Source organism: Janthinobacterium tructae, from assembly GCF_006517255.1.
GTDB classification, from domain to species: Bacteria; Pseudomonadota; Gammaproteobacteria; order Burkholderiales; family Burkholderiaceae_D; genus Janthinobacterium; species Janthinobacterium tructae.
Map to the genome: position 1 here is coordinate 2,170,439 of NZ_CP041185.1, position 113,520 is coordinate 2,283,958.

The 113,520-nt window shown below is 62.6% G+C and carries 104 protein-coding genes, 7 tRNA genes and 1 riboswitch (2 of these 112 only partly in view); of the genes, 37 read left to right on the top strand and 74 right to left on the bottom strand.

Annotation, left to right across the window (positions count from 1 at the left end; genetic code table 11):
• Positions 1-2,070 carry the 5' portion of an NAD(P)-binding protein gene (locus FJQ89_RS09435; protein WP_243136495.1) on the bottom strand. 1,086 nt of this gene lie to the left of the window's left edge, so 2,070 of the gene's 3,156 nt are visible here — the first part of the coding sequence; the start codon lies at positions 2,068-2,070; the stop codon falls past the left edge of the window.
• Positions 2,071-2,263: 193 nt separating this feature from the next.
• Here FJQ89_RS09435 and FJQ89_RS09440 point away from each other — a divergent pair, with 193 nt between their 5' ends.
• Together FJQ89_RS09440 and FJQ89_RS09445 are read left to right on the top strand one after the other, a co-directional pair.
• Positions 2,264-2,806 (top strand): phosphohydrolase, encoded by a 543-nt coding sequence (locus FJQ89_RS09440; protein ID WP_141169997.1) that lies wholly within the window; start codon positions 2,264-2,266, stop codon positions 2,804-2,806.
• A 362-nt stretch (positions 2,807-3,168) separates the two neighbouring features.
• Positions 3,169-3,768, top strand: a complete 600-nt coding sequence (locus FJQ89_RS09445; RefSeq protein ID WP_243136496.1) for a response regulator — start codon at positions 3,169-3,171, stop codon at positions 3,766-3,768.
• A 417-nt stretch (positions 3,769-4,185) separates the two neighbouring features.
• On the opposite strand, the gene FJQ89_RS28415 is transcribed toward FJQ89_RS09445, so the two are convergent.
• On the bottom strand, positions 4,186-4,629 hold the full coding sequence (locus FJQ89_RS28415; RefSeq protein ID WP_243136497.1) for a hypothetical protein: 444 nt from the start codon (positions 4,627-4,629) through the stop codon (positions 4,186-4,188).
• On the opposite strand from FJQ89_RS28415, the gene FJQ89_RS09455 reads away from it, so the two are divergent.
• Both FJQ89_RS09455 and FJQ89_RS09460 read left to right on the top strand, forming a co-directional pair.
• Positions 4,628-5,221 (top strand): chromate transporter, encoded by a 594-nt coding sequence (locus FJQ89_RS09455; RefSeq protein WP_141169998.1) that lies wholly within the window; start codon positions 4,628-4,630, stop codon positions 5,219-5,221. The genes FJQ89_RS28415 and FJQ89_RS09455 overlap by 2 nt on opposite strands.
• Positions 5,218-5,802, top strand: coding sequence for a chromate transporter (locus tag FJQ89_RS09460; protein WP_141169999.1), 585 nt, complete (start codon positions 5,218-5,220; stop codon positions 5,800-5,802). The genes FJQ89_RS09455 and FJQ89_RS09460 overlap by 4 nt, the downstream gene beginning before the upstream one ends.
• 166 nt (positions 5,803-5,968) lie before the next feature.
• Here the strand turns inward: FJQ89_RS09460 and urtE are convergent, their stop codons facing one another.
• From urtE to urtA, 5 genes are all read right to left on the bottom strand, one after another.
• Positions 5,969-6,667, bottom strand: coding sequence for an urea ABC transporter ATP-binding subunit UrtE (gene urtE / locus FJQ89_RS09465; RefSeq protein WP_141170000.1), 699 nt, complete (start codon positions 6,665-6,667; stop codon positions 5,969-5,971).
• A 2-nt stretch (positions 6,668-6,669) separates the two neighbouring features.
• Positions 6,670-7,500 carry an urea ABC transporter ATP-binding protein UrtD gene (gene urtD / locus FJQ89_RS09470; protein ID WP_141170001.1) on the bottom strand — a complete coding sequence of 277 codons (831 nt, stop codon included), beginning with the start codon at positions 7,498-7,500 and terminating at the stop codon, positions 6,670-6,672.
• A complete protein-coding gene (gene urtC / locus FJQ89_RS09475) occupies positions 7,497-8,612 on the bottom strand; it encodes an urea ABC transporter permease subunit UrtC (protein ID WP_141170002.1) in 1,116 nt (371 codons plus the stop codon). Before urtC ends, urtD begins: the two co-directional genes overlap by 4 nt.
• The gene (gene urtB / locus FJQ89_RS09480; protein ID WP_141170003.1) at positions 8,609-10,195 is read right to left on the bottom strand and encodes an urea ABC transporter permease subunit UrtB; all 1,587 of its coding nucleotides are present in this window, start codon (positions 10,193-10,195) and stop codon (positions 8,609-8,611) included. The genes urtC and urtB overlap by 4 nt, the downstream gene beginning before the upstream one ends.
• Positions 10,196-10,262: 67 nt before the next feature.
• Entirely contained in the window at positions 10,263-11,516 is a 1,254-nt protein-coding gene (urtA, locus tag FJQ89_RS09485) for an urea ABC transporter substrate-binding protein (protein ID WP_141170004.1), read from the bottom strand.
• Between the two features lie 417 nt (positions 11,517-11,933).
• Between urtA and FJQ89_RS09490 the strand changes: the two genes are divergently transcribed.
• On the top strand, positions 11,934-12,173 hold the full coding sequence (locus FJQ89_RS09490) for a hypothetical protein (protein ID WP_141170005.1): 240 nt from the start codon (positions 11,934-11,936) through the stop codon (positions 12,171-12,173).
• Between the two features lie 156 nt (positions 12,174-12,329).
• On the opposite strand, the gene FJQ89_RS09495 is transcribed toward FJQ89_RS09490, so the two are convergent.
• Positions 12,330-13,124 (bottom strand): DUF4349 domain-containing protein, encoded by a 795-nt coding sequence (locus FJQ89_RS09495; RefSeq protein WP_141170006.1) that lies wholly within the window; start codon positions 13,122-13,124, stop codon positions 12,330-12,332.
• 16 nt (positions 13,125-13,140) lie between these two features.
• Positions 13,141-13,740, bottom strand: coding sequence for a transglutaminase-like domain-containing protein (locus FJQ89_RS09500; RefSeq protein WP_141170007.1), 600 nt, complete (start codon positions 13,738-13,740; stop codon positions 13,141-13,143).
• Between the two features lie 264 nt (positions 13,741-14,004).
• Between FJQ89_RS09500 and FJQ89_RS09505 the strand changes: the two genes are divergently transcribed.
• From FJQ89_RS09505 to FJQ89_RS09515, 3 genes are read left to right on the top strand one after another with little or no spacing between them, the layout of a single operon-like run.
• Positions 14,005-14,583, top strand: a complete 579-nt coding sequence (locus tag FJQ89_RS09505) for a DUF2760 domain-containing protein (RefSeq protein WP_141170008.1) — start codon at positions 14,005-14,007, stop codon at positions 14,581-14,583.
• Positions 14,580-16,451: an Hsp70 family protein gene (locus FJQ89_RS09510; RefSeq protein WP_141170009.1), complete on the top strand. Its 1,872-nt coding sequence runs from the start codon at positions 14,580-14,582 to the stop codon at positions 16,449-16,451. The genes FJQ89_RS09505 and FJQ89_RS09510 overlap by 4 nt, the downstream gene beginning before the upstream one ends.
• A 2-nt stretch (positions 16,452-16,453) precedes the next feature.
• Positions 16,454-19,216, top strand: a complete 2,763-nt coding sequence (locus tag FJQ89_RS09515) for an Hsp70 family protein (RefSeq protein ID WP_141170010.1) — start codon at positions 16,454-16,456, stop codon at positions 19,214-19,216.
• A 174-nt stretch (positions 19,217-19,390) separates the two neighbouring features.
• On the opposite strand, the gene FJQ89_RS09520 is transcribed toward FJQ89_RS09515, so the two are convergent.
• The 3 genes from FJQ89_RS09520 to FJQ89_RS09530 form a co-directional block, all read right to left on the bottom strand.
• Positions 19,391-20,959 (bottom strand): CHASE2 domain-containing protein, encoded by a 1,569-nt coding sequence (locus tag FJQ89_RS09520; protein WP_141170011.1) that lies wholly within the window; start codon positions 20,957-20,959, stop codon positions 19,391-19,393.
• 79 nt (positions 20,960-21,038) lie between these two features.
• Positions 21,039-22,379 carry a serine hydrolase domain-containing protein gene (locus FJQ89_RS09525; protein ID WP_423245196.1) on the bottom strand — a complete coding sequence of 447 codons (1,341 nt, stop codon included), beginning with the start codon at positions 22,377-22,379 and terminating at the stop codon, positions 21,039-21,041.
• 28 nt (positions 22,380-22,407) lie between these two features.
• The gene (locus tag FJQ89_RS09530) at positions 22,408-23,904 is read right to left on the bottom strand and encodes an alginate export family protein (RefSeq protein ID WP_141170012.1); all 1,497 of its coding nucleotides are present in this window, start codon (positions 23,902-23,904) and stop codon (positions 22,408-22,410) included.
• Positions 23,905-24,115: 211 nt separating this feature from the next.
• On the opposite strand from FJQ89_RS09530, the gene FJQ89_RS09535 reads away from it, so the two are divergent.
• Both FJQ89_RS09535 and FJQ89_RS09540 read left to right on the top strand, forming a co-directional pair.
• Positions 24,116-25,258 carry a sigma-54-dependent Fis family transcriptional regulator gene (locus FJQ89_RS09535; protein WP_141170013.1) on the top strand — a complete coding sequence of 381 codons (1,143 nt, stop codon included), beginning with the start codon at positions 24,116-24,118 and terminating at the stop codon, positions 25,256-25,258.
• A gap of 143 nt (positions 25,259-25,401) precedes the next feature.
• Positions 25,402-27,210 (top strand): NAD(P)/FAD-dependent oxidoreductase, encoded by a 1,809-nt coding sequence (locus tag FJQ89_RS09540; protein WP_141170014.1) that lies wholly within the window; start codon positions 25,402-25,404, stop codon positions 27,208-27,210.
• 175 nt (positions 27,211-27,385) lie between these two features.
• Here the strand turns inward: FJQ89_RS09540 and FJQ89_RS09545 are convergent, their stop codons facing one another.
• Positions 27,386-27,952, bottom strand: coding sequence for a YceI family protein (locus FJQ89_RS09545; RefSeq protein WP_100873620.1), 567 nt, complete (start codon positions 27,950-27,952; stop codon positions 27,386-27,388).
• Positions 27,953-28,421: 469 nt separating this feature from the next.
• Here FJQ89_RS09545 and FJQ89_RS09550 point away from each other — a divergent pair, with 469 nt between their 5' ends.
• The 4 genes from FJQ89_RS09550 to FJQ89_RS09565 all read left to right on the top strand — a co-directional run bounded on the left by FJQ89_RS09550 (position 28,422) and on the right by FJQ89_RS09565 (position 31,541).
• Entirely contained in the window at positions 28,422-28,880 is a 459-nt protein-coding gene (locus FJQ89_RS09550; protein WP_423245197.1) for a YbaN family protein, read from the top strand.
• Positions 28,881-29,204: 324 nt separating this feature from the next.
• Complete coding sequence (locus FJQ89_RS09555) at positions 29,205-30,014, top strand: methionine ABC transporter ATP-binding protein (protein WP_099763162.1); 810 nt, start codon at positions 29,205-29,207, stop codon at positions 30,012-30,014.
• Positions 30,007-30,681, top strand: coding sequence for a methionine ABC transporter permease (locus FJQ89_RS09560; protein ID WP_141170015.1), 675 nt, complete (start codon positions 30,007-30,009; stop codon positions 30,679-30,681). The genes FJQ89_RS09555 and FJQ89_RS09560 overlap by 8 nt, the downstream gene beginning before the upstream one ends.
• Positions 30,682-30,713: 32 nt before the next feature.
• Positions 30,714-31,541 (top strand): MetQ/NlpA family ABC transporter substrate-binding protein, encoded by an 828-nt coding sequence (locus tag FJQ89_RS09565; RefSeq protein WP_121669993.1) that lies wholly within the window; start codon positions 30,714-30,716, stop codon positions 31,539-31,541.
• 81 nt (positions 31,542-31,622) lie between these two features.
• On the opposite strand, the gene FJQ89_RS09570 is transcribed toward FJQ89_RS09565, so the two are convergent.
• Together FJQ89_RS09570 and FJQ89_RS09575 are read right to left on the bottom strand one after the other, a co-directional pair.
• Entirely contained in the window at positions 31,623-32,240 is a 618-nt protein-coding gene (locus FJQ89_RS09570) for an OmpW/AlkL family protein (RefSeq protein WP_141170016.1), read from the bottom strand.
• Between the two features lie 150 nt (positions 32,241-32,390).
• On the bottom strand, positions 32,391-33,287 hold the full coding sequence (locus FJQ89_RS09575; protein WP_141170017.1) for a LysR family transcriptional regulator: 897 nt from the start codon (positions 33,285-33,287) through the stop codon (positions 32,391-32,393).
• A 252-nt stretch (positions 33,288-33,539) separates the two neighbouring features.
• Between FJQ89_RS09575 and fur the strand changes: the two genes are divergently transcribed.
• The 7 genes from fur (at position 33,540) to FJQ89_RS09610 (ending at position 38,253) form a co-directional block, all read left to right on the top strand.
• A complete protein-coding gene (fur, locus tag FJQ89_RS09580) occupies positions 33,540-33,980 on the top strand; it encodes a ferric iron uptake transcriptional regulator (RefSeq protein WP_099763157.1) in 441 nt (146 codons plus the stop codon).
• Between the two features lie 74 nt (positions 33,981-34,054).
• The gene (locus FJQ89_RS09585; protein ID WP_141170018.1) at positions 34,055-34,420 is read left to right on the top strand and encodes a MerR family transcriptional regulator; all 366 of its coding nucleotides are present in this window, start codon (positions 34,055-34,057) and stop codon (positions 34,418-34,420) included.
• A 59-nt stretch (positions 34,421-34,479) separates the two neighbouring features.
• On the top strand, positions 34,480-35,070 hold the full coding sequence (locus tag FJQ89_RS09590; protein WP_205704591.1) for an NAD(P)H-dependent oxidoreductase: 591 nt from the start codon (positions 34,480-34,482) through the stop codon (positions 35,068-35,070).
• A 180-nt stretch (positions 35,071-35,250) separates the two neighbouring features.
• On the top strand, positions 35,251-36,465 hold the full coding sequence (locus tag FJQ89_RS09595; protein WP_205704592.1) for a SpoIIE family protein phosphatase: 1,215 nt from the start codon (positions 35,251-35,253) through the stop codon (positions 36,463-36,465).
• A gap of 65 nt (positions 36,466-36,530) precedes the next feature.
• On the top strand, positions 36,531-37,088 hold the full coding sequence (locus FJQ89_RS09600; RefSeq protein WP_071076508.1) for a SiaB family protein kinase: 558 nt from the start codon (positions 36,531-36,533) through the stop codon (positions 37,086-37,088).
• Between the two features lie 22 nt (positions 37,089-37,110).
• Positions 37,111-37,509 (top strand): DUF1987 domain-containing protein, encoded by a 399-nt coding sequence (locus FJQ89_RS09605; protein ID WP_141170020.1) that lies wholly within the window; start codon positions 37,111-37,113, stop codon positions 37,507-37,509.
• Positions 37,510-37,512: 3 nt separating this feature from the next.
• A complete protein-coding gene (locus FJQ89_RS09610) occupies positions 37,513-38,253 on the top strand; it encodes a GGDEF domain-containing protein (RefSeq protein ID WP_141170021.1) in 741 nt (246 codons plus the stop codon).
• Between the two features lie 14 nt (positions 38,254-38,267).
• Here the strand turns inward: FJQ89_RS09610 and FJQ89_RS09615 are convergent, their stop codons facing one another.
• The 9 genes from FJQ89_RS09615 to FJQ89_RS09655 all read right to left on the bottom strand — a co-directional run bounded on the left by FJQ89_RS09615 (position 38,268) and on the right by FJQ89_RS09655 (position 50,915).
• Complete coding sequence (locus FJQ89_RS09615) at positions 38,268-38,981, bottom strand: substrate-binding periplasmic protein (RefSeq protein ID WP_243136498.1); 714 nt, start codon at positions 38,979-38,981, stop codon at positions 38,268-38,270.
• A gap of 153 nt (positions 38,982-39,134) precedes the next feature.
• Positions 39,135-39,230 (bottom strand) — tRNA-Sec (locus FJQ89_RS09620).
• Between the two features lie 12 nt (positions 39,231-39,242).
• On the bottom strand, positions 39,243-41,198 hold the full coding sequence (gene selB / locus FJQ89_RS09625; RefSeq protein WP_141170022.1) for a selenocysteine-specific translation elongation factor: 1,956 nt from the start codon (positions 41,196-41,198) through the stop codon (positions 39,243-39,245).
• Positions 41,195-42,604 carry an L-seryl-tRNA(Sec) selenium transferase gene (gene selA, locus FJQ89_RS09630; RefSeq protein ID WP_141170023.1) on the bottom strand — a complete coding sequence of 470 codons (1,410 nt, stop codon included), beginning with the start codon at positions 42,602-42,604 and terminating at the stop codon, positions 41,195-41,197. Before selA ends, selB begins: the two co-directional genes overlap by 4 nt.
• Positions 42,601-43,656, bottom strand: coding sequence for a formate dehydrogenase accessory protein FdhE (gene fdhE / locus FJQ89_RS09635; RefSeq protein ID WP_141170024.1), 1,056 nt, complete (start codon positions 43,654-43,656; stop codon positions 42,601-42,603). The genes selA and fdhE overlap by 4 nt, the downstream gene beginning before the upstream one ends.
• Positions 43,657-43,831: 175 nt before the next feature.
• Complete coding sequence (locus FJQ89_RS09640) at positions 43,832-44,503, bottom strand: formate dehydrogenase subunit gamma (RefSeq protein ID WP_141170025.1); 672 nt, start codon at positions 44,501-44,503, stop codon at positions 43,832-43,834.
• Entirely contained in the window at positions 44,493-45,413 is a 921-nt protein-coding gene (gene fdxH / locus FJQ89_RS09645) for a formate dehydrogenase subunit beta (RefSeq protein WP_141170026.1), read from the bottom strand. Before fdxH ends, FJQ89_RS09640 begins: the two co-directional genes overlap by 11 nt.
• Positions 45,414-45,426: 13 nt before the next feature.
• Positions 45,427-48,498 (bottom strand): formate dehydrogenase-N subunit alpha, encoded by a 3,072-nt coding sequence (gene fdnG, locus FJQ89_RS09650; RefSeq protein WP_141170027.1) that lies wholly within the window; start codon positions 48,496-48,498, stop codon positions 45,427-45,429.
• 266 nt (positions 48,499-48,764) lie between these two features.
• A complete protein-coding gene (locus FJQ89_RS09655; RefSeq protein ID WP_141170028.1) occupies positions 48,765-50,915 on the bottom strand; it encodes a TonB-dependent receptor in 2,151 nt (716 codons plus the stop codon).
• Positions 50,916-51,296: 381 nt separating this feature from the next.
• Between FJQ89_RS09655 and FJQ89_RS09660 the strand changes: the two genes are divergently transcribed.
• Positions 51,297-53,012: a methyl-accepting chemotaxis protein gene (locus FJQ89_RS09660; protein WP_141170029.1), complete on the top strand. Its 1,716-nt coding sequence runs from the start codon at positions 51,297-51,299 to the stop codon at positions 53,010-53,012.
• A gap of 25 nt (positions 53,013-53,037) precedes the next feature.
• Here the strand turns inward: FJQ89_RS09660 and FJQ89_RS09665 are convergent, their stop codons facing one another.
• The 30 genes from FJQ89_RS09665 to FJQ89_RS09810 all read right to left on the bottom strand — a co-directional run bounded on the left by FJQ89_RS09665 (position 53,038) and on the right by FJQ89_RS09810 (position 76,480).
• The gene (locus tag FJQ89_RS09665) at positions 53,038-53,490 is read right to left on the bottom strand and encodes a hypothetical protein (protein ID WP_141170030.1); all 453 of its coding nucleotides are present in this window, start codon (positions 53,488-53,490) and stop codon (positions 53,038-53,040) included.
• Between the two features lie 33 nt (positions 53,491-53,523).
• A complete protein-coding gene (locus FJQ89_RS09670; RefSeq protein ID WP_141170031.1) occupies positions 53,524-55,011 on the bottom strand; it encodes a SulP family inorganic anion transporter in 1,488 nt (495 codons plus the stop codon).
• 255 nt (positions 55,012-55,266) lie between these two features.
• Positions 55,267-55,340, bottom strand: a tRNA-Cys gene (locus FJQ89_RS09675).
• Between the two features lie 42 nt (positions 55,341-55,382).
• Positions 55,383-55,458 (bottom strand) — tRNA-Gly (locus FJQ89_RS09680).
• A gap of 90 nt (positions 55,459-55,548) precedes the next feature.
• Positions 55,549-55,624 (bottom strand) — tRNA-Gly (locus tag FJQ89_RS09685).
• 56 nt (positions 55,625-55,680) lie between these two features.
• A tRNA-Gly gene (locus tag FJQ89_RS09690) sits at positions 55,681-55,756 on the bottom strand.
• Between the two features lie 71 nt (positions 55,757-55,827).
• Positions 55,828-55,903, bottom strand: a tRNA-Gly gene (locus FJQ89_RS09695).
• Positions 55,904-55,995: 92 nt separating this feature from the next.
• Positions 55,996-56,071: transfer RNA gene (locus FJQ89_RS09700), tRNA-Gly, on the bottom strand.
• A gap of 144 nt (positions 56,072-56,215) precedes the next feature.
• Positions 56,216-56,800, bottom strand: coding sequence for a CDP-diacylglycerol--glycerol-3-phosphate 3-phosphatidyltransferase (pgsA, locus tag FJQ89_RS09705; RefSeq protein ID WP_071076491.1), 585 nt, complete (start codon positions 56,798-56,800; stop codon positions 56,216-56,218).
• A 127-nt stretch (positions 56,801-56,927) separates the two neighbouring features.
• The gene (uvrC, locus tag FJQ89_RS09710; protein ID WP_141170032.1) at positions 56,928-58,808 is read right to left on the bottom strand and encodes an excinuclease ABC subunit UvrC; all 1,881 of its coding nucleotides are present in this window, start codon (positions 58,806-58,808) and stop codon (positions 56,928-56,930) included.
• Positions 58,809-58,843: 35 nt separating this feature from the next.
• Positions 58,844-59,239, bottom strand: coding sequence for a holo-ACP synthase (gene acpS, locus FJQ89_RS09715; RefSeq protein WP_141170033.1), 396 nt, complete (start codon positions 59,237-59,239; stop codon positions 58,844-58,846).
• Between the two features lie 16 nt (positions 59,240-59,255).
• Positions 59,256-60,017: a pyridoxine 5'-phosphate synthase gene (gene pdxJ, locus FJQ89_RS09720; RefSeq protein WP_141170034.1), complete on the bottom strand. Its 762-nt coding sequence runs from the start codon at positions 60,015-60,017 to the stop codon at positions 59,256-59,258.
• Between the two features lie 42 nt (positions 60,018-60,059).
• Positions 60,060-60,932 carry a DNA repair protein RecO gene (recO, locus tag FJQ89_RS09725; protein WP_141170035.1) on the bottom strand — a complete coding sequence of 291 codons (873 nt, stop codon included), beginning with the start codon at positions 60,930-60,932 and terminating at the stop codon, positions 60,060-60,062.
• Between the two features lie 28 nt (positions 60,933-60,960).
• On the bottom strand, positions 60,961-61,863 hold the full coding sequence (gene era, locus FJQ89_RS09730) for a GTPase Era (protein WP_141170036.1): 903 nt from the start codon (positions 61,861-61,863) through the stop codon (positions 60,961-60,963).
• A gap of 1 nt (position 61,864) precedes the next feature.
• On the bottom strand, positions 61,865-62,680 hold the full coding sequence (gene rnc / locus FJQ89_RS09735) for a ribonuclease III (RefSeq protein ID WP_086140332.1): 816 nt from the start codon (positions 62,678-62,680) through the stop codon (positions 61,865-61,867).
• Positions 62,681-62,754: 74 nt separating this feature from the next.
• Positions 62,755-63,672 carry a signal peptidase I gene (gene lepB, locus FJQ89_RS09740; protein ID WP_141170037.1) on the bottom strand — a complete coding sequence of 306 codons (918 nt, stop codon included), beginning with the start codon at positions 63,670-63,672 and terminating at the stop codon, positions 62,755-62,757.
• Between the two features lie 3 nt (positions 63,673-63,675).
• Positions 63,676-65,466: a translation elongation factor 4 gene (gene lepA / locus FJQ89_RS09745; protein WP_071076485.1), complete on the bottom strand. Its 1,791-nt coding sequence runs from the start codon at positions 65,464-65,466 to the stop codon at positions 63,676-63,678.
• Positions 65,467-65,781: 315 nt separating this feature from the next.
• The gene (locus FJQ89_RS09750) at positions 65,782-66,027 is read right to left on the bottom strand and encodes a glutaredoxin family protein (RefSeq protein ID WP_141170038.1); all 246 of its coding nucleotides are present in this window, start codon (positions 66,025-66,027) and stop codon (positions 65,782-65,784) included.
• 54 nt (positions 66,028-66,081) lie between these two features.
• A complete protein-coding gene (locus tag FJQ89_RS09755) occupies positions 66,082-67,578 on the bottom strand; it encodes a DegQ family serine endoprotease (protein ID WP_141170039.1) in 1,497 nt (498 codons plus the stop codon).
• 412 nt (positions 67,579-67,990) lie between these two features.
• Entirely contained in the window at positions 67,991-68,314 is a 324-nt protein-coding gene (locus tag FJQ89_RS09760; protein ID WP_243136499.1) for a sigma-E factor negative regulatory protein, read from the bottom strand.
• A 72-nt stretch (positions 68,315-68,386) separates the two neighbouring features.
• Positions 68,387-69,010 carry an RNA polymerase sigma factor RpoE gene (gene rpoE / locus FJQ89_RS09765; protein WP_071076481.1) on the bottom strand — a complete coding sequence of 208 codons (624 nt, stop codon included), beginning with the start codon at positions 69,008-69,010 and terminating at the stop codon, positions 68,387-68,389.
• A 65-nt stretch (positions 69,011-69,075) separates the two neighbouring features.
• Positions 69,076-69,594, bottom strand: a complete 519-nt coding sequence (locus tag FJQ89_RS09770) for a hypothetical protein (protein ID WP_141170040.1) — start codon at positions 69,592-69,594, stop codon at positions 69,076-69,078.
• 130 nt (positions 69,595-69,724) lie between these two features.
• Positions 69,725-70,975, bottom strand: coding sequence for a beta-ketoacyl-ACP synthase II (gene fabF, locus FJQ89_RS09775; RefSeq protein ID WP_099763134.1), 1,251 nt, complete (start codon positions 70,973-70,975; stop codon positions 69,725-69,727).
• A gap of 29 nt (positions 70,976-71,004) precedes the next feature.
• Positions 71,005-71,244: an acyl carrier protein gene (gene acpP, locus FJQ89_RS09780; protein ID WP_008449912.1), complete on the bottom strand. Its 240-nt coding sequence runs from the start codon at positions 71,242-71,244 to the stop codon at positions 71,005-71,007.
• Between the two features lie 178 nt (positions 71,245-71,422).
• Positions 71,423-72,166: a 3-oxoacyl-ACP reductase FabG gene (gene fabG, locus FJQ89_RS09785; protein ID WP_141170041.1), complete on the bottom strand. Its 744-nt coding sequence runs from the start codon at positions 72,164-72,166 to the stop codon at positions 71,423-71,425.
• 49 nt (positions 72,167-72,215) lie between these two features.
• Positions 72,216-73,157, bottom strand: coding sequence for an ACP S-malonyltransferase (gene fabD / locus FJQ89_RS09790; RefSeq protein WP_141170042.1), 942 nt, complete (start codon positions 73,155-73,157; stop codon positions 72,216-72,218).
• 151 nt (positions 73,158-73,308) lie between these two features.
• Positions 73,309-74,307 carry a beta-ketoacyl-ACP synthase III gene (locus FJQ89_RS09795; RefSeq protein ID WP_141170043.1) on the bottom strand — a complete coding sequence of 333 codons (999 nt, stop codon included), beginning with the start codon at positions 74,305-74,307 and terminating at the stop codon, positions 73,309-73,311.
• A gap of 15 nt (positions 74,308-74,322) precedes the next feature.
• Positions 74,323-75,390: a phosphate acyltransferase PlsX gene (plsX, locus tag FJQ89_RS09800; protein WP_141170044.1), complete on the bottom strand. Its 1,068-nt coding sequence runs from the start codon at positions 75,388-75,390 to the stop codon at positions 74,323-74,325.
• Between the two features lie 210 nt (positions 75,391-75,600).
• Complete coding sequence (gene rpmF / locus FJQ89_RS09805; protein ID WP_010399517.1) at positions 75,601-75,783, bottom strand: 50S ribosomal protein L32; 183 nt, start codon at positions 75,781-75,783, stop codon at positions 75,601-75,603.
• Between the two features lie 199 nt (positions 75,784-75,982).
• Entirely contained in the window at positions 75,983-76,480 is a 498-nt protein-coding gene (locus FJQ89_RS09810; protein ID WP_141172728.1) for a YceD family protein, read from the bottom strand.
• A 222-nt stretch (positions 76,481-76,702) separates the two neighbouring features.
• On the opposite strand from FJQ89_RS09810, the gene FJQ89_RS09815 reads away from it, so the two are divergent.
• The gene (locus tag FJQ89_RS09815) at positions 76,703-77,311 is read left to right on the top strand and encodes a Maf-like protein (protein WP_141170045.1); all 609 of its coding nucleotides are present in this window, start codon (positions 76,703-76,705) and stop codon (positions 77,309-77,311) included.
• An 18-nt stretch (positions 77,312-77,329) separates the two neighbouring features.
• The gene (locus tag FJQ89_RS09820) at positions 77,330-78,079 is read left to right on the top strand and encodes an SAM-dependent methyltransferase (protein WP_141170046.1); all 750 of its coding nucleotides are present in this window, start codon (positions 77,330-77,332) and stop codon (positions 78,077-78,079) included.
• Positions 78,080-78,260: 181 nt separating this feature from the next.
• Here FJQ89_RS09820 and FJQ89_RS09825 read toward each other — a convergent pair whose 3' ends face one another.
• Positions 78,261-79,178, bottom strand: a complete 918-nt coding sequence (locus FJQ89_RS09825; RefSeq protein WP_071076471.1) for a 23S rRNA (adenine(2030)-N(6))-methyltransferase RlmJ — start codon at positions 79,176-79,178, stop codon at positions 78,261-78,263.
• 276 nt (positions 79,179-79,454) lie between these two features.
• Here FJQ89_RS09825 and FJQ89_RS09830 point away from each other — a divergent pair, with 276 nt between their 5' ends.
• A complete protein-coding gene (locus tag FJQ89_RS09830; RefSeq protein ID WP_141170047.1) occupies positions 79,455-79,883 on the top strand; it encodes a thioredoxin family protein in 429 nt (142 codons plus the stop codon).
• A 6-nt stretch (positions 79,884-79,889) separates the two neighbouring features.
• On the opposite strand, the gene FJQ89_RS09835 is transcribed toward FJQ89_RS09830, so the two are convergent.
• Together FJQ89_RS09835 and FJQ89_RS09840 are read right to left on the bottom strand one after the other, a co-directional pair.
• Positions 79,890-82,163 (bottom strand): xanthine dehydrogenase family protein molybdopterin-binding subunit, encoded by a 2,274-nt coding sequence (locus tag FJQ89_RS09835; RefSeq protein WP_205704593.1) that lies wholly within the window; start codon positions 82,161-82,163, stop codon positions 79,890-79,892.
• A gap of 10 nt (positions 82,164-82,173) precedes the next feature.
• Positions 82,174-85,311, bottom strand: a complete 3,138-nt coding sequence (locus FJQ89_RS09840; RefSeq protein ID WP_141170048.1) for an EAL domain-containing protein — start codon at positions 85,309-85,311, stop codon at positions 82,174-82,176.
• A gap of 261 nt (positions 85,312-85,572) precedes the next feature.
• Here FJQ89_RS09840 and FJQ89_RS09845 point away from each other — a divergent pair, with 261 nt between their 5' ends.
• Positions 85,573-86,079, top strand: a complete 507-nt coding sequence (locus tag FJQ89_RS09845) for a DUF1993 domain-containing protein (protein WP_034779265.1) — start codon at positions 85,573-85,575, stop codon at positions 86,077-86,079.
• Between the two features lie 119 nt (positions 86,080-86,198).
• Here FJQ89_RS09845 and FJQ89_RS09850 read toward each other — a convergent pair whose 3' ends face one another.
• Positions 86,199-86,393: a DUF1289 domain-containing protein gene (locus FJQ89_RS09850; RefSeq protein WP_070255368.1), complete on the bottom strand. Its 195-nt coding sequence runs from the start codon at positions 86,391-86,393 to the stop codon at positions 86,199-86,201.
• Positions 86,393-86,971, bottom strand: coding sequence for a DUF1415 domain-containing protein (locus tag FJQ89_RS09855; RefSeq protein ID WP_423245198.1), 579 nt, complete (start codon positions 86,969-86,971; stop codon positions 86,393-86,395). Before FJQ89_RS09855 ends, FJQ89_RS09850 begins: the two co-directional genes overlap by 1 nt.
• Positions 86,972-87,304: 333 nt before the next feature.
• Here FJQ89_RS09855 and FJQ89_RS09860 point away from each other — a divergent pair, with 333 nt between their 5' ends.
• The 4 genes from FJQ89_RS09860 (at position 87,305) to FJQ89_RS09870 (ending at position 91,526) form a co-directional block, all read left to right on the top strand.
• Entirely contained in the window at positions 87,305-88,717 is a 1,413-nt protein-coding gene (locus FJQ89_RS09860) for a transglycosylase SLT domain-containing protein (protein WP_141170049.1), read from the top strand.
• A 94-nt stretch (positions 88,718-88,811) separates the two neighbouring features.
• The gene (gene fabI / locus FJQ89_RS09865) at positions 88,812-89,600 is read left to right on the top strand and encodes an enoyl-ACP reductase FabI (RefSeq protein ID WP_141170050.1); all 789 of its coding nucleotides are present in this window, start codon (positions 88,812-88,814) and stop codon (positions 89,598-89,600) included.
• Positions 89,601-89,607: 7 nt separating this feature from the next.
• Complete coding sequence (locus FJQ89_RS28025; RefSeq protein WP_168208426.1) at positions 89,608-89,775, top strand: hypothetical protein; 168 nt, start codon at positions 89,608-89,610, stop codon at positions 89,773-89,775.
• Positions 89,776-90,119: 344 nt separating this feature from the next.
• The gene (locus FJQ89_RS09870) at positions 90,120-91,526 is read left to right on the top strand and encodes a DEAD/DEAH box helicase (protein ID WP_071076465.1); all 1,407 of its coding nucleotides are present in this window, start codon (positions 90,120-90,122) and stop codon (positions 91,524-91,526) included.
• 87 nt (positions 91,527-91,613) lie between these two features.
• Here the strand turns inward: FJQ89_RS09870 and FJQ89_RS09875 are convergent, their stop codons facing one another.
• The 4 genes from FJQ89_RS09875 to FJQ89_RS28035 form a co-directional block, all read right to left on the bottom strand.
• Positions 91,614-92,072 carry an acyl-CoA thioesterase gene (locus FJQ89_RS09875; protein WP_096238581.1) on the bottom strand — a complete coding sequence of 153 codons (459 nt, stop codon included), beginning with the start codon at positions 92,070-92,072 and terminating at the stop codon, positions 91,614-91,616.
• Positions 92,073-92,151: 79 nt separating this feature from the next.
• Positions 92,152-92,520, bottom strand: coding sequence for a hypothetical protein (locus tag FJQ89_RS09880; RefSeq protein ID WP_071076464.1), 369 nt, complete (start codon positions 92,518-92,520; stop codon positions 92,152-92,154).
• 129 nt (positions 92,521-92,649) lie between these two features.
• Entirely contained in the window at positions 92,650-92,787 is a 138-nt protein-coding gene (locus FJQ89_RS28030) for a hypothetical protein (RefSeq protein ID WP_165829503.1), read from the bottom strand.
• A gap of 250 nt (positions 92,788-93,037) precedes the next feature.
• Positions 93,038-93,211, bottom strand: coding sequence for a hypothetical protein (locus FJQ89_RS28035; protein WP_168208427.1), 174 nt, complete (start codon positions 93,209-93,211; stop codon positions 93,038-93,040).
• A 247-nt stretch (positions 93,212-93,458) separates the two neighbouring features.
• On the opposite strand from FJQ89_RS28035, the gene pepA reads away from it, so the two are divergent.
• A complete protein-coding gene (gene pepA, locus FJQ89_RS09885) occupies positions 93,459-94,292 on the top strand; it encodes a flocculation-associated PEP-CTERM protein PepA (RefSeq protein ID WP_141170051.1) in 834 nt (277 codons plus the stop codon).
• Positions 94,293-94,370: 78 nt separating this feature from the next.
• On the opposite strand, the gene FJQ89_RS09890 is transcribed toward pepA, so the two are convergent.
• The 5 genes from FJQ89_RS09890 to FJQ89_RS09910 all read right to left on the bottom strand — a co-directional run bounded on the left by FJQ89_RS09890 (position 94,371) and on the right by FJQ89_RS09910 (position 101,300).
• The gene (locus tag FJQ89_RS09890) at positions 94,371-95,489 is read right to left on the bottom strand and encodes a nitroreductase family protein (RefSeq protein ID WP_141170052.1); all 1,119 of its coding nucleotides are present in this window, start codon (positions 95,487-95,489) and stop codon (positions 94,371-94,373) included.
• Entirely contained in the window at positions 95,490-96,359 is an 870-nt protein-coding gene (locus tag FJQ89_RS09895) for a ThiF family adenylyltransferase (protein WP_141170053.1), read from the bottom strand.
• Positions 96,360-96,445: 86 nt separating this feature from the next.
• Positions 96,446-98,029 carry a methyl-accepting chemotaxis protein gene (locus FJQ89_RS09900; RefSeq protein ID WP_141170054.1) on the bottom strand — a complete coding sequence of 528 codons (1,584 nt, stop codon included), beginning with the start codon at positions 98,027-98,029 and terminating at the stop codon, positions 96,446-96,448.
• A gap of 145 nt (positions 98,030-98,174) precedes the next feature.
• Complete coding sequence (locus tag FJQ89_RS09905) at positions 98,175-98,372, bottom strand: hypothetical protein (protein ID WP_010399555.1); 198 nt, start codon at positions 98,370-98,372, stop codon at positions 98,175-98,177.
• 93 nt (positions 98,373-98,465) lie between these two features.
• Entirely contained in the window at positions 98,466-101,300 is a 2,835-nt protein-coding gene (locus FJQ89_RS09910; protein ID WP_141170055.1) for a M16 family metallopeptidase, read from the bottom strand.
• Positions 101,301-101,483: 183 nt separating this feature from the next.
• Positions 101,484-101,634: riboswitch (FMN riboswitch) on the top strand.
• Positions 101,635-101,729: 95 nt separating this feature from the next.
• Between FJQ89_RS09910 and ribB the strand changes: the two genes are divergently transcribed.
• Positions 101,730-102,377 (top strand): 3,4-dihydroxy-2-butanone-4-phosphate synthase, encoded by a 648-nt coding sequence (gene ribB / locus FJQ89_RS09915; protein WP_141170056.1) that lies wholly within the window; start codon positions 101,730-101,732, stop codon positions 102,375-102,377.
• A 4-nt stretch (positions 102,378-102,381) separates the two neighbouring features.
• Here ribB and FJQ89_RS09920 read toward each other — a convergent pair whose 3' ends face one another.
• Positions 102,382-103,752, bottom strand: a complete 1,371-nt coding sequence (locus FJQ89_RS09920) for an MFS transporter (RefSeq protein WP_141170057.1) — start codon at positions 103,750-103,752, stop codon at positions 102,382-102,384.
• A 118-nt stretch (positions 103,753-103,870) separates the two neighbouring features.
• Here FJQ89_RS09920 and FJQ89_RS09925 point away from each other — a divergent pair, with 118 nt between their 5' ends.
• The 5 genes from FJQ89_RS09925 to FJQ89_RS09945 all read left to right on the top strand — a co-directional run bounded on the left by FJQ89_RS09925 (position 103,871) and on the right by FJQ89_RS09945 (position 108,809).
• Positions 103,871-104,746 (top strand): LysR family transcriptional regulator, encoded by an 876-nt coding sequence (locus tag FJQ89_RS09925; protein WP_141170058.1) that lies wholly within the window; start codon positions 103,871-103,873, stop codon positions 104,744-104,746.
• A gap of 69 nt (positions 104,747-104,815) precedes the next feature.
• Positions 104,816-105,634, top strand: a complete 819-nt coding sequence (locus FJQ89_RS09930) for an MlaE family ABC transporter permease (RefSeq protein WP_423245199.1) — start codon at positions 104,816-104,818, stop codon at positions 105,632-105,634.
• A 52-nt stretch (positions 105,635-105,686) separates the two neighbouring features.
• Positions 105,687-106,718, top strand: a complete 1,032-nt coding sequence (locus FJQ89_RS09935; protein WP_141170059.1) for an MlaD family protein — start codon at positions 105,687-105,689, stop codon at positions 106,716-106,718.
• Entirely contained in the window at positions 106,715-107,386 is a 672-nt protein-coding gene (locus FJQ89_RS09940) for a hypothetical protein (RefSeq protein ID WP_141170060.1), read from the top strand. Before FJQ89_RS09935 ends, FJQ89_RS09940 begins: the two co-directional genes overlap by 4 nt.
• Positions 107,387-107,483: 97 nt before the next feature.
• Positions 107,484-108,809: an ATP-binding protein gene (locus FJQ89_RS09945; RefSeq protein WP_423245212.1), complete on the top strand. Its 1,326-nt coding sequence runs from the start codon at positions 107,484-107,486 to the stop codon at positions 108,807-108,809.
• Here the strand turns inward: FJQ89_RS09945 and nosR are convergent.
• The 5 genes in view from nosR to FJQ89_RS09970 are tightly spaced (at most 14 nt apart) and all read right to left on the bottom strand, a layout consistent with a single transcriptional unit that may run on beyond the window.
• A complete protein-coding gene (gene nosR, locus FJQ89_RS09950; protein WP_141170062.1) occupies positions 108,806-110,137 on the bottom strand; it encodes a response regulator c-di-GMP phosphodiesterase, NosR family in 1,332 nt (443 codons plus the stop codon). The genes FJQ89_RS09945 and nosR overlap by 4 nt on opposite strands.
• Positions 110,138-110,151: 14 nt before the next feature.
• Positions 110,152-111,615: an ATP-binding protein gene (locus tag FJQ89_RS09955; RefSeq protein ID WP_141170063.1), complete on the bottom strand. Its 1,464-nt coding sequence runs from the start codon at positions 111,613-111,615 to the stop codon at positions 110,152-110,154.
• Positions 111,616-111,629: 14 nt separating this feature from the next.
• The gene (locus FJQ89_RS09960; RefSeq protein WP_141170064.1) at positions 111,630-112,469 is read right to left on the bottom strand and encodes an HDOD domain-containing protein; all 840 of its coding nucleotides are present in this window, start codon (positions 112,467-112,469) and stop codon (positions 111,630-111,632) included.
• Entirely contained in the window at positions 112,466-112,798 is a 333-nt protein-coding gene (locus tag FJQ89_RS09965; RefSeq protein ID WP_071076449.1) for a hypothetical protein, read from the bottom strand. The genes FJQ89_RS09960 and FJQ89_RS09965 overlap by 4 nt, the downstream gene beginning before the upstream one ends.
• Positions 112,795-113,520 carry the 3' portion of a response regulator gene (locus tag FJQ89_RS09970; RefSeq protein WP_243136500.1) on the bottom strand. The gene runs 117 nt beyond the window's last position, so only the last 726 of its 843 coding nucleotides appear in the window; its start codon lies beyond the right edge, outside the window; its stop codon occupies positions 112,795-112,797. Before FJQ89_RS09970 ends, FJQ89_RS09965 begins: the two co-directional genes overlap by 4 nt.

The following is a 113,520-nucleotide window of genomic DNA, read 5'->3' on the forward strand; positions in this document are numbered from 1 at the left end:
CGTAAAAATCGTGTCGCCCATGCCGGCCTGCATCTTGAACATGATGCCGCCCTTGTAGGCCAGACCGATGCGCGCCATCGCCCGCAACAGCGTCCCTGCCTCGATGTTCGGTTTCGCAAAATCGCCGCCCTCGTAGGCAAACACCAGGTCATAAAAACCGCGCACGGGCGCCGAATTGACGCTGAACCGCTCGTCGCCGCCGTGTTTTTTCAGCCAGGCACGGAAATCGATGTCGTTGATGACGTCAAAGCCGTGCTTGAACACGCCATCCTCGAACATGCCCTTCATGACCGTGATGCCCAGGTCGAGGCAGGTGAACAGGCGGCGCAATTCATCGTCGCCATCGATCAGGCCGCGATAGCGCAGGCGCAGCCAGGCGCGGATGCCGTTCAGGGTGCTAGCCAGCAGCTGGTGGCGCGCCTGGTCGTGGCGCGAGGAGTCCGGCGCCAGGTCGGCCACCAGCGCCGCCAGGGCGCCGACAGACAGGCCCACGTCGAGCCCCAGTTCATCGGCCTGCCCCACCACTTCGTCGGCCAGGCGGCGCAGCCAGCCCGGCCACACGCCCTCTCCCGGCGAGGCGCTGGCGCTGGCACTGGCACGCTCTATGCGCGCGTCGGCGTCCGCCACCAGGCGGATCTGGCGCAGCCACTGCTCGATCCAGCCCACCATGGCGATGGCCATCTGCCACAGGGTGATGTCTTCGCCGCCCTCGCCCGGCTCGCCCGGCAAGGTGGGAAAGACGATCGACCAGTTGCGCCACTGGCCCTTGACGTCTTCCGCCAGGGCCACGTAATCGTGCTGCTTGAAAGCGTCGCGCCAGGTGGCCAGCGGTGCGCCGGGCGGGCGTTCCAGGCTCGCATACGCTTCCTTGATCATCTTGAAGGCGTTGGCGTAAAAGCCGAACCAGATGTGCAGGCCGTGTTCCTCGATGCGCTGGCCAAGCTGCGCATTGCGGCCGCTGGCACCCTTGCCGCCCAGGCGCCAGCCCAGCTGGTAGACGGTGATGGCATGCTGGTTTTGCCAGCCCGGCTGGCTCGTCAAATAATATGCCGCCGTCATGGCCGCCACGCCGCCACCGAGGATGGCGATCTTTTCCGGTGCGATCTGCGAATTGTCGACCAGCTCCTCGCCCGGCATGGCCGTGAAGTCGAAGTTCACATGGAACGGCAATATCGCCGCCTGTGGCCCCAGCTGCAAGCCCAGGGTCTGCTCCAGCGGAAAGCTGTCGAAGGCGTGCAGGGTGCATTCATACTCGTAGCCGAGCAGGCGCGCGCTGTGCAGGCTGTTGATTTCGGCCGGCGCTGCCACCAGGGCCTGGTACACGGCTTTCACGCCGGCGCTGTCGGGGAACTGCTTGAGGAATATCTGGTCGATGCGGGGCTTGCGCAACAGCGACAGGATGTCGGCCCAGCCGGCCTGGTCCATGTCGAAGAAATCGGGAATGGAGAGGAAAATCTGGAAGGCCTGCTCGATGAGTTCCAGGAAACTGTTGACGGGTTTGTGCTGCCCCGTCCGCACGGTGGCGTTGACTTCCAGCAACGGGTGCAGCGCCAGTTTCGTTTCCGGCGAAAAATGCTGGAAACCCTTGGCGGCGACGGCACAGCGCAGCGGCTCGCTGCCGGCGGCGGGAATCTCGTAGTCGCACAGGTATTTCGGATACCCGAACAGCTCGCGCCCGTTGATCAGGGCCATGGCGTCATCGACGAAAATATGGCACGGGTACCAATAGATATGCGCGAGCTTGCCTGCCGCATCCATCTGGCCCACCATGATCCAGGTGACGATGTCGACTTCCGTGATCCAGCCCTTGGCCTGGTCGACGGGATTGGCGGAGTCCGCATGGTTGACGCGCGTAAACGTCAGCATCACGTACGGCGACAGCGCTTTCAGGGTCATGCGCTTGCCCGCCACCTGGTTCAAGGTGGTATTCACGGTGGCCTGCAGCCTGGCCAGGTCGCCCCTGACGAAATAGCCGAACATTTCCGACTGTTTCAATTGCAGCGGCGAGTGCATCATCACCGAACCGCCCTGATAGATATACGAAGGTCTTGCCGAAGGTTGCGCCGTCATTGCCCTGCCCCTGTGAAGTTTCAGACAAACAAGATTGCTACAGTGTATTGAGAAAGAACAATGAATGATATGAAATAAATGAAAGGATTTGCCAAGATGCATAGGCTCAGCAGCCCGCCACACGCGTGGCGGCCGGGGCAAGCCTGTGCCATCGGGTGTACGATGAGCCATCTTGCATATCCGAGCACAGGCAATGATTACCACCGACTACGTTTCCACTTATTCCGGCAACCGTTTTTATCCCTTGCGCCCGCATATCGACAAGGTAGTCATTGAAGACATTGCGCACGGCCTCGCTTACCAATGCCGCTTCAATGGACAGACGCAAGTGTTTTACTCGGTCGCCCAGCACAGCCTGATCGTCGCCGGGCTGGTGCCGCCCCATTTGCGCCTGGCCGCCCTGCTGCACGACGCGGCGGAAGCCTACCTGGGCGACATGGTGAAGCCCTTGAAAGTGCTGCTGCCGGAATTTGCCGTACTGGAAGACAAGGTCAGCGCCATCATCGCCGCCACGTATGGCCTGGATTTTTCCGATTACGCCCCCATCAAGCGGGCCGACCTGATCGCGCTGGCCACGGAAAAGCGCGACCTGATGCCGCACTCGGCAGAGCGCTGGGCTTACCTTGACGGCATCGCCCCCTTGCCCGGTATAATCGAAGCCATGGATCCGGCCGAAGCCAAGCAGCGCTTCCTGCATGCCTTTGCCCAGCTGAGCGGGCTGGGGCTGGCAGCGTGAATGCTTCCTGCCTGCCGCGCGAACGGGCGCTAAGCCCCGGTTTTTGCACGGCTTTTTCAGATATCCACAGCAACTGTGGATAAAGTTGTTGATAAGCCCCTCTTGACAAGCCGCAACGCCAGTACCGATGCGGCTTTCAACAATTTGCTGATTTCACAGGCAATTTTTTACTCCAATGAAATCAATGACTTAGAATCATGATTTTACGCCAAAGCAAAGTTGCTCGAACACCATGAAAATATATTTTTCTGGGCATACGCAATCTTGCTCCAGACCGTCTTGCCTGAACCGCATTGTTTTGACAAACCCCGCAGACTGGCATAGTGTGGAGTGAGTGAGCACGATCAACGGTGGATAAATGCATGAATATGGATAGCGACAGTGCCGCCAAGGGAGCGGACGAACCCGACTGGCTGGTCGAAGAGCCACCCGGGCGGGCAGACGCGGCGGCGGAGTCCGCCAACGCGGCGCCATGGCGCGTGCTGATTGTCGATGACGATGTCGATGTGCACGTGGTGACCAAGTTCGCCCTCAGCCAGGCCAGTTTCCAGGGCCGCAGGCTGAGCTTTCTGCACGCGTATTCGGGCGCCGAGGCGCTCGCCTTGCTGCGCAGCACACAAGATATCGCCGTGGTGCTGCTCGATGTCATCATGGAAACCCAGGATGCCGGGCTGCAAGTGGCGCGCCAGGTGCGCGAAGACTTACACAACAGTGCCGTGCGCATCATCCTGCGCACGGGCCAGCCTGGCCAGGCACTGGAACACCGCATCATCATCGACTACGACATCAATGATTTCTGGTGCAAGACCGACCTGACCACGCGCAAGCTGTTTACCACCGTGATCGCCTCGCTGCGCACCTATGCCACCTTGCGCGAAGCGCAGCAACAAGTCGCCGACCTCGCCGCCGCCCTGGCCCACTGCGGCGACGCGCCAGCGCAACCGGCTGGCGGCAAACCCTGAGCAGCCGCCGCTACTTTCAGTCATAAAAACAAAAGCACTGGATAGGCATACAGGCTTGTGGCATGCCCCATTCTGGCCCATCTTGCTGGCCGATGGCAGGCGCTGACCGGCCCCTATTTCCTAAGTAGCGGATTGTTAAGCGCTTTTTCAGATATCCACACGGACTGTGGATATCTTTGTGGATAAGCGCCTATTGACAGGCTTCAAAGCCACAGCCCGTGCGGCTTTCAATAAACTGCTCAATCAAACAGCAAAAATAAAACCCATTAAAATCAATTACTTAGAAATCCACGCATAATCACAAGAAAATTATTTCGCCAATTTCGTTAACCCATCATTTGTGCATAACTGAGCCGTAATGATCAATCCGACAACGCCGGATTGACGCTGCCGGCAACACAGTTGCCGTGTGGCTACTCAATGCATAGTCTGGCGGCGCTGCTCCGGATGCAGCAGCACGCGTTCGATCAGTTCCGGGGCGATATTGTATGACTTCAGGTATTCCAGCGCACACAAGGTACTGAACGCGGCCTGCACGGCAATGCCCAAGTTGACGATATCGCACATCTTTTGATCGACCCGGGCATGCGGCATTACGGTTTTGACGGGCATATGCAGCGTTTCTGTGGCATTAGGCATGATGAACAACTCCTGCGAAGGGGAACGGAGGGATGGAGACGGCGTAGCGCTACGAACCGCACCCGCGCTGACCGGAACAGTGGTCGTGCTGCCGATAAAGTATTGCCGATAAACTCTCGATGTCAATGGCAGGGAAACATGAGCCACAGTTTTTTTCTTGCAGGCACAACTGGAGCCGAAAGCGATGGACAAGCGCAATCGGCCACGGCGATAATCAGCCATGCCTTCATCCCCCCTTGCCGCCCTCCCGCCCGACCTGCCCCGCCCGCAACCGGCCTCGCTGGCCGACCTGTTCTTCTCGTTCACCTGGCTGGCCTTGCAGGGATTCGGCGGCGTGCTGGCCGTGATCCAGCGCGAAATGGTCGAGCGCAAGCGCTGGCTGACGCAGGAGGAATTCCTGGAAGACTGGGCCGTGGCGCAAATCATGCCCGGACCGAATGTCGTCAACCTGTCGCTGATGGTGGGCGGGCGCTATTTCGGCTTGCGCGGCGCGCTGGCGGCGCTGGCCGGCATGCTGGCCGTGCCCCTCGTCATCGTGCTGCTGCTCGGTGTGCTGTACACGCGCTTTGGCGACAACCCGCAGATGGCGGGCGCACTGCGCGGCATGGCCGCCGTATCGGCCGGCATGATCGCCGCCACGGGCGTGAAACTGGCGACCGCGCTGGCCAGACATCCGCTGCCCCTGTGGCTGACCTTGTCCATCACCGCGCTGGGCGTGCTGATGGTGGCCGTGCTGCGCTGGCCCCTGCTGTACATCCTGCTGGGCCTGGGCGGCATCGGCTGCCTGCTGACGTATCGAAAGCTGTCCGCATGAATCCGCCGCTGCAACTGGTGTTGAGCGCGGGCGACTGGCTGAACCTGTTCGGCCACTACCTGATGCTGTCGCTGATGTCGATCGGCGGCGCCATTTCCACCACCTCCGAAATGCACCGCTTCCTCGTCGAGCAGCATGGCTGGCTGACGCAGGCGCAATTCAATGAGTCGATTGCCATCGCCCAGGCCGCGCCCGGCCCCAACGTGCTGTTCGTCGCCCTGATGGGCTGGAACGTGGGCATGAATGCGGGCAGCTACACGGCCGCGTACCTGGGCGTGCTGGTGACCATGGTGGGCATCATGCTGCCCAGCACCACCCTCACCTACGTGGCGGCCCAGTGGGGCTACCGGAACCGCGACCTGCGCCCCGTGCGCGCGTTCAAACAAGGCATGGCGCCCATCGTCGTCGCCCTCCTGATTTCCACCGGCATGATTTTGGGCGGCGCCAACCATGACCTCCGCACGGACTGGCCCCTGTGGAGCCTGTCCATCGTGGCCGGCCTGATCATCTGGCGCACGAAGATCCATTTATTGTGGCTGCTGGCGGCCGGCGCCGTGCTGGGCTGGTTCCAGCTGGTTTAGTACGCCTATCAAAACCTACTGCGCGTCGTAATTTGCGGCCTGCGATGCTCACTGGCTCGGCGCCCCCGTACCTTCGTACAGTTGCGCTTCTCGAGCCAACGGGGGCGCCGAGCCTTCCTTCCGCTCGCTACGGTTTTGTTAGGCGTTGTTAAGCCAGTTATTAAGCCTACACGGCCAAATGGCGCTTCACCTCCTCGCCATCCATCTGTTCTGCACTTCCGCTGGCCACCACGCTGCCGCGCGACAGCACGATGAAGTCGTCGGCCAGTTCGCGGGCGAAATCAAAATACTGTTCGCACAGCACGATGGCCATGTCACCGCGTTGTTTCAACAAGGCAATGACCCTGCCGATATCCTTGATGACGGACGGCTGGATACCTTCCGTCGGCTCGTCGAAGATGATCAATTGCGGTTCGGCCAGCAGCGCGCGGGCGATGGCCAGCTGCTGCTGTTGCCCACCCGACAAATCGCCGCCACGCCGCTGCAGCATCTCTTTGAGCACCGGAAACAGTTCATACACGTGGGGATCGATGCGCGAGGCTTGCCTGCCCCGCTTCACCGCCATACCCATCAGCAAGTTTTCCTCGACCGTCAGGCGCGCAAAGATGTCGCGCCCCTGCGGCACGTAGGCGATGCCCAGCTTTGCCCGCGCATGCGGCGCCAGCTTCGTGATGTCGCGCCCGTTAAAGGCCACCGTGCCCTGCGCCACGGGCAGCACGCCCATCAGGCATTTCAACAAGGTCGTCTTGCCCACGCCATTCCTGCCCAGCAAGGCCAGGCACTCGCCCTTGCGCGCCGACATGTTGATGCCGCGCAAGGTATGCGAGGAGCCATAGTATTGATTCAACTGTTGCACTTCGAGCATGGTTACCTCCCCAGATAGACTTCGATGACCCGCTCGTCGGCTTGCACTTCGTCCATGCGGCCCTGCGCCAGCACTGCCCCTTCGTGCAGCACGGTGACGATGCCTTGCTGGGCAATGTCCGTGACGAAACCCATGTCGTGCTCGACCACCATGATGGAGTGCTTGCCGCGCAATTCATTGAGCAATTCCGCCGTGCGCGCCGTTTCCGCGTCCGACATGCCGGCCACCGGTTCGTCCAGCAGGATCAGCTGCGGCTCCTGCATCAAGAGCATGCCGATTTCCAGCCACTGCTTTTGCCCGTGCGACAGCAAGCCGGCCGGCCGCGCCTCGTGGCCGTTGAGGCGGATCAAACGCAATATCGCTTCGATCCTGCCCGCCTGCTCCGAGCTCAAGCGGGCAAACAGGGTGGGCGCCACGCGCTTGTCCATCTTCATGGCCAGTTCCAGGTTATCGAACACCGTATGCTGCTCGAACACGGTGGGACGCTGGAACTTGCGGCCGATGCCCGCGTGGGCGATTTGCGCTTCCGTCATCGTCGCCAGATTCATGGTCTGGCCGAACCAGGCCGTGCCGGACGTGGGCCGCGTCTTGCCCGTGATGACATCCATCATCGTCGTCTTGCCCGCCCCGTTCGGGCCGATGATGCAGCGCAATTCGCCCACGGAAATATCCAGGCTCAGCTTGTTGATGGCCTTGAAGCCATCGAAGGACACGCAGATGTCTTCCAGATACAAAATGGCGCCGTGCGTCGTGTCGACGCCCTCGCCTTTCACGCGCGAATACGTGGGGCCAGCTTCGGCGCTGGCCATGCCGGGCAACATGCGGATGCTCATGCGGCCTCCTCTGCCACGACGGGCTTGCGTTTGAGCTTGCTCAACACGCCAAGCATGCCTTGCTGCATGAACAAGGTGACGACGATGAACAGCAGGCCCAGCGCGAACAGCCACAGCTCCGGCAAGGCAGCCGTGAACCAGCTCTTCAAGCCGTTCACGGTGAAGGCGCCCAAAATCGGGCCGAGCAAGGTGCCGCGTCCGCCCACGGCCACCCACACCACCATTTCGATGGAGTTGGCGGGCGACATTTCGGACGGGTTGATGATGCCCACCTGCGGCACGTACAGGGCGCCGGCGATGCCGCACAACACGGCCGACAAAGTCCAGACGAACAGCTTGAACCACAGCGGGTTGTAGCCAAGAAACATCAGCCGCGCCTCGCTGTCGCGCACGCCCTGCAGAACGCGACCCAGCTTCGAGCGGACGATGGCGCGCGCACCGATCAAGGCCGCCAGCAGGAAGGTGAGCGTCAGCAGGAACAGCACGGCCCGGGTGGCCGGTGCCGTGATGCTGTGGCCAAGAATGGTCTTGAAATCCGTGAAACCGTTGTTGCCGCCAAAGCCGGTGTCATTGCGGAAGAACAAGAGCATGAAGGCATACGTCATCGCTTGCGTGATGATGGAAAAATACACGCCCTTGATGCGCGAGCGAAAGGCAAAGTAACCGAAGACAAAAGCCAGCACGCCTGGCACCAGCACGACGAGGGCCATGCAGTACCAGAAATGTTCGGTAAACGCCCAGTACCAGGGGTAAGTTTTCCAGTCGAGAAAGACCATGAAGTCGGGCAAGCTGCTGTGGTACTGGCCCTGGTCGCCGATGGCGCGCATCAGATACATGCCGTGCGCATATGCGCCCAGCGCAAAGAACACGCCGTGGCCCAGGGACAGGATGCCCGTGTAACCCCAGACGAGGTCCAGCGCCAGTGCGGCCAGTGCATAGCACATGAACTTGCCCACCAGCGCCACCACGTAGGCGGACACGTGCAGCGCATGCCCTTCGGCAAACGCCAGGTTAAAAATCGGCAACAGCGCCGCCAGCACCGTGCATGCGGCAATCGCCAGCCAGACAGGCCGCGTGAACAGGCCCTGCTTTATCGGGTAGGAGCTAGTCATTCGACGCTGCGTCCCTTCATGGCAAACAGGCCCTGCGGCCGGCGCTGGATGAAAATGATGATGAACACGAGAATGGCGATCTTCGCCAGCACGGCGCCCGCCACCGGTTCAAGAAATTTGTTGACTTCGCCCAGGCCCAGCGCGGCGATCACGGTGCCGGCCAGCTGGCCCACGCCGCCCAGCACCACCACCATGAAGGAGTCGACGATGTAGCTTTGGCCCAGGTCCGGCCCCACATTGCCCAGCTGCGACAGGGCCACGCCGCCCAGGCCCGCGATGCCGGAACCGAGGCCGAAAGTCAGCATGTCGACCTTGCCCGTGGCCACGCCCACGCAATCGGCCATGCGGCGGTTTTGCGTGACGGCCCGCACGAACAGGCCCAGCCGTGTCTTGTTCAGGATCAACCACACGGCCACCACGACGATGACGGCGAAGACGATGATGGCCAGCCGGTTGTACGGCAACACGAGGCCGCCCAGCACGCTGACGCCGCCCGACATCCAGGCCGGGTTGGCCACTTCCACGTTTTGCGCGCCGAAGATGGTGCGCACAAGCTGCATCAGAATCAGGCTGATGCCCCAGGTGGCCAGCAGGGTTTCCAGCGGCCGGCCATACAGCCAGCGGATCACCGTGCGTTCCAGCGCCACGCCCACCAGGCCGGCAACAAAAAAGGCGGCCGGCAAGGCGGCCAGCAAATACCAGTCCTGCATGGCCGGCAAGTAGCTGCGGAAAAACAGCTGGCACAGATAGGTCGTGTAAGCGCCTATCATCAGCAATTCGCCATGCGCCATGTTGATGATGCCCATCAAGCCGAAGGTGATGGCCAGACCCAGTGCCGCCAGCAGCAGTACGCTGCCCAGGGAAATGCCGTAGAACACATTGCCGGCCAATTCCATGCGTGACACTCGTCCCTTGATCTGGCGCATGGTCTCGATGGCGGCCAGCTGCACAGTCTCGTCGGGCTCCCCCCCTTTCTCCAGCATGGCTTGCAGCACGGGCAGCAAGCGCGCATCGCTGCTGCCGGCCAGCGCCTGCACGGCGGCCTTGCGCGTAGCGGTATCGGGCGCATGCAGGTTGGCGCTGGCGATCAGCACCTGCAATAGCTGTTTAATTTCAGCATCGTTTTCCTGCGCCAGCGCCGTGCGGATCAGGGGAAGCTGCGCGGGATCAAGCGCCTTTTGCAAGGCTTGCGCGGCCTCCAGCCGTACCGTCCGTTGCGGTGCCAGCAACTGCAAGCCCGACAAGGCGCCCGCCACGGCCGCGCGCAAGCGGTTGTTGACCATCACGCCATCGATGCCGTCCGGCACGGCACCCAGCTGGCCCGTGGCCGGATCGTAGGCTTGCTCGCCGTCGACGACATACACCTTGCCATCGGGCGCGGCATACAAGGCGTCGTCCTGCAAGGCTTGCAGCACACGGGCGGCCTCGGGCGTGGCCAGGGCGGCGATCTGCGCGACGGCAACGACGCGGGCTTCAGGGTCGTCGCCAGCCAGCGGTTTCAGCAGATCAGGAGAGATGGCGGCCTGCGCCATGGATGACAGGCACAGGCAGGCGAAGACCAGCAGCGATGTAAATAGCCTCATTGAGTTCCCGGGAAAGCGTTGATGGTCAGCACCACCGGACGCATGCCCGATGGCGCCGGCGTTGCTTTTACAGCTTTTGCTTGCCCTCATTGCCCTTGATATACGGGCTCCACGGCTGGGCGCGTATCGGTTCCTTGGTTTTCCACACGACATTGAATTGCCCATCGGCCTTGATCTCGCCGATCATCACAGGCTTGTGCAGATGGTGATTCGTCGCATCCATGGTCAGCGTGAAGCCCGATGGCGCCTTGACGCTTTGGCCGGCCATGGCGGCGATCACCTTGTCCGTGTCCGTCGACTTGGCCTTTTCCACGGCTTGCGCCCACATATGGATGCCCACATAGGTCGCTTCCATGGGGTCGTTCGTCACCACCGAACCCGCGTTCGGCAACTTTTGCGCCACCGCATACGTTTTCCACTGCTTGATGAAGGCTGTATTCACGGGGTTCTTGACGGATTCAAAGTAATTCCACGCCGCCAGGTGACCAAGCAAGGGCTTGGTATCGATGCCGCGCAGCTCTTCCTCGCCCACGGAAAACGCGACGACGGGCACGTCCGTGGCTTTCAAGCCTGCATTGCCCAGTTCCTTGTAGAACGGCACGTTCGAATCGCCATTGATGGTGGAAATGACGGCCGTCTTGCCGCCCGTGGAAAACTTCTTGATGTTGGCGACGATGGTTTGATAGTCGGCATGGCCGAACGGCGTGTAGACCTCGCTGATATCGCTATCCTTGACCCCTTTGCTTTTCAGGAAGGCGCGCAAGATCTTGTTGGTGGTGCGCGGATACACATAGTCCGTACCCAGCAGCACGAAACGCTTGGCGCCGCCGCCATCCTTGCTCATCAGGTATTCCACTGCCGGGATCGCCTGCTGGTTCGGCGCGGCGCCCGTATAAAACACATTCTTTTCCAGCTCCTCGCCTTCGTATTGCACCGGGTAAAACAGCAGGCTGTTGAGTTCCTTGAAGACGGGCAAAACCGACTTGCGCGACACGGACGTCCAGCAGCCAAACACGACAGCCACTTTATCCTGCGCCACCAGCTGGCGCGCTTTTTCCGCGAACAAGGGCCAGTTCGACGCGGGATCGACGACGACGGCTTCCAGCTTCTTGCCCAGCACACCGCCCTTGGCATTGATCTCGGCGATCGTCATCAGCGCCACATCCTTGAGTGACGTTTCGGAAATGGCCATGGTGCCCGACAGGGAGTGCAAAATGCCCACCTTGATGGTGTCGGCGGCCAAGGCGGCCTGCATGGTGGTGGACGTGGCCAGGGCGAATGCGGCGGCGGCCGCCGCTTTCAGGATGATACGTCGTGACATGGGGACTCCTGTGATGTATTCGTGGGGGGATGGACTGGGCATACGATGTTGTTAAAGCAGAATGCATGCCAGGCTTACAGCAAGCTGCGCAGCCAGGAAGCCAGCTTCAGCGGCGAGTCCGGAATGGGGCAGCCCTCCCCTGATTTGGTGCGACAGCGCTATTTTCCGGTGAGGAAACGCTCCCAGCGTTGCCTTTGATCGTGTTGCGTGGGGAACGGAGGCGCCCCGCGTCGAATAAACTGCGCTATTTACCGGGGACAGAGCCCGAAATTATCGCAATGAAGATATTTATTCAAAAAACAATTGAGCCTTATTGATAACTGGATTAAGATCAAATAACAACATGTCGCGATTCAAACGGCATGCAAAAAAATGGAAGCAATGTCTTTTTATTTTCCACCGAGGTTAATTTCATTCATGAAAAAAATTCTTCTGAGTTTATTTGCATTATCCCTTTTGAGCGCTTGTGCTTCCTCGCCCATGCCGGCGGGAACGCCAGGCAATCAGGTGGCCTATGAAGATAGTGAAGCAGTTACTGGCAGCAATATCAAGAAACGCCTGAGAAAAGGTCACGACGTGATGTCCGTGGTATCGAAAGATGAAGTCGATGATTTTCGCCAGCAAATGCCGGCACAGCCAGCAGCCAAAGGGTTTTAAAGGGCGGGCCGTACTGGCCAGCGCGGTCGCCCTGTTTCAGGCCGCTATCATGCATATCGCCTGACAATAAAAAAGCCTGCTTGCGCGCCGAAATGAATTTTCGGCAACGCAACCAGGCTTTTTATCGGACAGCGCAGCAGTTCACATCCAGCCGCCTCAGCGCGTTGCCTCCCCGGATCTGCCACGCAGGCGGCGCCAGCCCTTGCGTCCCAGCGGGAACAGCAGCACGAACGCGATCAGCCACGGCAGAATATACGCCATGGCCGTGATGGCGTTGGCCACGCCTTCCGACAGGTTTTCCGTGAAATTGCCCAGCGCGCGCTTGACGGGACGCCAGAACGACTGCTTGCCTTCGGCACTGATGGCCACGTTCAGCAAGTCCGTGTCGATGCGCTGCATCAACAGCGCATTGGCCGCCGTCGCCTGCTCCAGTTCCACTTGCACGGTGGCCAGTTCCTTGGTCACCTTGATCAGCGCGTCGACGTTCGCGCCCGAGCGTTTTTCCAGGTCCTGCAATTGCGCCTGGTACTGCTTGAGCATCTCCAGGCGTTTCTTGCTGTCGAGCACGGGACGCCCCAGGTCTTCCACCTTGGTGCCCTGGCTAGTGACGTCGCCTCCGGCCGCGACCAGCGCCACGAGCTTCTTGATGCCGGCCGGCTTGGCGCGCATGCTGATGCGCGCGTGCACGTAACGGCCGCCGTCAATGCTGGAGTCGAGCAGCAAGCAGCCGTTTTCCGTGTCGGCCTTGCAGGCGGCGACCACTTGTTCATACAGGGGGCGCACTTGCGCCTCGTGCGTATCGACGCTGACATTGTGTTCATAGGCAAGAAACTCGCTGCCTTTTTCCTTGCCATCGAGACGCGCGGCACTGGACTGGCCCGCGCTCTCGCCCTTGCCGCCGCAACCGGCCAGCAGCAACAGGCCGATCAGGCTGATATACAGTTTTTTCATGCTTTCTTTCTTTGAATTATTTTCGAACCGGCAACATCTCAACATCGGGCAAATGCGCGGCCACATCCTGCACCGTGGAGTAGCCGGTCAGGGACGCCACCACCTGCGCCAGCGGTGCCGGCCAGATTTCCGGTAGATCGCGCTCCTCGGGCGCCAGCACGGGAAAGGCCAGCTGCTCCTGCGGTGGCGTGAAGGCGGCAGCGACGCCGGGCTTGTTGCCGCGCGCATCGATGCGGTACCAGCCAAACTCTTGCAGATACACGGCATTCAAGCCATGCAGGCAGAACGGCGGCCCCACTTCGCCCACGGCCAGGCGCTGGTAGCACAGGCCGGCAGGAATGCCGTTGGCGCGCAGCAGCGCGGCCAGCAGATGGCTCTTTGCATAACAGTAACCCGTGCCATGCTGCAAGACCTCGGAAGCGCGGCAGGTGACGGGATTGCGCTGGTAATCCCAGCTGTGGGCAATCTCGTCGCGCACGAAGGCAAAGCAGCGGGCCGCGATGGCGGCGTCGCCCACCGCGCCGGCAGCCAGTTCGGCCGCCCTGGCGCGCACGGCCGGATGCTCGCTGTCGATATAGGTGCTGCTGGCCAGATAGATGGAAAAGTCGGTAACCATGGCATCAAGATCATGCAAAAAGATAATGCGCGATTCTAGTCGAAACGGCCCGAAATCGAGCGTTTCCTTGCGCAGGAACAAAGAAAAACCATGCGTCAGCCTGGCTGCGCCGGGGCCGGCGGCTTTGGCGGCGGCCCGGTAGCTGGTATCATGCGGGCAAACGCAGCCGGCCCTGTCGGCCCGGCACCTGCACTACCCTGCGAAGCGGCCCCGCCACCCGGCGCGCCGCCGACGCCACCCTACAGATCAGAGAAACGAGTTCCTATGAGCACACCATCGTCCCACCCATCGTTCTGGCGCCGAGTCCCGCTGGCTTTCGGCGCCTTCTTCAGCACCCTGTCGGACGCCGCCTATGCGGCCCGCGTGGAAAAACTGTCCTTGCCCGAGGCGGCGCCGGTGGCTCCTGCTCCTGCACCAGCCCCCGTGCCAACGCCGGCCGCCGCGCCCGTCATATTAAAAGAAGCCACGCCGGACGCCGCCCTGCAACTGCTGGCGCTGCTGCAACGCGAAGCACGCCTGATCGACTTCACCCAGGAAAACCTGGGCAGCCATGCCGATGCCGACATCGGCGCGGCCGCCCGCGTGGTGCACGAAGGCTGCGCCAAGGTCATGCGCGAATACTTCACCATCGAGGCCGTGCGCCAGGAAGCCGAGGGCAGCCGCATCGTGCTGCAGGAAGGTTTTGATTCCGCGCAAGTTCGCCTGACGGGCAACGTGGTCGGCTCGGCGCCATTCACTGGCACCCTGAGCCACCGCGGCTGGCGCGCCGCCAGCGTGCGCCTGCCGAAACTGAGCGGGCAGCACGACGCCGCCATCCTGGCTCCGGCCGAGGTGGAACTGTGAACGATACCGTCAACCCTGGCCCGCGCTACGCCATCGGCATCGACCTGGGCACCACCCACAGCGCCCTGTCATATGTGAACCTGGTCGAGAGCGACGGCGAAAAGTCCAGCCATGGCGTGCTGAAAGTGCCGCAACTGTCGGCGCCGGGCACCGTCGAAGACCTTTCGCTGCTGCCCTCGTTCGTGTATCTGCCGCACGCCGACGAAGTGGCGGCGGGCGACCTGGCCCTGCCCTGGGTCACCGAGGAAGCCGAAGCACCGTTCGTCGTCGGCGAAATGGCCCGCAGCCGCGGCGCCACCACGCCGATTCGTCTGGTCTCGAGCGCGAAAAGCTGGCTGTGCCACCCGGGCGTCGATCGCCGCGCGGCGATTTTGCCGAACGACGCGCCGGCCGAAGTCGCGCGCATTTCGCCCATCACGGCCGCCACGCGCTACCTGACGCACTTGCGCCAGGCCTGGGACAACGCCCACCCGCAGGCGCCGTTCGCGCAGCAGGAAATCACGGTGACGATACCCGCGTCGTTCGATCCGGCCGCGCGCGAGCTGACGATGGAAGCGGCGCAGGCGGCCGGCTACACCTCGCTGACCCTGCTGGAAGAGCCGCAGGCGGCCCTGTACAGCTGGATCCAGACCAGCGAAGGCCGCTGGCGCAAGGAAGTCAAGCCGGGCGACATCATTTTAGTGGTCGACGTGGGCGGCGGCACCAGCGACTTTTCGCTGATCGCCGTGCTCGAACGCGACGGCGTGCTGGAACCGCATCGCGTGGCCGTCGGTGAACACATCCTGCTTGGCGGCGACAATATGGACCTGGCGCTGGCCCACCTGGTGGCACGCAAGCTGGCCGCCAATGGCACGCAGCTCGACGCCTGGCAAATGCGCGCACTCACTTATGGCTGCCGTAGCGCCAAGGAAAGCCTGCTGGCCGACAGCGGCCTCGATGTGGCACCGATCGTCGTGCCGAGCCGCGGCTCGAAACTGATTGGCGGCTCCATCCGCACGGAACTGACGCGCGCCGAAGTGTCCACCTTCATTCTCGACGGTTTCTTCCCGCAAGTGGAAGCATCGAGCCGCCCTGCCGTGCGCACGCGCGCCGGCCTGACGCAACTGGGCTTGCCATATGCGCAGGACGCGGCCATCACGCGCCACCTGGCCGCGTTCCTGGGCCGGCAAGTGGCGGCCACCAGCGAACTGGAAGGCTTTGCCGGCCGCCAGGCAGAAGGCGCCAGCTTCTTGCACCCGACGGCCGTGCTGTTCAACGGCGGCGTCTTCAAGTCGGACTTGCTGGTGCAGCGCATCATGGCGACAGTCAACGACTGGCTGTACCTGGAAGGCGCGGAACCGGCACGCATGCTGGCCGGGGCCGACCTGGACCTGGCCGTGGCGCGTGGCGCGGCCTACTACAGCTACGTGCGGCGCGGCCATGGCGTACGCATTCGCGGCGGCACAGCCAGCGCCTTCTACGTCGCCATCGAATCGGCCATGCCGGCCATCCCCGGCATGGAACCGCCGATCCAGGCCCTGTGCGTGGCACCGTTCGGCATGGAAGAAGGCAGCGAACTGGAACTGCCGGGCCAGCAATTCGGCCTGGTGGTGGGAGAGCCCGTGCACTTCCGCTTCTTCGCCTCGTCCACGCGCCGCAACGACCAGATCGGCGACTTGCTCGACTTCTGGGGCCCCGATGAATTGCAGGAGCTGAGCGAAATCCAGGCGACCCTGTCCGCCGAAGGCCGGTCGGCCGGCGACGTGGTGCAAGTGAAATTGCACGCACGCGTGACAGAAGCGGGCACGCTGGAACTGCTGGCCGTTTCCCCTGACGGCGCCGAGCGCTGGAAAGTGGAATTCGACGTGCGCGGCACGCCGCAGCCATAAACATGCGCAGCGCTGTGGGCAAGCCGGCCTTCCTGGTCGGCATCGACCTGGGCACCACCAACACGGTGGTGGCGTATGCGGATGCCAACGATGCGCAGGCGGGAATACAGCTGTTCGCCATCGAGCAGCTGCTCGCTCCCGGCGAAGTGGGCGCACGCCCCCTGCTGCCTTCCTTGCGCTACCATCCTGCCGCCGGCGAACTGGCGGCGGGCGACTTGCAGCTGCCGTGGCCAAAGCAGGACGTTGAACACCCCGTGCTGGGCGCCCTGGCGCGCCAGCTCGGCGCGCAAGTGCCGGGCCGCCTCGTTTCCAGCGCAAAGAGCTGGCTGTCGCATGCGAACGTGGACCGCCAGGCGCCGATTTTGCCTTGGGGCGCCGATGCCGACGTGGCCAAGGTGTCGCCCGTGGCGGCCAGCGCCAGCTACCTCGCGTATGTGCGCGCCGCCTGGAATCACCGCTTCCCGCAGGCGCCGCTCGAAGAGCAGGAACTGGTGCTGACCATCCCCGCCTCGTTCGACGAGGGTGCGCGCGCACTCACCCTGGAGGCGGCGCGCCTGGCGGGTTTGCCCACCTTGCGGCTGGTGGAAGAGCCGCAGGCGGCCTTCTATGATTTCCTGCAGCGGCGGCGCGCCACCTTGCGCGACGACCTGGCCAATACGCGCCGCATTTTAGTCTGCGACGTGGGCGGCGGCACGACCGATTTCAGCCTGATCGACGTCGCCTTCGACGAGGATGGCGAACCGCAGCTCACGCGCAGCAGCGTGGGCAACCATTTGATACTCGGCGGCGACAATATGGACCTGGCGCTGGCCCACCTGGTGGAAACGCGCATGGCGGCAGGCGTCGAAGGTGGCATGAAGCTGTCCGCCGCGCGCTTGTCGCAGCTGATGGAGCGCTGCCGCGCCGCCAAAGAATTGCTGCTGTCGAACGATGCGCCGGAAAGCGCCAGCGTCACCCTGCTGGGCGCCGGCGCGCGCCTGATCGGCGGCAGCCGTTCCGCCGACGTCACGCGCGAGGAAGTGGCGGCCCTGGTGGTCGATGGCTTCTTCCCCAAGGTGGAACTCAGCGAGGTAGCAAGAAAAACCCGCGCCGGCATCGTCGAATTCGGCCTGCCGTATGCGCAGGATGCTGCCATCACGCGCCACCTGGCCAGCTTTTTGCACCAGCAACAGGGCGAGCTGCCCGACACCCTGCTGCTGAACGGCGGCGTGTTCCGCGCCGACGCATTGGCGCGCCGCCTGGCAGAGACCCTGGCGCATTGGCGCGGCGCGCCCCTGACCATCCTGCACAACGATAATCCCGACGTGGCCGTGGCGCGTGGCGCTGTCGCCTACGCGCTGGCCCGGCGTGGCCAGGCGCCGCGCATCGGCGGTGGCTCGCCGCGCAGCTATTTCCTCGTGCTGGGCGAAGCGGGCAAAGACAACCGTGCCGTCTGTATCCTGCCCCGTGGCAGCGCCAGCGGCGAGGAAATCCGCCTGACGGAGCGCCTGTTCGCGCTGCGCCTGGGCCGGCCCGTGCGCTTCCACCTGGCCACTTCGCTCTTTGAGGCGGGCGCGCCGCCCAAGCTGGGCGAGATCGTCGACCTGGATGCTGGCGAATACCTGCGCCTGCCGCCGCTGGCCAGCGTGCTGCATGATAAACAGGATGCCAGTGACAAGCGCGAAATCACCGTGCAACTGGCTACCGTCATGACGGAAGTGGGCACGCTGGAAGTGCACTGTGTGGCCGAAGCCGATGCCGGCCAGCGCTGGCTGCTGGAATTCCAGCTACGGGGCGAAGAGGAAAACCACGCCGTAACGTCCACCGCCTCGCCGCGCGTGAAGGAAGCCATCGAAAAAATCGAGCGCATCTTCGGCGGCAAGGCGCAAAAGGTCGACACCAAAGAAGTGCGCCAGCTGCGCCAGCACCTGGAACGCGGGCTGGGCGGACGCGAAAGCTGGGAGACGCCGCTGCTGCGCCAGCTGTTCGACGCCTTGCTACAACGCGCGCGTGGCCGGCGCCGCTCCGCCGAACATGAGCGTGTCTGGCTGAACCTGGCCGGCTACTGTTTGCGTCCCGGCTATGGCGACGCGCTCGACCCGTGGCGCATCGAGCAACTGTGGGACCTGTTCGACACGGGCATCCAGCATCACAAAGATAACCAGGTCTGCGCCGAATGGTGGACCCTGTGGCGCAGGGTGGCCGGCGGCTTGAGCACGCAGCAGCAATTGCGGCTGCTCGACGACTTCGCCTTCAACCTGCAGGCCGATGCGGCTCAGCGCGGCAGCCGCCCCGTCACCCTGGTGAACGGCAGCGACGACGACATGCTGCGCCTGGGCGCCTCGCTCGAGCGCATCCCCGGCGCCTACAAGGCGGAAGTGGGCGCCTGGCTGATCAAGCGTCTGCAGAAGGCGCATAGCGAAGTGGCGGATACGAATACCCTGTGGGCGCTGGCCAGGGTCGGCGCGCGCCAGCCCTTCCACGGCAGCGCGCACGAAGTGGTCGACAGCGCCACCGTGGCCGGATGGCTCACGATGCTGCTGGCGCTGGACTGGAAAAAGACGGAACCGGCGGCGTTTGCCGCCACCCACCTCGCGCGCATGACGGGCGACCGCTCGCGCGACATCGCCGACGACTTGCGCGCCACCATCCTGGCCCGCCTGAAAGCCGTGGGCGCCCCGCCCCTGTGGCAGGCGATGGTCAGCGAAGTGACGCAGCTGGACGAAGCTGTTACCCGCCGCATGCTGGGCGAGGCGCTGCCGCCGGGCTTGAAGCTGATCGGCTGAAACCATGGGTCACGTAGGTCGGATTAGCGTAGCGTAATCCGACAGGCATCGCCAACAATGTTGTCGGATGACGGCCTGCGGCCTGATCCGACCTACCCTTCGCTGCGCGCGCCGCAATACCGCGGCAAACTATCGGCCAGCCATACCCAGGCCATTGCGGCACGCCGCCTTGCGCTAAATCACGGCAATGATCAACAGCACCACCGCCAGCGGCGCCTGCACCAGCACGATGCCGGGATGCGTGCGGCGCAGCTGGGCCCACACGGACAGGCCCGGCACTTCTTCGTGCGGGTGGTGGGCTTCGTCGCGCAGCGACATCGCGTGCAGGAACATGCCGGCGATCAGGGGGCCGGGGTTGACCCACCAGCCCTGCTCCAGCAAGCCGCGCGACAGGTAGATGGCCAGCGCGCCGATGACAAACGGCGAAGCCCACACCAGCGCCAGCATCAGGCGGATGCCATAGAATTCGAACAGGGTACCAAGACGGTGCAAGCGGCTGAAATCGTGGTCTTCCATGCGCTTGTCGATGGCCAGTTCGGCGCGGCCGTACAGGGTCCACAGGCCGCCGAACAGGCAGCCCAGCAGCACGCCGATGACGATGTCGGCCACGAACACCGCATATTTATTGACGTCGGCCGTACCGATGCCCAGCGACGTGTGGGCGGCCGCGTGCAGGTGCAGGCCGGCCTGTTCGCCTTCTGCCGTCGTATAGCGGTCGCGCACATCATAGGTGCTGCCGATATACACGACGTTCTTGCGTAGTGCATTCGCCGCCACGCCGGCCTGGCCATCGATCAGTTGGACGCGCGTGCGCGTGGGGTTCAGAAATTGCGGCGCCACGGCGGCCGGGTGAAACGGCGCCGTGACGGCGTTCTGTTCGGCCGCATCCTTCGCGTCGCCGTGGATCACGGGTTCGAACGCCCAGCGCGCCAATTCCTTTTCGCTGTCCGTGCGCCGGGCCAGCTGGCACACGCGGGCGGCCAGCGCCAGCCCATCCTTTTGCTCGGACAAGACGGCCGGCATCGGCTGCTGCTGTTCCTGTTCATCGGCGCCATGCGCCAGTTCAAAGGCCACGGCCGCCAGCACGGGGCTTTTCAGCTCGATGCGCGTGACTGCGCCCATGCGTTCGCGGATCCGCGGGCTGGCGAAGTGAATGCCGGCCGCGCAGCGCGCGCGTATCCAGGGCAAGTTCGCGTTCTGGTCCGATTGTTCGGGCAGGATCAGCACCAGTTGCCGGCCATTCGCGGCCAACTGGTCGAGCATGCGGTCCAGCGGCCGTTCGCCAGCCTTGTGCTGTTCATACACGGCTGGCGCCAGGTCGAGGTCGATGGCCAGCACCTTGCTGCCGCGCGCGGCGGCGCTGGCGAGCAATTGCTCCAGGCGGGTGCGCTCCAGCGGTTCACGCTCGTCGAAGACCTGTTCGAACGCGGGCTGGTCGATTTCGATGATGCCGGGCCGGTAGGCGGCGCCCGGGTCCTTGCCCCGCTCCAGCAGCTGCCCCTGTTCCGCGCTGGCGCGCAGCATGGCCGCATCGAGCCATTCGAGCACGTGAAAACCTTCCAGCACCAGCATCAGCGCGGCGATCAGGCTGGCGCCGATCACGTGGTGCAGCAGGTGCGTGCCCGTCAGCTTGAAGGCCGAGCCCAGCTGGGCGACCGGCCACAGCAGGCGCCGCCAGAGCGGCGGGCGCGGTTGATCTGGCGGGCTGGTTTCCACAGTGTGCTTCCCTTGCGTGCGGTGCATGAATTACCATTCAGGCAACAATTAATGACGAAAGGACAGTGTATTCCAGTTGTGCCCAGCCCGCCGCACGGCTGGCAGCCTATTTCGGCTGGGCCAGCAGCAGCTTGCCCAGCGCTTCGAAGGCCGGCGTGGTGGTCGGGTCATTCGCCGCATTGGCCGCCGTCGGCGTGGACGCAAAACGCACGATCACCATTTCCGCCTTCGGATCGACATAGATGCGCTGGCCGTACACGCCGCGCGCCATGTAGGCGCCATGGTCGTTATGCGTGACCCACCACATGTCGCGGTAGCTCCAGCCCTTGAGCAAATCGTAGCCGCCCTTGGCGAACAGCTGCTTGTCGCCGCCGCGGCGGATATCGTCGACTGCCGCCTTGGGCAGTATCTGCTGGCCGTTGTAGCGGCCATCGTTGCGCAGCATTTCGCCGAAGCGGGCCAGGTCACGCAAGCCCGCATTCAAGCCGCCGCCGGCAAACGGCGTGCCCGTCGAATCGACCGTCATGTAGGCATCCTGCTCGGCGCCCAGCTTTTGCCAGATGCGCTCGGACAGATACGCGTTGACGTTCTGCCCCGTGACGCGGGCAATAATCCAGCCCAGCACGTCGGAGTTGACCGTGCGGTAGCCGAACGCCTCGCCGTGCCGGCCTTCGTGCTGCACCGTTTGCAGGTACTCGAAATAGCTGCGCGGCCCCGTGTAATCCTTCGGCTTGGGCAATGGGCTGCCTGCCGCCGCGTGCTGCCACACTTCCGCTTTCGGGTCGGCGTAATCTTCGCTGAATTTCAGGCCCGTGGTCATGTCGAGCACCTGGCGCACGGTGGCGTCGCCAAATGCCGATTTGGCCAGTTCCGGCACATACTCGGCCACTTTCTTGTCCGGATCGAGCTTGCCTTCGGCCACCAGCGCCGCGCCGATGGTGCCCATCACGGACTTCGTCACCGACATGGCGCCATGCTGGCCACTCTCTTTCAGCACGCCAAAGTAACGCTCATACACGATGCGACCCCGGTGCAGCACCACGATGCCGTCCGTGTAGTTGGCACCCAGCGACTGCTCCCAGGTCATCGTTTCCTTCGCGCCCAGGGGCGTGAAGCGCAGGCTGTCGATATCCTTGCGCAGCGCGCGTTTCAATGGCACGGGCGCCTTCAAGCCGCGCGCTACTTCCACCGTCGGCATCAGCTGGCGGAAGTGCGACACGCTCCAGCGCAGCTGCGGGAAATTGAAATAGCTGCCATCGTCGAAGCGGATGATTTTATCGGCCGGCGGCGGCGCGCCCACCATCCATTGCAAGGCAGCCGGATCGCTGGCGGCCGCTGACAGCGGGGTGGCAGCCACCTTGGTCGTCTCTGCCGCGTGGGTGCCGGCGGCCAGCGCCAGACAGGCGGCGGCCAGGGCCAGGCGTTTCATGCTGGGAAAATCGTTCATGCGATGCTCTCCTTGATAAACAGAATATTTAATAAACCCACACGACATTCGCCAGCCAGCCCGTCCACGTTTTGGCCTGTCCATTCACCAGTTGGTTGACGCCGGACTGCGCGAACGAGGCGCTGAAACCCAGGGTCAGATAGGTATTCGGGTTCACCACGCGCACATACTTGACGAAGACATCGTTGGCCAGCATCGGGCGCAGTACGCCGGCGATCACCACGGGGGCGTCGCCCGGCACGTCGAGGCGCGTGGCCTGGCCGAACTGCAGCGGGCTGCCCATCTGGTTGGCCCGCACCTGGGCCAGGTAGGCCGTCACGGTGTCTTTCGGCGTCGGGTGCAGCTCGATGGTGGCCTGCAGCGCGTTCACGTTGGCATTCACGAAAACCCAGGTGGCCTTGCTGCCTGAAGCCCAGGCGCCCGGCGTGCCTTCGAAGAACAGCGGGTCGAAGCGCTCGTTGCGCGCCGTACGCGGATCGTCGCCTGAAAAACTCTGGTAGCCAAGGGTGAACTTCGGTGTCCAGGCCACGTCGGGCAGCGAAAAGCCCCCTTCCGTGCGCCAGCCCCAGCCCCGCATCGGCTCGCGCGTATTCCATTCGCGCGCCGCATCGACGCCGAACCAGCCTTTCGACAACAGCGTGGGCAGCACGGGAACGCGCGCGTAGCCATACGCGAACTGCAGATCCTTGCGGCCATCGGGCACGGCCAGCGGCGCGCCGATGCCGCCCGGCGCCGCCTGCGGATACGCGGCATGCGAACGCGGTACCTTGCCATACGCGATGCCCGCCTTGCGGTCGTTCGCGGGCGCGTAGCTGACATCCACGCCGACGACGCGCGTGCCGCTATCGTTGTCGGGGTTTTCATTCGGGTCGAGGTAAAACGCCTGGGCGCTGAACGCATCCTGGCTTATCTTGGCCACCACGGAATTCTGGAAGGCCTTGCGCGGGCCGAGCTTCAGCGCGCCGCGGTCAAAGCCGTTCGAGCCGCCATTGGCAATCAGCATGCCCGTGCCCAGCGTGAAATTCTGCGCGCCGGCCGACAGGTCGAGCATGGCGCGCGTGCCGCCGAGCGGCATGCGGATGCCGGCGACGAATTCCTCGATCGAGATGCGGCCCGTGTCGCCCGCGCCAAAAGGATCGTGGCGCAAGGTGCCCGAGCCGACGCCAGACACGCGTGCATACAGCTGCCTGCCGTCGCCGAAATTGCGCTTGAAGCCGAGCGCCGGCTTGACATAGAACTCGTACCAGTAGGGCTTGAAATCGAAGTCGGGATTGCGCGCCGGCGTATTCGACAGCTTCCAGAACAGATTGCTCTCGCCGGCCACCTGCACGCCCGCTTCCACGGAACGCGTCACTTGCCAGCCGGCGCCGATGAGCGGCTCGGCGGCGGCGCGCCGGGCCACCTCTTTTTCCATGCTGCTCTGCCCATCGGGATCGAGCTGGCCGGCGGCGCCGCAGGCGGCGCTCGCTCCCAGCAAGGCCAGCACCATCGTTCTGCGTATCAGGAACATCGTTTGCATTGCCATAGATATCCCTTGCGCTAACTGACTGTCAATTTGAGCGGATGTTATCAGAGATGCTCTTTTTTATTGTTGTAAAGCATTCTATTGTGCGGGCCACGCGCTGAGACGATCGTCTCACGCGCGCGCCATGCTGCAGCGCAGGATGCGCGGCCCGACGCTTCGTGCTACAAACGACAACACCATAAAAACCTGACCCGAGACACCGGAGAGCGCCATGCCCTACGTCCGCCAGACCAGCCATATCGAGCGCGTGCGCGACCTGATCGCCGGGCGCATCGTCAACCCAGGGGCCGAGACGGCCAGGCTGGCGTCGTCGTACCGGCGCTCGCTGGACGACTACCGGCTCGACCCCGCCTCCACCACGGGGCCGCGCATCCTGACGGGCGCCGAACTGCGCGCCATCCAGCAGTCCGAGGAAGGCTTTCTGCGTTCCACGGGCCAGTGCCTGCCGCGCCTGCACGCCATGGTGCGCGAAGCGGGCTACTGCGTCATCCTGGCCAATGCGCGCGGCGTGACGATCGACTACGTGGTCGACACGGACCAGCGCAAGGACTTCAAGAAGGCGGGCCTGTATCCGGGTTCGTGCTGGTCGGAGGAAGAGGAAGGCACATGCGGCATCGCCTCCGTGCTGCTCGACCAGGAAGCCATCACCGTGCACAAGAGCGACCATTTCCGCGCCGCCTTCACGGGCCTGACCTGCAGCGCCGCACCGATTTTTTCGCCGCACGGCGACTTGATCGGCGTGCTCGATGCGTCGGCCTTGAACTCGCCCGATGCGCGCGACAGCCAGCGCCTGGTGAAACAACTGGTGCGCCAGGGCGCGACCCTGATCGAGGACGGCTTTTTTCTCAAGTCCTACAGCCATTGCTGCATCCTGCTGGCGCACCGCAACCGCCACTTCGTGGAAGTGCAGCCGGAGATGCTGCTGGCCATCGACGAACATGGCGACATCGTCGCCGCCAACGGCTGCGCGCGCGACGTCATCGGGGGGCTCGACACCCTGCCGCGCCCCGTCGCCGAGGTGCTGGAAGTGCGCGCCGAGCGGCTGTTCGACGCGCGCGCGGGACACAATCTGCTGTCGCTGCGCCTGGCCGGCGGCAGCACCTGGCTGCACGCCCGCGTGCGCGCGCCGCTGCGCCAGGCCAGCGCGCGCCTGCGCGCAGCACGCAAGGCGCCCGTCGCGGACGGCGTGCTGGAGTACACGCCGCCGGAGCTGGCCGAGCGCACGCGCATCGTCCACGCCATGAACGCCGCCAAATGGCATCCGCTGCAGGCGGCCGCCATGCTGGGCGTCTCGCGCGCCACGCTGTACCGGCGCCTCAAGCAGCTGCACATCGTGCCGCCGCACCGCCAGTGAGGCATCCGGCAAGCTGAGATTTCCGTCTCATATTCCGCCATGCTGCGCTGCAGGATGCGGGGCCGGAACGCCAGTGTTACAACATCGTCAGCGGCAACACAGCCGCATCCCATCATAAAGTCAGCAGACTTGGAGGAGACACGATGCAAACCGATAACAACCCGCACGACCTGGCCGTAGCCGGCATCCTGGAGCAGCTCGAAGGCTTTCTTCGCGCCAGCGACAGCACGGGCGCCGCGCAACTGTTCGAACAGGATGGCTACTGGCGCGACCTGGTGCTGTTTACCTGGAACCTGAAAACCCTGGAAGGCCGCGAGCAGATCGCTGCCATGCTGGCCGCCCAGCTGGGCGCCGTGCAGCCCGTTTCCATCCGCATCGCCGACGGCGAACATGCGGTGGAAGCGGGCGGCGTGCTGCAAAGCTGGATCACGGTGGAGACGAACGTGGCGCGCGGCGTGGGCTTCATCCGCATCCGCGACGGCAAGATCTGGACCCTGCTCACCACCATGAGCGAATTGAAGGGTTTTGAAGAAGCCAAGGGCCGCCGCCGGCCCATGGGCGCGGAACACGGCGCGCGCACGGACCGCAGCAGCTGGCTGGAGCAGCGCGAACAGGAAGCAAAGGAACTGGGCTACGCGCGCCAGCCCTATTGCGTCATCATCGGCGGCGGCCAGGGCGGCATCGCGCTCGGCGCACGGCTGCGCCAGCTGAACGTCCCCACCATCATCATCGAGAAAAACGCGCGCCCGGGCGACAGCTGGCGCAAGCGCTACAAGTCCTTGTGTCTGCACGACCCCGTCTGGTACGACCACATGCCGTATATCCCCTTCCCCGACAACTGGCCCGTCTTCACGCCGAAGGACAAGGTCGGCGACTGGCTGGAGATGTACACCAAGGTGATGGAGCTGAACTACTGGGGTTCGACGTCATGCGAATCGGCCAGCTTCGACGCAGCCAGCGGCGAGTGGACGGTGCAGGTGCTGCGCGACGGCCAGCCCGTCACCCTGAAGCCGAAGCAACTGGTGCTGGCCACGGGCATGTCGGGCAAGGCGAACATGCCGAAGTTCAAGGGCATGGACGTGTTCCAGGGCGAGCAGCAGCACTCGTCGCAGCATCCGGGGCCGGACGCGTATGTGGGCAAGAAGGTCGTCGTGGTCGGCGCGAACAATTCCGCGCACGATATCTGCGCCGCCCTGTGGGAAGCGGGCGTGGACGTGACCATGGTGCAGCGCTCGTCGACGCACATCGTCAAATCCGACTCGCTGATGGACCTGGCGCTGGGCGACCTGTATTCGGAACGGGCGCTGGCGGCCGGCATGACGACGGCCAAGGCCGACCTGACATTCGCCTCGATTCCCTATAAAATCCTGGCCGACTTCCAGAAGCCCGTCTTCAAGGCCATCCGCGAGCGCGATGCGGCTTTCTATGCACGCCTGGAAGAACGGGGCTTCATGCTCGACTTCGGCGACGACGATTCCGGCCTGTTCATGAAATACCTGCGCCGCGGCTCCGGCTACTACATCGACGTGGGCGCTTCCGAGCTGGTCGCCGACGGCAAGATCAAGCTGAAAAGCGGCGTCGGCGTGCAGGAACTCAAGGCCCATTCCATCGTGCTGTCCGACGGCACGGAGCTGCCGGCCGACCTGGTGGTGTACGCCACCGGCTATGGCTCCATGAATGGCTGGGCGGCCGACCTGATCTCGCCCGAGGTGGCGAACAAAGTGGGCAAGGTGTGGGGACTGGGTTCGGCCACGACGAAGGACCCGGGTCCGTGGGAGGGAGAACAGCGCAATATGTGGAAGCCCACGCAGCAGCAAGCGCTGTGGTTCCACGGCGGCAACCTGCACCAGTCGCGCCACTACTCGCAATACCTGTCGCTGCAGCTGAAGGCGCGCATGGAGGGTTTGAACACGCCCGTGTATGGGCAGCAGGAGGTGCATCACCTGGCGTAAAGGTGATGCAGCCCGCGTAGGTCGGATTAGCGGCACGCCGCGTAATCCGACACATTGTTGGCGGTTCATGTCGGATTACGTGCGGCTTTGCCGCACTAATCCGACCTACCGCCACCCCAAAAAAATGGCGGCGGACCGAAGTCCGCCGCCATTTTTCATCCCGCAGCCAACAATATTATTGTTTGATGGCTTCGATGGCGAACGTCAAAGTCACGTCATCGCTGACGGCTGGCGCATATTTGCCGGCGTTGAACTCCGAGCGCTTGATCTTGGCCGTGGCGTTGGCGCCGCAAGCGTCTTTTTTCAGCATCGGGTGCGGTGCGCAGGCGAACGAGGTGACGGTCAGTGTCACTGGCTTGGTCACGCCTTTCAGGGTCAGGTTGCCTTCCACGGAGGCCAGCTTGTCGCCGTCGAAATTGAACTTGGTCGATTTGTAGGTGGCGACCGGGTACTTGGCCGTATCGAGGAAGTCTTCGCCCTGGATGTGCGAGTTGAACAGGGTCGAACCCGTATCGACGGACTTGGTGTCGATCAGCACTTCGACGGCGCCCGTCTTGGCGGCGCGGTCCAGCGTGACCTTGCCGGTGGTGTTATTGAAACGGCTTTGCTGCGTCGAGAAGCCCATGTGGGTGTACTCGAAACGGGGGAAAGTGTGGCTGCCATCGATGACATAGACTTCAGGTGCGGCAACGGCGGACAGCGAGAAGCCGGCGGCGGCGATAAAAGCGAGCAGTTTTTTCATTGTAGATTCCTGATAAAAAGTGGAGGATGTCAAAACCGCAAGCAGCTGCAGGCGAACGACGCATGCGGCTGATTGTCTGGCTTCAGTTACAACAGATTATGCATGGCATGAAGATCGATGTAAAACGCAAAATATACCTAGTTAGCATCGATAAAATCGATAATAACAACGATGATGTCCACGACAGCGCCTTCTGCTGCCGATTATTGTCTGCATTGCCCAAAATATCCAGCGTTATCCGGCGCCGCCGAATGCATCAAATGAGAATGATTCTTGTTATTATTCTATAGGATGGGTATCATCGCGGCCTTGGCGCGCATGCAGCGTCGCCTTGATTCCTCCATAATGGGGCAGAACCCAGAGCAGAAAAAACCATGACGGCCACCCGCCACGATACGAGCACAGTGAACGCGCACCCCACCACCTCCCCGTCCCGCAGCCAGGGCATGACCGCCGGCGTCTTCGCCTGATGCAGGAGCCGCACGCCCAGACACCCCTGCGCGAAGCGCACGGCATGCGCCTGCGCCGCTGGGCCTGGACCGCCGCCGGCGCCTTGATGGTGCTGCTGGGGATCATCGGCGCCATGCTGCCCGTCATGCCGACGACGATTTTCCTGATCCTCGCCCTGGCCTGCTTCAGCCGCGCTTCGCCGCGCCTCGAGCACTGGCTGCTGCAGCATCCCCGCTTCGGCCCGCCGCTGCGCCAGTGGCGCGAACACCGCGCCGTCTCGCGGCGCGGCAAGACCATGGCTTGCCTGGGCATGGCCATCGGCTTTGTCGCCATGTGCCTGGGCCATCCGCCGTGGTGGGTCATCGCCATGGTGGGCGCCATGGAAATCGCCGTCCTCGTCTACCTGTTGCGGCGGCCCGAAGGCCCTGCCGCCAGCGGAGCAGAATCTGCCCGCGAAGAGGGCCATGGCAGGCAGTAAACGGCCCCGCCCACGTCAAAAAAACGCCAAGTCAGGCGAACCACACATAAAAGCGCCGCGATGCTCACGCAGGGCGCGTCGAACTTTTCACCAACAAGCGGCTCCACCACGCCAGTCCACGCGATTAAATTCGGCAGGAGCGCCATTTTTCCGCTTTTTCAACTTGAAAACCGGCGCATAGACATTATTTGCATATTCAAAGCAAGATTCTGTCGTAGGAGTAATAACACGATCGGAGGTATACTACGCAACCGACGTAGCAGGCCGGGCGATTTGGCCCCTGCAAACAAGCCTGTCACGGTCCAATAAAAAAGGAAACACTGCATGACCACACCACCCCGTACGCCGGTGATTCGCATCGATGGCGCGAACAAGACCTTCGCGCTGCCCAAGGGCGAACAATTCCACGCGGTCAAATCGGTCACGCTGGACGTCTATCCCGGTGATATTTTCGGCCTGATCGGCAAGAGCGGCGCCGGCAAATCCACCCTGCTGCGCCTGATTAACCTGCTCGAGCGTCCCGACAGCGGCACCATTACCGTGGCCGGACGCGAACTGACCCGCCTGGGCAAGAGCGAACTGCGCGACGCGCGCCAGAATATCGGCATGATTTTCCAGCAATTCAACCTGCTGCAAAATGCCAGCGTCTTCGACAACGTCGCCTTCCCCTTGAAAATCCATGGCACCACCAAGGGCGAACAGATCGCCGCCCGGGTCGAGGAATGCCTGGCCCTGGTGGGCCTGTCCGACAAGCTGCACAGCTATCCGGCGCAATTGTCCGGCGGGCAGAAACAGCGCGTGGCGATCGCGCGCGCCCTGGCCAGCCACCCCGACGTGCTGCTGTGCGACGAGCCGACGTCCGCGCTGGACGCGGAGACCACGCGCGCCCTGCTCGACACCCTGCGCGACATCAATGCGCGCCTTGGCGTGACCATCGTCATCGTCAGCCATGAGCTGTCGGTGCTGGGCGCCATCTGCAACCGAGTCGCCGTCGTGGAAAACGGCGCCATCGCCGAACAATTCGATTTGAGCGACACGGCCACCCCGCGCAAGACGGCGCTGGGACGCGAGCTGGCGTATTACGGCACCGAGGCGTTTGAAGCCACCGCATGGAAGGATGCAACACATGTTTGAAGAATCGATCACTAACGTCGTCAATCTGCTGCCGGAAATCTGGGTCGCGCTGGGCCAGACCATGACCATGCTGGGCATCGGTCTCACGGCCGCCATTCTGATCGGCGGCCCGCTGGGCATTGTGCTGTTCCTCGTTTCGGAAGGCCAGTCGCTGGAAAACCGTCCGCTGTCGACAATTTTGGGCTGGCTGGTGAATACCGTGCGCAGCTTCCCCTTCATCATCTTGCTGGTCGCCCTGACGCCGTTTACGCGCATCATCGCGGGCACCTCCATCGGCCCGCTGGCAGCTGCCGTGCCCCTGTCGTTCGCCGCCATTCCCTACCTGGCGCGCCTGGTGGAACAGAACCTGCGCGAGGTGCCGCGCGGCGTGATCGAGGCGGCGCACGCCATGGGCGCGTCGGAAATGCAGATCATTTTCCGCGTGCTGCTGGTCGAAGCGCGCTCCGGCCTGGTGCTGGCGCTGACCGTGCTGTCGATCAGCTTCCTGTCGTATTCGGCCGTAGCCGGCGTGGTGGGCGGCGGCGGCATCGGCGACCTGGCCATCCGCTACGGCTACTACCGCTTCGAGACGGACATCATGGTCGTCACCGTGGCCATCCTGATCGTGCTGGTGCAAACCATCCAGTTCGCCGGCACGCGCATCGCCAAGCGCCTCGACAAACGTTAATTCATATTCAGTATTTCAGTACAAGGAAAAGCATGAACCATCTTCGCCGCAATCTGCTCCTGGCAGCCGCCAGTCTGGCCTTCGCCACCGCCGCCCACGCCAAGGACCCGAAAGAACTCGTCATCGGCACCAGCTCCGGCCCGTATTCGGACCAGCTGAAGCTGGGCATCAAGCCTATCCTGGAAAAACAGGGCTACAAGGTCAAGATCGTCGAATTCAACGACTATGTGCAGCCGAACTACGCGCTGGCCGAAGGCTCGCTCGATGCCAACGTGTTCCAGCACATCGTGTACCTGACCAAGTTCGCCACCGATAACAAGCTGCCATTGAGCGCATTGATCACCGTACCGACCATGCCGATCGGCCTGTACGGCGGCAAGCAAAAAACCCTGGCGGAAGTCAAGAACGGCGCCACCATCACCATGCCGAACGATCCGACCAACCAGGCGCGCGCGCTGGTGATGCTGGCCAAGATGGGCTGGATCAAGCTGAAACCGAACGTCGACCCGCTGCGCGCTTCCGAGCGCGACGTGCTGGAAAACCCGAAGAAGCTGAAACTGGTGCCGCTGGAAGCGGCGCAGCTGCCGCGTTCGCTGGCCGACGCCGACTACGCTTTCGTCAATGGCAACTTCGCCCTGGCCGCCGGCATGAAGCTGACCTCGGCCCTTAGCGTGGAAAAGATCTCGGACAGCTATATCAACCTGGTGGCCATCCGCACGGCCGACAAGGCCAAGCCATGGGTCAAGGACCTGGAAGCGGCCTACCGTTCGCGCGCCTTCCTCGACGCGACGAACAAATACCTGGCCGGCTACGAAAAGACGGACTACCAGCTGGCGCTGGAAAAGACGCTGAAAAAATAAACTGCTAGATGTAATGCAAAAAGGACGGCCAAGGCCGTCCTTTTTTATTCTGCGCGCCACACGGGCGCTGTCACGCCATGCTTAGAAGCGATAACCCACGCCTACGCCGATCAGGACAGGGTCGATCTTGACTTCGCTGGCCTTGGCGGCACCGACGAAGACGTCGCTGCGGATCTGGACTTTTTTGATGTCAAAGTTCAGCGACCAGTTTTTGTCCAGCTTGTAGTCGACGCCGGCTTGCAGCGAGAAGCCCCAGCTGTCGTGCTCCAGGCGGCCAGCGCCATTCAGCAGTTTCACGCTCGAAATATTCGTATAGTTCACGCCTGCACCGACGTATGGGCTGAACTGTTTTTCAGGCATGAAGTGGTATTGCAGCGACAAGGTCGGCGGCAGATGCTTGAACGTACCGATATTTTGGCCACCCAAGGTGACGTCATGCTTTTGCGGATACGTCAGGATCAGCTCGGCAGCGATGTTCGGCGTGAAGAAATACGAAATATCGATTTCAGGAATCGTCTTGCTGCTGACGTGGATCGTGTCCGATGCGCCGACGCCACCAACAGGGGTGGATTTGTTTGCAGGATCGATGTGCACGGCGCGCGCGCGCACCAGCCATGGGCTTTCCTGCGCCATTGCATTACCGGCGAATGCGCCGATGGCGGCCAGGACGATTGCTGCTGCAGTTGCGGACTTCTTCATTCTAGTTCCCTCTTTTTTGTCGTTAAGTAACGCTGCGAAGTCTAAGAGTGCAGTGCAACAAAAACTTTGATCCACATCAAATAGTGCTAGATGGCATCACTAAAGGGATTTTTTTCTTTACCCAGGTCAAGAAAATGCGGCATTGCAAAATTAAGCCGGCTCGGCGAACAGACTGGCGAGCCAGTCTGCAAACACGCGCACGCGCGGCGACAATTGCCGCTGATGCGGATACAGTACGGACACCGGCAGCGGGTCGGGACGCATGGCCGACAACACTTCCACCAGCTCACCGGCGGCCAGCGCCTGCTGCAGATGGTAGCGGGGCGCCTGGATCAGGCCCAGGCCCGCGCGGCAGCAGGCGTGATACGCCTCGGCATTATTGACGGATACCGTGCCCGGCAAGGCCACGCTGTGGCGCTGGCCGTCCACCTTGAAATCGAAGGGCCAGACCTTGCCCGTCTGGGCGGAAAAGAAATTCACGGCGCGGTGGCCCGCCAGTTCCGCCAGATTGCGCGGCGTGCCGTGCACGGCCAGGTAGCCTGGGCTGGCGCACGTCAGCTGTTCCAGCAGCGCTACGCGGCGCGCCACCATCGACGAGTCGCTCAGCTCGCCCACGCGCAGCACGCAATCGACGCCTTCGCGCACCAGGTCGACGAGGCGGTCGCCCATGCCGATTTCCAGTTCGATCAAAGGGTAGCGGGCGCAGAACCGATCCAGCACGGGCAGGACGAAATGCATGGCCAGGGTCGCGTGCAGGTCGATGCGCAGCTTGCCGGCCGGCTGCTGCATCGCCGAGGAAAACACGGCTTCCGTTTCTTCCAGGTCCGCCAGCAGGCGCACGCAGCGCTGGTAATACGCCTCGCCATCAGGCGTGGGTGTCACTTGCCGCGTGGTCCGCTGCAGCAGGCGCACGCGCAGCCGCGCTTCGAGTTGCTTGATCGCATGCGTGACGGTGGCCTTCGGGTAGCCAAGGTCATGCGCCGCCTGCGTGAAACTGCGCAGCTCGACGATGCGGGTAAACAGACGCATCGCATCAAATCGGTCCATGCCCCCTCCATTGTTATTGTCTGCTGCACAGTGTAACGATTCGAGCGCCACTATTCCATATTGAACCAACACCCTGGCAGCAGTTGCCCGCCACGCAATGGCCACTTGCGCCGATGTCACTGGATACCCAACTGGCTACACCGCATAATATTTCCATTTCGCACATGCGAATGGTAATGATTATCATTTGCGATATAATGCAGGTTCACGCTTAAGCGCTCGCTCAGGCGATCATAAAAAGGAATGGGAGACATGGATATATTGAGGGAACTGCGTGAATCGGGCTTGAAAGTAACCATCCCCCGCTTGCGGATTCTGCAGCTGTTTCAAGAAGGGGGCATCAAGCACCTGAGTGCGGACGATGTCTACAAACTCTTGCTGGCTGAAAAAATCGACGTGGGCCTGGCCACCATCTACCGCGTGCTGATGCAGTTTGCCGAGGCGGGCATTTTGTTTCGCCGGCACTTCGAATCGGGCCATGCCGTCTTCGAACTGAATGAGGGCCAGCACCACGATCACCTGGTCTGCACCGGTTGCGGCAAGGTCGATGAATTCGTCGATGAAGGCATCGAACTGCGCCAAAATGAAATCGCCACCGAGCGGGGCTTCGTGCTGCACGAGCACGCGCTGTCGCTGTACGGCACCTGCGCCGAATGCACGGCGAAGAAAGTCCCGCCGCGCAAAGCCTCCTGAGGCAGCGCGCAAGCTAGCGCCTGGCAAGCCACCTGCGCTACACTGCGTGCGCCGCAGCTCAACAAGGGACAAGCATGTACATCGGAGAAATCGCCCGCCTGGCGGGGACCTCGCCCAAGGCCTTGCGCCACTATGAAACGCTGGGCTTGCTGGGCGACGTGCGCCGCTCGGGCGCCTACCGCGTCTACACGCAGCAAGACCTGGCGCAAGTCAGACTGATACGCCAGGCGCAAGCGCTGGGCTTCCGCCTGGCCGAACTGCTGCCCATCCTGGCCGGCGACGAGACCGACTGGGCCGCCCTGTCGCAGCACATCGCCGCCAAGCGCGCGCAGATACAGCAGGACATCGCGCGCCTGCGCCAGCTCGACGCGCAACTGGACGACATCGACACGGAAATCCGCGACTGCCTGGCGCGACAGCACCTTTCAGCGGCCGCTTGACTCTGCCACTAGGGGCAGGCTTTAGCATGCAAGTTGTTCTTTAACGGAAAGCCTGCAGCATGAGCAACATTACACCGAAACACATTTTAATTCTTCTCGGCCACCCGTCCAGCGACAGTTTCTGCGCCGCCCTGGCCGAAGCCTACGCCGCCACGGCCCGCAACGAAGGCCATACCGTGCGCGAGCTGCGCCTGGGCCAGCTGGACTTCGATCCCATCCTGCACGAAGGCTACCGCCAGGTGCAGCCGCTGGAAGCGGACTTGCTGGCGGCCCAGGAAGCCATCAGCTGGGCCGAACACCTGGTGTTCGCCTACCCCATCTGGTGGGGCGGCGCGCCGGCCCTGCTGAAAGGCTTTGTCGACCGCGTCTTCCTGCCCGGCTTTGCCTTCAAGTACCGCCCGGGCAAGGCTTTCCCGGCCCAGCTGCTGAAGGGCCGCACGGCCCAGCTCCTGGTGACGATGGACACGCCACCCTGGTATTTCCGCTGGGCCTATCACATGCCCGGCATCCACCAGCTGCGCAAGACGACGCTGGAATTTTGCGGCGTCAAGCCCGTCAAGGTGGCCAGCTTCGGCCCCATCCTCGATTCCACCGAAGTGCAGCGCGCGCGCTGGCTGGAGCAGGCGCAGGCGCTGGCCCGGCGCCTGTAGGGCTGGAAACGGATTGCCATGCAGCCATCTTGCATACGGTTTTGACAAGCTGGTAATCAAGCCGTCACATTCCAGGGCTACCATGATGATATTGCCTGTTTGTCAGTCGCCTTGCCGTCGCGACAACAAGGGCCCGCTCGTCATGTAAAGGTAGCCGCTGTGGAGTTCAACGCTTCTCGATTGCATCTTCCCCGTTATCGCACCTCCGTGGCGTTCGATCTGTGCATACCCACGGAATCGGTGCAGGCCGACGCCAGCAATTTCGCCGTGCTGGAGCTGTTCACGGAACGGCGCGACATGATGAGCCTGCCAGTCACGGAGCAGCAGAAACCCATCGGCTTGATCAGCCGCAACATCTTCATGTCGCAGATGTCCAAGCCCTTTTATCACGAGGTGTACGGCAAGAAGAGCTGCATCGCCTTCATGGACAAGGAACCGCTGATCGTCGATGGCGCCATGAGCATCGAAGACCTCACCTTCCGCGCCGTGGAAGCGGGCGAAAAGGCGCTGGCCGACGGCTTCATCATCACGGAAGGTGGCGCGCTGGCCGGCGTGGGTTTCGGCTTGCAGCTGATGAACGTGGTGGCCACCATGCAGGCGGAAAAGAACCGGCAAATCATGCACAGCATCGATTACGCCAGCGTGATCCAGCGCGCCCGGCTGCGCACATCAAGCGCGGAATTGCGCGCCACCCTGCCCGACGCGCACCTGGAATGGCAGCCGCGCGACGTCGTCGGCGGCGATTTTTACTTCTTCGAGCGCCACGCGGGCGGCTGGTTTGCCGCCATCGCCGACTGCACCGGGCACGGCGTGCCGGGCGCCTTCATGACCCTGATCGCCTCGTCGGCCCTGAGCCAGGCACTGCGCGAACTGGGGCCGCGCGATCCGGCCGCCCTGATCGGCGCCGTCAGCCGCTCCATCAAGACCTTGCTGGGCCAGGACGGCGCCGGCAGCGACAACGCAGGCCACGCCGGTTCGAACGACGGCATGGATTGCGCCTTCCTGTGTTACGACGACGCCAGCGCCAGCCTGCGTTTCGCGGGGGCGAAACTGGCGCTGTACGTGGTGGCGCCGGGCGAAGAGGCCGTGCGCGCCATCGACGGCGCGCGCATGGGCGTGGGCTATGTCGATACGCCGCCCGGCTACTGCTGGCACAACGAGACGCTCGCCATACCCGCCGGCAGCCTGCTGTTCATCACGACCGACGGCTTGCTCGACCAGATCGGCGGCGCGCGCGACATCGCCTATGGCAAGCGGCGCATGCGCGAGCAGCTGCTGGCGCAGCGCGACGCTCCCGCCGGCGACGTGGCGGCGGCGCTGCTGCAGGACAGCGCCGCCTGGCAAGGCAAGCAACCGCGCCGCGACGACCTGACCTTTTTCTGTTTCCGCCTGTAGTTTTGGCGCCATCGAAGCACCTTATCAACAAGAAACCGGGTCACCGGCTAGCCAGGAGCACGGACGTGCTGTACGAAGAATTCAACGAGTTTTGGGATGTGGCGCGCAAGCGCAACATCATCTTTTTTTACGTGGGCTATTTCTCGCAGCACGTGGTGAGCGCCATTTCCGAAACCATCAAGGCGCGCCTCGACACGGCCGGCGCGGCCGGACCCACGCGGCGGCGCATCTTTTCCTCGTTCATCGAGATGTCGCAAAACATCATGCACTATTCCGCCGACAGCCTGACGCCCGATGCGCAGCTGGACCAGCAGATGCGGCGCGGCTCGTTTTGCATCGGCACGCGCGGCGACAGCTTCTTTCTGCTGTGCGCCAACCCCGTCTCGACGGACAACGTGGCGCAGATCCGCGCCCGCCTGGAGCCGCTGCACACGATGACGATGGAAGAAATCCGCCTCGCCTACAAGAAGGCCCTGCGCGAGGAAGCGCCGGCCGACAGCAAGGGCGCGGGCCTGGGTTTTCTCACCATGGCGCGCGACGCCAGCGAGCCGCTGGAATTCGAATTCGTCCAGGACCCACAGGAGCCGGGGCACACCATCTTCTGCATCAAAGCCATCATTTGAAAGAGCCGACTCAGGAAAGCATATGCAATTACCGTCACCACTGTTCATCGCCGCGACCCCGTGTTCGCCCGAAATCGACTTCCGTTTCGAGCAGCACACCCTGTCGATCAAGGGCGAGTCATATCCGGAAAACGCGGCCGCCTTCTATGGCCCGCTGATCGCCACCGTGCGCGCCTATCTGGACGCCTGCGGCGAGAGCGCCATCACAGTCAACGTCTCGCTGGCCTACTTCAACAGCTCCAGCACGAAGATGCTGTTTACCCTGTTCGACACCCTGAACCAGGCGGCCATCGACGGCAACCAGGTGCGCCTGAACTGGTATCACGACGAAGACGACGACACCATCCTGGAGTTCGGCCAGGAGCTGCAGCAGGATTTCACGGCGCTCGATTTCTGCGACCATCCCGTGCGAGGCAGCTAGAGCATGCACGCCGCCATCTCCGAGTCCGGCCTGGAACCCGACCTGTTCACCGTGGAAGCGGCGGCGCTAGCTGCCGCGCGTCGCATGCACGCCGACGTCCATGCCAGCGGCGAGGCGCAGCGCCGCGTGCTCGGTGAACTGATCAATCACTACGAACGGCTGATGCGCGAGACACGGCGCCTGATCGGCCGCAGCGACCGCGCCGAGCGCGACATGCATTTGCTGAACCGGCAATTGCAAACCCTGGCCGGCCAGCTCGAATACCGCGCCACGCACGACCCGCTGACGGGCGCCCTGAACCGCGGCGCCGTGATCGAGCATGCCTCGCACTGCCTGGCGCAGGGCGACATGGCCCTGATCGTGCTCGACATCGACCTGTTCAAGCAGGTCAACGACGATTTCGGCCACCCGGCCGGCGACGGCGTGATCCAGGCCGTGGTTGACTGCCTGAAGGGATTATTGGGACAGGAGACGGCCATCGGCCGGGTCGGCGGTGAAGAGTTTTCCGTGGTCTGGCCCACCTCTTCGCGCGACGAGGCGGCGCACATCGCGCAGCGCATCTGCGAGAGCGTCGGCCGCCAGCGCCATGCGGCGCCCATCACGCGCGCCATTACCGTCAGCGTGGGCCTGAGCTGGAACCGCGCCGGCACGCCGTTCGAGACGGCCTACAGCCATGCGGACCAGGCCCTGTACCAGGCCAAGCGCGAAGGTCGCAACTGCGTGCGCCAGTGGCTGGAAAGCTGACTCAAAGCACTGCCTCAGCGCAGCTGTTCGCGCGCCATGCTGCCGTCGCGGCGCATGGCGGCAGCGGCGCGCTGCATGGCAGCCACCTGCGCCTCGGGTACCTTGAGGTTACAGGCCAGGTAAGTCTGCACGCGATTAAAGGTCAGCAGCGGTTCCACCTTGCCCTCCCACTCCTTGCCGGCAAACGGCTTGCTGCCCACCGCCATGCCCACGGCCCACAGGTCGATGCGCCCCAGCAGCAGTTTTTGCGGATTGAGCCACTCCTGCGTCACGGGCGCCACGTTCAGGCCATGCTGGCGCAGGTAGTCGTCGCGTGCGTCGCCCAGCACCGTGCCGATCACCAGGCCGCGCGCATCGGCCAGCGTGCGCAGCGTCAGATGCCGCTCGGCCAGGCCATACAGTACCCACTCCGCTTCGTTGAGGGGGCCGATCCAGCGAAATTGCGCTTCGCGCTCTTGCGTGCGGCTGGTGGAAAAGATGCAGGTATCCGGCTCGCGCAGCGCCTGCGCATACGCGCGCTTCCACGGCAGCAATTCAATACTGTAGGCGATGCCGGCGCGCGCCATGATGTCGCGCACCTTCGTCGTTTCGCGTCCGACAACGACATTACCTTCCATCATGCTCGATGGCGGCAAGTGCTCGCCAACGATGCGCAGGCCAGCCGCCGCGGCCAGCACCGGCATCAGCAGCGCCAATGCCAGCAGCCGCGCCATGCTTGCTTGTTTCATGCTTGCTTTCATCTGCTACAGGGGATTCAAACCGATGTTACCATCGCCCCGTGCCGGCATCGCCGCATATTATCAATTACACCATCTATTTTCCGCAACGTGGCAACAGGCCAACGCCGGGACGATCAGCATGCAGGGGGAAGGAAGAATCACTGGCGGAAAACAGTAGGAGTCGAACCTACGGGAGAACGTCTGACGCCCTCCACCGGGTTTGAAGCCCGGCCACATCACCGGATGAGTGTGCTTTCCGCGGTGCCTGAGCTAACTGTTGGGCAAGGCTGCAGTATAGGACCACAGCGCTTGCGGGCGTAATAGATGCCCATTGCCAACACGGCGAGTATAACCGACGCGGTCAAAGAATTCCAAGACCTGGATCGCCCGCTTGCGGCCCAGACAACTGGCATCGCGGAAGGCGGCCGCGCCCACGGCGCCGGAACCGGGCGCCAGATTCTCATCCAGCTCCGCTTTTTCGGTCAGAGTGCGTACCAGTTGCGCCAGCTCGGCCAGCGCCGCCTGGTGATAAAACAGGTCGTGCACCACCTGGCTGATCTGCCCTGCCTTGGCAAGTTTACGCAACAGCCGGCGCGCGTCATCTTCGGCGAGGCCGAAGTCGCGCGCCAGGTCGCGCGTCCACGGCGGCTCGAAGCGCCCCCGCTCCAACGCCGCCAGCAAGGGTTCGGCCAGCGCCTGCTCCTGCGGCGTCAGTTCCACGCTGTGCGTCGGCAGATGCAGGCTGGCGCCGCGCGCCAGCACTTCGCCGCGCGCCAGCAAGCCTTCGACCAGATGGCTCCACAAGGCGTCTTCCATCTCCGCGTCGACGATGCGCTTCAGGCGCCACAGTTCCGGCCCTGCTTCATCGGGTGCACGCGCGTGGAACACCGCCAGGGCGGCCAGCACCCGCTCTTCCAGCACCAGCAACGCTGGCGGCGCCAGCAGCAGGGCGTCGCCACCGCGCAGGGCGATGCGCCGCGTCTCGGCCGGCAGCGCGATGGCGTTCGCCGGCAGCAGCGACAGGCGCACCAGCAGCGACTCGCGCAGCCCCAGCGGGCTTTGCGCCAGCAAGGCAGCAATATCGCCCTGTGCAACAAAGGCGGCCAGCGCGGCCAGCCAGGCCAGCCTGGCCGGGCTGCGCCGCTTGCGCGCGGGGCCGAACGGGTCGAGCACCATGCCGCCGCCCACCGTCTGCGTCGCTTGCGCATTGCGCACGACGAAGCGGTCGCCCGGCACGCCGTGCATGGGCGTCTCGAACACCAGTTGTACTCTGCCCGTCTGCCCCGGCGACAGAGTTTCGCCATCGAGCATGACGGCGCGCGCCAGCTGGTGCGCCGCGCCCAGGTGCACGTGCAGCGGCGACCAGGCTTTCAATTGCACGCCGGCGTCGGGCAGCAGGGTCAGTTCCACGTCGAGGCGTTCGGAACACTGCGCCAGTTCCGGCGCGACGATCCAGTTGCCCCGTTCGATGCGTTCGCGCTCGATGCCGGCCAGGTTCAGCGCCAGGCGCTGGCCCGCCATGCCCGTCCCGGCCGCGCGGTTTTGCGCATGGATGCTGCGCACGCGCGCTTGCGCGCCGCCAGGCGCCAGTTGCAGCATGTCACCCACCTGTACGCGTCCCGCCAGCGCCGTGCCGGTGACGATGGTGCCCTGCCCCGACAAGGTGAACACGCGGTCCACGCCCAGGCGGAACAAGCGCCGTTCATCGCGCTGCGGCAGGCTGCGCGCCACTTGCCTCAGGTGCGCCAGCAAGGCGGCCACGCCGGGATCGTTGTCGCGGCTGGCCGCCGTGGGGAAGATGGGGCTGCCCGCCAGCGGCGTGCCGGCCAGCAGCGCCTCGATGTCCGCCTCCACCTGCGCCACGCGGGCGCCGTCGGCGCGGTCGATCTTGGTCAGCGCCACGGCGCCGCGCGTCACGCCCAGCAGCTGCAAAATCGCCAGGTGCTCGTGCGTCTGCGGCATGATGCCGTCGTCGGCCGCCACCACCAGCAGGGCGAAGTCGATGCCCGTCACGCCGGACGCCATGGTACGGATGAATTTTTCGTGGCCCGGCACGTCGATCACGCCCAGCACCGTGCCGTCGGCCAGCGGCAGATAGGCATAGCCGAGTTCTATCGAGATGCCGCGCGCCTGCTCTTCCTTCAGGCGGTCCGTGTGCACGCCCGTCAGCGCGCGCGTGAGCGTCGTCTTGCCATGGTCGATATGGCCTGCGGTGCCGACGATCATGCGGACAACTCGCCGAGCTGCGCGATGAAGGCCGTCTCGTGCGCCGCTTCCAGGCAGCGCAGGTCCAGCCACAGAGTGTCTTGGCCGATGCGCCCGATCACGGGGCACGGCAAGGCGCGCAAACGCTGTTCCAGCACGCCCAATGGGTTGCTCAGGCGCGAGCCGGAAGCGCTGCGGATGGCCAGGCCAAAGCTGGGCAGCTGGTCGACGGGCAAGGCGCCGCTGCCGATCTGGCTTTGCATGGCTTCGGCCGTGACCACGTACTGCATGCCCAACGCGCCCTGCAGCAGCGGCAGCAGGGTTTGCGCCTGCCCGCGCATGGCGGCCGCGGGGCGCGTCAACAGGCGCAAGGTGGTCAGACGTTCGGCCAGCAAGTCCGGCGCGCGGTACAGCTGCAGCACCGGGGCCAATGCCGCCAGGGTCAGCTTGCCGACCCGCAGCGCGCGTTTCAGGGGGTTGCGCTTGATCTTCGCGATCAAATCGGCGCGCCCGACGATGACGCCGCATTGCGGCCCGCCCAGCAATTTATCGCCGCTGAAGGTGACCAGGTCGGCACCCGCTTCGATGGTTTCGCGCACCGTTGTTTCATGCGGCAAGCCATACTGGGCCAGGTCGACCAGGGTGCCGCTGCCCAGGTCCACGGCCGTCGGCACACCGTGTTTGGATGCCAGCGGCACCAGTTCGTCGAGTTCCACGCTTTTCGTGAAACCGGTGATCGCGTAATTGCTGCAATGGACCTTCATCAAGAGGGCCGTGTCTTCATTCACGCCATTGGCGTAATCGGCCAGGTGGGTGCGGTTGGTGCTGCCTACTTCGCGCAGCACGGCGCCGGCGCGCGTCATCACGTCGGGGATGCGGAAGGCGCCGCCGATTTCCACCAGTTCACCGCGCGAGACGACGACCTCTTTATTCTGCGCCAGGGTATTCAACATCAGCAGCACGGCGGCCGCATTGTTGTTGACGATGGTGGCCGCTTCGGCGCCCGTCAGTTCGCGCAGCAATTCCTCGACCAGGTCGTCGCGGTCGCCGCGCTTGCCCGTCTCCAGGTCGAATTCCAGGTTCATCGGCCACTGCAGCGCTTCCACCACGGCTTGCACGGCCGCGTCGGGCAGCAGCGCGCGGCCCAGATTCGTGTGCAGCACGGTGCCCGTCAGGTTGAACACGGCGCGCAGCTGCGAGCGCGATTGGGCCTGCAACCGCTCGCCCATGTGCGCGGCGATGGCGGTGATCGATGCGCCCTCCTCGCACACTGCGCCGGCCAGCATGGCCGTGCGCAGTTCGGCCAGCACGGCGCGCGCGCTGGCCAGGGTTTGCACGCGGCCGTAATTCGCAATCAGGGCCAGGCAAGCCGCGTCGCCCAGGATGCGGTCGACCGACGGCAGGCGCACGGTTTGCCCCGTCGTCATGCTGGCTGGCCCTCGCCGCTGTCGTTCTTCCCCAGCCACAGCAGCGGATTGCCGCTGGCGCGCTGGTAGCCCGCTTCGCCCACCAGCAGGTCGAGCATCAGGCTGGCCAGGTCGTCGGCCAGCGGTTCGACATTGTAATCGTGTTCCTGGTTGAAGACTTTGCGATAGGTATGGCAATCGTCGCAGGTTTCCGCACGCGCCACCTTCTTCGGATCATTCGCCTTGTTGGGCAATTTGTCGTCCTTCGCCGCCACGGGGTCGAACGGCGCAGCATCGGCCGCGTCCAGGCCCTGGTAGGCGATCTTGCCATTCTGTTCGCAAGTCGAGCACTTCACGCGCACCATATGCCATTCGCTTTCGCAAATGCCGCAGTGCAGATAGCGGTAACCCTGCGACTGGCCGCCGATGCGGATCACGCTGGCGACGGGGTGCGAACCGCAGACGGGACACAGGGTACCCGTTTCCAGGTCCGGCACGCGCGCGGCGCGCAGTTCACTGGCCGACACCGACCATAAAATCTGCAGCGCGGCGGCGACGAACGGCGCGTGCATGGGATTGAGGTTGTCGCCGTTTTCATCGAGCACGGCATCGGCGCAGGCGTCCAGCGCTGGCGCATCGAGCGCGCGCAGCTGCGCCAGCACCTGGGTCAGGCCGCCGGACAATGCCGGCTGGCTGGCCGCCGTGCTCGCCAATTCATCGAGCAGGCTGGCAAAGATGTCGCGCCAGACGGGCGGACGGGCGCCATTCACGGGCAGCACCGGCATGCGGTGCTGCATCGCGCGGCGCAGCGCGTCGGGGTCGGCGGCGGGCACGGCGCCGGGCGTCAGCTTTCCCACCACGGCGGCCTGCGCGTCGGCCAGCGCGGCCATCAGCACCAGGTAACCCTGCATGCCCGCGTCGACGGGGATGCCCTTGATATTGCCTTGCGCCAGTTCGCGCAAGCGCAAGGCGCGCGCCTTGAACAAGCTGTCAGGCTGCGGCAGCAGCAGGCGCGGAATCGCGTTGTGGTCCAGGCCTTCGATTTCGCCTGGCTGAAGAATGCGTTGTACCAATGGAGTTTTCCCATCAAAAAAAGCAAGGCAGAGCCAGCGGAGTTGGCTGTGCTGTAAAAGTATTTTAATCGATAAAAAGAAAGGGGCCAGTCCTGGGGGACTGGCCCTGGCATACGAAAACGCCGGCGGCGGAGCATGTCGGCTTACGCGAAGCTAAGCCGACCTACCCTGCTGCCTACTTTTCCGTATGACGGATCACCGATTCAAACCACTTCGGATGGTGCTTGCGCGCCCAGCCGTAGGTGACGGTGCCGCGCACCATGGCGCCGATCGAGCCCTTGACCCACAGCGCCGCATAGATATGCACGATGATGGCGCAGATGATGGCAAAAGCGCAACCGGCATGCAGCAAGGCGGCAAAGCGCACCACGTCGATCGGGAAGTAGAACGCGAAATACGCGCGCCAGATCACGATGCCCGACAGCAGCAAGCCGATCATGCTGACCAGCAACACGAAGAACAGGATCTTCTGGCCGGCATTGTATTTGCCGATCTTCGGAAGCTTTTCCTCACGGTTGTTGAGCACGTCGTCCATTTGCTTGAGCCACTGCTTGTCGCCGTCCTCGAACTTGTTGTGGTGCCAGAAGCGCACCACCAGGATCGCGAACGAGACAAACATCACCAGGCCGGCAAACGGATGCAAGATGCGCGTCCATTGACCGCCGCCGAACAGGTTCGCCAGCCACGCCATCGAGGGATGGAACATGGCCAGGCCGGACAGGGCCAGCATGACGAAAGTGATCGCGGTGACCCAGTGATTCGTGCGCTCGTTCGAGTCGTAACGCTGGATCAACGGGTTGCCATCCTTGTCGCGCAGCTTGCCATCGTGATGTTCACTATGCTTCATGCTGTTCCTCCCGGATGCGCTTGGCCTCTTCCAAGGCTTCGTGCTCTTCGTCCTTGCTCACTTCGTTCGGACCGACACGCGTGTAATGGAAGAAGCCTGCCAGTGCCGTGGCAGCCATGCCGGCCACTGCCAGCGGCTTGGACCAGCCCTTCCAGAAGCCCACCATCGGGCTGATGCGCGGGCGTTCCGGCAAGTTCGAATACAGCTTCGGCTTGTCGGCATGGTGCAGCACGTACATCACGTGCGTGCCGCCCACGCCCAGCGGATCGTACAGGCCCGCGTTCTCGAAACCGCGCGACTTCAGGTCGACGATGCGCTCTTCCGCATGCACCTTCATGTCTTCCTTGGTGCCGAAGAGGATGGCGCCCGTCGGGCAGGTTTTCACGCAGGCCGGTTCCTGGCCCACGGCCACGCGGTCCGAACAGAGCGTGCACTTGTAGGCGCGGTCGTCCTTTTTCGAAATGCGGGGCACGTCGAAAGGACAGCCGGCCACGCAGTAGCCGCAACCGATGCAGTTTTCCTGGTGGAAATCGACGATGCCGTTCGTGTATTGCACGATGGCGCCCGGCGCCGGACAGGCTTTCAAACAGCCCGGATCCTCGCAGTGCATGCAGCCATCCTTGCGGATCAGCCACTCGAGGTTGCCGTCGTTGTCTTCGTGTTCGGCAAAACGCATCACCGTCCACGATTGCGGCGTCAGGTCCGTCGGATTGTCATAGGTGCCATGGTTTTCGCCGACTTCGTCGCGCAAGTCGTTCCATTCCATGCACGCCGTCTGGCAAGCCTTGCAGCCGATGCATTTCGACACATCGATCAGCTTGGCCACGGTACCCGTCACCGGGCTGCGCGCTTGCGGCGGCGTCACCGTGGTAGCCGACAGGCGCCGGATATCTAAGGATTGCAGTGCCATTATTGAGCTCCCATCATGCTTTTTCCACCTTCACGAGGAAGGACTTGAATTCCGGCGTTTGCGAATTCGCATCCCCCACGCCCGGTGTCAGGGTATTGATCAGATACCCCGGCTTGGCCACGCCCGTAAAGCCCCAGTGCAGCGGCAGGCCGACGGTATGCACCTGCTTGCCCTCGATCATCAAAGCCTTGATGCGCTTGGTGACCACGGCCTTGGCGATGATGTGACCCCGCTTGGAACTGACGCGCACTTCACCGCCGGCGACGACGCCGATGCTCTTGGCCAGCTCTTCGCCGATTTCAACGAATTGCTGCGGCTGGATGATGGCGTTCAGGCGCGCATGCTTGGTCCAGTAATGGAAATGCTCGGTCAGGCGGTAGCTGGTCGCCACATGCGGATACTCCTCGTGCGTGCCGAACATTTTCCGGTCATCGGCGAACACGCGCGCGGCCGGATTGCTGGTCGCTTGCGGGTTTTTCGGATGCATGGGGTTGTAGCCCAGCGGATTTTCGAACGGCTCGTAATGCTCGGGGAACGGCCCTTCGGCCATGGCGCCACGCGCAAAGAAGCGCGCCACGCCTTCGCCCAGCATGATGAACGGACCCATGCCGTTTTCCGGCGGCTCGTCGACCTTGAAGTCGGGAATATCTGCCCCGCTCCAGTTCGTCCCATTCCACTCGATCAACTTGCGCGTCGGGTCGAAAGGCTTGCCCTTCAAGTCGCACGAAGCGCGGTTGTACAGCACGCGGCGGTTGGCCGGCCACGCCCAGGCCCAGCCCAGAGTCTGGCCGATGCCGGTCGGGTCGCTATTGTCGCGCCGTCCCATCTGGTTGCCCGCCTGCGTCCAGCTGCCGGCGAAGATCCAGCAACCGCTCGACGTCGTGCCGTCGTCGCGCAATTGCGCAAACGAGGCCAGCTGCTCACCCTTTTTCACCAGCAGCTTGGTCGGATCCTTGAGATCGTACAAGTCGGCCAGCGCACGGCCGTTGAATTCGCGGGCGATTTCTTCCGGCTGCGGGTTATGCGGCTGCGCATAATTCCACGTCAGGTTGAGAATAGGATCGGGGAACTTGCCGCCCTCTTTCTGGTACATGCTACGCATGCGCAAGAACAGGCCCGACATGATCTCCAGGTCGCTGCGCGCCTGGCCCGGCGGTTCGGCCGCCTGCCAGTGCCACTGCAGCACGCGCGAGGAACTCACCAGCGAACCGCGCTCTTCGGCGAAGCAGCTGGTCGGCAAGCGGAACACTTCGGTCATGATCTTGGTGGGATCGACTTCGTGGTATTGGCCATGCGGCTTCCAGAATTCGCCCGTTTCCACGGCCAGCGGGTCCATGATGACGAGGAACTTCAGTTTCGACAACGCTTCCGTGACCTTCTGCTTGTTCGGCGCGGACGCCAGCACGTTGAAGCCCTGGCAGATATAGCCCGTCATCTTGCCTTGGTGCATGTTCTCGATGGCTTGCATCAAGTCATACGGCTTGTCGAGTTTCGGCAGGTAGTCGAACGCGTAATTGTTCTCGGCCGTGGCGAAATCACCCCACCACGTCTTCATGAAGCTGACGTGGAACTTGCGGTAATTGCTCCAGTAGCTGAGCTGGTTCGGCCGCAGCGGCTTGGTGGCGCGCGCGCCGATATACGCATCGAAGTCCTGCTCGGCTTCATTCGGCAGGGTCATATAACCTGGCAACAGGTTCGACATCAGGCCCAGATCGGTCAAGCCCTGGATGTTCGAGTGGCCGCGCAAGGCGTTCATGCCGCCGCCCGCGATACCCATATTACCCAGCAACAGCTGCACCATGGCGCCCGTGCGGATGGTTTGCGCGCCCGTCGAGTGGTGCGTCCAGCCCAGTGCGTACAGGATGGTGCCGGCGCGTCCCGGCACGGCGGTCGAAGCCAGGGCTTCAGCCACCTTGTGGAACTTGTCGGGCGACACGCCGCACGTCCGTTCGACCATCTCGGTCGTGTAACGTGCGTAGTGCTTCTTCATCATCTGGTAGACGCAGCGCGGGTGTTCCAGGGTCGGGTCGACCTTGGCATAGCCGTCGTCGCCGATCTCGTAATCCCAGGTGGCCTTGTTGGTGTACTTGCCTTTTTCTTTGTCGTAACCCGAGAACAGGCCATCTTCGAACGCATAGTCTTCGCGCACGATGAAAGGCATATCCGTGTAGTTGCGCACGTACTCATGCTGGATCTTGTCGTTCGTCAGCAGATAATTGATGATCGCGCCGAGGAAGACGATGTCCGTGCCGGTACGCGTGGCGCAGTAGTAATCTGCCACGGATGCGGTACGGGTAAAACGCGGATCGACAACGATCAGCTTGGCCTTGTTATGCGCCTTCGCTTCCGTAACCCATTTGAATCCGCAAGGATGTGCTTCTGCTGCATTGCCGCCCATGACCAAAATCACATCGGCATTCTTGATATCGACCCAATGATTCGTCATCGCGCCACGGCCAAACGTCGGGGCAAGACCTGCCACCGTCGGTCCGTGTCATACACGCGCCTGATTATCAAAGGTCAGCATCCCCATGCTGCGCACTGTCTTGTGGGTCAGGTAACCGACCTCGTTGCTGCCGGCGGACGCGGCCAGCATGCCGGTGGAGAGCCAGCGGTTGACGGTCTTGCCGTCGGCATTCTTCTCGATCAGGTTGGCATCGCGGTCGTCCTTCATCAGGCGCGCGATCTTGTCGAGCGCCACATCCCAGGAGATCGGTTGCCATTCCGTGCCGCCCGGTGCGCGGTATTCGGGCACTTTCAGGCGGTTCGGGCTGTGGATGAAGTCGACCAGACTGGCACCTTTCGGGCACAGGGTGCCGCGGTTCACCGGGTGATCGGCATCGCCTTCCACGTGGATGATGCTGGAGACGGCATTTTTCGCGCCGTCGCCCAGACCATACAGCAGGACGCCACATCCTACCGAACAGTAAGGACAGGTATTGCGTGTCTCGGTGGTGCGAGACAGCTTGTATTGCCGCACTTCCGCCATCGCCTGGCCCGGTGCGAAACCGAGCAGGGCGAGGCTGGAACCAGCAATGGTCGCGCCAGTTACCCGAAGGAACTGGCGCCTGGACATCTGAACCATATTCAGGCCTCTATGATGTGAGTAAATAAAAAGTCATACAACGTCGTGGTGGTGTCATATCGCCAAGATATAAGCACCATGCCTGTGCCGTATGACAGTATTTTACGCCTCAAACCCCGTCAAGGCTCAGTCCGTCGGATAAAATTGCACATAGTCAACATTATTTGACCGGTACCGAATAGTTCCTCTAAACAATGGCAGCCCGCCCGGCCCAGCTCCCCCATGAAAAAACCCGCTCGCGAGCGGGTTTTGAGGAAGCGACAAAATTACAGGCTGTAACGCAAGGTCAGCGCCACGTTGCGCGGCGCGCCCGGCAAGCTCAGGTTCGGGCTGGAACCGTGGCCCGAGACGATGTAGCGCGTATCGCCGATATTGTTGACGTTCAGCTGCACTTCATAGCGGCCCGTGCGGTATGCCGCCATGGCGTCGGCCGTCACATAGCCGGGCAAGACCACCGTGTTGCCGGCATTGGCAAAACGGCTGCCGACGGCATTCGCGCCGCCGCCCACCGTGAAGCCGTGGCCCAGCTCTTTCGTCAGCCACAGATTGGCCGTGTTGCGCGCAGTCAAAGTGGCGCGCTTGCCTTTGACAGGCACTTCTCTGGCGATGATGCCGCCCGGCACGTTGACGCTCTTGTCGACGGCGATGGAATCGGTGATCGTGGCGTCCAGCCAAGCATAGCCGGCCATCATTTTCCAGCCATCGTGCAAATCCGCGTTGAAGGTCAGTTCCAGGCCGTCCGTGCGCTGCGTGCCGACGGGCACGATGCGGTTCGTGATCGGATCGCTGGTCTTGATATTGTCGCGTTCCAGGCGGAACAGCGACACAGTGGCATTCGCGCGGCCGCCCCACAGATCGTACTTGGCGCCCACTTCCGTGTTGCGCGTGGTTTCCGGCGCCAGGTCGGTATTGTTGGCGGCCAGGGCGAAGTTCTCGCCGCTGGGCTGGAAGGAACGGCTCCACGACGCATAGTACGACTGCACGGCGCTCGGTTGCCAGACGAGGCCGGCGCGCGGGCTGAACGCCGCATCCGTGCGCGACAGGTCTGCCGTCGTCACGCCAAGCGCATTGGCCAGGCGCGACTGCTGCTTGTAGCGGTCATAGCGCAAGCCGGCCAGCGCCTTCCACTCGTCGCTGAAAGCAATGGCATCCTGCACGTAGGCGGCGGCCGTGTCGTAGGTACCGAAGGTATCGCTGCGCACACCCAGCTTGCTGCGGTTGACCTGCTGCAGGACAGGATTGAAGATCGACACGTTCGGCGCCACCAAGATGGCGGCCCAGCTGTTGGCATCCTTGTTTTGCTTGCCGAACTCGGCGCCGTACAGCACTTCGTGGCGCAGGCTGCCGGTGACCAGTTTTTGCGTCAGTTCCGTCTGGTTGAACCAGCCGCTCTCGTCGCGGTTCAGCTTGGCGTGCGCCAAGTTCATCGTGCCTTTGACTTCGTTGACGTTGCCGGAAATATTCGTGTTGTTGCGGTCCAGGTGGTAATCGTAATAGCGGAAGGCATTGCGCAGCGACAAGCTATCGCTGAACTTGTGCGTCAGGGTGGCGGCCGTGGAGACCACGCGCGACTGGCTGAAATCGGCATCGCGGGCATTGGCAGCGCCGTAGTAAGTACTCGCATCGACAGCCACAGCGCGGCCATGCCAGGACGGGATGCCGAAGTCCGTCAGACGGCGGTCTTCCAGGTAATCGCCCTGCAGCAGCAGCTTGGTCGCGCCAGAGAGGCGGATGGCCACCGATGGCGCCAGCGCCGTACGGTTGATGAATTGCTGCGCGCGGTAGCTGTCGGACACTTCGCGCGCGCCCGTGACGCGCCAGTCCACCGTCTCGCCCACGCGGCCCACGTCGACTTCACCGCGACGCCCTTTTGTATTCGTCAGGCTCAAGGCCACGTCCGTGATATCGATACCCGGTTTTTTGGTGATGCGGTTGACCAGGCCGCCCGAGGAACCGCGACCGTACAGCACGGCGGCCGGTCCCTTGATCACTTCCAGCCGCTCCACATTCGACAGGTCGCGGAAATACAGCGCGTCATCGCGGAAGCCGTCGACGAACTGGTCGCCGATGGCCGTGAAGCCGCGAATGAACACCTGGTCGCGCTGGCCGTCGCCCGTGGACAAGCCCACACCGGGGATATTCTTCATGATGTCCTGGATCGACATGGCGTTCTGGTCGCGGATGACGGCGGCCGGCACCACATTGATCGTCTGCGGCACGTCGCGCAGGGCCATTTCCGTCTTGGTACCGCTGGCGGACGTCCCGGCGACATAGCCGTCCTTGTCCTTCGATGCCGTCACGGTGACGGCGGGCAAGCTTTCCTGCGCCCACGCCGCCAATGGCGTGGCGCCGAAGCTCAAGGCGCCCAGTACGGCGAGCGTGATCGGTTTACATCCTGGCTTGCGCTGTTGCTGCATACAATTCCCTGGTCGATTATTTAATACGAATGATTATCATTAGTATTTTATCAGCCGGCACGGCAAAAAGTAAGGTGAAATGTAAGTGATAGTACTTATGAACCAGGTACTTGATGTAAAAAAGCAACAATGATTTAATGTCAATAAGTAATTAAAATTGCTTTGAAAAACTATTTCCGTGCGTCAATGCTATACTTGCGCCTGCTGGTCAGCGGCTCCCCACGCCGCCACACCCCTTGCTTTACCTCCAACGCCGTGCACAGCGCGGCGCGCCGCAATGCAATCAAGCGGCACCCGAAGACCCCGATCCCCTGCGCCTTGCGGCGCCTGTCCGCCCCTGCTGGCGGCGGCGATCATGACTATTACATTGTTAGGACTTACATGAAAAACCTGAACATCGGCAGCCGCCTTGGCGTCGGCTTTGCTGTCGTATTGCTGTTGCTTGCCGCCTTGACCATCACCGCCCTGGTGCGCATGCAAACGGCCAGCGACCTGACCTACCGCCTCATCAATACCAGCATCAAGAACCAGCGCATGGTGGCCGAATGGTCGAAGATCATTGAATTGAACAGCGTGCGCGGCGTGGCCTCGTTTGAAATCCCCGATCCCGTCGTGCGCGCCAAGATCGAGGAAGACTTGAAAGTCGATGCCGAGCGTTCCAGCAAACTGCAGGACGACATCGTCGCCTCGCTGCGCAACCCGGGCGTGATCGAGCAGTTCAAGGTCGTGCGCAAGGTGCGCACCGACTATGTGACGACGCGCGCACGCGCCTTCAAGATGAAGGCCGACGGCGACGTGGCGGGCGCCAAGGAAGTGTTCGACAAGGAAGTCGCGCCGATCACCGTGGCTTACCTGGCCGAAGTGAAACGTTTTGCCGGCATGCAGATCAAGGCCGCCGACGGCGTCGGCGCCAGCATCATCGAAGCCTACAGCAGCACCCGCATCTTCCTCATCACCATGGGCGTGCTGGCCGTGCTGATGGGCATCGGCTTCGCCTGGTGGATCACGCGTTCGATCACCGGCCCCATCCGCGATGCCGTGAAAGTGGCGGAAACCGTGGCAGCAGGCGACCTGAGCAGTATCATCACGGTGCAAGGCCGCGATGAAACGGGCCAGCTGATGCATGCACTGAAAACCATGAACGACAGCCTGGTCGGCATCGTCGGCCAGGTGCGCAGCGGCACCGACACCATCGCCACGGCGTCCGCAGAAATTGCCGCCGGCAACCAGGACCTGTCGTCGCGCACGGAACAGCAAGCCAGCTCGCTGGAAGAAACCGCGTCGTCGATGGAAGAATTGACCAGTACCGTGAAGCAGAATGCGGACAATGCGCGCCAGGCCAATAAACTGGCCGGCGACGCCGCCGGCATCGCCAGCCGCGGCGGCGCCGTGGTGGCCGAAGTGGTGGCCACCATGGGCGAGATCAATACCTCGTCGAAGAAAATCGTCGATATCATTTCCGTCATCGACGGCATCGCCTTCCAGACCAACATCCTGGCCCTGAACGCGGCCGTGGAAGCGGCACGCGCCGGCGAACAGGGTCGCGGCTTCGCCGTGGTGGCCACGGAAGTGCGCAACCTGGCGCAGCGCTCGGCAGCGGCGGCAAAAGAGATCAAGGGCTTGATCGACGACTCCGTGCAAAAGGTCGACGTGGGCACGGATCTGGTCGACAAGGCCGGCAAGACGATGGAAGAAATCGTGCAAAGCATAGGCTTCGTCACGTCCATCATGAGCGAGATCAGCAACGCCAGCGAAGAGCAGAGTGCCGGCATCGAGCAAGTCAACCAGGCCATTTCCGAAATGGACCAGGTGACGCAGCAAAATGCAGCCCTGGTGGAAGAAGCCTCGGCCGCAGCCGAAGCGATGCAGGAGCAGGCGAGCGAACTGGCGCAAGTGGTCAGCGTGTTCCGCCTGGACGCGAATGCGGCGGCGACCGACCGTTTCAGCATGAAAGCGGCACAGCGCAGCGCGCCGGCAGCTCCGGCAACCCCGGCCGCGCCTGCCCGCAAGGCCTCGCCCCCTGCCCTGCGCCTGCCCGTGACGCGCAAGAGCGGCAAGGCTGCGGCGCCGGCCGAAGGCGAGTGGGAAGAGTTTTAAATCTGCTTAAGCAAGCCGTGCGGCATCACGCCGCGCGGGCTTGCGCCTGGGTGATCAGTGCCGCCAGCTCGCGCGGCACGGATTGCCCCAGAAATTCCAGCGCCAGTTGTTCCGGATCGATGGCTGCATCCGGCGGCAAGCCAAGCTCAAAGCCCCCCACCATGATGCGGCAGAAATGCGGCGATTCGGGCCGCGTTTCCACATACCAGCAACCAGCATGGCCCTGCACGAAGTATTCGCCGATAAAGTAGCCGAGCATGGTTTTCACCCACTGCCAGCTCTCGTCGCGGATGACGATGGTGCGCATGGCCGCATCGATGTACGGCAGGTATTCGGCCGCGTTCGTCAACACTTCGTGCGCCGGCTGGATGCCCAGGCGCTCGACGAAGTTCACCAGCGAGGCGCCCAGCGCGTCATAGTAGGCGTCAAAAGCCGTTTGGCTTTGTTGCAATAATTGTTCTTGTTCGTTCGACAGCATTCACACTCCACAGGCATTCAACAATCCCCTATTTTACGCCACGCTCACATCCACCCCGGCCCGCTGCAGCAAGGCCTCATTGCGAGCGGACAACTGCGTCACCTGAAGGTGCTTGCCCGCCTTCTCATAGCGTTCATACAGGGCTTCGATGGCGGCGATGGCCGAGTGATCGGCCATGTGCAGGTGCCGGCAATCGAGCGTCACGCGCGCCGGATCGGCCGCGGGCTGGAACAGCTCCTGGAAGTGCGTGGCCGAGGCGAAAAACAGGGTGCCGTGCGGCAGGTACACGCGCATGCCAGGGCAGCTGTCATCGATGTCGGCGCGCATGTCGCGTGCATGTTGCCAGGAAAAATTCAAGGCGGCGATGACGATGCCGCACAGCACCGCCGTCGCCAGATCCGTGAACACCGTGATGACCGTCACGGCGACGATCACCAGCGCATCCTGCAGCGGCACCTTGCCCAGCACGCGCAAGGAACCCCAGGCAAATGTCTGCTGTGCCACGACGAACATCACGCCGACCAGGGCGGCCAGCGGGATGCGCTCGATCAGCGGCGAGAGGAACAGGATGAACAATAAAATCATCACGCCAGCCGTCACGCCCGACAGGCGCGAGCGCCCGCCCGAACTCAGGTTGATCATGGTCTGTCCGATCATGGCGCAGCCGCCCATGCCGCCAAACAGGCCCGACACGACATTCGAGGCACCGAGGGCGATGCATTCGCGGTTGGGCTGGCCCCGCGTTTCAGTCATCTCATCGGTGAGATTGAAAGTGAGCAAGGTTTCCAGCAAGCCCACCATGGCCATCAGCGCCGCATACGGAAAAATGATGTGCAAGGTCGCCATATCCAGCGGCACGGCGGGCCAATGCAGGGCCGGCAAGCCGCCGGCGATATGCGCGAGGTCGCCCAGGGTGCGCGTGGGCAAGTGCAAGACATGGCTGAGCACGCCCACTCCCAGGATGGCCACCAGCGCGGGCGGCACAGCCTTCGTGACGCGCGGCAGCACGTAGACGATGGCCATGGTCAGCGCCACCAGCGCGCCCATCACAAGCAAAGGCGTGCCTTGCAGCCAGGTTTCGCCGTGCGGCGTGGCCTGGCGAAAGTGTTCCAGCTGCGCCATGGCGATGACGATGGCCAGGCCATTCACAAAGCCCAGCATCACCGGGTAGGGCACCATGCGGATCAGTTTACCGAGACGCAAGATGCCAAACAGCGCCATCAGGATGCCGCTGAGCACCACGGTGGCCAGCAGATATTGCACGCCATGCTGGGCCACCAGCGCCACGATGACGACGGCCATGGACCCGGCCGCGCCCGAAATCATGCCGGGGCGCCCGCCAAAGATTGCCGTCAATGCGCAAATGATGAAGGCGCCATACAGGCCCATCAGGGGATTGAGTTGCGCCACCAGAGCGAAAGCGATGCATTCGGGCACCAGGGCAAACGAGGTGGTCAGGCCCGCCAGGACATTTTTTTGTACATTCGGGAACCACTCATCCCGAAAAGTCGTGTTGATCATTGATTCAAATCCAAGGTCGAAACTGGGAAATCCGCGCCTGACGCAGATTCATCGGGCGCAGCCATGCCAGCGGGCGTCAGAAAAATGCCGTGCCGAAGTTTAACGGAGAGGAAAATCGTCAGTGACTACATGGGGTTGGCGGAAAGGGGAAGTTTCATCACGGCGCCAGGCGGCGCGGCTGAGCGTGCGGGCATTATACAAGAAGCGCTACAGGCAAAAAAATAGCCCACTCGAAAGCGGGCTATTTTTTTCATCTGGAGGCGAGGACGGGAATCGAACCCGTCTAAACGGCTTTGCAGGCCGCTGCATAACCTCTTTGCTACCTCGCCAGAGGAACTGCTTGGATGCGCCTTGCGGCCCACCTTGAAAACTGGAGCGGGAGAAGAGTCTCGAACTCTCGACCTCAACCTTGGCAAGGTTGCGCTCTACCAACTGAGCTACTCCCGCATTGGAGCTTGTTTACCACTTAATCGCGCCGCGCCAACTGCTTTGCGGCGGATAAAAAAAGGAAGCCAGCTTAGCTTCCCTTTAGAATTCTGGAGCGGGAGAAGAGTCTCGAACTCTCGACCTCAACCTTGGCAAGGTTGCGCTCTACCAACTGAGCTACTCCCGCATTGGAGCTTCTATTTTCTGCTACTGCCATCTTGCTGTACTGCCTCCAGCTTGCGCTGGAGCGGGAGAAGAGTCTCGAACTCTCGACCTCAACCTTGGCAAGGTTGCGCTCTACCAACTGAGCTACTCCCGCATACGAACCGCTATTTTACTGCTTTTTACTACCGTTTACCAGTGCTGCTTTACTGCTGATCCAGTATTCACTGGAGCGGGAGAAGAGTCTCGAACTCTCGACCTCAACCTTGGCAAGGTTGCGCTCTACCAACTGAGCTACTCCCGCAGTGGACAACATTGTATCAGAAGCTCTACTACATCGCCAGTACTACTTTTTACTGCATCTGCTGTTTTTACCTATGACACGATCCAAAAAACTGGAGCGGGAGAAGAGTCTCGAACTCTCGACCTCAACCTTGGCAAGGTTGCGCTCTACCAACTGAGCTACTCCCGCGTCATCAACAACAGGCCAGCATTATAGAGGGATTACAGGGGCTGTCAACGGGCAATATCTGGTCTTTTGCAAAATATTTGGGTCAGACGGGGACGCCGAGTCCCATTGGGTCTGACCCCAGCTCTTGCGTTTGGGCCAAACAGTTCAATGCAAGTTGCCGGCCTTTTCCTTGATCAGCGGCCATGCCAGACGCAGATAATAGAACATCGACCATACCGTCAGCACGCTGGCGATCCACAACAGGCGCTCGCCCCACACATGCGTGTCGATCGCGCCGAAGATCACTTCGTGGTACAGCAGCAAGGGAATGGCCGTCATTTGCGCGGCCGTCTTGATCTTGCCGATCGAGCTGACGGCCACCGATTTCGATGCGCCGATCTGCGCCATCCATTCGCGCAAGGCGGAAATGGTGATTTCGCGGCCGATGATGATGAAGGCCAGCACGGCATTGACACGGTCCAGCTGTACCAGCACCAGCAAGGCGCCCGCCACCATCAGCTTGTCAGCGACCGGGTCGAGGAAGGCGCCAAAGGCCGAGGTCTGGTTCCAGCGCCGCGCCAGAAAACCATCGAACCAGTCGGTGACGGCGGCAACAATGAAAACCAGGGTGGCAACCAGGTTCTGGTCGCCATGCAGCAGCATCGACGGCGGCAGGTAAAACACGCCGACGACAAGCGGGATCAGGGCCACGCGCAGCCAGGTCAAAAGAATGGGAATATTAAAAGGCATAAGGAAGCAATCGGCCGACGGGTAAATTGAACATGAAGAAAGCGTGAAGAAAGCGCCACTAGTCTACATGGCCCGGGGGTATTAGCCTAGTCCGGTTGCCGCAGCGCCGGACCAGGCCATCGAGTCATTAGTGCAGCTGCTTGTAAATCTCTTCTGCCAGTTGCGTGGAAATCCCCTCCACCGACATCAGATCCTCGACGCTGGCATCGACCACGCCGCGCAAGCCGCCAAAGCGCGACAGCAGCTTCTGGCGGCGCTTGGCGCCGATACCTTCTATCTCTTCCAGGCGCGAGGTCTGGCGCGTCTTGGCGCGCTTGGCGCGCATGCCGGTAATGGCGAAGCGGTGCGCCTCGTCGCGGATTTGCGCGATCAGCATCAGCGCCGCCGATTCCTTGCCCAGTTCCTGCGCCGCGCGGCCATCGACGAACAGCAGGGTCTCCAGGCCCACCTTGCGCCCTTCCCCCTTGGCCACGCCGACAATCAAGCTGATATCGAGTCCCAGCTCGGCAAACACCTGGCGCGCCATTTCGATCTGCCCCTTGCCGCCGTCGATCAGCACCACGTCGGGCATCACGCCGTCGCCATTCGCCACCTTCTCGTAGCGGCGCATCAGGACCTGGCGCATGGCCGCGTAATCGTCGCCGGGCGTGATGTCGTTGATGTTGTAGCGCCGGTATTCGCCATTCTGCATGGCGTGATGGTGGAACACCACGCACGAGGCCTGCGTCGCCTCGCCCTGCGTGTGGCTGATGTCGAAACACTCGACGCGCAGGCTGTCGAGGTCTTCCGCCTCCAGGCGCAGCGCTTCGGCCAGCGCACGCGTACGCGATTGCTGCGACCCCTGCTCGGACAACAAGCGCGCCAGCGAAATCTCGGCGCCCTTTTGCGCCATCTCCAGCCACTGCCGGCGCTGTCCCTGCGGCTGGAAGATCAGGTTGATGCGGTGGCCGCACTGCTCCATCAGCGCCACCATCAGGGCCGGCTGGTCGAATTCGATATTCAGGATCAGGGTGCCGGGGATGAACTTTTCCGTGTAATGCTGCGCCAGAAAGGCGGCCAGCACTTCCACCTCGATCGGTTCTTCGGCAATCGCCGCCGCATCGCTGAGCTGGCTGGGGAAATAGGCGCGGTCACCCAGGTGGCGCCCGCCGCGCACCATGGCCAGATTGACGCAGGCGCGCCCGCCCTGCACCAGCACGGCGAGGATGTCGACGTCGGCGTCGCCCGTCGTTTCCATGCTTTGCTGATGCAGCACGCGTGACAGCGAAGCGATCTGGTTGCGCACCACCACCGCCTGCTCGAATTTCAGCTCGGCGGCAAAGGCGTGCATCTTCTTTTCCAGGTCGGCCATCACTTCGCTCTGGCGCCCGCGCAGGAAGCGCGCCGCGTTTTCCACGTCGTTTTTATAGTCTTCCTTGCTGATCAGGTCCACGCACGGCGCGCTGCAGCGGCCGATCTGGTGCAGCAGGCAGGGACGCGTGCGGTTGGCGTACACGCTGTCCTCGCAGGTGCGGATGAGAAACACCTTCTGCAGGATCTGCATCGATTCCTTGACGGCCCAGGAACTGGGGAACGGCCCGAAATACTGGTTTTTCTTGTCCACCGCGCCCCGGTAATACACCATGCGCGGCGCATCGCCATTGGTGATTTTCAAATACGGATACGACTTGTCGTCGCGGAACAGGATGTTGTAGCGCGGCTGCAGCGCCTTGATCAGGTTATTTTCCAGGATCAAGGCTTCCGCTTCGCTGTGCGTGACGGTCGTTTCCAGGCGCGCGATGCGCTCGACCATCATGGCGATGCGGGGGCTGGCCAGGTTTTTCTGGAAATAGCTGGAGACGCGCTTTTTCAGGTCGCGCGCCTTGCCAACATACAACACCTTGTCGGCGGCGTCGAAATAACGGTACACGCCAGGCAAATTCGGCAGCTTGGCGACGGTGGCCAGCACTTGCGCGCGCGGGTCGGGCGGCGTTTCCACCAAGGATGGTTCTGGGCTTGCTTCGGTCATTGCTGGCTCATTGCGCACTGATGGCGCACTTATAGTTATGCTGCTTGCTCCACGATCACGAACGCGACCGCATATTCTTCTTCATCGCTGATGGTCACTTGCGCACTCAGCCGGTTTGCTGCCATGAAGTCCGCCAGCACGCCGCTGCAGACGATCATCGGCTTGCCGCTGGGGTGATTCAGCATCTGCGCGGCAGGCCAGGTCATCGGCATGCGCAAGCCCAGGCCGATGGCCTTGGAAAACGCCTCCTTGGCCGCGAAGCGGGTGGCCAGGAAGCGCACGCCGCGCACGGCGTTTTTCGCACCGCGGGCGCGGAATTTCTCCATCTCCTGCGGCCCCAGTATTTTCTGCGCGAAACGCTCGCCATGGCGCGCCAGCGCCGCCTCGATGCGGGGGATCTTGCAAATGTCGGTGCCGATGCCGTAGATCATGGGCTAGTCCTATTCCTTATGCTTTGTTGCCCAGGCGCGCAGCCACCATGATGGCCTTCATTTCGCGCACGGCGTTTTCCCAGCCGACAAACACCGCATGCGCGACGATGGCGTGGCCGATGTTCAGTTCAGTAATATCGGGAATGGCGGCAATCGCTTGCACATTGGTGTAATGCAGGCCGTGGCCCGCATTGACCTTCAAGCCTCGGCCCACGCCGAACAGTACGCCCGCCTTGATGCGCTCCAGTTCCGCCAACTGCTCGGCGCCTGCCGTATCGGCGTAGCGGCCCGTGTGCAACTCGATCACGGGCGCACCGAGTTCGGCAGCGGCGGCGATCTGTTGCTCGTCGGCATCAATGAACAGGCTCACGCGGATGCCCTCGCCCTGCAATTGCTTGACGGCAGCCTGTACTTCCTTGAAGTAGCGCACCACGTCCAGGCCACCTTCGGTCGTCACTTCCGTGCGTTTTTCCGGCACCAGGCAGACGTCGGCCGGCCGAATGCGGCAGGCGAAGTCAATCATTTCCTGCGTCACGGCCGCTTCCAGGTTCATGCGCGTGAGCAATTGCGGCGCGATGGCGATCACGTCCGCATCCTTGATGTGGCGGCGGTCTTCGCGCAAATGCAGGGTGATGGCGTCGGCGCCCGCCTGCTCGGCCAGCAGGGCCGCGCGGATCGGGTCCGGATAGGCGGTGCCGCGCGCATTGCGCAAGGTGGCCACGTGGTCGATATTGACGCCCAGGTCGATGACGGGGCCGGAAGGCTGCAAAAAGCTCATAGTGATGGTATCCGTAAAGTGCTGTTGTGCGGCAAACCGCCGCTACAGCTGCATTAAATCGATCAGTATCTGGCGCGTGTTCAAGGTGGCGCCCCCCAGTTGATGGGCCAGCAAAAAGCGCATCAGCAGCTTGCTTTGCGCCTGCGTGGCCACATCGAGATAATCTTCGCGCTCCATGTCGAGCAGGGTCTTGCCCGTGATCTTCGGCCAGGCATCGCTGGCGCGCGCCGGGCGCGGTCCCCGTTCCGGGTCGACCACGTAGACCTGCCCCGCCTCGACGGCCAGGCGCGTGCCCGTGCAGCGCGTCAGGTCGGCCGCCACGCCCGTTTCCTTGAGCAGGGCGCGCTCGAACTTGCGCAGCACGATGGGTGGCGGCTCATTGTGCGCCAGCTGATTCAATGTAGCAACGTAGTGGTCGAACAGGACGGGATGCGGGTCGTCGCGCGCCAGCAATTTGACCAGCAATTCGTTCAGATAAAAGCCGCACAGCAGCGCCGTCTTTTCCAGCGGCAACATGCCGCCCACCCATTCGGCGCCCGTCAAAATGCGCAGCTCGGATTTGCCCGTCCAGCCCGCCTGCAGCGGTTGAAACGTCTGCAGCACGCCGCGCAACTGCGAATGGGGCCGCTTGGCGCCCTTTGCGACGAGCGCGATGCGGCCGTATTCGCGTGTAAACACGTCGACGATGAGGCTGGTTTCTTTATGCGGGTAGCTGTGCAGCACGAAGGCTGGCTGGCCCGTGATGCGGCCGTCGCGCGCGGGCGGACGGCTGCGCCGGGGGGCTGCCGAGGTGGGCGCTGCGGAAGGTGCGGCCGGCGGCGCGATGGCCACCGGCGCGGGGACAGGTGCAGATGCAGCAGATGCAGCAGGCGAGGCTGGCGCGATGTCAGGCTGCGCTGGCGTGGTGGTGCTCATGCGTGTAGCGTCGCCCCCGGGTTGCGGATTACTCGTAGCCGTAGGCGCGCAAGCCCGCCTCGTTGTCGGCCCAGCCCGATTTGACCTTGACCCAGATTTCCAGGTACACAGGACCGCCGAACAGCTTTTCCATATCCAGGCGGGCCTGGGTGGAGACTTCCTTCAGGCGCGCGCCCTTGTTGCCGATGATCATGGACTTGTGCGTATCGCGCTCGACCAGGATGGCGGCGAACACGCGGCGCAGATCGCCTTCCTGCTCGAATTTCTCGATCAGCACGGTGCTCGTGTACGGCAATTCGTCACCCACGAAGCGGAAGAGTTTTTCGCGCACGATTTCCGAAGCGAGGAATTTTTCGCTGCGGTCCGTGATGTCGTCCGGTCCAAAGATGGGCTGGTTTTCCGGCAAGAAGCGCTTGATCTCGTTCTGCAAGCCTTCCAGCTGGAAATGCAGCTTGGCCGAGACGGGCACGATGGCGGCAAAGTCGCGCATGGCGGCGATCTTTTGCGCGAACGGCAGCAGCACGGCCTTGTCCTTCACGCGGTCGGACTTATTGATGACGAGGATGCATGGCACTTCCTTCGGCAGCAAATCCATCACTTGCTGGTCGGCCGGGCCAAACGTGCCCGCCTCGATCACGTACAGGATGACGTCCGAGGAAATCAGCGTGTTCGTCACGGTCTTGTTCAGCGTCTTGTTCAGCGCGTTCGAGTGGCGCGTCTGGAAGCCGGGCGTGTCGACGTAGATGAATTGCGCGTCCGGCACCGTCTGGATGCCCGTGATGCGGTGGCGCGTGGTTTGCGCCTTGCGCGAAGTGATGCTGACCTTCGCGCCGATCAGCACGTTCATCAGGGTCGATTTGCCCACGTTGGGGCGGCCCACGATGGCGATATAGCCACAGCGGAAGTTGTCGGGCATTTTGATGGCTGTCATGCTAGTGTCGATTCTGTTTAGTGTGAGCGGCGATCGCCGGGGCTGCAGGAGCTTGCGCGTCGTCGCTCTGGATGGTGGCAATGCCGGCCAGCTTGAGCTGGGCGGCGCGCGGTTTGGGCTTGCGGCTGGCGGCAGGCGACTTCAACAGCGCCTGCTCGGCCACGTCCAGCGCCAGTTTGGCGGCGGCTTGCTCACCGGCGCGGCGGCTTCCGCCACGGCCGTAGACCTGGATATTCAATTTCGGCACCAGGCATTCGATCTCGAATTCCTGGCTGTGGGCGGCGCCATGGGTGGCCACCACGTTGTACTGTGGCAGCGAAATTTTCTTGCTTTGCAAAAACTCCTGCAGCAGCGTCTTGGCATCCTTGCCCAGGGTTTGCGGATCGACCGAGTCGAGGATGGGTATGTAGAAAGCGCGGATCACCGTGCTGGCCGCATCGAAGCCCGTATCGAGGAAAATGGCACCCAGCAAGGCTTCCAGGGTATCGGCAAGGATCGAGGGACGGCGGAAACCGCCCGATTTGAGCTCGCCTTCACCGAGGCGCAGGAATTGCGACAATTCCAGCTTTTGCGCGATTTCATACAGCGACTGCTGTTTCACCAAATTCGCGCGCAAGCGCGACAGGTCGCCCTCGTCGATGGTCTTGAAGCGTTCGTACAGGATGGAAGCGACCACGCAGTTGAGAATGGAGTCGCCGAGGAATTCCAGCCGCTCATTATGCAAACTGCTGTGGCTACGATGCGTCAAGGCTTGCTGCAACAGGCCAGCATCCTGGAACGTATAGCCTAAACGGGTTTGCAATAGCTGAAGATTCATTGTTGTTTCTGTATCATCTGAGTAATTCGGCTGGCCGCCGCGCGGGGAGTCGGCGCGGCAGCCATAGAAGCGGCCTAGTGGATGCCGCCCACGCGTTTCGGGTTGCTGAAGTTCATCCACACCAGGAAAGCCTTGCCGACGATGTTCTCGTTCGGCACGAAGCCCCAGTAGCGGCTGTCCGCGCTATTGTCGCGGTTATCGCCCATCATGAAGTAATTGCCTTGTGGCACCACACACGTAAAACCATCTTCGTTGTAGTTGCACGCATCCTTGTGCGGGAAATCCTTCACTTCGCGCAAGTTCAACGTGGGAGCAGGCTCATCGTTGAGGATGCGGTGGCTCACGCCCGTCAGATTTTCTTCCAGCTGCTTGTGGTACACCGTGCTTTCGTCATCGAGGTAGTCGTCCAGCGGGGTGTACTGCACTTCCTTGCCGTTGACCGTCAAGCGCTTGTTTTCATAGGTGATTTTATCACCGGGTACGCCGATCACGCGCTTGATGTAGTCTTGCGACATATCTTTCGGGTACTTGAAAACCATCACGTCGCCGCGCTGCGGATCGTTGACTTCAATGATGCGCTTGTTGACGATCGGCAAACGGATGCCATAAGTGAACTTGTTAACCAGGATCAGATCGCCCACCAGCAAGGTCGGCACCATCGAGCTCGACGGGATCTTGAATGGTTCGTAGAGGAACGAACGCAGGCAGAACACCAGGGCGATGACGGGGAAAAAGCTGCCCGAATACTCGACCCAGGTCGGCTGGCGCAACAGCGCCGCCTCGATGGTGGCGCGGCTGCCGCCCGCATCGGACTTGATGCGCTCGGCGGCCAGCTTGGACTGGCGCGCATCGAACTCGGCCAGGGCAAGATCGGCCGCCTTGCGGCGCTGCTTGGACAGATAAAACACATCCAGGCACCAGACCAGGCCCGTCAACACCATCAGCACGAACAGGATTAAAGCGAAATTTCCTAAAATCACTTGCAGGTTCATTGATTAACCATCCACTTGTAAAATTGCCAGGAATGCCTCTTGCGGGATCTCCACGGAACCCACTTGCTTCATGCGTTTCTTACCCGCTTTTTGTTTTTCCAGCAATTTCTTCTTGCGGCTGATGTCGCCGCCATAGCACTTGGCCAGCACGTTCTTGCGCAAGGCTTTCACGTTCTCGCGCGAAATGATGTTGGCGCCGATGGTCGCCTGGATGGCCACGTCGAACATCTGGCGCGGGATCAGTTCGCGCATCTTGGCGGCCACCTGGCGGCCACGGTACTGGCTGTTCGAACGGTGGACGATGATGGCCAGCGCATCGACTTTTTCGCTGTTGATCAGCATGTCGACCTTGACCACGTCGGCCGCGCGGTATTCCTTGAACTCGTAATCCATCGAGGCATAGCCGCGCGACGTCGATTTCAGGCGATCGAAGAAGTCCAGCACGATCTCGGCCATCGGCATTTCGTAGACCAGCTTGACCTGGCGGCCGTGGTAGCTCATGTCCATCTGGATGCCGCGCTTGCCGATACACAGGGTAATCACGGAGCCCACGTATTCCTGCGGCATGTACAGATTGACCGTGACGATAGGCTCGCGCACTTCCTCGATGCGCGACGGATCGGGCATCTTCGATGGATTGTCGACGTTGATCATGGTGCCGTCGCGCTGGATCACTTCGTACACCACGGTAGGCGCCGTGGTGATCAGGTCCATGTCGAATTCGCGCTCGAGGCGTTCCTGCACGATTTCCATGTGCAGCAAGCCCAGGAAGCCACAGCGGAAGCCGAAGCCCAGCGCCTGCGACACTTCCGGCTCGTACATCAGGGCCGCGTCGTTCAGTTTCAGCTTTTCCAGCGAATCGCGCAGCGCGTCGTACTGGTTCGCTTCGACCGGGAACAGGCCGGCGAACACTTGCGGCTGCACTTCCTTAAAGCCCGGCAATGGCGCGGCGGCAGGACGGCTGACCAGGGTGACGGTATCGCCCACTTTCGCCGCTTTCAATTCCTTGATGCCGGCGATGATGAAGCCCACCTGGCCTGCCGACAACTGCGGCAGCGATTGCGAACGGGGCGAAAATACGCCGATGTCTTCCACCAGCTGCACCGAATCGGTGGCCATCAGGCGAATCTTGTCTTTCGGCTTCAGGGTGCCGTTGACCACGCGCACCAGCATCACCACGCCCACATAGGCGTCATACCAGGAGTCGACGATCAGCGCCTGCAGCGGCGCATCGGGGTCGCCCTTCGGTGGCGGTACCTTGACGATCAGTTGCTCGAGCACGTCCAGCACGCCGAGGCCCGTCTTGGCCGAGCAATGCACGGCGTCGGCCGCGTCGATACCGATCACGTCTTCGATCTCGGCAATGGCGTTTGGAGGATCCGCGTTCGGCAAGTCGATCTTGTTCAGGACGGGCACCACTTCCACGCCCAGGTCCAGCGCCGTGTAGCAATTGGCGACCGTTTGCGCTTCCACGCCTTGCGATGCATCCACCACCAGCAGCGCGCCTTCGCACGCCGACAGCGAGCGCGACACTTCATAGCTGAAGTCGACGTGGCCTGGCGTATCGATCAGGTTCAGGTTGTAGATCTGGCCATTGCGCGCCTTGTAGTGCAGGGCCGCCGTTTGCGCCTTGATGGTAATGCCGCGCTCGCGCTCCAGATCCATCGAATCGAGCACCTGCGCCTCCATCTCGCGGTCGGACAAGCCGCCGCACAATTGAATGATGCGGTCAGCCAGGGTCGATTTACCGTGGTCAATATGGGCGATGATGGAGAAGTTGCGTATGTTATTCATTAACTAATATATGTGCGAGTGACAACACTGCTTTAACAGGAATCAAGGGGATCATGTCCGGGCCAAACAGGGCCGAAACCAGGCGCCCCACTCATGATGAAAAAAGCGCTCCGAGCAGGACATCTGCATGCCCAGGCGAGCGCTTTTGAAGCGACAGAAGCTGCTGCCTCGGACAGTAGCTTTTTCGACCTCCCCATTTTACCGGATTTCAGAGCGGAAAGCCCGTCTTTCAGAGGCCGGCAGCGGGCAAGCCGACATTTTCAGCTGTTTCCAGCAGCGGAATGCTGCAATGCAGTGTCAATATTGGCATTTAGGCTACGCCAGGCAGCGCCGGACGGCGGCCTCGTCCAGAAAATAATGGCATAGCTCGGGTTGGGCCAGATCGCCAAACAGCACCGGCACCAGCTCATCGAAGCGGGCCAGCAAGCTCGCATCGGGCGACGCATCGATATCGATCACGTCCACCGTAAACGGTTGATCAGGCGGCTGCAGCAGGAGCAAGGCATCGAGCATGTCCTGGCATAAATGGCAGTAACTGCGGGAATAGAGAGTGAAATGCATGGCGGGCAGGATACCGCATCCCGGCCGTGGCCGGAATGCGGGATGATCACATAGTTACTTCGCCGACGGACGCAGCGAAACGAATTGCGCCACGTCGCCACGGCGCACCAGCACGGCCGACGACTTCTTCGGATCGAGCTTGGCCACCAGGGCATTGAACTGCTTGGCATCTTTCACGGCAACGTTGTTCAACTGCAAGATCACATCGCCAGGCTGCAGGCCGGCCTGGGCCGCCACGCCATCCGCATCGTCGACCAGCACGCCCGCGTCGATCTTCAGCTCCTGCTTCCTCGCGGCCGGCACATCGCTGACCTTCAGTCCCAGTGCATTGACGGCTTGCGCTTCCGGTTCCCGGGCGCCCTTCTTGGCCGTTTTCTCGGCTTCCAGCTCGACGACGGTAACAGGAATATCCTGCTGCGCGCCCTTGCGCCAGACGGTGACCGTGGACTTGCCGTTGACGGCGGCGCCGCCTACCAGACGCGGCAGGTCGGACGAACGCTCGATCTGCGCGCCATTGAACTTCAGGATGATGTCGCCCGGCTTGATGCCCGCCTTGTCGGCCGGGCCGCCCTCTTCCACCATCGACACTTGCGCGCCCTTGGCGTTGGGCAGGCCCAGCGATTGCGCCACATCCTTGCTCACTTCGCCGATCTGCACGCCGATACGGCCGCGCACCACTTTACCCGTTTTTTTCAGCTGCTCGCCCACGCGCATGGCTTCATCGATGGGCACGGCAAACGAAATGCCATTGTAGGCGCCGGACAAGGTGGCGATCTGCGAATTGATGCCGATCACTTCGCCGCGCATATTGATCAGCGGACCACCCGAGTTGCCGGGGTTGACGGCCACGTCGCTCTGGATCAGCGGCAAGTAGTCGCCCGTGTCACGGGATTTGGCGGAAATAATGCCGGCCGTCACCGTGTTTTCCAGGTTGAATGGCGAGCCGATGGCGATCACCCACTCGCCCACGCGGATCTTGTTCGAGTCGCCGATGGTCAGGCGCGGCAGGTTGGCGCCCTCGATTTTCAGCAGGGCCACGTCGGTGCGGGCGTCAGCACCGATGACCTTGGCCTTGAATTCGCGCTTGTCCGTCAGGGTCACGTAGACTTCATCGGCGCCATCGACCACGTGGGCATTGCTCAGCACGTAGCCATCAGCCGAAATGATGAAGCCGGAACCGACACCGCGCTGCACTTCCTGCTCCTGCGGCACGGCGCGACGGCCGCCGCGCGGCGCCTGCTGGCGCGGCGTGGGCATGGCGCCGCCAAAGAAGCGGCGCAGGAATTCCTGCATTTCCTGCTCATCCTGGCCGCCCGCGCCGGATGCAGTCATCTTCAGGCGCTCGGTGGTGCGGATATTCACCACGGCCGGGCCGACGGCATCGACGAGGTCCGAGAAATCAGGCAGTTTCACGGCCGGCACGGCGGCCTGCGCCTGTGGCGCCAGGCCGAGCATGGTCGGGGCGAAAAAGACGCCAGCCGTACCGAACAATAAGGCGGAAAGCGTCTTCACAGAAAACGACTTGCTGGCAACACACATGTTTTTTTTCATGGAAAGGATCTTTTCGAGTATATAAACGGATCAAAACGCGGATCGGCGATTGCCTGCGTGCATGATTGGGTGTCATGACGGAATCCCAAGGGCAACTACACCTGGTCTCGCGCATGGCAGCAACAATATATCGCAAAAGCAAGATATTGCCTGCACACAGTGTCAATCGTAGCGAAGTCCCGTGTCAAGAGGGCCAGGAGCAGCTTAAGAGCCTATCCCAGTAGGGAGCGTCTTCTGCTGGCAGTTCATCAGGAGCGCGGACAAGGCGTGAGGAGGACGCGTGGCGAGCCACGCGACGACGAGCAACGCAGTCCCCGCTTCTGAGGGGCGCCAGCAGGGGATGTACTCATCTACTGGGATAGGCTCTAAGTGTCAAGACCCGCCGGCATAAGATGCCGCAGATGCCGCAGCACTAGCGTTGCGCCAGCGGCCCCGCCTCCAGCGGCTCGGCAGCGACGGGCGGCACGATGGGCAGCAAGGGCTCCGCGCGGATAAGCGGCTCGTCAGGCGCCGCCTCGGCGGCCAGCCGGCTGGCCAGGCGCGCGTCGAATTGGGCACTCAGGGCATGGCCGCAATGCTCCGAACGCAGCACGTCGCCGATCAGGCGATAGGCATCCCAGGCTTGCCGCCCCTCATCCGTGTCGAGGGCGGCAAAAGCCAGTTCGAGTTCGCTCGCCGCCAGCTCGCCATCGGCCAGGGCGGAAATTGTCTCGTGCAATCGTGTATGCGTGTCCATGATGGGCCCTGCCATTTCAAGAGGGTAGTTGCGGAAACCGGACGCAGCCATGCCAAGCTCATACTCCGCAGATTACCAGCGCTTGTCAATCGGCATATCCAACAACGGTTTCAATTTCTCTGCGATCACTTCGCGTGCGCGAAAAATGCGGCTGCGCACGGTGCCGATGGGGCACGCCATGATCTCCGAGATCTCTTCATAGCTGAGGCCCTCGATCTCGCGCAGCACGATGGCCGTGCGCAACTCGATGGGCAGCACCTCCATGGCAGCGTTGACGGTGGCGGCAATCTGCTTGCTGGCCAGCACCGATTCGGGCGTATTGTTGTCACGCAATTTATTGCCGTCATCGAAGGACTCCGCCTGCTCGGCGTCGGCGTCGCTGGACGTGGCGGCGCGCCGCCCCTGCGTGACGAGATAATTCTTGGCCGTATTGATGCCGATGCGATACAACCAGGTATAGAAGGCGGCATCGCCGCGAAAATGGCGCAGCGCCCGGTATGCCTTGATAAAGGTTTCCTGCACCACATCTTCGGCCTCCGCCGGGTCATGCACAAGTCGCGATACTAGGCGCATCAAGCGGCGCTGATATTTCGATACCAGCACATCGAATGCCCGTTTGTCGCCAGCCTGCACCCGCTCGACCAGTAACTGATCATACTCGCGCTCTGTCCTCACGCCCGATGCCCCTGTTCGCATGCAGCGTGGGCGCCTGTATGGATATAGAGTTGGCCCGCTGCAAGAAGTTCAGTGTTCGCCCCACTTTATTCTTCCCCGCTGCGCGCCGCGATGGCCCGGCACGCCACGGCCAGCGGGCGGAAGGCGGCGCAAGCGCTGCCACGCTGCGCCAGCACCTGCGTGCGCCGCCCCGCGGCATCGGCCAGGCACAGCACCAGCAGCGATGGCCACAGGGTCGAACCCGGCAACAGGTGCAGCACTGGCGGCACCAACGGCCCCGCGCCGGACGGCGCCCCGCCATGCTCCAGATATACCGCCAGCCGCAACTGGCCGACCGGCGAAATATCAAGCACCTGCGGCTTTCTGCGCTGGCGCAGCAAAGCCAGCAAAAACACGCCGCCAGCCGCACTCGATAGTGCCCCGTGCCAGCCCAGCGCATAGCCGCCCACCAGCTGGGCGGCGCCGAGGCCAGAGCCAGACAGGGCCGCAACGTGCCACGCGCCGCTCAAGGGCCAGGCGGCCAGCACCGCGCACAGCCCCAGTAGCGCTTGCAGCAGGCGCAAACAGACAGGCGTGCGAATGACAGCCGCTACCGCGATCGACATAATGCCAACTCAAAGGGAAAAACATCAGGCGCGCCGGCACCATGCCGGGCAAATTCAGGCACCAACGAACGTTGGCACCGAATCAGCGCTCACTACGATTTGACCGTAGTGAGCGCTTGAAAGTTCCTGCTTATTTCGCTTTACCGAAAATCAGCGTGCCATTCGTTCCGCCGAAGCCGAACGAATTCTTCACTGCATAATCGATCTTCATGTCCCGCGCCGTGTTGGCACAGAAATCGAGATCGCAAGCGGGATCCTGGTTGAAGATGTTAATGGTCGGTGGCGACACCTGATGGTGCAATGCCAGGACCGTAAACACCGCTTCCAGACCGCCCGCGCCGCCCAGCAAATGGCCCGTCATCGACTTCGTCGAGTTGACGACCATATGCTTGGCATGCTCGCCGAAGGTGCGTTTGATGCCCATCACTTCCGCCACGTCGCCTTGCGGGGTCGACGTGCCGTGCGCGTTCAGGTACTGAATCTGATCCGGGTTCAAGCCTGCGTTGTTGAGGGCCGCAATCACCGATTTGCTGCCGCCGCTACCATCTTCCAGCGGCGAGGTCATGTGATAAGCATCTGCGCTCATCCCGAAACCATGCACTTCGGCATAGATCTTGGCACCACGGGCCACCGCGTGCTCGTACTCTTCCAGCACCATGACACCAGCACCCTCGCCCAGCACGAAGCCGTCGCGGTCGGTATCCCACGGACGCGATGCCGTTGCCGGATCGTCGTTGCGGGTCGACAAGGCACGTGCCGAGGCGAAACCGCCCAGGCCCAGCGGCGACACGGTCGATTCAGCACCACCGGCAATCATGACGTCGGCATCGCCGTACTCGATCATGCGCGCGGCAGCGCCGATGCTGTGCAAACCGGTGGTACACGCCGTCACGATCGCCAGGTTCGGACCCTTCAGACCATATTTGATCGAAAGATTGCCAGAAATCATGTTAATGATCGAGGCAGGCACGAAAAATGGCGAGATACGGCGCGGACCGCGCTTTTCGTACTCGGATTTGGTTTCCTCGATCAGCGGCAAGCCACCGATACCGGAACCGATGATCACGCCGATGCGCTCGGCGTTTTCCTCGGTCACTTCCAGACCGGAGTCCTGCATCGCCTGGATGCCTGCAGCCATGCCGTAATGGATAAAGGTATCCATGTGGCGGGCTTCCTTACCGGAGATGTACTCTTCGATATTGAAACCTTTGACTTCACCGGCAAAATGCGTGGTGAAGGGCAATGCATCAAACTTGGTAATCGTGGCAATGCCGGATTTACCTTCGGTAATTGCGCTCCACGCCTCGGCAATAGTATTGCCGACAGGTGAAACACAGCCCAGGCCGGTTACAACAACACGACGGTTTTTAGAACGGCTCAAGCGATTCTCCTGAAGTCGGTCAAACAGGCTTAGGCCTTGACGTGTGCGGTGGCGTAGTCGATCGCCTGTTGCACGGTGGTGATTTTTTCAGCTTGTTCGTCAGGGATTTCCATTTCGAATTCGTCTTCCAGGGCCATGACCAGTTCCACGGTGTCCAGGGAATCGGCGCCGAGATCGTCGACGAAGGAGGATTCGATTTTGATGTCTGCTTCTGCAACGCCCAGTTGCTCAGCGACGATTTTCTTAACGCGTTGTTCGATATCCGACATGTTATGGCTCCAAAGTGTGTGTTACGGAAAGTGCGCGCATTTTATCAGGTTTGCGCGTCCGAATACTAATTTCGGTGTCTGCTGCTAATTCGACCGAAGCTGCTGCTAAAAGATGCGATTATAGACAAAAACGACCGTTGAATCATGCCACAAACGCCCGCCCTGTCTAGCTTTCACATCAATTCATGTACATTCCGCCGTTCACGTGCAGGGTCGTGCCCGTGATATACGCCGCTTGCGGCGAGGCCAGAAAGGCCACCGCCGCTGCCACGTCTTCCGGTTTGCCCAGGCGGGACAGGGGAATTTGCGTCAACAGGGCCGCGTGCTGTTCTTCGCTCAGGGCCTTGGTCATGTCGGTATCGATGAAGCCGGGGGCGATGCAGTTCACGGTAATGTTGCGGCTACCGATTTCGCGCGCCAGGGCACGACTCATGCCTTCCACGCCGGCCTTGGCCGCCGCATAATTCATCTGCCCCGGATTACCCGACGAAGCCACCACCGAGGTGATATTAATGATACGCCCAGCCTTGGCTTTCATCATGCCGCGCAATACGGCGCGCGACAGGCGGCCGACGGCCGACAGGTTGGTGGAAATGACGCTATCCCACTCCTCATCCTTCATGCGCATGGCCAACTGGTCTTGCGTGATGCCCGCATTATTGACCAGGATCGACAGGCTGCCGTAGGTTTTCTGCACTTCATCGACCACTGCCGCGCAGCGCGCCGCATCGGTCACGTTCAGCACCAGGCCCTTGCCCGCCACGCCTTCGGCGGCCAGGTAATCGGTGATGGCTTGCGCGCCGCTTTCCGAGGTGGCGGTGCCGACCACGGTGGCGCCCTGCTTGCCCAGTTCGGTGGCGATGGCGCGGCCGATGCCGCGCGAGGCGCCCGTGACCAGCACGACTTGATTTGCTAAATTCATGAGTATCCTTAAAAGCAAGTGCGGCAGGCAGGCTGCCGCGATCTGATGTTTATTTGAGCTGCGTCAAAATGCGTTCCAGCGAGGCCTGGTCGACGATGGCGTCGCCCACCAGCACGGGATCGATGCGCTTGGCCAGGCCCATCAGGACCTTGCCCGGACCGCATTCGATCACTTGCGTGATGCCGTCGGCCGCCACTTTCTGCATCGTTTCCACCCAGCGTACAGGGCTCGCTGCCTGGCGCACCAGCGCATCCTTGATGCCGGCGACATCGTTGACGATGGCCACGTCGACGTTGTTGATCAGGGCAATCTGTGGCGCGGCGAACGTCAGACCGGCCATGTACTCGCGCAAGCGGTCCGAGGCAGGTTTCAGCAGCGACGAGTGGAATGGCGCCGAGACAGGCAGCTTCATGGCGCGCTTGGCGCCCTTGGCCTTGGCCAGTTCACAGGCACGCTCGACCGCCGCCGTATGGCCGGCGATGACCACTTGCGCAGGTGCATTGAAATTGACAGGCTCGACCACCAGGGCAGGGTTTTCCGACGTCGCTTCCGCACAGGCGGCGCGCACGTCGTCATCCGACAGGCCCAGCACGACAGCCATCGTGCCCTGCCCCACGGGCACGGCTTCCTGCATGGCTTGCGCGCGGAAGCGCACGAGCGGCACGGCATCCTTGAACGAGATGACGCCCGCGGCGACCAGCGCCGAGTATTCACCGAGGCTGTGGCCGGCCACGACGTTTGGCACGGGGCCGCCCGCTGCCAGCCAGGCGCGGTAGAAAGCCACGGCCGCCGTCAGCATCACCGGTTGCGTGTTGGTGGTGAGATCCAGTTCTTCCTTAGGACCTTCGGTGATCAGCTTGCCCAAGTCGAATTGCAGGGCGTCCGACGCTTCGGCCACGGTTTGCGCCACCACGGGGTTGCCGGCGAAGCCGTCGAGCATCGCAATCGCTTGCGAGCCTTGGCCTGGGAAAACAAATGCAAATTGTGTCATGGTGACTCCGTTTTGAATTTTTGGTATTCGAGTTGCCGTAAAGTAGTTTCTTTACCCAAAAGGCAAAGGCTGGGGTCAGTCCCTGCGGGAGCGGAGTACGCTCCATTGGAGCGCATTCCCCCAAACGGGGCTGACCCCGGCGCTAACCAGTTTACATTCTTGCGAGCACGGCGCCCCAGGTAAATCCGCCGCCCACGCCTTCCATCATGACGTTGTCGCCCTTCTTGACCCTGCCATCGCGCACGGCGATGTCGAGCGCCAGCGGGATCGAAGCGGCCGAGGTGTTGCCATGCTGGTCGACGGTGACGACCATCTTTTCCAGTGGCAAGCCGAGTTTCTTGGCCGTGCTGTTCATGATGCGGATGTTCGCCTGGTGCGGAATCAGCCAGTCGATCTGGTCCGAAGTCATGTTGGCGTGCGCCAATGCTTCGTGCGCGACCTTTTCCAGCACGGAGACGGCCAGCTTGAACACGGCCGGGCCGTCCATGTACAGGAAGGCGCTACCGGCCAGCGCGCCGCCAGCCACGCTGCCCGGTACGCTGAGGATGTTCGAGTGGCGGCCGTCCGCGTGCAGCTTGGTGGCCAGGATGCCAGGCTCGGTGGAGGCCGTCATGACGATGGCGCCGGCGCCGTCGCCGAACAGCACGCAGGTGCCGCGGTCGTCGAAATTGAGGATGCGCGAAAATACTTCGGCGCCGATCACCAGCACATTCTTGTGCATGCCAGATTGAATAAAACTATCGGCCGTGGCGACTGCATACACGAAGCCGCTGCAGACCGCTTGCACGTCGACGGCGGCGCAGTGATTCGTGATGCCCAGCTTGCTCTGCACGATGCAGGCGGTGCTGGGGAAGCTGCCGAAGAAATCGGGGGTCGAGCTGGCGACGATGATCAGGTCCAGGTCGTTGCCGCTAAGGCCCGCCATCTCCAGGGCTTTTTTGGCCGCTTCCACGCCCAGGTCCGAGGAGTTTTGCATTGGTGCCGCGTAATGGCGCGCCGAGATACCGCTGCGCGAGACGATCCATTCATCCGAGGTCTCGATGCCCTTGGCGGCGAGCTGTTCGGTCAAGTCCTGATTGGTGACGCGCTTTTCCGGCAGGTAGCTGCCGGTGCCGATAATTTTGCTGTAAGTTTTGCTAAAAACAGTCATGCAAGTACCCGTCCACTAAATGGTAGAGCTTGTTGAAGTAGGTTCATCCGGTACTGGCGTGCGCGGCATCAGCTCGGCGATCAGGCTGGCCAAGTGCGCTTGCACGTCATTTTTTGCCGCATCAAAGGCACGGCGCAAGGCCCATTCAAACGAATAGGCATCGGCGCTGCCATGGCTCTTGAAGACGAGGCCACGCAAGCCCAGCAGGCTGGCGCCGTTGTAACGCGAAGGATTCAGGCGATTACCGATGGCTTTCAGGGCCCCGCGGGCAATCAGCGCGCCCAGCATGGTGATCGGATTGCGCTTGAATTCGGTAGTCAGCACGTCCTTCATGAGGCGCGCCAGGCCCTCGATGGCTTTCAGGGTGACATTGCCGACAAAACCGTCGCAGACGACGATATCGGTGGTGCCCTTGAAGATATCGTTGCCTTCCACGTTGCCGTAGAAGTTCAGCGCGCCACGCTCGTGGTCGGCCTGCAGCAGCTTCGAGGTAAGTTTCACCACTTCATTGCCCTTGATATCTTCCGTGCCCACGTTCAGCAAGCCGATCGTCGGGCGGGCGATACCTTCCATGGCGGACACCAGCACGGAACCCATGATGGCGAACTGGTGCAAGTGATGCGGTTCGCAATCGACATTGGCACCCAGGTCCAGCATGTAGGTCGGGCCATTCTTTTGATTCGGCAAGATGCTGCAGATGGCCGGGCGGTCGACGCCGGACATGGTTTTCAAGACATAGCGCGACACGGCCATCAGGGCTGCCGTATTACCGGCGGAAACGGAGGCTTGCGCCGCGCCGCTCTTGACCTGTTCGATGGCCACGCGCATGGAGGAATCCTTCTTGCGGCGCAACGCCACTTCCAGGGGATCGTCCATGGTAACTTGTTCGGAGGCATGCAATACCGACAGGCGCGGATGCGTGTCGGCTTTATGTTTTTTCAGTTCGGCACGGATCACGTCTTCCAATCCAACAAGGATCAGTTCGGCTTCAGGCTCATGTTTTACGAAGGAAATTGCTGCAGGGATAGTGACTGAGGGACCATGATCTCCGCCCATGCAGTCGATAGAAATTTTGATTGTCATTTGTGTTGATTCAATACCGCTGCGGGCGTGCGGCAAGATGTGAATCGGACTGGAGCATATGCAGGGCGCAGCATGTCATGCACAGACCTGGACAGCGTGATTCAAAATGACGGGTGCGCAAGATGAATTGCAGCCGATAAAAAAGAAGAAGCGGCGCCACGCCGAATAACCACGCAACACCGCTTTCATCTTACCCAACAAAAACGTCGATTACTCGTCGTTTTTGGTCTTCAACACTTTACGGCCACGATAGAAGCCGTTAGGGCTGATATGGTGACGCAGGTGTGTTTCGCCGGTAACTGGCTCGACGCTCAATTGCGGCGCGACCAGGAAGTCGTGCGAACGGTGCATGCCGCGCTTGGAAGGGGTTTTCTTGTTCTGTTGAACTGCCATGATGACTCCTAATACATAAGTTCTAAAATTTTAGCACAATCGATAGGCAAATACATGCGAATCGAGTATCCCAGCGGCAAAGACTATCCGAAAATAGCCCGGACCGACATCGTTTATTACAATTACATTTCACTACACTTGCCATACTCGATTACAACACGCGTTTGACACGTCTTTTACGTACTACAAAATACAAAAATTATTCTGGCTTCAAATCTTTCAGTGCCGCAAACGGCGACTGCTTTTCAGTCTTGAGAGCATCGAGCTGCGCCGTATCGGGGCAGACGTCATGTTTGGGTACCTGCGGCAGGGCCAGCAAGGCTTCATCTTCGATCAGGGCCGCGGCATCCATGCTGCGGCTGCCGACGATCACGTCGATCGTCTCATCGTTGATGATTTCTTCGATCTCGTCGGCCTGCTCGTCATCCTTGCCCAGCATCAGAGTAGTCGTCGAATCAATTGCGTAAGCATACGGAGTCAGGCAGCGCTGGCAAACCAGCTGAACGGTGCCGTTGACCGACAAGGTCAGTTGTGGGTAGCCCAGCTTGCTGGTGCCGCCGACGATCTTCCAGGCGATGTCGCCGGAAGCATCTGCACAATCCTTGGTCAACCGGGTCATTTCAGCGACAGGAGTTACACCCTCGCGGCTCCCGCTGATACGACAAAAATCAAAGGCGTCGATCACAAAAGCATTCATTGGTAGAAAATTTCCCCGGAAAACCTGCGATAATAACAGGGTTTTGAGCACGGAGTCAAAGGCTAAGCATCTTTTTTGACGCAATCTTTGCTATTGACATGACAACTTCATCAACACCGTCATGCCGCATGGAGCCTCATTTATGGGCTCTGCGCCCTGGAACCACGTGATATTCCACTGACATCGACCAGCGCGGCCATGCCGGCCGCCATCCACTACCGAATGATACCAACTTCCGCCCCATTGCGCTTGATTCTTGCATCGAGTTCGACCTACCGCAAGGAATTGCTGCAACGCTTGCGCCTGCCTTTCGAGGTGGCCGTGCCCGATCTCGACGAAAGCCCCCTGCCCGGTGAAAGCCCCAGCGCCACGGCCCTGCGCCTGGCCCAGGCCAAGGCGCAGGCCGTGCTCGACCGCTACCCTGGCAGCCTCGTCATCGGGTCCGACCAGGTCGCCACCCTGGACGGCGCCCAGATCGGCAAGCCGGGCAACCATGACTGCGCCCTGCAGCAGCTGCAAACCATGCGCGGGCGCCAGACCGTGTTCCATACGGCGCTGTGCCTGCTCGACGGCCGTCAGAATCCGCCCGTGGCGCAGGTGGAAGACATCCAGACCCTCGTCACCGTGCGCGATTTGCCCGATGCCGAGCTGGATGCCTACCTGCGCATCGAGCAACCGTACGATTGCGCCGGCAGCGCCAAGAACGAGGGCCTGGGCATCGCCCTGCTCGAATGCATCGCCACCACCGACCCGACCGCCCTCACCGGCTTGCCGCTGATCGCCCTCACCGGCATGCTGCGCAAGGCGGGCGTCACGTTTTTTACCATTTAATTTATCGACAAGAAGAATATGACCGGCACCCTGTACCTGATTCCCAACCACCTCGGCCTGTCCGACGGCCCGGCCGACCCGCTGGCCCACATCATTCCCGAGCAAGTGCGGCAGATCACCTCGCAGCTCGATTATTTCGTAGCGGAAAACGCCAAGACGGCGCGCGCCTTCCTGAAATTGATCGGCAACCAGCATCCGCTGGCCAAGCCGCTGCAGGAAATCACGATTTCCGAACTCAACGTCAATACCCCGGCGCAAGCGCTGGCCGGCTTGCTGGCGCCGCTGCTGGCAGGACGCGATGCGGGTCTCGTCTCGGAAGCGGGCGTGCCCGCCGTGGCCGACCCCGGCGCCGACCTGGTGCGCCTGGCGCATCAGCACGGCATTAAAGTGCGCCCGCTGGTGGGCCCGTCGTCGATCCTGCTGGCCGTGATGGCCAGCGGATTGAATGGCCAGAGCTTCGCCTTCAACGGCTACCTGCCCACCGATGCGGCCCTGCGCGCCAAGCGCATCAAGGAACTGGAAGTGCGGTCACGCACGGAAAAGCAGACCCAGCTGTTCATCGAAACGCCGTACCGCAACGCCGCCATGCTCGAGGCGCTGGTGGCGCAATGCGCGCCGTCGACCCTGATCTGCGTCGCCACCGACCTGAGCCTGGACACGGAAAGCGTGCAAACGTGGAATGGCGCGCAGTGGAAGAAACAATTGGCCGCCGGCAAGGCACCGGACTTCCACAAGAAACCGACAGTGTTCTTGTTGTTGGGACAGTAAACGACAAACGCCACGAACATATTTGCCGTGGCGTTTATTTTGCTCAACTACGATAGTTACGACACCTGACAAAACCGTAGCGAGCGGAAGGGAGAGGTGGCTAAGAAGCGCAACCGTACTTTAGTACGGTGAGCATCGCAGGCCGCCTATACCGACGCGCAGTAGGTTTGGTCAGGTGTCCTCAGACTCGGCGGGTACCCGTGTTTTTCTGCCCGCCCTTGCCCGTTTCCAACACAAACTTGGCGCCATCGTCGCGACCCAATACCTTGACCAGGTACGGCATGACTTCGCGCAACATCGGCTCGAGCGTGTACGGCGGGTTCAAGATGAACATGCCGCTGCTGTGCAAGCCGAAGCCGTCCGGCGACGGCGTGTTGACCGTCAGCGTCACGTGCAGCCAGTCCGAGCTGGGCAGTTGCTTGAGCTTGTCGGCGAACTGGCGCGATTCCATGCGCTGCAGCACCGGGTACCAGACGGCGTAGATGCCCGACGGGAAGCGCACCAGGGCGTCGGCCAGGGTGTCCTTGACCTTGCGGTAATCCATCTTGTCTTCATATGGCGGGTCGATCAGCACCAGCGCGCGGCGCGATGGCGGCGGCAGCAGGGCTTTCAGGCTCTGGAAGCCGTCAGCCTTGGTGATGAGCACACGCTTGCCGCGCACGGTAGGACGCTCGCCTTGGGCCAGCGCATGCGCCTCGACCTTGCGGAAGTTGTCAGCCAGAATTTTTGCATCGGCAGGATGCAGCTCGAACAGGCGCAACCGGTCTTGCTCGCGGCTGACCTTGTCGGCGCAGTACGGCGAACCCGGGTAGTAGCGCATCTTGCCGCTCGGATTCATTTCCTTGATCAGCTTCATGTACTCGGCCAGCGAGGCCGGCAAGTCCGTGCGGTCCCACAGGGGCGCGATGCCCGTTTCGTATTCCGCATTTTTCGCGGCATAACCACCGTCGAGCGCATACACACCCGCGCCGGAGTGGGTATCGATATAACTATAGGCGGTATCTTTTTGATTCAGATATTGCAACAACTGAATCTGCACATAATGCTTCAACACATCGGCGTGATTACCCGCGTGAAAGGCGTGGCGGTAACTCAACATAAGCTGGCTAATTCCATAATAAAAATAAACAAAGGCGGGAGCGCTGACACCGGGCAGGGCATGGAAACAGACTGGAGGGGTCAGGCTGCGGGGCCAGGAAACAGCATGGACCAGCGTAATCAGCGCGCAATTATCAGCATTATCCACCAGAAAGGGCGATTGCATCAAAAAACACCGTTAAACAAGCTCATGCATTCTCAGGACCGAGGGGGCCGGGCGCGGTAGAATACGCGCATCGGGCGCCCCGCGCCCATCCGCCCACGAATAGATACGAGCATGCACAGCCTGACCCTCACGACCGATAACCGCGCCGACGTCGCGGCAGCCCTGGCCGGCCCACGCTGGACCGTGGCCTGCCTGTGTGCGCTGTGGTGCGGCACCTGCGGCAGCTACCGCGCCACGTTCGAGGAACTGGCCGCGCGCCACCCGGACACGCTCTTCGTCTGGATCGACATCGAAGACCAGGCCGACGTGGTGGGCGACCTCGACATCGACAACTTCCCCACCCTGCTGATCCAGCGCGAGGACCATGTCGCCTTCTTCGGCACGGTGCTGCCCGACGGCGGCCTGGCGCACCGCATGGTGCAGGCGCAGCAGGCGCTCAGCGCCGAGGAACTGGCGGCACTGGCCGGCAGCACGCAGGAGCGGCGCGACTGGCAGCGCGACTGCAATTTGCGCAACATGCTGGCCGCCACCCTGACATAATAAACATCAGGCCAGACGCAGCGGCAGGCTGCGCAGCCGTTTCCCTGTCAAGATGAAGATGGCGTTGGCCACGGCCGGCGCAATCGGTGGCGTACCGGGCTCACCCACGCCTTCCGGATGCTCGGCGCTGGCGATGATGATGGTTTCCACCTCGGGCGCCTGGCCCATGCGCAGCACGGGATAGTCGTGGAAATTGCCCTGCTCCACTTTGCCATCCTTGAAGGTGATCTCGCCGCCCAGCGCCGCCGACAGGCCGAACAGCACGGCCGACTCCATCTGCTGGGCGATGATGTTCGGATTGACGGCGATGCCGCAATCGATGGCGCACACCACGCGCTGCACGCGGATCTCGCCGTTTTCCACCGATACCTGCGCCACTTGCGCAACGATGCTGCCGAACGACTGGTGCAAGGCCACGCCGTGCGCATGGCCGGGCGGCGCACTGCCCGCCCTGGCGACTGCAGCATCGAGGACGGCCAGGTGGCGCGGATGTTTCAATAGCATGGCGCGGCGGAAGGCGATGCCATCCTGCCCGGCCGCATGCGCCAGCTCATCGATAAAACTTTCCTTGAAGAAGGCATTGTGCGAATGCCCCACGGAGCGCCAGTAGCCGATGGGAACGGGGCTGTCGGCGATCACGTGGGCGATGCGCTGGTTGGCAATTTCATACGGCATGTCGAATTCGCCTTCGGCCGTGGTCTTGTCCGGCCCCGCGCCAGGCAAGCCGAAGTTGCGCTGTAAAAACTGGTGCGTGATGGAACCGCTGACGGATTTATTATCCCAGGAAGCGATGCGGCCGTGCTCGTCGAGGCGCGCCGCAAAGCGCGCCAGCGCGGCGGGACGGTACATATCGTGCCTGGTATCCTGCTCGCGTGTCCACACCAGCTGCACCGGTGCGCCATCGCACTGCAAGGCGATGGCCACCGCTTGCGCGATCATATCCACTTCCAGGCGGCGGCCAAAACCGCCACCGAGCAGCAGTACTTCGATGCCGACGTCTTTCGCATCGACGCCAGCCACTTTCGCCGCCACGTCGACCGCGATGCCGGGCGCCTGCGTCGAGACCCACAGCATCACCCTGCCATTTTTCACCTGCGCGGTGCAGTTGACGGGCTCCATGGCGGCGTGCGCGAGGAATGGCGCGCGGTACTCGGCACTGACCTGCCGCAAGCCCTGCGCGACCTTGCCCTCGACCTCGCCGCTGGCGTGGTAGGCATAACCGGCTTCGGTATCCAACAGGCGGGCAAACTGCGCATACACGTCGGCACTGGACAGGTTCGCTTGCGCACCGGCCTTCCACTGCGTCGGCAAGGCGGCGGCCGCCTGTTTCGCGCGCCACCAGGTGTCGGCCACCACGGCGGCGCACGAGACGCTGCGCTGAGCCAGGTGCGGCGTCAGGTCCAGCACTTTTTTGACGCCAGGCATGGCCAGGATGGGTGCCGCGTCGAACGCGGCCAAGGTGTCGCCCAGGCGCGGCGGCAGATGCAGGGCCGCGTACAGCATGCCGGGCGGACGCGCATCGATACCGAAGCGCGCGCTGCCATTGACTTTCGACGGCGTGTCGCGGCGCGGCGCCGGCTGGCCGATCAGCTTGAAATCCTGGGGCAATTTCAGCACGGGCGTGCCCGGATCGATGGCGGCGGCGCGCTGCGCCAGGCTGGCGTAGCTGGCGCGCCGGCCATCGGGGTGCAGCACTTCACCATCGTGCGTGCGGCATTGCGCGGCCGGCACCTGCCACTGCGCGGCGGCGGCGGCCACCAGCATGGCACGCGCGGACGCCCCAGCTTCGCGCATGGGGCCCCAGCCATCCTTCACGCTCGACGAGCCGCCCGTGACGATCACACCCAGTTCGCGCGCCGCCTTGGCCACCGTCCATTGCGCCAACGCCTTGACGCGGCCCTGGTCGTCCGGGTGGAACGGCAGGCTATCCTTGAGCATGGCCACATTGCCGAAGATTTTATCCATCGGCGCCTGGATCAATTTGACGCTGGCCAGGGGGACGTCGAGCTCCTCGGCCACCAGCATCGGCAAGGCCGTATGCACGCCCTGCCCCATCTCGCTGCGCGGCATGGCCAGGATCACGCTGCCGTCGGCTTGAATAGCCAGCCAGCCGTTCAGCGCCACGGCGCCATCCTGGAGCGGCAGCGGCACGCTGCCGTGCAGGCGCTGGCGCGGCGGCAGCACGCCCCAGCCCAGTACCAGGGCGCCCACGCCGGCCACGCCGAGGCCAAGGCCACCGAGCAGGAAGCGGCGACGCGACGTGTTTTTTTCTGCGGCCATGGGATACCCTTTAATTAGTTAGTGGACGATCCAGCGGGTCGAGCCAGCGCTCCAGCATATCCTCTGCCAGCACCGGGCGGCTATACAAATAACCTTGCGCCAGCTTGCAGCCATGGCGCAGCAGGAAAGCGGCCTGCTCTTCCGTCTCCACGCCCTCGGCGATCACCGACAAGTGCATGCTCTTGCCCAGCTGGATGATGGCAATCGCAATCGCTTCATCATTGACGTCCGTCGAGATATCCTTGATGAAGGAGCGGTCGATCTTCAAGGTCTGCACGGGCAGCTGCTTCAGGTACGCGAGCGAGGAGTAACCGGTGCCGAAGTCGTCGATGGCCAGTCCCACGCCGATGGCGTGCAGATCGTTGATGAAACCGAGCGCGTCGCCCGTGTTCATGATCACCGATTCCGTCACCTCAAGCTGCAGGCGCTGCGGCTCCAGACCCGTCTCCTTCAAAATATCGGCCACCATGCCGGCGATGCTGCCCCGCTCGAACTGTTTCACCGACAGGTTGACGGCCATCTTCGGCACGCGCAAGCCCTGCGCCTGCCAGCGCATCATCTGGCGACACGCTTCGTCGAGCACCCATTTGCCCAGCTGGTTGATGAAACCGCTGTCCTCGGCCAGCGGGATGAAGCGCACCGGCGGCACCAGGCCCAGTTCCGGGTGGTTCCAGCGCACCAGCGCCTCCACGCCGACCAGGCGGCCCGTGTCGATTTCCACCTGCGGCTGGTAATTCAGGAACATCTCGTTCTTTTCCAGCGAGCGGCGCAGGAAGGTTTCCAGGCGCAGGCGCTCGACGCCCTCGCCCGTCATCGACGGCGCATAGAAACGGTAGCCGTTGCGCCCGCGCGCCTTGGCCTGGTACATGGCCACGTCGGCATTGCGGATCAGCATGTTCAAGTCCAGCGCGTCATCCGGATACAGGCTGATGCCCACGCTGCACGTGACGAACAATTCATGGTCGGCCACCGTGAACGGCTGCTCGAACATGGTCATCAGCTTCTCCGCCACCTGCGTGGCGCCGTACTCGCCATCGACGCGCTCGAGCAGCACGATGAATTCGTCGCCGCCCAGGCGCGCCAGGGTGTCGCCTTCGCGCAGGCGGGCCGCCAGCTGGCTGGCCACCTTTTGCAGCAATTCATCGCCGATATGGTGGCCCAGCGTATCGTTGACATTCTTGAAGCGATCCAGGTCGATGAACAGGATGGCCAACTGCTCCTGGTCGCGCGCGGCGCGCAGCAAGGCGTGCTGCAGGCGGTCGTGGAACAGCAGGCGGTTCGGCAGCGCCGTCAGCGGATCATGGTGCGCCATGTGGTCGAGCTTTTCCTGCGATTCCTTGAGCAGGGTGATATCGCTGAACACGCCCACATAATGCGTGGTGACGCCCTGCGTGTCGCGCACGGCGCTGATGGTCAGCCACTCCAGGTAGATGTCGCCGTTCTTGCGCTGGTGCCAGATCTCGCCACGCCAGAAACCGCTGGCCTTCAGATCATGCCACATGGCGTCGTAAAACGCCGCGTCGTGGCGCTGCGAACGCGTCAGCGACGAGTGCCGCCCCAGCGCCTCGGCTTCGTGGTAGCCCGTGATCTGCGTGAAGGCCGGGTTGACGGCGACGATGATGCCGGCGGGATCGACCACCATCACGCCATCGGCGATATGTTCCAGCACGGTGGCCGACAGGCGCAGCTTTTCCTCGGCTTCCTTGCGCGAAGTGATGTCGGCATACACCCAGATGCTGCCGTCGTTGGGGTGCAGCGGATCGAGCGCGCAACCGCTGACCAGGGCCCAGAACTGGCTGCCATCCTGGCGCAGGTAGTGGCGCTCCTCGCTGAAGTCGCCGCCGGCCGCCAGGGCCGGATACTGGCGCTCACCCGCCGCCTCGAACTCGAAGTGCGTGGGGAAGACGATGGCGGTCGAACGGCCCGTCATTTCGGCGTGAGCGTAGCCGAACAGCTCCTCGCAGCGGCGGTTGACGGAAATGATGCGGCGGTGGCGCACGAACATCACGCCGAACATCACATTGTCGAGGATGGCGCTTTGCTCCGTCAGCAGCGCCTCGATGCGCATCTCGTGGTGCTTGCGCTGGCTGATGTCGGCAATGATGCCGTCGACCCAGACGACGCCCTGTTCACCGGCCTGCGGCTGGCCATTCTCGGACACCCAGCGCTCGATGCCGAAGGCGTCGATGATGCGGTATTCCAGCGCATACGGGCGCACCTCAAACACCGCCTGGCGCACGGCGCGGCGGTGCTCGCGGCGGTCTTCCGGGCAGATCAGGTCGGCCCAGGCGTGCGTGCGGCCGCGCATGAACTGGCGCGCCGAATAGCCGGCGATGTCTTCGATGGCATCGCTGACGAAATCGATGGGCCCGTCGGGCCGGTAGCGGAAGACGGCGCCCGGCACCTGCGTGACGATGGTGCGGAAACGCTCTTCGCGCTGCCCCACATCCTCGAACAGCTGGCGAATGGCCGCGCGCATTTGCTCGAGCTGAGCCGTCAGGCGACCCAGCTCGTCATTGCTGTGCGAGGCCAGCGGCGTGTCAAAATCGCCGTGCGACAGGCGGTCCGAAAAGCGCGTCAGGCGGCGCAGGGGTTTCAACAGGCGGCGGTTCAGGAACAGCACGATCAGCGCCATCGACACGGCCAGCTGAGCGCCCAGCACGAAAATATAGGACCTCTGCTTTTCGCGCAGCTCCTGCTGGCTGCGCGCATCGTCCATCTCGACGACGATGTGGCCGATGCGTTCGCCACGCACGAGGATGTCGCGCTCGGCGCGGTACAGATTGCCCACGGGCCGCTGCGGCGCCTGCAGGCGAATGAATTCCGTGTCGCCCTGCCCCAGCACCTGCACCAGCAGCACGGCGCGGTCGCGCATCACCGACTCGACCAGCGAATGGGCCGATTCCGCATTCATGTTCCACAGCGATTCCTGCATGCCCAGCGCCAGGATGTCGGCATTGCGCTGCAAGGCTTCGTTCAGGCTGGTGCGCGCCGACTGGCGTTCATGCACGCCGACCAGCAGATAGCTGCCGAAGATGGCGGGCACCACCAGGCCGCCAAACACCACCAGCAGCAAGGCGCCATAGATCGACGAGCCGTACAGCACACGCAGGCTGGCGCGCAAGCGCTGATAGGGCGAATTAAACATGCGGCAACAGGGCAACAGGGATCAGGCAGGCGGTCATGGAACTTTACAGGGGAATCCGGGTGATAAGGCGGGAAGAAACTTTTTCAAGAGCAATTATGCATGGAAAAAGCGGGGTAAGTCACCAATAAACACGCGCCAAGGGCGACCTCATGCCATATACACAGGGCTGAAAAACCACACGCGGGCCGGCGCGCCGGGCCAGCGCCAGCAGAAAAACGCGCAGCTTGCTATCATCGCGCCACTTTACCTAGAGGAACCACCATGACCTTCTCCATCTACTCCGCTTCCATCCCCGTCTTCAAACAGATCCTGGGCAGCCTGGCCGCCATCCTGGACAAGGCGGAAACGCACGCGCAAGACAAGAAAATCGACCCGAACGCCCTGCTGCAATTCCGTTTGTTCCCGGACATGCTGCCCTTCGTGCGCCAGATCCAGATCGCCACCGACTTCGCCAAGGGCTGCGGCGCACGCCTGGCCGGCGTGGCCGTGCCACCGTACGAAGACAGCGAACAGAGCTTTGCAGAGCTGAAAGCGCGCATCGTGAAAACCATCGCCTTCCTGGAAAGCCTGCCGCAAGCGGACATCGACGGCAGCGAAACGCGCGCCATCACCACCGGCAGCGGCGAAAAGACCAAGCACTTCACGGGCCAGACGTATCTGTTCCACTACGCGCTGCCGCACTTCTTCTTCCACGCGACGACGGCCTACGACATCCTGCGCCATAACGGTATCGAAGTCGGTAAAAAAGATTTTATCGGCAGCTATTAATCGTTAGCGTCAACAGTACCGGGGTCAGACCCGTCGGGGGGAATGTGCTCCAATGGAGCACATTCCGATCACGAAGTGACTGACCCCAGCAGTTGCCGTTGGGCTTGACAACACAAACGTCAAGTATTCCGGCGCGGATACCCTTGCGAAAGAATCCGCACCCACACCACTTCCTTCTCTTCATCCGTCATCGACACCCAGTGGGCCACTTCCACCACGCTGCGACCGCAGCCGCGGCAGATTTCGTCGAAGGTGGTCGAGCAGACAGCCACGCAGGGCGTATCGGGACGCGGCGGCAATTCCTTGTCAGCCATCAGGATACCTTCGGCAAGCCGAGCTTTTCCCAGCCTTCGGTGCCCAGCGCTTCCAGCGTGGCGATATTCTTGTCAAAAATTTCCGACGCTTCCGGGAACGCCTCGACGGCGCGCTCTATGCTGTCTTCGCGCAGCAGGTGCAGGGTCGGATACGGCGAGCGGTTGGTGTAGTTGCTGATGTCGTCCTCGAACGTCTCGGCAAACTGGTAGTTCGGATGGAAGCTGGCCACTTGCAGTTCGCCGGCCAGGTGCATGTCTTCCACGGCCGCATCGGCCACATCGAGAAACTCGTTGTAGTCGAGGAAATCGTTGAGGGTGTAAGGATGGATCAGCAAGGTCGTGTCGATCTGCTCGGGGTCCGTGTCGGCCAGCGTTTGCAGCTCGTCCATCAGCATTGCCAGCAGATCTTCCGGATTGCTCGATTCGCACACCACATAGCGGATCTGCTTCTTGACGTGCACGGCCTTGGCGAACGGGCACAGGTTCAGGCCGATCACGGCCTTTTCCAGCCAGGCAACGGTATTGGCGATGATGACGGCGTTGTCGTCGTCGTGGCGCGGCGGGGTGTTCATATGCATGACTCTCTATCAATATGGCGGCCGGCAGCCCAATGGCCGGCCAAAGCCAAATTGTACGCACTCTTTGCGCAGTCTCATACTGGACGGCTGCCAGGCTTGCGCCATCGTCCTCGCCATGTATGCTATAACAGCGGCCGAATCACGCATCGGGCAAATTAAATTTGCAATAATGACAGCATCTGCGAATGGAAACCTTGTCGTTTCCCACTTATTGCCGCGCATTTCCTGTCATCATGCTGACATAATTCTTGACTCCGGCATGTGGATATACGTACACTCGCAGCTTGATCATGGGTCTGTCCGATGTTTCTCCGACGACAACAATGGAACACTATGCACGAAAACTCCTTTAAATCTACCGTCCTGGCGGCGTTGGCCCTGGCGCTTGCGCCCGCCCTCAGCCAGGCGTACGAAGCCGGTGTTGAGAGCGATAACGCGCCAGTCGCTGCAACCACACCTGCCCTGATCCCGATGACCGCCCAGGTCACGGCGAAACTCCCCACCCTCGATAACCGCCTGCAAAAGACCGATCGTCTGCTGAAAAACCTCAGCGACAATTCCGATCCGCTGCGCGAAGCCGACGTCTGGGGCCGCATCCGCAGCGGCTATGCGATTCCCGACATTAACAACCAACTGGTGGCCAACCACGTCAACTGGTACGCCACCCGCCCCGACTACATCGCCCGCACCACGGCGCGCGCCTCGCGCTACATCTTCCACGTGGTGCAGGAACTGGAAAAGCGCGGCATGCCAACGGAGCTGGCCTTGCTGCCGTTCATCGAGTCCGCCTTCAACCCGCAGGCCTTCTCCAGCGCCAATGCGGCCGGCATGTGGCAATTCGTGCCTGCCACGGGGCGCGATTTCAACCTCAAGCAAAACATGTTCAAGGACGAGCGCCGCGGTGTACTGGCCTCGACCGACGCGGCCCTGACGTATCTGCAGCGCCTGTATGACATGTTTGGCGACTGGCAACTGGCGCTGGCCGCCTACAACTGGGGCGAAGGCTCGGTGCAGCGCGCCATCAAGAAAAACCAGGCGCTGGGCAAGCCGACCGATTTCGAAAGCCTGGCCGACCTGATGCCGGCCGAAACGCGCAATTACGTACCCAAGCTGCAAGCGGTGAAAAACATCATCGCCAATCCGGCCCAGTTCGGCCTGACCCTGCCCGTGGTCGACAACCAGCCCTACTTCACGGCCATCGACAAGACCAGCGACATCGACATCACCGTCGCCGCCCAGCTGGCCGAACTGTCGATGGATGAATTCAAGGCCTTGAATCCGCAATTTAACCGCCCCGTCATCATCGGCGGCGAAAAGACCAAGATTCTATTGCCACAGGAAAACGCCGCCAAGTTCACCACCAACCTGGCGCAATGGGGCCATGCCTTGTCGAGCTGGACCACGCACAAGATCACCAATGCGCGCGAACGCATCGAAACGCTGGCGTCGAAATTCGGCACCACGGCCGACGTGCTGCGCCAGGCCAACAACATTCCCCAGCGCACCAGCCTGCGCGCCGGCTCCACCATTCTCGTGCCGAAGACTTCGGCCACGATGAACAAGGACATCACCCAGGAAATCGCCGACAGCGCCACCATGCTGCTGGAAGCGGACCGTCCGGAACGGGCCGCCAAGGCACTGCGCCGCGTCGCCAAGGGCGGCAAGGTGCAAGCCGCGCCAATTTCCCTGGTGAAACCGCGCATCCAGCGCGGCGGCGGCACCAGCCGGGCAAAAGCGCGTCACTGATCGCCTGAGTTGTATTGACGCACCTCACCGGCCGCCACAGCTTTGCTGTCGCGGCCGGTTGCACATCCGCCCACCCACCCAGACAGGAGTCGTCATGGCTTTCTTGCAAGGCAAAAAAATCCTCATCACGGGCCTGCTGTCGAACCGCTCCATCGCCTACGGCATCGCCAAGGCTTGCCACCGCGAAGGCGCGACCCTCGCCTTCACCTATGTGGGCGAGCGCTTCAAGGAACGCATCACGGAATTTGCTGCCGAATTCGGCAGCGAACTGATCTTCGACTGCGACGTGTCCAGCGATGAACAGATCAGCGCCGTCTTCAGCAACCTGGCGCAGCATTGGGAACATTTGGATGGCCTGGTGCACGCCATCGGCTTTGCGCCGCGCGAGGCGATCGCCGGCGACTTTCTCGACGGCCTGTCGCGCGACAGCTTCCGCATCGCGCACGATATTTCCGCCTACAGTTTTCCGGCCATGGCCAAGGCCGCGCTCCCCCTGCTGCATCCGGGCGCTTCGGTCCTGACCCTGACCTACCTGGGCGCCGTGCGCGCCGTGCCCTATTACAACACCATGGGCCTGGCCAAGGCGTCGCTGGAAGCGTCCGTGCGCTACCTGGCCGAATCGCTGGGCCCGCGCGGCATCCGCGCCAACGGTATCTCCGCCGGCCCCATCAAGACCCTGGCCGCCTCCGGCATCAAGGATTTCAGTAAGCTGCTGGGCTTTGCGGCGGAACACGCCCCGTTGCGACGCAACGTCACCATCGAAGAGGTCGGCAACACGGCGGCCTTTTTGCTGTCCGACCTGGCCTCGGGCATCACGGGCGAGATTACCTACGTCGATGGCGGCTTTTCGCAAGTGATGGCCGTCAATCCCGAAGTCGAGTGATGCGGTGATGGCCGAGGCCTCGCCCAACTTCGCGGGCCTGGCCGAACTGGCGCAGGTAAGCCGGCAAATCAACCTGGCCAGGAAGACGGCACAGGCACCCCAACTGCCCGCCGACATCGTCGGCCATGCTCAATTAAATGAACGAAAACTACGTATTCTTACTTATTTCGCATAGGAAACATGTTCAAAACGTGGTAGGACTGTCGTTTCTTCCCATTTAGGCCGTGCAAAACGGCGGCAAATACGGTATAGTGTCGTTGTGCGCTGCAATATGTTCGCTTGAAGCGATGGCAACACCGCAGTAACATGCAATTACAAACTTAGCAGCTTCGCAAGCCTTAGCGCATCCACAGGATGCCGCTTATAAAGCCCTCCCGCCTTGTGTGTCGCACCTGACACCGTCCCGGCGCAAAGCTTTTGTGCCGAAATTTCTTTCTAGTTGAGTCATTTCGTTTTGGTTGGCGTTGCTATTTTGCGTTCTGCTTTTTGCAAGAACGCTGATTTTTACGAAAGAAAAGAATGACATTTGAATCCTTAGGCCTGCATCCGTCCATCATCGCCGCTCTGACCGAATCGGGCTACACCGCGCCAACCGCGGTACAGTCGCAAGCGATTCCAGCCGCGATCGAAGGCCGTGACCTGCTGGTCTCGTCGCAGACCGGTTCGGGCAAGACCGCAGCATTCATGCTGCCGTCGCTGCACAAACTGGCCAGCGCCGAACAAAGCGCCGCCAGCAAGACGCCGAACCAGGAAATGCAAGCATCGCGCGCCCGCGGCGAGCGTCCACGCTTCAAGGCTGCCCAGCCAAAAATGCTGGTGCTGACGCCAACGCGCGAACTGGCCCTGCAAGTGACCACCAACACCGACAAGTACAGCACCGGCATCCGCCGCATCAAGGCTGTGTCGATCCTGGGTGGCATGCCTTACCCTAAACAGATGCAATTGCTGGCCAAGAATCCTGAGATTCTGGTCGCCACCCCTGGCCGTCTGATCGACCACATGGACTCGGGCAAGATCGACTTCTCGCAACTGGAAATCCTGGTGCTGGACGAAGCCGACCGCATGCTGGACATGGGTTTCATCGACGACATCGAAAAAATCGTGGACGCGACGCCAGAAGGCCGTCAAACCATGCTGTTCTCGGCAACGCTGGATGGCGTGGTTGGCAACATGGCCCGCCGCATCACGAAAAACCCGCTGGTCATCCAGATCGCCGGTTCGTCGAACAAGCATGAAAACATCACCCAGCGCGTCCACTTCGTCGACGATCTGTCGCACAAGAATCGCCTGCTGGACCACCTGCTGCGCGACGAAACCCTGGACCAGGCTGTTGTGTTTACCGCCACCAAGCGTGACGCCGACACCATCGCCGACCGTCTGAACATCGCCGGTTTCTCCGCTGCCGCCTTGCACGGCGACATGCATCAGGGCGCGCGTAACCGCACCCTGGACGGCATGCGCCGCGGCCAGGTCAAAGTGCTGGTCGCCACCGACGTTGCCGCCCGCGGCATCGACGTACCAACGATCACCCACGTGTTCAACTACGATCTGCCGAAGTTCCCTGAAGACTACGTCCACCGCATCGGCCGTACCGGCCGCGCTGGCCGCAATGGCCTGGCCATCTCGCTGGTGAACCACGCTGAAGGCATGAACGTCAAGCGCATCGAACGCTTCACCAAGCAATTGATCCCGGTCAATGTCATCGAAGGTTTCGAGCCTAAGAAAACGGCGTCGGCACCACGTTCGAGCGCCCGTCCAGGCGGCTGGAAACCAGGCGACAACCGCGGCGGCGCGAAGCCAGCGCAACGCACGTTCAGCAAGCCAGGCGCACCACGCAAAGACGGCGCACCTAGCACCGGCGGCGGCTACAAGGGTTCCAACCCGCGCAGCACCGACGGCGCACGCCGCAGCTACGGCGACCGTTAATCACGGCGCCATGCCGCCAGCAGGCGGCAGACAATAAAAAACGGCCACCAGATCGCTCTGGTGGCCGTTTTTTATTGTCCGCTGCATTTATTTCTTCGACACCTTCTGGCGCGACAGCTTGCGCAGCTTGGCCTGCTCGAAGCGCACCTGCTGCTCCGGCGTTTCCAGCACCAGCGGCGGCACGGCCACGGGCTTGCGGTTGGCGTCCACGGCCACCATCGTGAAATAGCAGCTGTTGGCGTGGCGCACCAGGCGCTGCTGGATGTTTTCCGTCACCACGCGGATGCCCACTTCCATCGAGGTCGTGCCCGTGTAATTGATCGAGGCGAGAAACGTCACCAGCTCACCGACGTGGATAGGCTGCAGGAACATCACCTGATCCACCGACAGGGTCACCACATAGCTGCCCGAATAGCGGCTGGCGCAGGCGTAGGCGACGCTGTCGAGGTATTTCAGGATGGTGCCGCCGTGCACATTGCCGGAAAAGTTGGCCATATCTGGCGTCATCAGGACCGTCATCGTCAGTTCGTGGGCCGACCAGTTCATCGCACTGTCCAAAGTGTTCTCCAAGGGGGAATAAAAGTGAGGGGGACGTAAAAACCGGCCCCAGGGGCCGGTGCAGACCTTACAGGCCCAGGGTGTCGATGTCGGCCAACGAGTCGCGGCCCTTGTCGGAAATGTCGTGGCCCTCGCCTTCCGCGCGCGCCACGATGTGGGCTTTCTTGCCCAGGAAATAGGCCACGTCCGATTCCAGCCTGGTCAGCGGATCGGCGGCGACGGCGCGCAGCCCCATGATGCAGCGGCGCAGGAACAGCAACTGTTGTGCTTTCTCGGTGATGGACAAACGGCCATCGCGTGCATAGCTGAGCAGCTTCAGGCCGGACAGGCGCTTGGCATTGCGGGCAACGCAAGCACTGGGGCGCTCGGTCTTGATGCCGCGTGCAACTTGCTCCAGCGCGTCATATTCATCGGTTGTTAATTTCTCGTTCTTCATTACTTTTCCATAAAAGGCCAGGTGTTCGGCCCCCATGGTACGCGCCCCGCTGCGCATCGGCAACAGGCAACGTGATTCAGTCGCCGCCCGCCCCACGGATGGCGTACTGAAAATGCGCGTGGAGCGCGCTTATTTGTAGCTGCGCAGCAGCAGCCACGCCAGGCCGCAGCCAGCCACGGCGCCCGCCAGCGCCAGCGCTGCGAGGTTTTTGCCGGTGATCACTGGGCGCCGGCCCAGGTAGATTTTGTTATGCAAGGAATTGCCCATGATGGTCTCCTGTACAAGAATTTTTATGATGTCTCATTATAAGAACAGAATCGTGACGGCCACATGACACACAGCAGTTAGCGCTTGATTTGTATCCACTCGGCAATATTTATTGGCATTTTTGTTGTTTAATTGGCGTGGCGACCCCGCCGCCCGCACAATTCATTTCCGATCAGAAATAAACAGCGCGCGGCAGTGGCATCGCCGCTCAGGTGTACTCAGCCGTGCTCAGGCGTGCGACGACTGGCTCTCAGCCCATCCTGACGGGCGGCGGTGGTGGCGTCGGCTCCTCGACGGGCACGGGCTCCGTGTGCGGCGGCTTTTCCGGCGGCGGCGTCAGCGGATCGCCTTCGGGCGGCGGCGGGATATCCGGTTCAGGCGTGCTGTGCGCACGCAGCGGGGCGTGACGGGATGGTAGTTGCATGGTGACCTCCTTTGCCCCACTCTAGCCGATGACAGGAAAGACTGGCGCCCGCGTGCCGCGCCATCGGCCGGTAAAACGTCGATTTTTTTTACACGAGCACGAAAAACGCCATCCCTGTTTTTATAAGCTGTTGAATTTAAATACAAATATTACATGGTACGAATTCTGCTTCAAGGGCGTATGAGGTTATCTGAGGCAGCCGCCACAGTGACCTGGTCCGATCAACCCTCACGCTGAAGGAAATGCCATGAAAACGCTGTCCTCATTCCTGCGTCTCGCTCTCTCCGCGGCCACCATCGGCGCCGCGCTGATCAGTGCTCCCGCATTCGCTGGTCCTTTGTTTACCGTCAATGAAGGTTCCGTCCCCGGTACCGCAGCCAATCTGGTGGTGGCCGACCGCATCAGCTTTGAATATCACGCGCGCGTCGAACAAACCATCGTTGGCGGTTTGGGTGGTGGTAACGATCCCTTCACTCAAACAGGCTTTCTGAGCAAGGCCGCTTTCGGCAGTCCCACTGGCGGCAGCGTTCCATCGCAACTGAACGCCCTGAATGGCTATGGCATCTATGGCCTGTTTTCCATCACCGGCCAGTCCGATACGCTGGCTGGCGGGATCTTCGCTACCTTTCAAACCCTGACCATGACCTTGTACATCGACCCCAACCAGGACACGTCACTGTCGGTCAGCAACGTCGCAGGCTCGCCGGTGAATGTGGGTGGCGTCTCCGGGGATGACTATGCGATCGTGACCTACACGCTCGACGTGGGCGAAGCACATATTTTCGCCGGCCTGGCCCAGGGCGACTTCAAGGCCTTGCTGAACGCCACATTGACGCCGCAAGGACAGTTGTTTTTCGTCAACCCCGACCCGTTTTTCCCGCTGGAGTCCCTCAGCGGGAATACCAACAGCTTCATCAGCGGCAGCCTGACCGACAGTTTCGTCGCGATGGCCGACGGTGGCGGCCTGGAATTATTCCAGGCAGCTGTACCTGAACCAGGCACCATCGCCCTGCTCGGCATCGGCCTGTTTGGCCTGGGCATGACTGCGCGCCGCCAGCAAGGCGGGCAACGCCAGGCTTGACATGCGATCATCCAGTCTGAAAACCGCTGATGTCCTCAGCGGTTTTTTTCGCTGCGGCAAGCGGCAAGCCCATGCCGTTCACGCAAGCGTCCTCCCGTTGACCGGCGCCACCAGCAAGTCTTGCAAGGGCCGGCGCAAGGAGCGCGCCTGGGCCGCCGGGCCGGCGCCGATGCGGCCAAGGAACACGGCCCGATCAAACGCCACCGCACCCAGCACGGCCTGGCATTGCAGCGCCAGTTCCTGCGCCAGCTCCAGCATGCCGTCGGTGCGCGAAAAGGCCCGTCGTTCGCGCACATAACGGGCGAAGATCAGCGGCGTCAGTTCCGGCTGTAACTGCAGGCCCAGCTGCGTAGCCGTCAGCCAGAAGCGCTGCATGGCCCGGCCCGCCGCCACGTAATCATCGATGTGACGCGGCGGCGCCTCGGCCAGCAGCACGAAATGCGCAGCGCAATACAGGCCGGGCAACAAGTCCATCTGCAACCGGGGCGCGACGGTGCCAGCCAGCCAGGTATTGAAAAAATCCACGCGGAGCCAGCTGTGCATGACCCAGCGCATCAGCCGCGCCGTCATCGGGTCGACACCGAGCGCCTGCTCCGGGATGCGGTCGGTGCTGAAGCGCGCGCCCCATTCGATGACATCGCGGTGCACCTTGTGCGCTTCGGGCATGGTCAGGCGCAGCTTCGCATTGTCGTACATCAGGCGCGCACAGGCCAGGCGCATGCGCCAGCCTTCGAACCACTGCACGCTGTAGCCGGACGGCAAGCTGGCCGCCAGCGCCACCTTTTCACTGGCGCGCAGGCGGCGCGTGCTGAGCCGTCGCCGCTGCACGCTGCGCTGCGGCAGAAAGGCCGCCAGCGGGTCGGGCAGCATGCCAGGGCTGTCGACAAAGCGCACATCAAACGTGGGCAAGGTATCGGGCAAGCCGCCGTGCCGGCGCGCTTCCATGCGCAATCCATGGCTACTGGCCGCCAGCGCCATGCTTTCGAGCAAGGCGCCCAGCGACAGCTGGCTGGGATGGCCGTCAAGGTCGTACACGCAGTGGCTGCGCGTATCGAAGCCATGCACGACGACATGGCGCGGGTCCACGACTTCAAAACGCCACGGCTGCGTGTTGTCGCCGCTGGGCGCCCAGCGCGCCTGGTCGAGGATGTTTTCCAGCACAGAATCGATCTGCGCGATCAGCGGTGCTTGTGGCATTTATGCCCCCTGCGCCGTGCGCCGGCGCTTGATGATGGCCATCGTCAGGCGTTGCAGCGGATGACGGTTGCCACCGGGACGCCAGGTGCGCACGAGCTTGTTGCGGTAGGCGTCGAAATGCATGCCATGCGGCGCCGCCATCACTTTGCCGCGCTTCAAGAGTATTTTCAGCGCCTCGGTGGCGGCCGCGCCCGCGCACAGCTGACAACCCATGATGGTCGATGGTCCGCGCCGCTCCTTCAGGTTGATGGCCGACGGGTCGACCAGGTAGGGACCGTGCAAGCCCGCCGGTGCCAGCCCGACGAGAAAGCGCAGGGCTTTTTCTTCCTCGGGCAAGTCGCCCCAGCCAAAATACTCTTCGAACGTCATGCCGCCGGGCATGAAGCTGAGCACGGCCGTGCCCATGCCCAGCGGCGCGGCCGTGATGGCGGGGATGCCCAGGCGCGCACAGGTGGCGAAGGTGGCCTGGCGCGCAGGAAAGGCAAAGAAATCCAGGCCGTCCACATACAGGTCGACACCGGCAAAAAACTCCGCCAGGTTGCTGTCGTGTATGCCGTCAGGAAATTGTTTAATCTCAAGTTCGGGATTGATGTCCGTCGCCATCTGCGCCAGCACGGCCACCTTGGGCTGGCCCAGGGTGGACATCATGGCGCCGGCCTGGCGATTGAAGTTGGCGATATCGAAGGTATCGAAATCGGCGATGTGAAAAGCGCCTATGCCCAGCCGCGCCAGGGTCAGCAAATGCACGCCGCCCACGCCGCCCATGCCGGCAATGGCCACGCGCTTGCCGCGCAAGCTGTCCTGCTCCGCCTGCGTGACCCAGCCCAGGTTGCGGGCAAATGCCGCGTGATACGAAAAACCGTCTGTCATGCTCACCTCTTCTGTGCGTCCCTTGCGGACGAAAAAGTTTGGACAGGTGAGCCAGGGATAAGTTCCCCGCATGACAGAAAATGTACTTAGCGCGCCAGGCGCCGCGCCGCAGGCACGCTGCGCTGTAGCGCTGCCGCTGCCGGCGCCACGGCACCGACCTTGAACACGCTGACGATCTGCGCCAGCCCGGCCGCCTGCTCGTTCATGGCCTGCGCCGCCGCCGAAGCCTGTTCGACCAGGGCCGAGTTTTGCTGCGTCATGTTATCCATCTCGACGATGGCCTGGTTGATCTGCTCGATGCCGGCGCTCTGCTCCGCGCTGGCCGAGGAAATCTCGGCCACGATATCGGTCACATGCTGCACGCTGGAAACTACTTTTTCCATCGTCTCGCCCGCCAGCGCCACGAGTTTTTCACCGGCGCCCACTTGCTCGGCGGAACTGTCGATCAATTGCTTGATTTCCTTGGCGGCGGCAGCCGAACGCTGCGCCAGATTGCGCACCTCGCTGGCGACGACGGCGAAGCCACGCCCCTGCTCGCCCGCGCGCGCCGCTTCCACGGCCGCATTCAAGGCCAGAATATTCGTCTGGAAGGCGATGCCGTCGATGACGGCGATGATGTCACCGATCTTTTTCGACGAGGCATTGATGGCGCCCATGGTGTCGACCACCTGGCTCACCACGCCACCCGCCTGCGTCGCCACTTGCGAGGCAGAAATAGCCAGCTGGTTGGCCTGGCGCGCATTGTCCGCATTCTGGCGCACGGTCGAGGTCATCTCTTCCATGGTCGAGGCTGTTTCTTCCAGCGAGCCCGCCTGCTGCTCCGTGCGCGCCGACAGGTCGTGGTTGCCGGAAGCGATCTCGCCGGACGCCGTGGAAATCGATTCCGCATCGTTGCGCACCTGGCTCACCAGATGCGCCAGGTTGTCGCGCATGGCCTTGATCGCCATCAGCAAACTCGACGTGTCGCCGGGGCGCGTGTCGATGTGCGTGGTCAGATCGCCCTGGGCGATTTGCGCCACGATGGCCGCTGCATAGTCGGGTTCACCACCGAGCTGGGCCAGGATACGGCGCAGCATCAGCGCCGCCAGGGCGCCCACCACCAGCATCAGCGCGCCGCCGATGGCCAGCAGTACGCCGGCCTGGGCCCAGAACTTGTGGTTGATGTCATCGATGTAGGTGCCCGTGCCGATCAGCCAGTCCCACGGCGCAAATTTCACCACGGCATACATCTTCGCCACCGGGTCCTTCACGCCGGGACGCGTGCCGTCGGCCTGCACCAGGCCGACACGGCTGGTGGCCAGCGCGGCGCGGTAGCGGTCGCCCGACTGCTGCATATTCTTTTGCGGCACACCGATGCGCGACGCATTCGGGTGCACGTACAGCAAGTCGGTGCTGAAATCGCGCACAAAATAATACATCTCGTCCTTGACGAAGCTGCCGATGGCCAGCTTGGCCTGCTGCTGGGCTTGCTCACGCGTGAGCTTGCCCGACTGTTCCAGCGCATACGCCTTTTCCACCGAGGCGTTGGCCAATTCCACCAACACCGTCAATTGCTCGACCCTTTCGGCCATCATGGTCTGGCGCAGCGAATACAGAGAGAACGACGCGATGAGGACGATGCCCAGCAAGGTGCTGAAACACAGGAGAAGAATGCGCGAACGGAGTGTCATGGGAGCCTGGGATGGAAAATAAAGCGTGGAATTATAAACAATTTCCTGATGGAAATTTTTTTACAAAAGCAAAGCGGGCGGCGCTACCAGGCTGATGCCTGGCAGGCACCGCCCGCTTTGTTACTGCTCGCATGTTACTGGCGGATCACGCCAACGCTTCCTTGGCCGCCTCTTCCGGCGTCAAGCCGTCGTAGAACTGGTCGGTAAACCACTCGACCTGCTCTTCGATGTGGTCTTGCGCCTGTGCCACGGTGGCGCCGCCGGCCACGAGGAAGCCTTCAACCTCGATACACCAGTTGATCAATTCCAGGGTTTCCGGATCGAGTTCTTCTTTCTTAGCCATCGTATTTCCTTGCTTGTCAAATTGCGATCACATCAATAAGCAGCAGTTTAACAGCTTCGCCACGTTGCCGCCGCTGCAGTTCAACAATGAAGATTACTTCACTGCAACGTTCTTGCGTTCCGGATACAGCACCACCTGCACGTAGTTGTGCAGGTCCAGATAGCGCTGCGCCGCCTGTTTGACGGCTTGCGGCGTGATGGCGCGCACGCGCTGCTCGTAGCGCAGGATCTGCGCGGGATCGCGGCCCTGCGTCACCGAACCCATCAGTTGGTTCATCCAGTAGTTATTTTCCCGCAAGGATTTCTGCTGGCGCGTGATCCAGTTCAGCTTGACCTTTTCCAGGTCGGCCACAGACGGCCCCTCGGCCTTCATCTTGTTGATTTCGGCAAAGGCGGCGGCGATTACCTTGTCCACGTTTTCCGGCCCCGTCGGCAAGTTCAGCGCCACCGAGTAATGGCCGTACGGATGCTGGCCCATGGACGTTTCGAAGCCACCGCCATAGATCATGCTCATCTTTTCGCGCAGCACTTCGATGACTTTCAGGTTCAACACCTCGCCCAGCGCCTGCAAGGTCAGCTTTTGCTCGTCCGAATACGCCACGTCGCCATTGAAGGTGATGGAAATCGTGCTCTTCGGCTCGCTACCCATGTAGATATCTTTCTTGACGATCCCTGCCACCGGGCGCATGCCCACGTCGCGGTAAGCGTGCGGCACCTCGGCCACGGGCAAGGTGCCCAGGTAGCTGGCGATCAGGGGCTTGATCTTCTCGAGCTCGAAGCTGCCCGTGAAGATGAAGGTCATGTCGCGCGCGCTGGAAAAGCGCTGGCGGAAGATTTCCAGCGAACGGTCCAGGCCCACCTTGTCGAAGTCGGCCGCGCGCGGCACGCCATCGACGCGCGGGTTGTCGCCAAACGTGGCGTGCTGGACGGCATCGTAAAATACGGCTTCCGGCTGCGCCATGCTGTTTTTCGCCAGATCCTGCTGCTTGCCGATGAAGGATTGGTACAGGCCCGCATCCTTGCGCACGTCATGGAAATACAGATACACGAGTTGCAGCATGGCTTCCGCGTCGGCGCTGCTGGCCGAGCCGCCAAAGCCTTCGCTCAGTTCACCCAGCGAGGCACCCACATTGACCGTCTTGCCGGCCAACACCTTTTGCAAGTCCAGCGGCGCCAGGTCCTTCAAGCCCATGCTGCCGACCACGGCGCTGGCATAGCGGGCGTTATAGATATCGGCGTCGCCAAACAGCGACTGGCCGCCGAAGCGGGTCGAACCCATCAGCACCTGGTCATTTTTGAAATCGGTCGGTTTGAGCAGCACGCGCACGCCATTGCCCAGGGTTAGCTCCGTCACGCCGATGGCGCTATTGAATTTTTCAGCGACGATGCTGCCGCCGGCCGGCGGGCCATCCATCAGCTTGCTGGCCAGCACTCTTTCCGTGCGCGGCTCGACCTTCTGCCGCTCGGCTTGCGCCACGGCGTCGAGCAATTGCTGCTGCGTCGGGACGCTGGCGCCCGCTTTCGGCTCGGCACCCATGAAGACGACGAGTTTCTTTTGCTGGTCGGGAATCACCTTGGCGACCGTCTCGTTGATTTCCTGCAAAGTTACCTGAGGCAAGAGTTCCTGTGCGTACAGCAATTCATTGGCGATGCCGGGGATGGCTTCCTGCTCCAGGAAGTTGCGCGAATACTCGGCCACGAAACCGGACGAATCGGACTTGTCGCGCTCGCTGTACGCGCGCTCGTAATTGCGCAGCATGTTCTTGCGCGCGCGGTCCAGCTCATCCTGGCTGAAACCGAAGCGGCGCGCCCGCTCATCTTCCTGCACCAGCGCGTCGACGGCCGGCTGCACGCCGCCCTTGCCCAGCAAGGCATACGCGCTGAACGACTCGTAGCCACGCACCAGCTTGCCCATGCTGCTGCCGCCCTGGATGAAGGGCGGGTTCGCCTGCTGCGTCAATTCCTGCATGCGCGCGCTAAGCATCTGGCCATACAGGTTTTCGATCATCTGGCGGCGGTAGTCGGCAATGGTGACGGGCTCCTGCGCGGCGCGGATCGGATAGCGGATGAAGACGCTGTCGTCCGGTGCTTCCTTGTCCGTGATCACCAGCGCTTCCGTCTGCGAGCGCTGCGGCACTTCCGCATACAGGCGCGGGCGCGGTTGCGCGGGGTTTTTCAGTTTGCCGAAATGCTGCTGGATCAGCTTTTCAGCCTGTTTCGGCTCCACGTCACCGACCACCATCACGGCCATCAGGTCGGGCCGGTACCAATCCTTGTAGAAACGCTTGATGGCTTCCGGCTTGAACGTTTTCAAGACGGATTCCTTGCCGATCGGCATGCGCTGCGCATAGCGCGAACCGTTCAGCAGCTTCGGATACAGCACCTTGTTCATGCGGTCGCTGGCGCCCTTGCCCAGGCGCGCCTCTTCCAGCACGATGCCGCGCTCGCTGTTGATATCGGCCGGATTGAATTTCAAGCCATGCGCCCAGTCTTCCAGCACGAGAAAACCCTTTTCCAGGTTTTCCTTCTTGTTCGTCGGAATCGGCAGCACGTACACGGTTTCATCGAAACTCGTGTAGGCGTTCAGGTCGGCGCCGAACTTCACGCCGATCGATTGCAAATAGGAAATGAGCTCATTGCGCTTGAAATGCGTGGAGCCATTGAAGGCCATGTGTTCCGTGAAATGCGCCAGGCCTTGCTGGTCGTCATCTTCCAGGATGGAGCCGGCTTTTACCACCAGGCGCAATTCCACTTTCTGGGCGGGACGGGCATTTTTCTTGATGTAATAGGTCAAGCCGTTTGGCAATTTCCCTACGGTCACTTCCGGTGCCAGCGGCAGGGGATCGGTCAAACGGATTTCCGCCTGGGCCATGCAGGCGCACGCCAGCAAGACGGCGCCCGAGATCAGGCGTAATTTACTCAGCTTCATGTATTCTCAACGGTAAGATTCAGTAGACATACCTTACACTGAAATCGTCTTTCCGCCATTAAAAACAGCTTAGGAAAACTGCCCTCCCTGGCAACTTTGCCGAATGACAAACTCAACAGTGACCTGCCACAGTTTTTCATCTGTGCTAAAGTATTGCCGCCGGTCATGTGGACCGGCACAACAATACGTCTTCGGGGCGGGGTGCGATTCCCCACCGGCGGTAAGACCGGCAACGGTCAAGCCCGCGAGCGCTTGTCAGGTTTCGCCTGATGAGGTCAGCAGATCTGGTGTGACTCCAGAGCCGACGGTATAGTCCGGATGAAAGAAGATGTGCAGTAAACGCGATGTCCGCTCGACCTGTCGATGCGGCCGGCTGCGTCTATTCGCTTGCCCTGCAGCGTTTTTCGCCTATGCGAGGAGCGTTTCACCATGTTAGTCAACAGCTATACCCTGCTTTCCAACGACCTCGAAGGTCGCATCCAGTCCGCCCTGGCCGCCATGCGCGCCGGCATTCCCGTCATCCTGCTCGACGATTTCGACCGTGAAAACGAAGCCGACCTGATCCTGTCGGCCGAGAAACTCACCAACGAAACCATGGCCCTCTTGATCCGCGAATGCAGCGGCATCGTCTGCCTGTGCCTGCCCACCGACGTCGTCAGCGCGCTGGAATTGCCGCCCATGTCGCCCGACAATGGCAGCCGCTACGGCACGCCATTCACGGTCTCCATCGAGGCGCGTGACGGCGTCACGACGGGCGTGTCGGCCGCCGACCGGGTCACCACCATCCGCGCCGCCATCGCGCCGAACGCCAAGCCCGCCGACCTGGTGCGCCCCGGCCACGTATTCCCCCTGCGCGCAGCGCCCGGTGGCGTGCTCGAGCGCCGTGGCCACACGGAAGGCTCGGTCGACCTGTCGCGCATGGCGGGCCTGAACCCGGCCGCCGTGCTGTGCGAGCTGATGAACCCGGACGGCAGCATGATGCGCGGCGACGATATCGAACGCTTCGCCGAGCTGCACGGCATGCCGATCCTGACCATCGAAGAACTGGTGGAATGGCGCAGCACGCGCGAGCAATAAAGCATCAGGCGTCCACGGCCTTGGGAAAATGCACGTTTCGGTAGACGAGGCCCGCCGCCAGGCCATACGCGACGGCAATCGTCGCGTAGGCCAGCGGCAAGCGCAACGACCAGTCCTGCAGCATGTGCAGGATGCTGCCGATCAGGGCCACGCCCACCAGGGCGCCAATCTGGCGGTTGGCGTTCAGGGCCGCCGCCGCGCTGTTCGCATGTTGCTTGCCGGCCACCCGCATCACGGTGGCCGTCATGGCGGGAATGGCGATGCCGATGGCCACGTTCATCACGGCCGTGCCCAGCGCCAGCCAGCCATACGGCGTGTCCGGACGCAAGCCCATCAGCAGCAAGGACATCACGGCGCCCACCAGCAAGCCCGCCAGCATGGGCAAGCGCGTGCCATGGCGCGCCGCAATACTTCCCGCCATAAAGTTCCCTACCGTGTAAGCCGCCATCATGGGCAACAGGCGCAAGCCCGACTGCAAGGCATCGGCGCCGCCAGATTGCTGCAGGAACAGGCTCAATAAAAACAGCTGGCCGAAGACGCAGAAATTGATCAAAAAGCCTACGCCATTGGCCGCGCCAAAGCTGCTGCTGTGAAACAGTTCACGCGGCAACAGCGGATGGCTGCCGCTGCGTTCACGCCGCAGCAGCTGCCAGGCCGACAGCAAGGTCAATGCCCCCGCCGCCAGCACGCCGGGCGACAGCCAGCCCAGCACCGGCCCTTCGATCAGCACGAAACTGAGGCCAGCCAGCGCCGCCACGCCCAGCGCATGGCTGAACAGCGACAAATCACGCCGCTGGCGCGCCGGTGCGGCCAGCAGCAGCTGCGCCATGACGATGGCCAGCGCGCCCAGCGGCACGTTCACCCAGAACACGCTGCGCCAGCCGAACTGGTGCACGAGAATGCCGCCGATCAGGGGGCCGGACGCGCCCGCCACGCCCACCAGTGCCGACCAGGCACCCAGCATGCGCGTGCGTTCGCGCTCGTCTTCAAAGCTGTGCGTCAGCAGGCTGAGCGAACTGGGCATGAACAGGGCCGCACCCGCGCCCTGCAGCAAGCGCGCCGCCGTCAAAAAATGCCCGTCGGGCGCGGCGCCGCACAGGATCGAGCCGAGGATGAAGACACAAAGGCCTCCCTGGTACACGGCTTTCGGCCCGTAGCGGTCGGCCAGCGCGCCGCCGGCCAGCAACAGCGCGGCAAACGTCAGCGTGTAGCCGTCGACCACCCACACCAGGCCCGTCAGCGGGATGCTCAAGTCCAGGGCGATATCGGACAGCGCCACGTTGACGGCAGTGACGTCGAGCATGGCCATGACGAAGCCGAAGGCCAGGGTCAGCAGGATCAAGCCGCTGGCGCGGTGCGGTGTGGGGGCAATCATGATATTTCCTTGCAGGGACAGGGGGCAGCCATTATGCGAGCGTTGCGTGATGCAGTAAACAGGCATAAACTCGGCGCAGCAATGCAAAAATGCATCGAGAAACCGAATAAGGAATGCCATGGATTGGGATAACGCGCGCATCTTTCTGGCCATCGGCCGCGCCGGCACCCTGCGCGGCGCGGCGGCCCTGCTGGGCATCGACCAGGCCACCTGCGGGCGCCGCCTGGCCGCGCTGGAAAGCTCGCTGGGCGCCACGCTGTTCCTGCGCACGCCGTCGGGCTACGTGCCCACGCCGGCCGGCGAACTGGCGCTGACGGCGGCCGAAGCGATGGAGCGGGCGGCCGACAAGCTGCAACGCGAGATGCAGGGCGTCGACAACCGTTTAAGCGGCCTGGTGCGCGTGGCCACCACCGACACCATGGCCAGCCATTTCGTCATCCGCGCCATGCAGCAGCTGCACGCGGCCCACCCGGACATCCGCATCGTGCTCAACGTGGCGCCTGCGCTGGCCAGCCTGACGCGGCGCGAGGCGGACCTCGCCGTGCGCGGCGTGCGCCCCACCGACCCGGACCTGATCTCGCGCCATCTGGTCAAGCGCAGCCTGGGCCTGTATGCGTCGAAAAGCTACCTGGCCGAACGGGGCGAGCCCGTGCGCGGCACGGCACTGGCCGGGCACGACATCGTCATCTACCACCAGTCCGTGACGCCGCGTCACGGGGAAAAAATTGCTGGCGAATCCGTCGCCAACGCCAGGGTCGCCATGGAAGTCAATTCGGCGGCGATGCTGCAGGAAGCCACGCGCGCAGGGCTGGGCGTGGCCGAGCTGGCCACCCACCTGGGCGATATCGACCCGCAACTGGTACGCATCTGGCCCGAGCGGGCGGAAAGCTACGACGTGTGGCTGGTCATGCATGCGGACCTGAACCGCTCTGCACGCGTGCGCGCGGCGGCCGATGCGATTATCCACAGCGTCGCCAGCGTGGCAGGCCAATAGCGAAGCGGCCAGGCACGGCGGCACGACTGGACAATCGCTTGTATCGAACGCATCCAATGTTAAGATGCCATGATGACCCTATCCGTCTCCCTCATCATCAGCCTGCGCCGCCTGCACCGGGCCACCATGGCCTGGCTGGTCAGCTGGTGGCGCATGCTGCATTTCGCCACCCTCGTGTTTTCGCTGGCCCTGTCGCCATCGAGCTATAACCGCGACAACCGCCCCATCCTCGCGCACCGCCTGGTGACGAACACGGCGCCCAATCTCGTGTGGTTCAGCGTGGCCTGCGCTCTGGTCAGCCTGGTGCTGATACGCATCGTCGTCGTCAGTGCGCAAAGCTACGGCCTGTCGCGCTATGCGCTGGAAATGGTGGTGCGCGTGCTGGTGCTGGAACTGATACCACTGACGGCTGCCCTGTTCGTGGCCTTGCGCCTGACCCTGCCCGACGGCATTGCGTTTGCGCAAATGCGCTCTTCCGGCATGCTCGATACCATGCAGCGCCAGGGCGTCGACCTGCTGCGCCGCGAGTACTTTCCGCGCGTCATGTCGGGCATCTTCGCCGTGTGGATGCTGGCCATCGTCAGCTGCGTCACCTCGCTGATCCTCGCGTATGTCACCATCTACGGTTTTACGCCGTGGGCGCTGCAAGGCTACACGCGCGTCGTCGGGCAAATCTTCAATCCGGCCGTGGCCCTGATCCTGATGCTCAAAGTCATCTTCTTCAGCTTTGCCGTGGCCCTGATCCCGCTGGCCTCTTCCTACTATCCGGAAGAACCCCACAGCCGGCGCAACCGGCTATGGGCCGCGCACGGCCTGTCCGAAATGCTGCGCCTGTTTTCCGTCATCCTGCTGATCGAAGTGGCTTCGCTGATGGGCAATTACTACTGATGCCCCGCCGCCGCCAGCGATCCCCGAACCACCCATACGAGAGCCAGAATCCATGAGCCAGAGCCAGCCCCCCAATCCCGACCAGGTCGACGTCACGGCACCCGCCGGTCTCACGCCAGATGCCGTGCTGCCCGCCCCGCCGCCCGTGCGCCACGCCGAACTGAAGGCGGCCATCCTGCTCGTCTTCATGTTCGTGCTGGTGGTCGGTTCCGTGGTCTACCTGATGTATGCGCGCGGCGCCTTCGAAGCCACGCAAACGCTGGTGCTGACGGCCGACGATTCGGACGGTGTGGGCGTGGGCGCCGACCTGACCTTTTCCGGCTTTCCCATCGGCCGCGTGCAGCGCATCGAACTGGCGCCGGACGGGCGCGCGCGCGTCATCATCGACGTGCCGCGCAAAGACGCGCACTGGCTGCGCAGCAGCTCCATCTTCACGCTCGAGCGGGGCATCGTCGGCGGCGCCAAGCTGCGCGCCTACAGCGGCATCCTGACAGACCCGCCGCTGCCCGACGACGCCACGCGCGACTTGCTGGTGGGCGACATGGCGGCGGAAATTCCGCGCCTGCTGGCCGCCGCGAAAGACTTGCTGAACAATCTGGGCAGCCTGACAGGCACCGATTCTCCGCTCGACGGCACCCTGCGCAATGTGCAGGCGGTGACCGGCAAGCTGAGCGGCCCGGGCGGCGCCATGGGCTTGCTGACGGGCGACGACAAGCAGTCGCGCCTGCTGGTCGAGCGGGCCAACGCCCTGCTGGTCACAGCCGACCAGCTGGCGCGCCGCACGGATGGCCTGGTGGCCAATGCCGACACGCGCGTCTTTGGCGACAAGGGCGTGATGACGGATGCGCAGGCCACCATCGTGCAGCTGAACGCCCTGCTGGCCGACACGCGCAACAGCCTGAAAAAAGTCGACGCCGTGCTGGTCGAGGCGCAAGCCGTGGGCGCCAACGCCAGGGCGGCGACAGCCGACCTGGGCCCGCTGCGCGCGGACGTGGAAAGCAATCTGCGCAAGGTCGAGCAGCTGGTCAATGAAATCAATCGCAAATGGCCGTTCAAGCGCAATCCGGAGATCAAACTGCCATGACAATATCCCGCCCCGCCATCGCCGCCCTGCTGTGCACCTTGCTCGCCGCCTGTTCCAGCGGACCGCCCGTGCCGGACTGGAAAATGAATGCGCAAAGTTCCGTCGAGCGGTTTCAAGCGGCTTACTTGAGTGGCAACGCGCTGGTCGAGCAGACGGAATTCCGCCGTGCCCGCAGCCAGGTGGCCGGCACGGGCAAGCTCGAGCTCGTGGCGCGCATCGAACTGCTGCGCTGCGCCGCGCGCGTGGCCAGCCTGGCCTTCGAGGACTGCGCCGGCTTCGACGCCCTGCAAGCCGATGCGACCGCCGCCGACCGCGCGTATGCGGCTTACTTGGCCGGCAAGGCGCAAGCTACTGACATCGCCCTGCTGCCGCAAGCACAGCGCGCGCCAGCCGAGGCCGGCTCGGACACGGCCGCCGCCAGCGCCGTGGCGGCCATCGATGACCCGCTGTCGCAGATGGTGGCGGCTGGCGTGCTGCTGCGCTCGGGCCGCGCCACGCCGGCGCTGCTCGATACGGCCGTGGCCACCGCTTCGGACCAGGGCTGGCGCCGCCCGCTGCTGGCGTGGCTGGGCGTGCAGCGCCTGCGCGCCGAACAGGCGGGCGACACGCAAGCGGCGCAACACATTGCGCGGCGCATGGCGATCGTCGAGCAGCCGCTGGCCCCCTGAGCGTGCCGATGGCGGCCCAAGGCAGGCGGAATCAGGCATAGTCAGGCATAATTCAGCCAGGATGGCAGCAATGCGGTGCAGGCAGCGAGGTATGACGATGCAGTTCGAGGATTTCGACCTTTCCACTCCCGATACCGGCCGGCATGGCGGCGCGGCGCCTGGCGACGAAGAGTCGGCCGCCACGGCCGTACGCCTGCAATACCTGCTCGACAATACGCCCTCCATCATCTATTGCACCGTGCCCAGCGGCGACTTCAAGATGACCTTTGTCAGCAACAATGCCTTGAACGTGCTGGGCTACCCGCCCGAAGACATGGTGGCCGACCCCAACTTCTGGTTCGACCACATCCACCCCGACGATGCGCCCGGTATTTTTTCCAGCCTGGCGCAGATCTTCGTCGAAGGCGCGCGCGCCTATGAATACCGTTTCCGCGTGCGCGACGGCAGCTATCTGTGGATGCACGACAGTCTGCGCCTGGTGCGCGACGAGCATGGCGTGCCGTTCGAGGTGATCGGCTCGCTGACGGACATCACGGAACGCAAGCGCATGGAAGCGATGCTGCAGGCGCGCGGCGAAGAACAGCAACTACTGATCAGCAAGTTGCAGGAAGCGCACGACCAGCTGCTGCAATCGGAAAAAATGGCCTCCATCGGCCAGCTGGCAGCCGGCATCGCGCATGAAATCAACAACCCGATCGGCTTCGTCAATTCCAACATGAGTTCGCTGCAAGGCTATGTCGGCACCCTGTTCGGCGTCATCGGGCAATATGAAGCGGCGATGCGCGAGACGCCCGACGGCCCTGCCCTGGCCGCACGCGTGGCCGAGGTGCGCGCGCAGGCAGACCTGATCTTCCTGCAGGACGACATGGTGGACCTGGTGCGCGAATCGATGGATGGCTTGAAGCGCGTGCGCGACATCGTGCAGGCGCTGAAGGATTTTTCCCATGTGGGCGAGACGGACTGGCAAGTGGCCAGCCTGCACGCGGGCCTGGACAGTACCCTGAATATCGTCGCCAACGAATTGAAATACAAGGCGCGCATCGAGAAACAGTATGGCGAACTGCCGCCGATACTGTGCCTGGCGTCGCAGCTGAACCAGGTGTTCATGAACCTGCTCGTCAACGCGGGCCAGGCCATCAGCAGCGACGGCGTGATCAGCATCCGCACGGGCCACGCGGGCGACTGGGTGTGGGTGGAAATCGGCGACACGGGCGCCGGCATCCCACCGGAGCACCTGAACCGCATCTTCGAGCCATTCTTTACTACCAAGGCCGTGGGCAGCGGCACGGGCCTGGGGCTGTCGCTGTCGTACGGCATCGTCAACAAGCATGGCGGGCGCATCGAGGTGGCGTCCGAAGTGGGCCAGGGCACGCGCTTTACCGTGCACCTGCCGCTGCAGCCGCCCACCGCCACGAACGCCTAGGCTTCCTTGACGGGCGCGTACACGCGAATGCTCAGGCGCCCGCCATTCTTGCCTTCGAAATCGAGCAGCTGGGCAATCACGCGGGCCGTCAGCACGTGTTCGGCCGCCAGCAGCATCAGGCCATCGCGGCTGATCAGGTCGCGAGAAAGCGTCATGCCAGGCTCCAGCTGGCCCGACAGCACGGTCAGGTCGCGTGCCGGCGGCTCCGTCTCTTCCATGATGCTGCGGAAAGCAGCCACCACGGCCGGGTCGTAGCGCTTGCCGACGCTGTCGTAGATCAGGGTGCGCGCTTCGTCGGCGCGCAGGCTGCGCTGCACCATGGCGCCGATCTGCAAGCCGTCGTAGTCGGACGCCAGCGCCAGGATGCGCGCGCCCAGCGGAATGGCCAGGCCCACCATGCCATCGGGAAAGCCGCCACCGTCGAAGCGCTCCAGCTGCGAGCGCAGGATGACGGAGACGGCGCGCAACTCGTCGAGCGCCATCAATAATTGTTCGGCGCGCAGCGGATGCTTGCGGAAGGCGGCCAGCTGCTCGCCCGACCAGGCGCTGGCCGGCAGTTCCAGCACATCGTCGCTCAGGCTGAGCTTGCCAATATCCTTGAGCAGGGCCGCGATGAACACGTCGCGCGCTTCCTGCCCTTCCAGGCCCAGCGCCTGCGCCAGCTTGCGCGACAGCTCGGCCACCCGCCGCGCATGGCCGACGAGCTTGCCGCCGCGCATCTCGATCAGGTTGGAAAACACCTTGATCGTCGTCACGAACGTGGCCTTCAGGCGCTCATTGGCCGCCTGCACCTCGTCGTGCGACTGTTTCAGCTGCTGCGTGCGGGTAGCCACCTTCGCTTCCAGGCTGGCGTTGAGCGCCTGCAGCTGCACGTTCTGGCTGGCCGTCAGCGCTTCCAGGCGCAGTTTTTCCTGTTCCAGCGCGCGCCGTTCCAGCGCGTGGCGCACCACCAGCACGATATCGTTCTCGTCCCAGGGCTTGGTCACGTAGCGGTAGATTTCGCCCTGGTTGATGGCGTCGAGGATGGACTGGATATCGGCATAGCCGGTCAGCAGCAAGCGCATGGTGCCGGGCCAGCGCTGGCGCACCTGGGCCAGGAACTGCGCACCATCCATCTGCGGCATGCGCATGTCGGAGATGACCAGGTCCACCGTCTCGCTCTCGAGCAGGGCCAGGCCCGCCGCGCCGCCGTCGGCCGTCAGCACGCGGTAGCCGTGCGGGCGGAACAGACGCCGCAGCGACGAGAGGATATTCGGTTCGTCATCGACGCACAGGATGGTCGGCGGCGCGGCCGCGGTGCTGGCGCTGGTGCTGGTACTGGTGCTCATGCTGTCCTGTTCGGTCATGGTATGGCGGCCTGCGCCTGGCGCACGGGCAAGGTGATGCGGAAGGTGGTGCCGCGGCCGATGACGCTGCGCACGTCGATGCGGCCGTGGTGCTTTTGCACCGTGGTGTAGGCCAGCGACAGGCCCAGCCCCGTGCCCTTGCCGACGGCCTTGGTGGTAAAGAACGGATCGAAGATGCGCGACAGGTGTTCGGGCGCGATGCCGCCGCCCGTGTCCTCGACCTCGATCCACACTTCCGTCGTATTATCGCTGCCCGTGCGCAAGGTGATGCGTCCGTGCTCCTCGCCCATGGCGTGGGCCGCGTTGACGACCAGGTTCATGATCACCTGGTTCAGTTCGGAAGGCTGGCATTCGATATCGGGAATGTCGCCATATTCGCGCACCACGTCGGCCTTGTACTTGACCTCGTTATTCACGATATTGAGCGTGGTATCGATGCCCTGGCGCAGGTCGGCCCAGACCCACTCCTGGTGTGCATCCGTGCGCGAAAAATCCTTCAGGTCCTGCACGATGCGGCGCACGCGCGAAATGCCTTCCTTCGACTCGCCCATCAGCAGCGGTATGTCGGTGCGCAGGAAGTCCAGGTCGATCTGTTCGCGCAAGGCGCGCAGGCGCGCCGCCACCACGGCGTCGGCCACGGCCGGCTCGGCTTCCTCGTAGGCGTCGAGCATGGAAAACAGATCGTCCAGGTAGCCTTCCAGCGTGCCGAAATTCGAAAATACATAGCCGATGGGATTGTTGATCTCGTGCGCCACGCCGGCGGCCAGCTGGCCGATCGAGGCCAGCTTTTCCGACTGCAGCAGCTTTTGCTGGGCCAGCGACAGCTTGCTGTTCAATTCCGTCAGGGCCAGGTTACGCTCGCGCAATTCCAGATCGGCGATCTGGCGCTGACGGATATCGTCGGCCAGGCGCTCGTTCATTTCGGCCAGCTGGGCCGTGCGCTTGGCCACCAGGTGTTCCAGGTTGTCGTGCGCCTTGCGCAGCGCCAGTTCGGCCAGGCGCCGTTCGCTCACATCGCGCAGGGTTTCGATGGCGCCCACCAGACGTCCCTGGCGGTCGCGCAGGGGCGCCGCCGTGAAATGCAGCCAGTGGCCGTCAGGGCCGATATCGGCAAAGAAATCCTCGGCCTCGTAAGCGCCGGGAATCACGGGGGAGCGCTTCAGCTTGCCAAGGTAAAGGTCATTTTCACCGAGCGCGATATCGTCGGCCACCAGCAGATCGGCCAGGCAGGCGCGCGGCTGCGGATAAAACGCCTTCCAGTGCTCGCGCGTGCCGACCATCTCGGCGGCCGTATAGCCCAGCAACTGTTCGCAGGCGCTGTTCCAGTGCGTCACCACATGGTCAGTATCGATGGCGAAGGTGGCCACGGGATGGCCGTCGAAGAACGCCGATAACGCGATGGAGTCGGTCTGACGGCGTTCCGGCGTGGCGGGCAGTGCCTTTCCTGCGTCTGTTTCCATGGCCTCTTTCCTGTTCATGCCAGCATGATCCGCGACATTTCATCGAAGGTGTGTTCAGTTTGCTCCAGCAGCGCCAGCCAGGCCGGCTCGTCCAGCGCGATGCTGCGCCAGCCCGTGGGCGACAGGGGCGGCACCAGCGCATCGTCGACGCCGGCCAGGTCGAGCGCCAGGGCGACGGCGTTGGCCATGTGCACGGCCAGCGGCAAGCCGCCCGCCTCCAGGCGGTCGATGGTGTGGTGGTCGGCCACCGCCTGCTGTATCGCCTCGGGAAACTTCCAGTAGGCGGCCAGGGCGCTGCCCACCTGCGCGTGATCGATGCCGATGACGGCCAGTTCGGCCTCGGCCATCTGGCAGTCATGCGCCTGGCGGTAGCTGCGCACGAGCGCGTGCTCGGCCGGGAAGCGCGTCACCAGCACCAGCGTGCCCAGGTCGTGCAACAAGCCGGCCGTGAACGCCGTCTCGGGATTGACGCGCAAGTGCGGCGCCAGCAGGCGCGCGGCGATGGCCGTGGCCAGCGAGTGACGCCAGAACGCCTTGAAATCGAAGCCGCCGGCCACGGGCGCGAAGCTGCCCGTCAGGGCGCAGGCCGTGACGACGGTGCGGATGCTGTGAAAGCCCAGCACGGAAACGGCTTGCGGAATACTGGTGACCTTCGATTGCATGCCGTAGAACGAGGAGTTGGCGATGCGCAAGGTCTTTGCCGCCAGGGCCTGGTCCAGCTCGATCTTTTGCGCCAGCACATGCACATCCGTGTCGTCCTGGTCCATGCTCGACAGCAGCTCCAGCACCACCACCGGCAGCGACGGCAATTCCTGTATCTGGCGAATGATGTGTTCAAAATTAAGCCGATTCATGCCGCCCCCCCTTGCCGGTAGCGCTGCAGCAGCGCCAGCAGTTCCGCCCCGGCGGAATCGGGCGGCGTGGCGCGAAACAGCACGGCCAGCCGTTCCAGGCGGCGCAAGCGTTCCTGCTCGGCATGCGCCTGCGCGGCGGGGTCCGGCGCCTCGTCCATGACGACATGGCAGCGCTCTACATTGCGCCTGCGCAAAGCTGTCAGGCTGGCCGCCGTCAGCGTGGCGCCCCGGGCCAGCAGCACGGCGCCGCTGGCGTCGCTCAACGCCTGCGCCAGCACCATGCCTTCCTGCGCCTGCTCCATGGAAATCTCGCGTCCGCTTTCACTCATGTATCGGCTCCATGACGACTCAGGGTGACCAGGCTGCCGCGCGAGCGCGAATGCAAGCCCATGGGATGGACTGCCACGACATACGGCTGACCGTTGATGGCGACCAGGCGGGGCGTGTCCTGCCCGTCGAACAGTTGCGGCAAGACCAGCGCCGCCTCGTTGCCCAGCAGGGTCGCGCCCCGCTCGAACAGGTTGGCTGCCGACGCGTTGATGAAAGCGATCATGCCTTCGTCGTCGAGCCCGATCACGGGCAGCGGCAGAAATTGCAGTACTTCGCGCGCGATGCCCAGGCTGACTTCATCGCGGCTGATCTGGTGCTGCTGCTGGCTCACCAGCGCCTGCATGGCGGCATTGGCCGCCGCCAGCGCCTGGTTGGCGTCGCGCAGTTGCGCATTCAGACGCACATTGTCGTCGTCGATGCCCTTCAGTCGAAAGGCTTCGGCGATATGCTCGCGCAGTTGATGGTCTTCCCAGGGCTTGGTGAGGAACTTGAAGATGGCGCCCTCGTTGACGGCGTCCGTGACGGCCTGCAACTCGGTATAGCCCGACAACATGATGCGGATGGTTTGCGGACACAGCAGCTTGGCCTTGCGCAGGAAGTCGGCGCCTAGCATGCCGGGCATGCGCTGGTCCGACACAATCACGTCGACCGCATTGCTGGCCAGCACGTCCAGTCCTTCCTGGCCGCTGTTGGCCGTGAGGATATGGTAGGCATCGCGCCG

Coding starts and splice junctions, on each gene's coding strand:
- FJQ89_RS09440 (WP_141169997.1), top strand. CDS start 2,264: ATGATTACCACCGACTACGTTTCCACTTATTCCGGCAACCGTTTTTAT.
- FJQ89_RS09445 (WP_243136496.1), top strand. CDS start 3,169: ATGAATATGGATAGCGACAGTGCCGCCAAGGGAGCGGACGAACCCGAC.
- FJQ89_RS09455 (WP_141169998.1), top strand. CDS start 4,628: ATGCCTTCATCCCCCCTTGCCGCCCTCCCGCCCGACCTGCCCCGCCCG.
- FJQ89_RS28415 (WP_243136497.1), bottom strand. CDS start 4,629: ATGGCTGATTATCGCCGTGGCCGATTGCGCTTGTCCATCGCTTTCGGC.
- FJQ89_RS09460 (WP_141169999.1), top strand. CDS start 5,218: ATGAATCCGCCGCTGCAACTGGTGTTGAGCGCGGGCGACTGGCTGAAC.
- urtE (WP_141170000.1), bottom strand. CDS start 6,667: ATGCTCGAAGTGCAACAGTTGAATCAATACTATGGCTCCTCGCATACC.
- urtD (WP_141170001.1), bottom strand. CDS start 7,500: ATGAGCATCCGCATGTTGCCCGGCATGGCCAGCGCCGAAGCTGGCCCC.
- urtC (WP_141170002.1), bottom strand. CDS start 8,612: ATGACTAGCTCCTACCCGATAAAGCAGGGCCTGTTCACGCGGCCTGTC.
- urtB (WP_141170003.1), bottom strand. CDS start 10,195: ATGAGGCTATTTACATCGCTGCTGGTCTTCGCCTGCCTGTGCCTGTCA.
- urtA (WP_141170004.1), bottom strand. CDS start 11,516: ATGTCACGACGTATCATCCTGAAAGCGGCGGCCGCCGCCGCATTCGCC.
- FJQ89_RS09490 (WP_141170005.1), top strand. CDS start 11,934: ATGAAAAAAATTCTTCTGAGTTTATTTGCATTATCCCTTTTGAGCGCT.
- FJQ89_RS09495 (WP_141170006.1), bottom strand. CDS start 13,124: ATGAAAAAACTGTATATCAGCCTGATCGGCCTGTTGCTGCTGGCCGGT.
- FJQ89_RS09500 (WP_141170007.1), bottom strand. CDS start 13,740: ATGGTTACCGACTTTTCCATCTATCTGGCCAGCAGCACCTATATCGAC.
- FJQ89_RS09505 (WP_141170008.1), top strand. CDS start 14,005: ATGAGCACACCATCGTCCCACCCATCGTTCTGGCGCCGAGTCCCGCTG.
- FJQ89_RS09515 (WP_141170010.1), top strand. CDS start 16,454: ATGCGCAGCGCTGTGGGCAAGCCGGCCTTCCTGGTCGGCATCGACCTG.
- FJQ89_RS09520 (WP_141170011.1), bottom strand. CDS start 20,959: ATGCACCGCACGCAAGGGAAGCACACTGTGGAAACCAGCCCGCCAGAT.
- FJQ89_RS09525 (WP_423245196.1), bottom strand. CDS start 22,379: ATGAACGATTTTCCCAGCATGAAACGCCTGGCCCTGGCCGCCGCCTGT.
- FJQ89_RS09530 (WP_141170012.1), bottom strand. CDS start 23,904: ATGGCAATGCAAACGATGTTCCTGATACGCAGAACGATGGTGCTGGCC.
- FJQ89_RS09535 (WP_141170013.1), top strand. CDS start 24,116: ATGCCCTACGTCCGCCAGACCAGCCATATCGAGCGCGTGCGCGACCTG.
- FJQ89_RS09540 (WP_141170014.1), top strand. CDS start 25,402: ATGCAAACCGATAACAACCCGCACGACCTGGCCGTAGCCGGCATCCTG.
- FJQ89_RS09545 (WP_100873620.1), bottom strand. CDS start 27,952: ATGAAAAAACTGCTCGCTTTTATCGCCGCCGCCGGCTTCTCGCTGTCC.
- FJQ89_RS09550 (WP_423245197.1), top strand. CDS start 28,422: ATGCAGGAGCCGCACGCCCAGACACCCCTGCGCGAAGCGCACGGCATG.
- FJQ89_RS09555 (WP_099763162.1), top strand. CDS start 29,205: ATGACCACACCACCCCGTACGCCGGTGATTCGCATCGATGGCGCGAAC.
- FJQ89_RS09560 (WP_141170015.1), top strand. CDS start 30,007: ATGTTTGAAGAATCGATCACTAACGTCGTCAATCTGCTGCCGGAAATC.
- FJQ89_RS09565 (WP_121669993.1), top strand. CDS start 30,714: ATGAACCATCTTCGCCGCAATCTGCTCCTGGCAGCCGCCAGTCTGGCC.
- FJQ89_RS09570 (WP_141170016.1), bottom strand. CDS start 32,240: ATGAAGAAGTCCGCAACTGCAGCAGCAATCGTCCTGGCCGCCATCGGC.
- FJQ89_RS09575 (WP_141170017.1), bottom strand. CDS start 33,287: ATGGACCGATTTGATGCGATGCGTCTGTTTACCCGCATCGTCGAGCTG.
- fur (WP_099763157.1), top strand. CDS start 33,540: ATGGATATATTGAGGGAACTGCGTGAATCGGGCTTGAAAGTAACCATC.
- FJQ89_RS09585 (WP_141170018.1), top strand. CDS start 34,055: ATGTACATCGGAGAAATCGCCCGCCTGGCGGGGACCTCGCCCAAGGCC.
- FJQ89_RS09590 (WP_205704591.1), top strand. CDS start 34,480: ATGAGCAACATTACACCGAAACACATTTTAATTCTTCTCGGCCACCCG.
- FJQ89_RS09605 (WP_141170020.1), top strand. CDS start 37,111: ATGCAATTACCGTCACCACTGTTCATCGCCGCGACCCCGTGTTCGCCC.
- FJQ89_RS09610 (WP_141170021.1), top strand. CDS start 37,513: ATGCACGCCGCCATCTCCGAGTCCGGCCTGGAACCCGACCTGTTCACC.
- FJQ89_RS09615 (WP_243136498.1), bottom strand. CDS start 38,981: ATGAAACAAGCAAGCATGGCGCGGCTGCTGGCATTGGCGCTGCTGATG.
- selB (WP_141170022.1), bottom strand. CDS start 41,198: ATGATCGTCGGCACCGCAGGCCATATCGACCATGGCAAGACGACGCTC.
- selA (WP_141170023.1), bottom strand. CDS start 42,604: ATGACGACGGGGCAAACCGTGCGCCTGCCGTCGGTCGACCGCATCCTG.
- FJQ89_RS09640 (WP_141170025.1), bottom strand. CDS start 44,503: ATGAAGCATAGTGAACATCACGATGGCAAGCTGCGCGACAAGGATGGC.
- fdxH (WP_141170026.1), bottom strand. CDS start 45,413: ATGGCACTGCAATCCTTAGATATCCGGCGCCTGTCGGCTACCACGGTG.
- FJQ89_RS09655 (WP_141170028.1), bottom strand. CDS start 50,915: ATGCAGCAACAGCGCAAGCCAGGATGTAAACCGATCACGCTCGCCGTA.
- FJQ89_RS09660 (WP_141170029.1), top strand. CDS start 51,297: ATGAAAAACCTGAACATCGGCAGCCGCCTTGGCGTCGGCTTTGCTGTC.
- FJQ89_RS09665 (WP_141170030.1), bottom strand. CDS start 53,490: ATGCTGTCGAACGAACAAGAACAATTATTGCAACAAAGCCAAACGGCT.
- FJQ89_RS09670 (WP_141170031.1), bottom strand. CDS start 55,011: ATGATCAACACGACTTTTCGGGATGAGTGGTTCCCGAATGTACAAAAA.
- pgsA (WP_071076491.1), bottom strand. CDS start 56,800: ATGCCTTTTAATATTCCCATTCTTTTGACCTGGCTGCGCGTGGCCCTG.
- uvrC (WP_141170032.1), bottom strand. CDS start 58,808: ATGACCGAAGCAAGCCCAGAACCATCCTTGGTGGAAACGCCGCCCGAC.
- acpS (WP_141170033.1), bottom strand. CDS start 59,239: ATGATCTACGGCATCGGCACCGACATTTGCAAGATCCCCCGCATCGAG.
- pdxJ (WP_141170034.1), bottom strand. CDS start 60,017: ATGAGCTTTTTGCAGCCTTCCGGCCCCGTCATCGACCTGGGCGTCAAT.
- recO (WP_141170035.1), bottom strand. CDS start 60,932: ATGAGCACCACCACGCCAGCGCAGCCTGACATCGCGCCAGCCTCGCCT.
- era (WP_141170036.1), bottom strand. CDS start 61,863: ATGACAGCCATCAAAATGCCCGACAACTTCCGCTGTGGCTATATCGCC.
- rnc (WP_086140332.1), bottom strand. CDS start 62,680: ATGAATCTTCAGCTATTGCAAACCCGTTTAGGCTATACGTTCCAGGAT.
- lepB (WP_141170037.1), bottom strand. CDS start 63,672: ATGAACCTGCAAGTGATTTTAGGAAATTTCGCTTTAATCCTGTTCGTG.
- lepA (WP_071076485.1), bottom strand. CDS start 65,466: ATGAATAACATACGCAACTTCTCCATCATCGCCCATATTGACCACGGT.
- FJQ89_RS09750 (WP_141170038.1), bottom strand. CDS start 66,027: ATGCATTTCACTCTCTATTCCCGCAGTTACTGCCATTTATGCCAGGAC.
- FJQ89_RS09755 (WP_141170039.1), bottom strand. CDS start 67,578: ATGAAAAAAAACATGTGTGTTGCCAGCAAGTCGTTTTCTGTGAAGACG.
- FJQ89_RS09760 (WP_243136499.1), bottom strand. CDS start 68,314: ATGGACACGCATACACGATTGCACGAGACAATTTCCGCCCTGGCCGAT.
- rpoE (WP_071076481.1), bottom strand. CDS start 69,010: ATGCGAACAGGGGCATCGGGCGTGAGGACAGAGCGCGAGTATGATCAG.
- FJQ89_RS09770 (WP_141170040.1), bottom strand. CDS start 69,594: ATGTCGATCGCGGTAGCGGCTGTCATTCGCACGCCTGTCTGTTTGCGC.
- acpP (WP_008449912.1), bottom strand. CDS start 71,244: ATGTCGGATATCGAACAACGCGTTAAGAAAATCGTCGCTGAGCAACTG.
- fabG (WP_141170041.1), bottom strand. CDS start 72,166: ATGAATTTAGCAAATCAAGTCGTGCTGGTCACGGGCGCCTCGCGCGGC.
- fabD (WP_141170042.1), bottom strand. CDS start 73,157: ATGACACAATTTGCATTTGTTTTCCCAGGCCAAGGCTCGCAAGCGATT.
- FJQ89_RS09795 (WP_141170043.1), bottom strand. CDS start 74,307: ATGACTGTTTTTAGCAAAACTTACAGCAAAATTATCGGCACCGGCAGC.
- plsX (WP_141170044.1), bottom strand. CDS start 75,390: ATGACAATCAAAATTTCTATCGACTGCATGGGCGGAGATCATGGTCCC.
- rpmF (WP_010399517.1), bottom strand. CDS start 75,783: ATGGCAGTTCAACAGAACAAGAAAACCCCTTCCAAGCGCGGCATGCAC.
- FJQ89_RS09810 (WP_141172728.1), bottom strand. CDS start 76,480: ATGAATGCTTTTGTGATCGACGCCTTTGATTTTTGTCGTATCAGCGGG.
- FJQ89_RS09815 (WP_141170045.1), top strand. CDS start 76,703: ATGATACCAACTTCCGCCCCATTGCGCTTGATTCTTGCATCGAGTTCG.
- FJQ89_RS09820 (WP_141170046.1), top strand. CDS start 77,330: ATGACCGGCACCCTGTACCTGATTCCCAACCACCTCGGCCTGTCCGAC.
- FJQ89_RS09825 (WP_071076471.1), bottom strand. CDS start 79,178: ATGTTGAGTTACCGCCACGCCTTTCACGCGGGTAATCACGCCGATGTG.
- FJQ89_RS09830 (WP_141170047.1), top strand. CDS start 79,455: ATGCACAGCCTGACCCTCACGACCGATAACCGCGCCGACGTCGCGGCA.
- FJQ89_RS09835 (WP_205704593.1), bottom strand. CDS start 82,163: ATGGCCGCAGAAAAAAACACGTCGCGTCGCCGCTTCCTGCTCGGTGGC.
- FJQ89_RS09840 (WP_141170048.1), bottom strand. CDS start 85,311: ATGTTTAATTCGCCCTATCAGCGCTTGCGCGCCAGCCTGCGTGTGCTG.
- FJQ89_RS09845 (WP_034779265.1), top strand. CDS start 85,573: ATGACCTTCTCCATCTACTCCGCTTCCATCCCCGTCTTCAAACAGATC.
- FJQ89_RS09850 (WP_070255368.1), bottom strand. CDS start 86,393: ATGGCTGACAAGGAATTGCCGCCGCGTCCCGATACGCCCTGCGTGGCT.
- FJQ89_RS09855 (WP_423245198.1), bottom strand. CDS start 86,971: ATGCATATGAACACCCCGCCGCGCCACGACGACGACAACGCCGTCATC.
- FJQ89_RS09860 (WP_141170049.1), top strand. CDS start 87,305: ATGCACGAAAACTCCTTTAAATCTACCGTCCTGGCGGCGTTGGCCCTG.
- fabI (WP_141170050.1), top strand. CDS start 88,812: ATGGCTTTCTTGCAAGGCAAAAAAATCCTCATCACGGGCCTGCTGTCG.
- FJQ89_RS28025 (WP_168208426.1), top strand. CDS start 89,608: ATGGCCGAGGCCTCGCCCAACTTCGCGGGCCTGGCCGAACTGGCGCAG.
- FJQ89_RS09870 (WP_071076465.1), top strand. CDS start 90,120: ATGACATTTGAATCCTTAGGCCTGCATCCGTCCATCATCGCCGCTCTG.
- FJQ89_RS09875 (WP_096238581.1), bottom strand. CDS start 92,072: ATGAACTGGTCGGCCCACGAACTGACGATGACGGTCCTGATGACGCCA.
- FJQ89_RS09880 (WP_071076464.1), bottom strand. CDS start 92,520: ATGAAGAACGAGAAATTAACAACCGATGAATATGACGCGCTGGAGCAA.
- FJQ89_RS28030 (WP_165829503.1), bottom strand. CDS start 92,787: ATGGGCAATTCCTTGCATAACAAAATCTACCTGGGCCGGCGCCCAGTG.
- FJQ89_RS28035 (WP_168208427.1), bottom strand. CDS start 93,211: ATGCAACTACCATCCCGTCACGCCCCGCTGCGTGCGCACAGCACGCCT.
- pepA (WP_141170051.1), top strand. CDS start 93,459: ATGAAAACGCTGTCCTCATTCCTGCGTCTCGCTCTCTCCGCGGCCACC.
- FJQ89_RS09890 (WP_141170052.1), bottom strand. CDS start 95,489: ATGCCACAAGCACCGCTGATCGCGCAGATCGATTCTGTGCTGGAAAAC.
- FJQ89_RS09895 (WP_141170053.1), bottom strand. CDS start 96,359: ATGACAGACGGTTTTTCGTATCACGCGGCATTTGCCCGCAACCTGGGC.
- FJQ89_RS09900 (WP_141170054.1), bottom strand. CDS start 98,029: ATGACACTCCGTTCGCGCATTCTTCTCCTGTGTTTCAGCACCTTGCTG.
- FJQ89_RS09905 (WP_010399555.1), bottom strand. CDS start 98,372: ATGGCTAAGAAAGAAGAACTCGATCCGGAAACCCTGGAATTGATCAAC.
- FJQ89_RS09910 (WP_141170055.1), bottom strand. CDS start 101,300: ATGAAGCTGAGTAAATTACGCCTGATCTCGGGCGCCGTCTTGCTGGCG.
- ribB (WP_141170056.1), top strand. CDS start 101,730: ATGTTAGTCAACAGCTATACCCTGCTTTCCAACGACCTCGAAGGTCGC.
- FJQ89_RS09920 (WP_141170057.1), bottom strand. CDS start 103,752: ATGATTGCCCCCACACCGCACCGCGCCAGCGGCTTGATCCTGCTGACC.
- FJQ89_RS09925 (WP_141170058.1), top strand. CDS start 103,871: ATGGATTGGGATAACGCGCGCATCTTTCTGGCCATCGGCCGCGCCGGC.
- FJQ89_RS09930 (WP_423245199.1), top strand. CDS start 104,816: ATGATGACCCTATCCGTCTCCCTCATCATCAGCCTGCGCCGCCTGCAC.
- FJQ89_RS09935 (WP_141170059.1), top strand. CDS start 105,687: ATGAGCCAGAGCCAGCCCCCCAATCCCGACCAGGTCGACGTCACGGCA.
- FJQ89_RS09940 (WP_141170060.1), top strand. CDS start 106,715: ATGACAATATCCCGCCCCGCCATCGCCGCCCTGCTGTGCACCTTGCTC.
- FJQ89_RS09945 (WP_423245212.1), top strand. CDS start 107,484: ATGCAGTTCGAGGATTTCGACCTTTCCACTCCCGATACCGGCCGGCAT.
- nosR (WP_141170062.1), bottom strand. CDS start 110,137: ATGAGCACCAGTACCAGCACCAGCGCCAGCACCGCGGCCGCGCCGCCG.
- FJQ89_RS09955 (WP_141170063.1), bottom strand. CDS start 111,615: ATGGAAACAGACGCAGGAAAGGCACTGCCCGCCACGCCGGAACGCCGT.
- FJQ89_RS09960 (WP_141170064.1), bottom strand. CDS start 112,469: ATGAATCGGCTTAATTTTGAACACATCATTCGCCAGATACAGGAATTG.
- FJQ89_RS09965 (WP_071076449.1), bottom strand. CDS start 112,798: ATGAGTGAAAGCGGACGCGAGATTTCCATGGAGCAGGCGCAGGAAGGC.